The organism is Streptomyces sp. NPDC008001, assembly GCF_042958085.1.
Lineage (GTDB): Bacteria > Actinomycetota > Actinomycetes > Streptomycetales > Streptomycetaceae > Streptomyces.
On the sequence record NZ_JBIBIZ010000006.1, the window covers coordinates 453,545 to 550,581 of the forward strand.

General features: G+C 72.4%; 99 protein-coding genes, 1 rRNA gene, 3 pseudogenes and 1 riboswitch. Of the genes and pseudogenes, 51 read left to right on the forward strand and 52 right to left on the reverse strand.

Annotated elements, in window-relative coordinates; translation table 11 throughout:
* Window positions 1-165: 165 nt before the first annotated feature.
* The gene (locus tag ACFZCD_RS18685) at window positions 166-1,386 is read right to left on the reverse strand and encodes a sensor histidine kinase (RefSeq protein WP_391832059.1); all 1,221 of its coding nucleotides are present in this window, start codon (window positions 1,384-1,386) and stop codon (window positions 166-168) included.
* 201 nt (window positions 1,387-1,587) lie between these two features.
* Here ACFZCD_RS18685 and phoU point away from each other — a divergent pair, with 201 nt between their 5' ends.
* A complete protein-coding gene (phoU, locus tag ACFZCD_RS18690) occupies window positions 1,588-2,277 on the forward strand; it encodes a phosphate signaling complex protein PhoU (RefSeq protein ID WP_391832061.1) in 690 nt (229 codons plus the stop codon).
* Between the two features lie 396 nt (window positions 2,278-2,673).
* Here the strand turns inward: phoU and ACFZCD_RS18695 are convergent, their stop codons facing one another.
* A complete protein-coding gene (locus ACFZCD_RS18695) occupies window positions 2,674-3,549 on the reverse strand; it encodes a class F sortase (RefSeq protein WP_391832063.1) in 876 nt (291 codons plus the stop codon).
* Window positions 3,550-3,730: 181 nt separating this feature from the next.
* Here ACFZCD_RS18695 and ACFZCD_RS18700 point away from each other — a divergent pair, with 181 nt between their 5' ends.
* Window positions 3,731-4,300, forward strand: coding sequence for a hypothetical protein (locus tag ACFZCD_RS18700; RefSeq protein WP_391832065.1), 570 nt, complete (start codon window positions 3,731-3,733; stop codon window positions 4,298-4,300).
* Window positions 4,301-4,487: 187 nt separating this feature from the next.
* On the opposite strand, the gene ACFZCD_RS18705 is transcribed toward ACFZCD_RS18700, so the two are convergent.
* Entirely contained in the window at window positions 4,488-5,249 is a 762-nt protein-coding gene (locus ACFZCD_RS18705; RefSeq protein ID WP_391832067.1) for a phosphoglyceromutase, read from the reverse strand.
* A gap of 154 nt (window positions 5,250-5,403) precedes the next feature.
* On the opposite strand from ACFZCD_RS18705, the gene ACFZCD_RS18710 reads away from it, so the two are divergent.
* Window positions 5,404-6,771, forward strand: a complete 1,368-nt coding sequence (locus tag ACFZCD_RS18710) for an MDR family MFS transporter (protein ID WP_391832069.1) — start codon at window positions 5,404-5,406, stop codon at window positions 6,769-6,771.
* Between the two features lie 4 nt (window positions 6,772-6,775).
* On the opposite strand, the gene ACFZCD_RS18715 is transcribed toward ACFZCD_RS18710, so the two are convergent.
* The 3 genes from ACFZCD_RS18715 to ACFZCD_RS18725 form a co-directional block, all read right to left on the reverse strand.
* On the reverse strand, window positions 6,776-7,285 hold the full coding sequence (locus tag ACFZCD_RS18715) for a YbjN domain-containing protein (protein ID WP_391832071.1): 510 nt from the start codon (window positions 7,283-7,285) through the stop codon (window positions 6,776-6,778).
* On the reverse strand, window positions 7,278-8,639 hold the full coding sequence (gene mshA, locus ACFZCD_RS18720; RefSeq protein ID WP_391832073.1) for a D-inositol-3-phosphate glycosyltransferase: 1,362 nt from the start codon (window positions 8,637-8,639) through the stop codon (window positions 7,278-7,280). Before mshA ends, ACFZCD_RS18715 begins: the two co-directional genes overlap by 8 nt.
* 146 nt (window positions 8,640-8,785) lie before the next feature.
* Window positions 8,786-9,349 (reverse strand): quercetin 2,3-dioxygenase, encoded by a 564-nt coding sequence (locus ACFZCD_RS18725; RefSeq protein ID WP_391832075.1) that lies wholly within the window; start codon window positions 9,347-9,349, stop codon window positions 8,786-8,788.
* 121 nt (window positions 9,350-9,470) lie between these two features.
* Between ACFZCD_RS18725 and ACFZCD_RS18730 the strand changes: the two genes are divergently transcribed.
* Both ACFZCD_RS18730 and ACFZCD_RS18735 read left to right on the forward strand, forming a co-directional pair.
* Entirely contained in the window at window positions 9,471-9,914 is a 444-nt protein-coding gene (locus tag ACFZCD_RS18730) for a MarR family winged helix-turn-helix transcriptional regulator (protein ID WP_391832077.1), read from the forward strand.
* A 132-nt stretch (window positions 9,915-10,046) separates the two neighbouring features.
* Window positions 10,047-10,853: a class I SAM-dependent methyltransferase gene (locus tag ACFZCD_RS18735; RefSeq protein ID WP_391832079.1), complete on the forward strand. Its 807-nt coding sequence runs from the start codon at window positions 10,047-10,049 to the stop codon at window positions 10,851-10,853.
* 27 nt (window positions 10,854-10,880) lie between these two features.
* On the opposite strand, the gene ACFZCD_RS18740 is transcribed toward ACFZCD_RS18735, so the two are convergent.
* From ACFZCD_RS18740 to ACFZCD_RS18795, 12 genes are all read right to left on the reverse strand, one after another.
* A complete protein-coding gene (locus ACFZCD_RS18740; RefSeq protein WP_391832081.1) occupies window positions 10,881-11,297 on the reverse strand; it encodes an NUDIX hydrolase in 417 nt (138 codons plus the stop codon).
* Complete coding sequence (locus ACFZCD_RS18745; RefSeq protein WP_391832083.1) at window positions 11,294-12,400, reverse strand: CHAD domain-containing protein; 1,107 nt, start codon at window positions 12,398-12,400, stop codon at window positions 11,294-11,296. Before ACFZCD_RS18745 ends, ACFZCD_RS18740 begins: the two co-directional genes overlap by 4 nt.
* 169 nt (window positions 12,401-12,569) lie before the next feature.
* The gene (locus ACFZCD_RS18750; RefSeq protein WP_391832085.1) at window positions 12,570-14,963 is read right to left on the reverse strand and encodes an RNA degradosome polyphosphate kinase; all 2,394 of its coding nucleotides are present in this window, start codon (window positions 14,961-14,963) and stop codon (window positions 12,570-12,572) included.
* A gap of 242 nt (window positions 14,964-15,205) precedes the next feature.
* The gene (locus ACFZCD_RS18755; protein ID WP_391832087.1) at window positions 15,206-16,240 is read right to left on the reverse strand and encodes a hypothetical protein; all 1,035 of its coding nucleotides are present in this window, start codon (window positions 16,238-16,240) and stop codon (window positions 15,206-15,208) included.
* The gene (locus tag ACFZCD_RS18760) at window positions 16,237-17,175 is read right to left on the reverse strand and encodes an ABC transporter ATP-binding protein (protein WP_391832089.1); all 939 of its coding nucleotides are present in this window, start codon (window positions 17,173-17,175) and stop codon (window positions 16,237-16,239) included. The genes ACFZCD_RS18755 and ACFZCD_RS18760 overlap by 4 nt, the downstream gene beginning before the upstream one ends.
* Before the next feature lie 38 nt (window positions 17,176-17,213).
* Window positions 17,214-17,627, reverse strand: coding sequence for a GntR family transcriptional regulator (locus tag ACFZCD_RS18765; protein WP_391832091.1), 414 nt, complete (start codon window positions 17,625-17,627; stop codon window positions 17,214-17,216).
* A gap of 160 nt (window positions 17,628-17,787) precedes the next feature.
* Window positions 17,788-17,973, reverse strand: coding sequence for a hypothetical protein (locus tag ACFZCD_RS18770; protein WP_391832093.1), 186 nt, complete (start codon window positions 17,971-17,973; stop codon window positions 17,788-17,790).
* A 5-nt stretch (window positions 17,974-17,978) separates the two neighbouring features.
* Complete coding sequence (locus tag ACFZCD_RS18775; protein ID WP_391832095.1) at window positions 17,979-18,128, reverse strand: hypothetical protein; 150 nt, start codon at window positions 18,126-18,128, stop codon at window positions 17,979-17,981.
* 190 nt (window positions 18,129-18,318) lie between these two features.
* Complete coding sequence (locus ACFZCD_RS18780; protein WP_391832097.1) at window positions 18,319-18,825, reverse strand: Scr1 family TA system antitoxin-like transcriptional regulator; 507 nt, start codon at window positions 18,823-18,825, stop codon at window positions 18,319-18,321.
* A gap of 12 nt (window positions 18,826-18,837) precedes the next feature.
* Window positions 18,838-19,347: a DUF6879 family protein gene (locus tag ACFZCD_RS18785; RefSeq protein ID WP_391832099.1), complete on the reverse strand. Its 510-nt coding sequence runs from the start codon at window positions 19,345-19,347 to the stop codon at window positions 18,838-18,840.
* The gene (locus tag ACFZCD_RS18790; RefSeq protein ID WP_391832101.1) at window positions 19,344-19,598 is read right to left on the reverse strand and encodes a hypothetical protein; all 255 of its coding nucleotides are present in this window, start codon (window positions 19,596-19,598) and stop codon (window positions 19,344-19,346) included. The genes ACFZCD_RS18785 and ACFZCD_RS18790 overlap by 4 nt, the downstream gene beginning before the upstream one ends.
* A gap of 1,196 nt (window positions 19,599-20,794) precedes the next feature.
* The gene (locus ACFZCD_RS18795) at window positions 20,795-21,031 is read right to left on the reverse strand and encodes a hypothetical protein (protein WP_391832103.1); all 237 of its coding nucleotides are present in this window, start codon (window positions 21,029-21,031) and stop codon (window positions 20,795-20,797) included.
* 116 nt (window positions 21,032-21,147) lie between these two features.
* On the opposite strand from ACFZCD_RS18795, the gene ACFZCD_RS18800 reads away from it, so the two are divergent.
* The 3 genes from ACFZCD_RS18800 (at window position 21,148) to ACFZCD_RS18810 (ending at window position 23,004) form a co-directional block, all read left to right on the forward strand.
* Complete coding sequence (locus ACFZCD_RS18800; RefSeq protein ID WP_391832105.1) at window positions 21,148-22,362, forward strand: helix-turn-helix domain-containing protein; 1,215 nt, start codon at window positions 21,148-21,150, stop codon at window positions 22,360-22,362.
* 61 nt (window positions 22,363-22,423) lie between these two features.
* The gene (locus ACFZCD_RS18805; RefSeq protein ID WP_391832107.1) at window positions 22,424-22,807 is read left to right on the forward strand and encodes a hypothetical protein; all 384 of its coding nucleotides are present in this window, start codon (window positions 22,424-22,426) and stop codon (window positions 22,805-22,807) included.
* Window positions 22,807-23,004: a hypothetical protein gene (locus ACFZCD_RS18810; RefSeq protein WP_391832109.1), complete on the forward strand. Its 198-nt coding sequence runs from the start codon at window positions 22,807-22,809 to the stop codon at window positions 23,002-23,004. Before ACFZCD_RS18805 ends, ACFZCD_RS18810 begins: the two co-directional genes overlap by 1 nt.
* 60 nt (window positions 23,005-23,064) lie before the next feature.
* Here ACFZCD_RS18810 and ACFZCD_RS18815 read toward each other — a convergent pair.
* Window positions 23,065-23,484 (reverse strand): annotated as a pseudogene (locus tag ACFZCD_RS18815) (YidB family protein); the annotation flags it as partial.
* Window positions 23,485-23,579: 95 nt separating this feature from the next.
* Entirely contained in the window at window positions 23,580-24,440 is an 861-nt protein-coding gene (locus ACFZCD_RS18820) for a helix-turn-helix domain-containing protein (protein WP_391832111.1), read from the reverse strand.
* Window positions 24,441-25,231: 791 nt separating this feature from the next.
* On the opposite strand from ACFZCD_RS18820, the gene ACFZCD_RS18825 reads away from it, so the two are divergent.
* Window positions 25,232-26,413: an acetyl-CoA carboxylase biotin carboxylase subunit family protein gene (locus ACFZCD_RS18825; protein ID WP_391832113.1), complete on the forward strand. Its 1,182-nt coding sequence runs from the start codon at window positions 25,232-25,234 to the stop codon at window positions 26,411-26,413.
* A gap of 59 nt (window positions 26,414-26,472) precedes the next feature.
* On the opposite strand, the gene ACFZCD_RS18830 is transcribed toward ACFZCD_RS18825, so the two are convergent.
* From ACFZCD_RS18830 to ACFZCD_RS18845, 4 genes and pseudogenes are all read right to left on the reverse strand, one after another.
* Window positions 26,473-27,867 (reverse strand): sensor histidine kinase, encoded by a 1,395-nt coding sequence (locus ACFZCD_RS18830; protein ID WP_391832115.1) that lies wholly within the window; start codon window positions 27,865-27,867, stop codon window positions 26,473-26,475.
* Window positions 27,864-28,589, reverse strand: a complete 726-nt coding sequence (locus ACFZCD_RS18835) for a response regulator transcription factor (RefSeq protein ID WP_391832117.1) — start codon at window positions 28,587-28,589, stop codon at window positions 27,864-27,866. The genes ACFZCD_RS18830 and ACFZCD_RS18835 overlap by 4 nt, the downstream gene beginning before the upstream one ends.
* Before the next feature lie 61 nt (window positions 28,590-28,650).
* Entirely contained in the window at window positions 28,651-29,772 is a 1,122-nt protein-coding gene (locus tag ACFZCD_RS18840; RefSeq protein ID WP_391832119.1) for a S1C family serine protease, read from the reverse strand.
* A gap of 135 nt (window positions 29,773-29,907) precedes the next feature.
* Window positions 29,908-30,611 (reverse strand): annotated as a pseudogene (locus ACFZCD_RS18845) (helix-turn-helix transcriptional regulator).
* A gap of 153 nt (window positions 30,612-30,764) precedes the next feature.
* On the opposite strand from ACFZCD_RS18845, the gene ACFZCD_RS18850 reads away from it, so the two are divergent.
* A complete protein-coding gene (locus ACFZCD_RS18850) occupies window positions 30,765-31,571 on the forward strand; it encodes an alpha/beta fold hydrolase (protein ID WP_391832121.1) in 807 nt (268 codons plus the stop codon).
* Window positions 31,572-31,639: 68 nt separating this feature from the next.
* The gene (locus ACFZCD_RS18855) at window positions 31,640-32,626 is read left to right on the forward strand and encodes an aldo/keto reductase (RefSeq protein ID WP_391832123.1); all 987 of its coding nucleotides are present in this window, start codon (window positions 31,640-31,642) and stop codon (window positions 32,624-32,626) included.
* Window positions 32,627-32,732: 106 nt separating this feature from the next.
* Here ACFZCD_RS18855 and ACFZCD_RS18860 read toward each other — a convergent pair whose 3' ends face one another.
* Window positions 32,733-34,562 (reverse strand): bifunctional metallophosphatase/5'-nucleotidase, encoded by a 1,830-nt coding sequence (locus ACFZCD_RS18860; protein WP_391832125.1) that lies wholly within the window; start codon window positions 34,560-34,562, stop codon window positions 32,733-32,735.
* 144 nt (window positions 34,563-34,706) lie between these two features.
* On the opposite strand from ACFZCD_RS18860, the gene mshD reads away from it, so the two are divergent.
* Window positions 34,707-35,630 carry a mycothiol synthase gene (mshD, locus tag ACFZCD_RS18865; protein ID WP_391832127.1) on the forward strand — a complete coding sequence of 308 codons (924 nt, stop codon included), beginning with the start codon at window positions 34,707-34,709 and terminating at the stop codon, window positions 35,628-35,630.
* A gap of 91 nt (window positions 35,631-35,721) precedes the next feature.
* Here the strand turns inward: mshD and ACFZCD_RS18870 are convergent, their stop codons facing one another.
* From ACFZCD_RS18870 to ACFZCD_RS18890, 5 genes are all read right to left on the reverse strand, one after another.
* Complete coding sequence (locus tag ACFZCD_RS18870; RefSeq protein ID WP_391832129.1) at window positions 35,722-36,606, reverse strand: JmjC domain-containing protein; 885 nt, start codon at window positions 36,604-36,606, stop codon at window positions 35,722-35,724.
* Window positions 36,607-36,658: 52 nt separating this feature from the next.
* Complete coding sequence (locus tag ACFZCD_RS18875) at window positions 36,659-37,528, reverse strand: JmjC domain-containing protein (RefSeq protein ID WP_391832131.1); 870 nt, start codon at window positions 37,526-37,528, stop codon at window positions 36,659-36,661.
* A gap of 146 nt (window positions 37,529-37,674) precedes the next feature.
* Entirely contained in the window at window positions 37,675-37,869 is a 195-nt protein-coding gene (locus ACFZCD_RS18880) for a hypothetical protein (RefSeq protein WP_391832133.1), read from the reverse strand.
* 217 nt (window positions 37,870-38,086) lie between these two features.
* Complete coding sequence (locus ACFZCD_RS18885; RefSeq protein WP_391832135.1) at window positions 38,087-38,584, reverse strand: hypothetical protein; 498 nt, start codon at window positions 38,582-38,584, stop codon at window positions 38,087-38,089.
* Window positions 38,585-38,720: 136 nt separating this feature from the next.
* The gene (locus ACFZCD_RS18890) at window positions 38,721-39,773 is read right to left on the reverse strand and encodes a LuxR C-terminal-related transcriptional regulator (protein ID WP_391832136.1); all 1,053 of its coding nucleotides are present in this window, start codon (window positions 39,771-39,773) and stop codon (window positions 38,721-38,723) included.
* A 109-nt stretch (window positions 39,774-39,882) separates the two neighbouring features.
* Between ACFZCD_RS18890 and ACFZCD_RS18895 the strand changes: the two genes are divergently transcribed.
* Window positions 39,883-40,152, forward strand: coding sequence for a hypothetical protein (locus ACFZCD_RS18895; RefSeq protein WP_391832137.1), 270 nt, complete (start codon window positions 39,883-39,885; stop codon window positions 40,150-40,152).
* A gap of 24 nt (window positions 40,153-40,176) precedes the next feature.
* Window positions 40,177-40,401, forward strand: a complete 225-nt coding sequence (locus tag ACFZCD_RS18900) for a response regulator transcription factor (protein WP_391832138.1) — start codon at window positions 40,177-40,179, stop codon at window positions 40,399-40,401.
* Window positions 40,402-40,411: 10 nt separating this feature from the next.
* Here the strand turns inward: ACFZCD_RS18900 and ACFZCD_RS18905 are convergent, their stop codons facing one another.
* Both ACFZCD_RS18905 and ACFZCD_RS18910 read right to left on the reverse strand, forming a co-directional pair.
* Window positions 40,412-41,434 carry a LacI family DNA-binding transcriptional regulator gene (locus ACFZCD_RS18905; RefSeq protein WP_391832140.1) on the reverse strand — a complete coding sequence of 341 codons (1,023 nt, stop codon included), beginning with the start codon at window positions 41,432-41,434 and terminating at the stop codon, window positions 40,412-40,414.
* Between the two features lie 23 nt (window positions 41,435-41,457).
* Entirely contained in the window at window positions 41,458-42,282 is an 825-nt protein-coding gene (locus tag ACFZCD_RS18910; protein WP_391832142.1) for a response regulator transcription factor, read from the reverse strand.
* A gap of 262 nt (window positions 42,283-42,544) precedes the next feature.
* Between ACFZCD_RS18910 and ACFZCD_RS18915 the strand changes: the two genes are divergently transcribed.
* The gene (locus tag ACFZCD_RS18915; RefSeq protein ID WP_391832144.1) at window positions 42,545-43,432 is read left to right on the forward strand and encodes an alpha/beta hydrolase family protein; all 888 of its coding nucleotides are present in this window, start codon (window positions 42,545-42,547) and stop codon (window positions 43,430-43,432) included.
* A 195-nt stretch (window positions 43,433-43,627) separates the two neighbouring features.
* On the opposite strand, the gene ACFZCD_RS18920 is transcribed toward ACFZCD_RS18915, so the two are convergent.
* Together ACFZCD_RS18920 and ACFZCD_RS18925 are read right to left on the reverse strand one after the other, a co-directional pair.
* The gene (locus ACFZCD_RS18920; RefSeq protein ID WP_391832146.1) at window positions 43,628-45,628 is read right to left on the reverse strand and encodes an ABC transporter ATP-binding protein; all 2,001 of its coding nucleotides are present in this window, start codon (window positions 45,626-45,628) and stop codon (window positions 43,628-43,630) included.
* Window positions 45,625-47,358, reverse strand: coding sequence for an ABC transporter ATP-binding protein (locus tag ACFZCD_RS18925; RefSeq protein WP_391832148.1), 1,734 nt, complete (start codon window positions 47,356-47,358; stop codon window positions 45,625-45,627). Before ACFZCD_RS18925 ends, ACFZCD_RS18920 begins: the two co-directional genes overlap by 4 nt.
* A 184-nt stretch (window positions 47,359-47,542) precedes the next feature.
* On the opposite strand from ACFZCD_RS18925, the gene ACFZCD_RS18930 reads away from it, so the two are divergent.
* The 7 genes from ACFZCD_RS18930 (at window position 47,543) to ACFZCD_RS18960 (ending at window position 51,941) form a co-directional block, all read left to right on the forward strand.
* Window positions 47,543-47,788: a MoaD/ThiS family protein gene (locus ACFZCD_RS18930; protein WP_391832284.1), complete on the forward strand. Its 246-nt coding sequence runs from the start codon at window positions 47,543-47,545 to the stop codon at window positions 47,786-47,788.
* 10 nt (window positions 47,789-47,798) lie between these two features.
* The gene (locus ACFZCD_RS18935; RefSeq protein ID WP_391832150.1) at window positions 47,799-49,184 is read left to right on the forward strand and encodes a hypothetical protein; all 1,386 of its coding nucleotides are present in this window, start codon (window positions 47,799-47,801) and stop codon (window positions 49,182-49,184) included.
* A 99-nt stretch (window positions 49,185-49,283) separates the two neighbouring features.
* On the forward strand, window positions 49,284-49,997 hold the full coding sequence (locus tag ACFZCD_RS18940; protein WP_391832152.1) for a DUF2993 domain-containing protein: 714 nt from the start codon (window positions 49,284-49,286) through the stop codon (window positions 49,995-49,997).
* A gap of 197 nt (window positions 49,998-50,194) precedes the next feature.
* Window positions 50,195-50,275: a putative leader peptide gene (locus ACFZCD_RS18945; RefSeq protein WP_359104787.1), complete on the forward strand. Its 81-nt coding sequence runs from the start codon at window positions 50,195-50,197 to the stop codon at window positions 50,273-50,275.
* Between the two features lie 148 nt (window positions 50,276-50,423).
* Window positions 50,424-51,266 (forward strand): sulfurtransferase, encoded by an 843-nt coding sequence (locus tag ACFZCD_RS18950; RefSeq protein ID WP_391832154.1) that lies wholly within the window; start codon window positions 50,424-50,426, stop codon window positions 51,264-51,266.
* Between the two features lie 29 nt (window positions 51,267-51,295).
* Entirely contained in the window at window positions 51,296-51,583 is a 288-nt protein-coding gene (locus ACFZCD_RS18955) for a DUF1416 domain-containing protein (protein ID WP_391832156.1), read from the forward strand.
* A 100-nt stretch (window positions 51,584-51,683) separates the two neighbouring features.
* The gene (locus ACFZCD_RS18960) at window positions 51,684-51,941 is read left to right on the forward strand and encodes a DUF3099 domain-containing protein (protein WP_058045695.1); all 258 of its coding nucleotides are present in this window, start codon (window positions 51,684-51,686) and stop codon (window positions 51,939-51,941) included.
* Window positions 51,942-51,967: 26 nt separating this feature from the next.
* On the opposite strand, the gene ACFZCD_RS18965 is transcribed toward ACFZCD_RS18960, so the two are convergent.
* Window positions 51,968-52,333: a DsrE family protein gene (locus tag ACFZCD_RS18965; RefSeq protein ID WP_391832158.1), complete on the reverse strand. Its 366-nt coding sequence runs from the start codon at window positions 52,331-52,333 to the stop codon at window positions 51,968-51,970.
* 312 nt (window positions 52,334-52,645) lie between these two features.
* Here ACFZCD_RS18965 and ACFZCD_RS18970 point away from each other — a divergent pair, with 312 nt between their 5' ends.
* The 6 genes from ACFZCD_RS18970 to ACFZCD_RS18995 all read left to right on the forward strand — a co-directional run bounded on the left by ACFZCD_RS18970 (window position 52,646) and on the right by ACFZCD_RS18995 (window position 57,933).
* Window positions 52,646-53,242 (forward strand): FABP family protein, encoded by a 597-nt coding sequence (locus tag ACFZCD_RS18970; RefSeq protein WP_391832160.1) that lies wholly within the window; start codon window positions 52,646-52,648, stop codon window positions 53,240-53,242.
* Between the two features lie 34 nt (window positions 53,243-53,276).
* Window positions 53,277-53,355: riboswitch (cobalamin riboswitch) on the forward strand.
* A 218-nt stretch (window positions 53,356-53,573) separates the two neighbouring features.
* Window positions 53,574-54,602 carry a FecCD family ABC transporter permease gene (locus ACFZCD_RS18975; RefSeq protein ID WP_391832286.1) on the forward strand — a complete coding sequence of 343 codons (1,029 nt, stop codon included), beginning with the start codon at window positions 53,574-53,576 and terminating at the stop codon, window positions 54,600-54,602.
* Entirely contained in the window at window positions 54,602-55,375 is a 774-nt protein-coding gene (locus ACFZCD_RS18980; RefSeq protein WP_391832162.1) for an ABC transporter ATP-binding protein, read from the forward strand. Before ACFZCD_RS18975 ends, ACFZCD_RS18980 begins: the two co-directional genes overlap by 1 nt.
* A gap of 63 nt (window positions 55,376-55,438) precedes the next feature.
* On the forward strand, window positions 55,439-56,470 hold the full coding sequence (locus tag ACFZCD_RS18985; protein WP_391832164.1) for an ABC transporter substrate-binding protein: 1,032 nt from the start codon (window positions 55,439-55,441) through the stop codon (window positions 56,468-56,470).
* Window positions 56,471-56,489: 19 nt separating this feature from the next.
* Window positions 56,490-56,939 carry a Fur family transcriptional regulator gene (locus tag ACFZCD_RS18990; RefSeq protein ID WP_391832166.1) on the forward strand — a complete coding sequence of 150 codons (450 nt, stop codon included), beginning with the start codon at window positions 56,490-56,492 and terminating at the stop codon, window positions 56,937-56,939.
* 10 nt (window positions 56,940-56,949) lie between these two features.
* Complete coding sequence (locus ACFZCD_RS18995) at window positions 56,950-57,933, forward strand: YgfZ/GcvT domain-containing protein (RefSeq protein ID WP_391832168.1); 984 nt, start codon at window positions 56,950-56,952, stop codon at window positions 57,931-57,933.
* 51 nt (window positions 57,934-57,984) lie between these two features.
* On the opposite strand, the gene dtd is transcribed toward ACFZCD_RS18995, so the two are convergent.
* On the reverse strand, window positions 57,985-58,410 hold the full coding sequence (gene dtd / locus ACFZCD_RS19000) for a D-aminoacyl-tRNA deacylase (protein WP_391832170.1): 426 nt from the start codon (window positions 58,408-58,410) through the stop codon (window positions 57,985-57,987).
* 153 nt (window positions 58,411-58,563) lie between these two features.
* Here dtd and ACFZCD_RS19005 point away from each other — a divergent pair, with 153 nt between their 5' ends.
* From ACFZCD_RS19005 to ACFZCD_RS19015, 3 genes are all read left to right on the forward strand, one after another.
* The gene (locus ACFZCD_RS19005) at window positions 58,564-59,154 is read left to right on the forward strand and encodes a hypothetical protein (protein ID WP_391832172.1); all 591 of its coding nucleotides are present in this window, start codon (window positions 58,564-58,566) and stop codon (window positions 59,152-59,154) included.
* Window positions 59,155-59,223: 69 nt separating this feature from the next.
* On the forward strand, window positions 59,224-60,471 hold the full coding sequence (locus ACFZCD_RS19010) for a GNAT family N-acetyltransferase (protein ID WP_391832174.1): 1,248 nt from the start codon (window positions 59,224-59,226) through the stop codon (window positions 60,469-60,471).
* 193 nt (window positions 60,472-60,664) lie between these two features.
* Window positions 60,665-61,258: an NADPH-dependent FMN reductase gene (locus ACFZCD_RS19015; protein WP_391832176.1), complete on the forward strand. Its 594-nt coding sequence runs from the start codon at window positions 60,665-60,667 to the stop codon at window positions 61,256-61,258.
* A 231-nt stretch (window positions 61,259-61,489) separates the two neighbouring features.
* On the opposite strand, the gene ACFZCD_RS19020 is transcribed toward ACFZCD_RS19015, so the two are convergent.
* A complete protein-coding gene (locus tag ACFZCD_RS19020) occupies window positions 61,490-62,104 on the reverse strand; it encodes a dihydrofolate reductase family protein (protein WP_391832178.1) in 615 nt (204 codons plus the stop codon).
* A gap of 80 nt (window positions 62,105-62,184) precedes the next feature.
* Window positions 62,185-63,723, reverse strand: a complete 1,539-nt coding sequence (locus ACFZCD_RS19025; protein ID WP_391832180.1) for a hypothetical protein — start codon at window positions 63,721-63,723, stop codon at window positions 62,185-62,187.
* Window positions 63,724-63,891: 168 nt separating this feature from the next.
* Between ACFZCD_RS19025 and ACFZCD_RS19030 the strand changes: the two genes are divergently transcribed.
* From ACFZCD_RS19030 to ACFZCD_RS19040, 3 genes are all read left to right on the forward strand, one after another.
* On the forward strand, window positions 63,892-64,269 hold the full coding sequence (locus ACFZCD_RS19030; RefSeq protein ID WP_058045683.1) for a helix-turn-helix domain-containing protein: 378 nt from the start codon (window positions 63,892-63,894) through the stop codon (window positions 64,267-64,269).
* An 18-nt stretch (window positions 64,270-64,287) separates the two neighbouring features.
* A complete protein-coding gene (locus ACFZCD_RS19035) occupies window positions 64,288-64,896 on the forward strand; it encodes a hypothetical protein (protein WP_391832182.1) in 609 nt (202 codons plus the stop codon).
* 178 nt (window positions 64,897-65,074) lie between these two features.
* A complete protein-coding gene (locus tag ACFZCD_RS19040) occupies window positions 65,075-65,395 on the forward strand; it encodes a DUF2516 family protein (protein WP_391832288.1) in 321 nt (106 codons plus the stop codon).
* A 76-nt stretch (window positions 65,396-65,471) separates the two neighbouring features.
* Here the strand turns inward: ACFZCD_RS19040 and ACFZCD_RS19045 are convergent, their stop codons facing one another.
* Window positions 65,472-66,797, reverse strand: a complete 1,326-nt coding sequence (locus ACFZCD_RS19045) for a PP2C family protein-serine/threonine phosphatase (protein WP_391832184.1) — start codon at window positions 66,795-66,797, stop codon at window positions 65,472-65,474.
* 289 nt (window positions 66,798-67,086) lie between these two features.
* Entirely contained in the window at window positions 67,087-68,160 is a 1,074-nt protein-coding gene (locus ACFZCD_RS19050; protein ID WP_391832186.1) for an NlpC/P60 family protein, read from the reverse strand.
* Between the two features lie 439 nt (window positions 68,161-68,599).
* On the opposite strand from ACFZCD_RS19050, the gene pstS reads away from it, so the two are divergent.
* The 4 genes from pstS (at window position 68,600) to pstB (ending at window position 72,832) form a co-directional block, all read left to right on the forward strand.
* A complete protein-coding gene (pstS, locus tag ACFZCD_RS19055; RefSeq protein WP_391832188.1) occupies window positions 68,600-69,730 on the forward strand; it encodes a phosphate ABC transporter substrate-binding protein PstS in 1,131 nt (376 codons plus the stop codon).
* A gap of 236 nt (window positions 69,731-69,966) precedes the next feature.
* Entirely contained in the window at window positions 69,967-70,938 is a 972-nt protein-coding gene (pstC, locus tag ACFZCD_RS19060; protein ID WP_391832190.1) for a phosphate ABC transporter permease subunit PstC, read from the forward strand.
* Window positions 70,935-72,020, forward strand: coding sequence for a phosphate ABC transporter permease PstA (gene pstA, locus ACFZCD_RS19065; protein ID WP_391832192.1), 1,086 nt, complete (start codon window positions 70,935-70,937; stop codon window positions 72,018-72,020). The genes pstC and pstA overlap by 4 nt, the downstream gene beginning before the upstream one ends.
* Before the next feature lie 32 nt (window positions 72,021-72,052).
* A complete protein-coding gene (gene pstB, locus ACFZCD_RS19070) occupies window positions 72,053-72,832 on the forward strand; it encodes a phosphate ABC transporter ATP-binding protein PstB (RefSeq protein ID WP_391832194.1) in 780 nt (259 codons plus the stop codon).
* A 159-nt stretch (window positions 72,833-72,991) separates the two neighbouring features.
* Here pstB and ACFZCD_RS19075 read toward each other — a convergent pair whose 3' ends face one another.
* Entirely contained in the window at window positions 72,992-73,990 is a 999-nt protein-coding gene (locus ACFZCD_RS19075; protein WP_391832196.1) for an anion permease, read from the reverse strand.
* A 6-nt stretch (window positions 73,991-73,996) separates the two neighbouring features.
* Complete coding sequence (locus ACFZCD_RS19080; RefSeq protein ID WP_087926880.1) at window positions 73,997-74,617, reverse strand: DUF47 domain-containing protein; 621 nt, start codon at window positions 74,615-74,617, stop codon at window positions 73,997-73,999.
* Between the two features lie 252 nt (window positions 74,618-74,869).
* On the opposite strand from ACFZCD_RS19080, the gene ACFZCD_RS19085 reads away from it, so the two are divergent.
* A complete protein-coding gene (locus ACFZCD_RS19085) occupies window positions 74,870-75,250 on the forward strand; it encodes a metal-sensitive transcriptional regulator (protein ID WP_391832198.1) in 381 nt (126 codons plus the stop codon).
* 192 nt (window positions 75,251-75,442) lie between these two features.
* Here ACFZCD_RS19085 and ACFZCD_RS19090 read toward each other — a convergent pair whose 3' ends face one another.
* Entirely contained in the window at window positions 75,443-75,616 is a 174-nt protein-coding gene (locus ACFZCD_RS19090) for a hypothetical protein (protein ID WP_235490236.1), read from the reverse strand.
* Between the two features lie 138 nt (window positions 75,617-75,754).
* The gene (locus ACFZCD_RS19095) at window positions 75,755-76,702 is read right to left on the reverse strand and encodes a hypothetical protein (RefSeq protein WP_391832290.1); all 948 of its coding nucleotides are present in this window, start codon (window positions 76,700-76,702) and stop codon (window positions 75,755-75,757) included.
* 93 nt (window positions 76,703-76,795) lie between these two features.
* Between ACFZCD_RS19095 and ACFZCD_RS19100 the strand changes: the two genes are divergently transcribed.
* A complete protein-coding gene (locus tag ACFZCD_RS19100) occupies window positions 76,796-76,972 on the forward strand; it encodes a hypothetical protein (RefSeq protein ID WP_391832201.1) in 177 nt (58 codons plus the stop codon).
* Between the two features lie 146 nt (window positions 76,973-77,118).
* Complete coding sequence (locus ACFZCD_RS19105) at window positions 77,119-78,804, forward strand: FAD-binding oxidoreductase (protein WP_391832203.1); 1,686 nt, start codon at window positions 77,119-77,121, stop codon at window positions 78,802-78,804.
* Between the two features lie 210 nt (window positions 78,805-79,014).
* On the opposite strand, the gene ACFZCD_RS19110 is transcribed toward ACFZCD_RS19105, so the two are convergent.
* Together ACFZCD_RS19110 and ACFZCD_RS19115 are read right to left on the reverse strand one after the other, a co-directional pair.
* Window positions 79,015-79,749 (reverse strand): phosphatase PAP2 family protein, encoded by a 735-nt coding sequence (locus ACFZCD_RS19110; protein ID WP_391832205.1) that lies wholly within the window; start codon window positions 79,747-79,749, stop codon window positions 79,015-79,017.
* A 205-nt stretch (window positions 79,750-79,954) separates the two neighbouring features.
* On the reverse strand, window positions 79,955-80,944 hold the full coding sequence (locus ACFZCD_RS19115) for an NlpC/P60 family protein (RefSeq protein WP_391832292.1): 990 nt from the start codon (window positions 80,942-80,944) through the stop codon (window positions 79,955-79,957).
* Window positions 80,945-81,116: 172 nt separating this feature from the next.
* On the opposite strand from ACFZCD_RS19115, the gene ACFZCD_RS19120 reads away from it, so the two are divergent.
* Window positions 81,117-81,326: a DUF397 domain-containing protein gene (locus ACFZCD_RS19120; protein ID WP_391832207.1), complete on the forward strand. Its 210-nt coding sequence runs from the start codon at window positions 81,117-81,119 to the stop codon at window positions 81,324-81,326.
* Window positions 81,327-81,328: 2 nt separating this feature from the next.
* Here the strand turns inward: ACFZCD_RS19120 and ACFZCD_RS19125 are convergent, their stop codons facing one another.
* Window positions 81,329-82,732, reverse strand: a complete 1,404-nt coding sequence (locus ACFZCD_RS19125) for a serine/threonine-protein kinase (RefSeq protein ID WP_391832294.1) — start codon at window positions 82,730-82,732, stop codon at window positions 81,329-81,331.
* Window positions 82,733-83,158: 426 nt separating this feature from the next.
* Here ACFZCD_RS19125 and ACFZCD_RS19130 point away from each other — a divergent pair, with 426 nt between their 5' ends.
* The 8 genes and pseudogenes from ACFZCD_RS19130 to ACFZCD_RS19165 all read left to right on the forward strand — a co-directional run bounded on the left by ACFZCD_RS19130 (window position 83,159) and on the right by ACFZCD_RS19165 (window position 91,871).
* The gene (locus ACFZCD_RS19130) at window positions 83,159-83,467 is read left to right on the forward strand and encodes a hypothetical protein (RefSeq protein ID WP_030367101.1); all 309 of its coding nucleotides are present in this window, start codon (window positions 83,159-83,161) and stop codon (window positions 83,465-83,467) included.
* 176 nt (window positions 83,468-83,643) lie between these two features.
* Entirely contained in the window at window positions 83,644-84,474 is an 831-nt protein-coding gene (locus tag ACFZCD_RS19135; protein WP_391832296.1) for a hypothetical protein, read from the forward strand.
* Window positions 84,464-85,804 (forward strand): hypothetical protein, encoded by a 1,341-nt coding sequence (locus tag ACFZCD_RS19140; protein ID WP_391832209.1) that lies wholly within the window; start codon window positions 84,464-84,466, stop codon window positions 85,802-85,804. Before ACFZCD_RS19135 ends, ACFZCD_RS19140 begins: the two co-directional genes overlap by 11 nt.
* Window positions 85,805-85,806: 2 nt before the next feature.
* Complete coding sequence (locus ACFZCD_RS19145) at window positions 85,807-87,360, forward strand: SCO6880 family protein (RefSeq protein WP_391832298.1); 1,554 nt, start codon at window positions 85,807-85,809, stop codon at window positions 87,358-87,360.
* Window positions 87,361-87,370: 10 nt separating this feature from the next.
* Window positions 87,371-88,795, forward strand: a complete 1,425-nt coding sequence (locus tag ACFZCD_RS19150; RefSeq protein WP_391832210.1) for an ATP-binding protein — start codon at window positions 87,371-87,373, stop codon at window positions 88,793-88,795.
* Between the two features lie 46 nt (window positions 88,796-88,841).
* Entirely contained in the window at window positions 88,842-90,434 is a 1,593-nt protein-coding gene (locus ACFZCD_RS19155; protein ID WP_391832212.1) for a type VI secretion protein, read from the forward strand.
* Between the two features lie 221 nt (window positions 90,435-90,655).
* Window positions 90,656-90,943, forward strand: a pseudogene (locus ACFZCD_RS19160) (pentapeptide repeat-containing protein); the annotation flags it as partial.
* 145 nt (window positions 90,944-91,088) lie between these two features.
* Complete coding sequence (locus tag ACFZCD_RS19165) at window positions 91,089-91,871, forward strand: amidohydrolase family protein (RefSeq protein ID WP_391832214.1); 783 nt, start codon at window positions 91,089-91,091, stop codon at window positions 91,869-91,871.
* Here ACFZCD_RS19165 and ACFZCD_RS19170 read toward each other — a convergent pair.
* From ACFZCD_RS19170 to ACFZCD_RS19185, 4 genes are all read right to left on the reverse strand, one after another.
* Window positions 91,856-93,085 (reverse strand): serine hydrolase domain-containing protein, encoded by a 1,230-nt coding sequence (locus ACFZCD_RS19170; protein WP_391832216.1) that lies wholly within the window; start codon window positions 93,083-93,085, stop codon window positions 91,856-91,858. The genes ACFZCD_RS19165 and ACFZCD_RS19170 overlap by 16 nt on opposite strands.
* Window positions 93,086-93,246: 161 nt before the next feature.
* The gene (locus tag ACFZCD_RS19175) at window positions 93,247-93,897 is read right to left on the reverse strand and encodes a response regulator (protein ID WP_391832218.1); all 651 of its coding nucleotides are present in this window, start codon (window positions 93,895-93,897) and stop codon (window positions 93,247-93,249) included.
* Window positions 93,894-95,123, reverse strand: a complete 1,230-nt coding sequence (locus tag ACFZCD_RS19180) for a sensor histidine kinase (RefSeq protein ID WP_391832220.1) — start codon at window positions 95,121-95,123, stop codon at window positions 93,894-93,896. The genes ACFZCD_RS19175 and ACFZCD_RS19180 overlap by 4 nt, the downstream gene beginning before the upstream one ends.
* 10 nt (window positions 95,124-95,133) lie before the next feature.
* Window positions 95,134-95,697, reverse strand: coding sequence for a GNAT family N-acetyltransferase (locus ACFZCD_RS19185; RefSeq protein WP_391832221.1), 564 nt, complete (start codon window positions 95,695-95,697; stop codon window positions 95,134-95,136).
* 123 nt (window positions 95,698-95,820) lie between these two features.
* Here ACFZCD_RS19185 and ACFZCD_RS19190 point away from each other — a divergent pair, with 123 nt between their 5' ends.
* Complete coding sequence (locus tag ACFZCD_RS19190; protein WP_391832299.1) at window positions 95,821-96,873, forward strand: hydroxyacid dehydrogenase; 1,053 nt, start codon at window positions 95,821-95,823, stop codon at window positions 96,871-96,873.
* Window positions 96,874-96,942: 69 nt separating this feature from the next.
* On the opposite strand, the gene rrf is transcribed toward ACFZCD_RS19190, so the two are convergent.
* A 5S ribosomal RNA gene (rrf, locus tag ACFZCD_RS19195) occupies window positions 96,943-97,037 on the reverse strand; the annotation flags it as partial.

Sequence of the window (97,037 nt, forward strand, 5' to 3'; positions counted from 1 at the left end):
GGGGTCGCTCCCCGGGAGACTGCGCCTCGGGTCACGGGTTGACCTCCGGTCGGGTCTCAAAGCACTGCGGAGCGGTACGGAAGAGGCTGCCCGCGCCCACCCCGGGCGTGGGGGTCCGGGGGGTCGCTCCCCGGGAGACTGCGGTCTCGGCGACGCGTGCTCGGGTCACGGAAGGGCCTCCGGGGCGGGAAGGTGTTCGACGACGGGGTGGTGGGGCTTGCGGTCGCGGTCCCGGACCGCGCCCGCCTCGGGGAGCCGGAGGGTGAACGTCGAGCCCTGGCCCTCGGCGCTCCAGACCGTGACCTCCCCGCCGTGCGAGGCGGCCACGTGCTTGACGATGGCGAGGCCGAGGCCGGTCCCGCCGGTGGCGCGGGAGCGCGCCGGGTCGACGCGGTAGAACCGCTCGAAGACCCGCTCGCGGTCCTTCTCGGAGATGCCGATGCCCTGGTCGGTGACGGCGATCTCGATCAGGTCGCCGCCGGGAGCCGTGATGTGGCGGGCGGCGATGCCGACGCGGGTGCGGGCGGGGCTGTAGTTGACGGCGTTCTCGACGAGGTTGCCGAGGGCGGCGGCGAGCTGGCCGCGGTTGCCCCAGACGTGCAGGTCGGCGGTGCCTCCGGCGGCCATGGTGATCTGCTTGGTGGAGGCCTGGTGGCGGCAGCGGTCGATGGCCTCGGCGACGAGCTCGTCGACGCGGACGGGCTCGGCGTCCTCCAGCGGGTCGTCGTTCTGCACCCGGGAGAGGTCGATGAGCTCCTGGACGAGGTTGGTGAGCCGGGTGGCCTCGATCTGCATGCGGCCCGCGAAGCGGTGGACCGCCTCGGGGTCCTCGGCGGCGTCCATGACGGCCTCGGAGAGCAGGGACAGGGCGCCGACCGGCGTCTTGAGCTCGTGGCTGACGTTGGCGACGAAGTCGCGGCGGACGGCCTCGATGCGGCGGGCCTCGGTGAGGTCCTCGACCAGCAGCAGGACCAGCCGGGAGCCGAGCGGGGCGACGCGGGCGGAGACCGCGAGGGCCTCGCCGCGGCCCGTGCCGCGGCGCGGCAGATCGAGCTCGACCTGGCGTATTTCGCCGTCGCGCCGGGTGTCGCGGGCCATCTGCAGCATCGGCTCGACGGCCAGCTTCCCGCCGCGGACGAGCCCGAGGGCGTACGCGGCGGAGCTGGCCTTGACCACGGCGTCGGCCTCGTCCAGGACCACGGCCGAGGAGCGCAGCACCGAGAGGACGGTGTCGACGCCGGGCGGGAGCACGGCGTCGGTGTGCAGGGAGCTGCGGGTCGGGCGGGCCTGGTCGCGCTCGCTCCAGCGGAACGCGAGCATGGCGATCACGCCGGTGCACAGGCCGGCGAGCGCTGCTGCTGCGGCGACGGCCGCGTCCACGTTCATGAGTCCAGGTTATGCGGGTGCCGCGTCTCATCCACAGCCAAATGGGTGCCGCCTCGAACACACGTTGCCGAGAGTTCACCTCGGCGTCGGTACGGGTTCACTCCAGGGCGCCGCAGCCGTCGCGTTCCGGCCAGAACGTGGGAACGTGGGCGGCCATACGGCTCGGCCCACCGTTTCACTCGGCAGAGAGAAGGTCAGGCAATGCGGGACGCGTACCACGAGGAGCTGGATTCGATCGGCGAGGGCCTGGTGGAGATGGCCCGGCTCGTCGGGTCGGCGATCGGGCGCGCCACCACGGCGATCCTGGACGCGGACCTCAAGCTCGCGGAGTCCGTGATCGCGGCGGACGCGAAGGTGGACGACCTCCAGCGGGACCTGGAGGAGCGGGCCGTCGCCCTGCTCGCGCGGCAGCAGCCGGTCGCCACCGATCTGCGGATCGTGGTCACGTCGCTGCGCATGAGCGCCGACCTGGAGCGCTCGGGCGACCTGGCCCAGCACGTCGCCAAGCTGGCGCGGCTGCGCTTCCCGGACACGGCGGTGCCGCGCGACCTGCACGCCACGATCCTGGAGATGGGTCAGCTGGCGCAGCGGCTGATGGCCAAGGCCGGCGAGGTGATCATCACCAAGGACGTCGACCTGGCGCTGCAGCTGGAGCAGGACGACGACGCGATGGACCTGCTGCACCGGGCGCTCTTCCAGCACCTGATGGACGACCGCTGGAAGCACGGCATCGAGACGGCGGTCGACGTGACGCTGCTGGGCCGCTACTACGAGCGGTTCGCGGACCACGCCGTGTCGGTGGCGAAGCGCGTGGTCTACCTGGTCACGGGCGAGCACGCGGACGAGCTGACGCAGACGGAGGGCCGGCCGGGCAGCGACGGCGAGGCCTGAGGCGAGGCCTGAGAGGGGCGCCCGAGCCCCGGCGTGTGACCCGTCGTGAGTGCTTCCACGCGCCCTCCGTGCGCCCGTACGTGCGTACGTGAAGGGCATTGACGGACGGAACGGGTGGTCCTTGACTAGGAGGCAGGAAACCACCCTTCGAGGAGGTACCCGCTTATGACCCAGACCCCTCCGGCGCAGACCCAGGCCTGCACGTGCGGCCCCGGCTGTTCCTGCGGCTGCCAGTCCGGCGGCTCGTGCCAGTGCGGCGGCGGCTGCGGCTAGCGTCTCGCCACGCATGTCACTCACGGGATGGACCCCCGGCCGGTGCTCCGGCCGGGGGTCTTCTCGCTGCCGGGCCCGCCGTCAGCCCGGGTCGCCCTCAGCCCGGGACGCGCTCCGCCCGGCTCACTCTTCCTCGGGGTCCGCGTCGTTCTCGCCCGTGTCGCCGCCGGGGCCGGCGGGGCCCGCGGGTGCGGGGGTCGCGGGTGCGGCGGGGGCGGCCGGGCCCGGCTTCTGCGCGGGGGCCTGCGGCTGTGGCTGCGGCGGCTGCGGGGGCTGCTGCGGCGGCTGGTTCTGGGACTGCGGCTGCGCGGGCTGCTGCGGGGGCCGCGGCTGCGGCGCCTGCGCGGCGCCGGTCAGGTACGAGGTGACGACGACGTTGGCGCTGTAGAGGCGCTTCTTGCGGTCGTAGTCGCCGCCGCAGGTGATCAGGCGGAGTTCGGCCCGGTCGGTGTCGAGCGGCCCGTAGACCTTGTCGGCGTCGAAGGGTTCGTTGGCGACGACGGAGATGTCCTCGACGGTGAACTCGGCGACGATGCCGTCCGTGCGGGTGACGTTGATCTTCGCGCCGCGCTTGAGGACGCTGAGCCCGGCGAAGACGGCCGGGGCCTTCTCGGTGTCGACGTGGCCGACGATGACGGCGGAGCCCTCGCTGCCCGGCGTGGGGCCGTCCTTGTACCAGGCGACGGCGTCGGCGCGGTCGTACGGCGGCAGTTCGACGCCGCCGAGCTTGTCGAGACCGTGCGCCTCGACGGGGGCCTTGAGCCCCAGGATCTTGACTTCGAGGGTCTGGGGGCCGGCCCCCGGCAACGGTTCGTGTGCCGGGGGCAGGCCGTGCGCGTGAGGGTGGCTCTTGGCGGCCGAGGTGCCACCGCGGCCCGAGGCCTGGGTCGCAGGCTCGTCGGCGGTGCCGTTGCCGGCCAGGCACAGGGCCGCCAGCAAGGCCGCCCAGGCCACCCTCGTCAGCAGGCGGTTACGGCCACCTGCACGCGCTTCTGACATGACGCCCGATCGCTCCCCGTCACTGCTTGACGGCGCCGGCGGCCCGGCGGCGGTACCAGATCATGCCGCCGATGAGACCGGCGGTCGCGGTACCGGCCAGGATGAGCACCGGGGCGTCGGGAGCCGTCGACTCCGTGGAGGCCGCGAGCGCCGTGGCGCCACCACCCGCGTGGGAGGAGTGGTGCGGACGGCCGTGGTCGTGGTCCCCGCGGTCGTGGTCGCCGCGCCCGTGGTCGTGGTCGCCACGGCCGTGGTCGCCGCGGTCGTGGTCGCCACGGCCGTGGTCGTGGTCACCTCGCCCGTGGTCGCCGCGGTCGTGATCGCCCCGGCCGTGGTCGTCGCGCCCGTGGTCGCCACGGCCGTGGTCGTCGCGCCCGTGGTCGCCGCGGCCGTGGTCGTCGCGCCCGTGGTCGCCACGGCCCTCGTGGTCACCCCGGCCGTGGTCGTCGCGCCCGTGGTCACCCCGGCCGTGGTCGCCACGTCCGTGGTCACCCCAGCCGTCGTCGTGGTCGCCGCGGCCGTGGTCGTCGTGACGGCCCTCGTGGTCACCGCGACCGTGGTCGTGGTCACCCCAGTCGCCGCGGTCGTGGTCACCACGGCCGCAGTCGTCATCGCAGTTGCCGGTGGTGGGGAAGGCCGCTGCCTCGCCCGCGGTCGGGGCGGTGCTGCCGCCGAGCGCGTAGGCGGGGACGACGGGGGCCGCGACGACGGCGACGACGGTGGCTGCACCGCATATGGCGGAGCGGATTGAATGCATGGTGTTACCTCCTTGCTTCCGAGGCTCACCCGAACCCCCGCCCGCCGCATCCGCACCGTAGCCGTCTTGCTCCATTCGGTGACCACGTGACCCGTTCGCCCCAACAAAAGGCCCCCCACCAGCGCTTTTACACGCCGGCAGGGGGCCCGCCGTCCCATCGACCCCGCTCAGGGGGCCGGGGTCACTTCTTCTTGCCCTGGTTCTTCACGGCCTCGATGGCGGCCTTGGCGGCCTCCGGGTCGAGGTACGTGCCGCCGGGGGTGACCGGGCGGAAGTCGGCGTCGAGCTCGTAGGCGAGCGGGATGCCGGTGGGGATGTTCAGGCCCGCGATGTCCGCGTCGGAGATCCCGTCCAGGTGCTTGACCAGGGCGCGCAGGGAGTTGCCGTGCGCGGCGACCAGGACCGTACGGCCGGCCGTCAGGTCCGGGACGATGCCGTCGTACCAGTACGGCAGCATGCGGACGACGACGTCCTTGAGGCACTCGGTGCGGGGGCGCAGCTCCGGCGGGATGGAGGCGTAGCGCGCGTCGCCGCTCTGGGAGAACTCGGTCCCGTCCTCGAGGGCGGGCGGCGGGGTGTCGTACGAGCGGCGCCAGAGCATGAACTGCTCCTCGCCGAACTCGGCCAGGGTCTGGGCCTTGTCCTTGCCCTGCAGGGCGCCGTAGTGGCGCTCGTTCAGCCGCCAGGAGCGGTGAACCGGAATCCAGTGGCGGTCGGCGGCCTCCAGGGCGAGCTGCGCGGTGCGGATGGCGCGCTTCTGCAGGGAGGTGTGGACCACGTCGGGGAGCAGGCCGGCGTCCTTGAGCAGCTCGCCGCCCCGGACCGCCTCCTTCTCGCCCTTCTCGTTCAGGTTGACGTCCACCCAGCCGGTGAACAGGTTCTTCGCATTCCACTCGCTCTCGCCGTGGCGGAGGAGGATCAGCTTGTACGGTGCGTCGGCCATGCCCATGAGCGTAATCGACCGCGTGGGCGGTGCCGTGCGCGCTGCCGGGGCGGCCGTGGATTGACGGCGGGCGGCAATCCTGTGGCCGCGGAGCCACCCCTGTGTGTAACTTGCGCCTAGCGAGTTCGGTACTTACACATCGGGGGGATCCGGAATGACCGTCGCGAGCGTCGGACGAGCGGCGAGGGAGAGCGTGTCGGGGCTGCCCCGGGCGTTCTGGTGGCTGTGGGCCTCCACGCTCGTCAACCGGCTGGGCGCCTTCGTCTCCATCTTCCTCGCCATGTTCCTCACGGCCGACCAGGGGCACTCGGCGTCGTTCGCCGGGTTCGTCGGGGCCCTGCTCGGCCTCGGCAGCGTCGTGTCGTCGATCGGCTCCGGCGTGATGACCGACCGGCTGGGCCGCCGGCCCACCCTGCTGATCGCGCAGACCTCGACGGCCGTGTCCGTGGCGGTGCTGGGCTTCATGACCGACCCGGTGGCCATCTCGGTCGTCGCGTTCGTCGTCGGCATGGCGAGCAACGCCTCGCGCCCCGCGGTGCAGGCGATGATGGCGGACATCGTGGCCCCCGAGGACCGGGTGCGGGCCTTCGCCCTGAACTACTGGGCGATCAACCTGGGCTTTGCGGTCTCGTCCGTGGCCGCGGGCTTCGTCGCCCAGTACAGCTATCTGATCGGCTTCCTCGGCGAGGCGTTCATGACGCTGCTGTGCGCGATCCTGGTCTTCGTGAAGCTGCCGGAGTCGCGGCCGGCCGCGGACCCGGCCGCGGCGAAGGGCGGCGAGCCGGCGGTCAGCATGGGCACCGTGCTGCGCGACGGGCGTTTCATGGCCGTGGTCGGCCTGTCCTTCCTCCTCGCCGTGGTGTTCCTGCAGTCCCAGGTCGCCCTGCCGGTGGCGATGGCGCACGACGGGTTCTCGACGGAGGACTTCGGCGCGGCCATCGCCGTCAACGGCGTCCTGATCGTCGCCGTGCAGATCCCCGTCACCCGCTTCATCGAGCACCGGGACCAGCGGCTGCTGATGGTCCTCGCGGCCCTCCTCGGCGGCTACGGCTTCGGGCTCACCGCCTTCGCCGGCTCGCTCGGGATGTACGTGCTGACGGTCTGCGTGTGGACCCTGGCGGAGATCATCAACTCGCCCATCCAGATGGGCCTGGTCGCCCGGCTCTCGCCGGTGCACGGGCGCGGCCGCTACCAGGGCATGTACACCCTGTCCTGGTCGGCGGCGTCGCTGGTCGCGCCCGTCGCGGGCGGTACGGTCCTCGACGGGTTCGGCGCGGACACGCTGTGGGCGGGCTGCGCCGTGGTGGGAACGGTCACGGCGGCCGGCTACTGGCTGCTCATGCGGAAGGTTCCGGCGGCGGATCCCGCGAAGGAGGCGGCTTCGGAAGCGGCTCCGGAGGCTGCTCCGGAAGCAGCCAAGGAAGCGGGTCCGGCGGCGGCTCAGGAAGCAGTGACGGAAGCGGCTCCGGCCGAGCCCGGCGCGCGGGCCTCGGCCGCTGACCCGGCGGGGGCGCCCGCGTAGGTCCTCACCCGCCCTCGCCGTCGTCCTCGGCCTGACGTGACGTCAAGCGCGCGAACGCCTCCAGGTTCCGCGTCGACTCGCCGCGCGCCGTCCGCCACGCGTACTCCTTGCGGATGGCGGTCGCGAAGCCCATCTCCAGCAGCGTGTTGAAGCTGCCGTCGGCGTTCTCCAGCACCGTCCCGAGGAGCCGGTCGATCTCGTCCGGGGTGACGGCCGCCAGCGGCAGCCGGCCGACGAGGTAGATGTCGCCCAGCTGGTCGAGCGCGTAACCCAGCCCGTACAGCCGGGTGTTGCGCTCCAGGAGCCAGCGGTGCACCGCCTCGTGGTTCTCGTCGGGGCGGCGCACGACGAACGCGTTGACGGAGAGCGAGTGCTTGCCGACGACCAGGGAGACGGTCGTGGAGAGCTTGCGGGTGCCGGGCAGCTTCACCACGTACGTGCCGTCGGCCGGGCTCTCCCATTCGAGCCCGGCCTCGTGGAACGTCTGCTCGATGACGGATTTCGCGTCAGACATGCGACGAGCGTAGGCGACGCCGCCGCTCGCCCATCGCCTCGGTGTACACCTCGGCCGTGGCGGCCGCGGCGGTGTCCCAGCCGAAGCGGCGCGCGTGGCGGGCCGCGGCGTCGCCCATCCGCCCGGCCAGCTCCGGCTCGTCGGCGAAGCGGCGCAGCACGGCGGCGTAGTCGGCGGGGTCGTGGCCGTCGACGAGGAAGCCGCTCTCACCGTCCCGCACCGCCACGGGCAGCCCGCCGACGGCCGCCGCGAGGACGGGCGTGCCGCAGGCCTGCGCCTCGGCCGCCACGAGCCCGAAGGACTCGCTGTGGGAGGGCATGACCAGCACGGACGCGGCCCGGTACCAGTCGGCGAGCTGCTCCTGGCCGACCGGCGGGCGGAAGCGGACGACGTCGGCGATGCCCAGCCGGGCGGCCAGCTTCTGCAGCCCCTCGGGCTTGGCGAGACCGCTGCCGCTGGGGCCGCCCACGACGGGCACGACGATGCGGCTGCGCAGCTCCGGCCGCTGGTCGAGGAGCACGGCGACCGCGCGCAGCAGGACGTCGGGGGCCTTGAGCGGCTGGATGCGGCCGGCGAAGAGCGGGACGAGGGCGTCGGCGGGCAGGCCGAGCCGCTCGCGCGCGGCGGCGCGCCCGCCGTCCGGGGTGAAGCGGTCGAGGTTGACGCCGGGGTGGACGACGGCGACCTTCGCGGGGTCGGCGTCGTAGTGGTGGAGCAGCTCCTCCGCCTCGCCCCGGGTGTTGGCGATGAGCCGGTCGGCGGCGCGCACGATCTGGGTCTCGCCGATGACGCGCGTGTCGGGCTCGGGCGTGTCGCCCTCGGCGAGGGAGGCGTTCTTGACCTTGGCCATGGTGTGCATGGCGTGCACGAGGGGCACGCCCCAGCGCTCGGCGGCGAGCCAGCCGACGTGGCCGGAGAGCCAGTAGTGGGAGTGGACGAGGTCGTAGTGGCCCGGCCTGTGACCGGCCCACGCCTGCATCACGCCGTGGGTGAAGGCGCACAACTGCGCGGGCAGCTCCTCCTTGGCCAGGCCCTCGTACGGTCCCGCGTCGATGTGCCGGACGAGGACGCCGGGCGCCAGCTCGACGGCGGGCGGGAGGGCTCCGGTGGTGGCGCGGGTGAAGATCTCGACCTCGATGTTGATCGCGGCGAGCCGCTTGGCCAGCTCCACGATGTAGACGTTCATCCCGCCGGCGTCGCCGGTGCCGGGCTGGTGGAGCGGCGAGGTGTGAACGCTGAGCATCGCGATGCGGCGGGGCTTGCGAGGAGCGCCGAGGCGGCGCAGCGGGGTGCCCGCGAGGGTGCCGAGCGCGCGGCCGCGGCGGGCGCCGAGCCTGGATGCGTACTGGCTCACCGTGCGTGTCCTCCGTCAGCGTGAGGTGGGGGTGTGAAGGGCGTCACCTTGTCAACCGTGCAACGCCGCGGGGTGGAGTCGCATTTCCGCTTTGCCAAAGAGTGACCCAGCCCTCGTCAGACCCCATCAGACCCCGTCAGCCCTCGTCAGACCCCGTCAGTCCGCCACCGGTGGTCGGGAAGGAAGCGCACGTCGTACTGCTGGGGAACGCCGGCGAACTTGTGGGGTTCCGGGATGACCGGCTCGGCGGGCAGACCGAGCTGCTCGGCGGGCGCGCCAAAGTTTTCGAAGAACCGCTCGAAGGTGCCGCCGGGGCCGGCGGCGACGCCGACGACCTGGCTGTGGTGGCGTTCCATACGGTAGGCGTGCCGGCAGTTCTTGGGCACGAAGCCGAAGTCGCCCGGGGTGAGCAGCTTCTCCTGCTGGTTGCCCTCGGTGTCCTCGACGAACAGCCGGACGGCGCCGGCGGTGACGTAGAAGACCTCGTGGGTGTCGGTGTGCAGGTGGGCCGGGATGATGTCGCCCTTGGGGCCCTCGACGGTGAAGAAGTTGAAGGTGTTCTCGGTCTGCTCGCCGCCGGCGTAGATGGTGATCAGGTCGCCGAACAGATGGGCGCGGTCCCCTTCACCCTTTTCGATGAAGTAGGGCTTGCCCGGTTCTGCAGGTATACGTGAGGCCCGCCGGTAGCGGGTGGCGTACTCGATGGTCATGTCGCGTCTCCTCGGATATGCCCCGTTGCGCAATTGTCAGGCAGCCTGACATGAAAGGCTTCGGACAGGCAAGCCGCGCAGGCGATCCGGGTTTCCGTTTTCCGGCCATCGTGAGGAACAGATGCAATCCACCCGCCGTAATCTCCCCCAGTTGCTCGGCGATGCCCGGCGCTGGTTCGAAGAAGGGCTGCTGGCAGCGCTGGAAGCAGGCGGAGCCGCGCCCGTGTCCCCGACACAGGCACAGCTCTTCGCCGCGCTGGACGACCAGGGCACCACCATCTCGGAGCTGGCCCGGCGCATGGGCGTCACCCGGCAGACCGCGCACCAGGCCGTGCACGGTCTGGTCGCCGCCGGACTGCTCGAACAGACCCCCGATCCCGCCTCCGCCCGGCAGCGGCTGATCCGGCGCACCGGGGAAGGAGAACGTGCACACCGCCAGGCCGGACTCATCCTCGAACAGCTGGAAGAGCAGCTCGCCGAGCGGATCGGCCGGGAGAAGGCCGATGCCCTGCGCACGGCGCTGGAGGCGCCTTGGGGCCGGCCGCCCGTCCCGCGCCGAGCCTGAGGCGGTGTTCCGCCCGTCGCCGACAGAATGTTTGCCGTACGGCCCTTCGCCCCTTTGCCGTACGGCCCTTCGGCGGGGCGGAGCGGGAAGAACGGGCACCGGCCGCGCTGACCAGCGCTTACTCTCGAAGGCATGGCCGCTCGCACCCCTCCCCCCAGCCGACCCGTCGGTGCGGTGACCCGGGGTACGACCAATCCGAACCGGCTGCGCCGCATGGACCGCTGGATCGCCGACGCCCACGGGCCCGCGCTGCGCCGCAGCGCCGACCCGGTCGCCGTCGACCTCGGCTACGGCGCCGCGCCGTGGACCGCGGTCGAACTGCTCGGCCGGCTGCGCACGGTGCGGGCGGACGCGGAGGTCGTCGGCGTCGAGATCGAGCCCGCGCGCGTGGCGGGCGCCCAGCCGTACGCCCGGGAGGGCCTGTCCTTCCGGCACGGCGGCTTCGAGGTGCCGCTCGGCGGCGGCCGGCGGGCGGCGCTGATACGCGCGGCGAACGTCCTGCGGCAGTACGACGAGGGTGACGTCGCCGCCGTCTGGGACCGGCTGTGCGCGCGGCTCGCGCCGGACGGGCTGCTCGTGGAAGGCACGTGCGACGAGATCGGGCGGCGGCACGTGTGGGTCGCGCTCGGCCCCGAAGGACCGCGCACGGTCACCTTCGCGACCCGGCTCGGCTCCCTGGACACCCCCTCCGACCTGGCCGAACGCCTCCCCAAGGCGCTCATCCACCGCAACGTGCCCGGCGAGCCGGTGCACGCCTTCCTGCGCGACTTCGACCGGGCGTGGGCGGCCGCCGCGCCGTACGCCGCGCTGAGCTCCCGGCAGCGGTGGATCCGTACGGTGTCCGCGCTGCGGGCGGACTGGCCGGTGGTGGACGGGCCGCGGCGGTGGCGGCAGGGGGAGGTCACGGTGGCGTGGGAGGCGCTGGCGCCTCGCGGCTAGCGGGGCGTCGTAGCTAGCGGGACAGGATCACTCAGCGGGCAGCACTGCCAGCAGCGCGTCCAGCAGTTCCCTGTCCCGGTCCTCCGTGAGGCGGGCCCTGGCCTCCGCCGGCGGCAGCCACGCCATGCGGTCGATCTCCTTGTTCGGCACGAACGTGCCCTCCGTGGCGCGCGCCGCCCAGTACCGCACTTCCTTCGGTCGGCCGGCCGCCACATAGCAGGCGGTGGGCAGCACCGCGCCCGGTTCGCACTCCATGCCCGTCTCCTCGCGGACCTCCCGCAGCGCGCCCCCCAGCGCGTCCTCGCCGCGCTTGAGCTTGCCCTTCGGGTGCGACCAGTCGTCGTATTTGGGCCGGTGGACCAGGGCTATCTCCAGCGTCCCGCCGTGGCTCCGCCGCCACAGCACGCAGCCCGCCGCCCGCAGGGGCGCCTCGCCGGCCGTCATGACGGTGCCGCCACCGTCACCAGCCGCTGCCAGATCCGCCCGAACGCGAAGCGGGCCGCCTCCACCTCGTGGCGCTGGTCGGCGTGGAGCACGCCGAGGGCGTAGGCGGTGGCCGGGGCGATGCGGGGGGTGCGGGCGGCCGTGGCGGCGGCCGCCGCGGCCTCGGCGGCGTCGCGGTGCCGGTCGAGGGCCTGGCCGGCGCCGAGGAGCCGTACGGACAGGGAGGGCTGAGACGACTGGGATGACTGGGACGGCTGGGAGGGCTCGGCGTCCGTCTGCAGGTGCTCGTCCAGCACTTCCTGCGCGTACCGCCGCAGCCGTACGAGCCGCCGCACCTGGTGCCAGGGCGCATCCTGCCGTCCCTCGGCGGGCGGGCCGTCGGGGGCCGGGGAGGCGGCGAGGCCGTGCGCGAGGGCCTCCGCGTTGTACGGGTGGCCGGCGACGGACAGCGGGAGGGCCTCCGCGGCCTCCGCCAGCCGCCGCTGGGCCTGCTCGGCGAGCCGGGGCAGGGCCTCGCGGGCGAGGACGCCGTGCGCGCCGGGGTCGAGGGGCACCTCGGAGGCGAGCAGGGCCGCGGCGTCGGCGACGGCGTGGAAGCGCGACGTGCCGAGGGCCTGCAGCGCCGCGGAGTGCGCGCGCGTCCGGGCGAGCGTGAGCTGCCGCTCCAGCAGGGCACCGGCCCGGGCGGCGCCGACCGTCAGCCCGCTGCCCGGCGGCCCCGCGCTCTCCGCCCCGGACAGCCGGTGCAGCGCCCCCCGCAGCCGGGCGAGCCGCGCCGCGTAGGCGTGCTCGCGCCCCAGCAGGTCCGACAGCCACACCAGCTCCGTGCGGAGCTGATCCGTCCAGTCGGTGTCCGTCAGCGGGCGGTAGACGTAGAGCGCTCCGGCGATGCGGCGGGCGGAGCGGCGCAGCAGCCGCGCCGCCTCTCCCGCCTCGTCGGCGTCGGAGCCGCTCTCGCCGTGCAGGCGCAGGCTGCGCAGGAAATCCACCGCCTGGGTGTGCAGGTAGCTCGCCAGGACCTCGCCGGCGGTGGCCGTGTCGGGTGATCCGGCGGAACCGGCGGGGCCGGCGGCGGTGCGCACGGCCGGGTACTTCGTCGTCATCGTCTGCTGCCCCCCGGCGGCGGTGTCCGTAAGCGCGCTGATGTCCGTAAGCGCAGTCGTGTCCGTACGCGCAGTGGTATCCGTACGCGCACCGGCATCCGTATGCGCAGTGGTGTCCCTGAGCGCGCTGGTGTCCCTGAGCGCAGTGGTGGTGCCCCTGAGCGCCGGGTCATGAGGTTGCTGGGCCACGCCGGCGCCTCCGCGCGTCGATGAGCATCTCCTGGACGTTCCGGAGCGGCTGCCCGTCGCCGTCGGTCGCGTGGCGCGTCCACCCGCCGTCGGGGCCGAGGTGCCAGGAGGCGGTGGAGTCGGACATGCCGGTCTCCAGCAGCCGGCTGAGCGAGGCCCGGTGCGCGGGGTCGGCGACGCGGACGAGCGTCTCGATGCGGCGGTCGAGATTGCGGTGCATCATGTCGGCGCTGCCGAGCCACACCTCGGGCTCGCCGCCGTTGCCGAAGGCGAAGACCCGCGAGTGCTCCAGGAAGCGGCCGAGGACGCTGCGGACGCGGATGTTCTCCGAGAGGCCCGGCACGCCCGGCCGCAGCGCGCAGATGCCGCGCACCCACACGTCGACGGGCACGCCCGCGCGGGCGGCGCGGTAGAGGGCGTCGATGACGGTCTCGTCGACCATCGAGTTGACCTTGATGCGGATGGAGGCGGGCCGCCCGGCGCGGTGGTGCGCGACCTCCTTGGCGATCCGGGCGACGAGCCCGTCGCGCAGGGATCTGGGGGCGACGAGCAGCCGCCGGTAGGTCTCGCGGCGGGAGTAGCCGGAGAGCCGGTTGAAGAGGTCGGAGAGGTCCGCGCCGACCTGCGGGTCGGCGGTGAGCAGGCCGAGGTCCTCGTAGAGCCGCGCGGTCTTGGGGTGGTAGTTGCCGGTGCCGACGTGCGAGTAGCGGCGCAGGGTGTCGCCCTCCTGCCGCACGACGAGGGACAGCTTGCAGTGCGTCTTCAGGCCCACCAGCCCGTAGACGACGTGGCAGCCCGCCTCCTCCAGCTTGCGCGCCCACTTGATGTTGGCCTGCTCGTCGAAGCGGGCCTTGATCTCGACGAGGACGAGCACCTGCTTGCCCGACTCGGCCGCGTCTATCAGGGCGTCGACGATGGGCGAATCGCCGGAGGTGCGGTAGAGCGTCTGCTTGATGGCGAGGACGTCCGGGTCGGCCGCGGCCTGCTCCAGGAAGGCCTGCACGGAGGTGGAGAACGAGTCGTACGGGTGGTGCAGGAGCACGTCGCGCTCGCGCAGGGCGGCGAAGATGTCGGGCGCGGACGCCGACTCGACCTCGGCGAGGTCGCGGTGGGTGCCGGCCACGAACTTGGGGTACTTGAGCTCGGGCCGGTCCAGGGCGGCGATGCGGAAGAGGGCGGTGAGGTCGAGCGGGCCGGGCAGCGGGTAGACCTCGGCGTCGGAGATCTTCAGCTCGCGGACGAGGAGGTCGAGCACGTACGGGTCGATGGTCTCCTCGACCTCCAGCCGCACGGGCGGGCCGAAGCGGCGCCGCATGAGCTCCTTCTCCAGCGCCTGCAGCAGGTTCTCGGCGTCGTCCTCCTCGACTTCCAGGTCCTCGTTGCGCGTCACGCGGAACATGTGGTGCGCGAGCACCTCCATGCCGGGGAAGAGCTCCTCCAGGTGCGCGGCGATGACGTCCTCCAGGGGGACGTAGCGCTGCGGGGACGCCTCCAGGAAGCGGGAGAGGATCGGCGGGACCTTGACCCGCGCGAAGTGGTCGTGCCCGCTGACCGGGTTGCGGACGACGACGGCGAGGTTGAGGGAGAGGCCCGAGATGTACGGGAAGGGGTGCGCGGGGTCGACGGCCAGCGGCGTCAGCACGGGGAAGATCTGCTGCCGGAAGAGGGTGAAGAGGCGGCCCTGCTCCTTGCCGGTCAGCTCGTGCCAGCGGATGAGGTGGATGCCCTCCTCGGCGAGCGCCGGGGCGACGTCCTGCTGGTAGCAGGCGGCGTGCCGGGCCATGAGCTCGCGGGAGCGGGTCCAGATCAGCTCCAGCACCTCGCGGGGCTGCAGCCCGGAGGCGGAGCGGGTGGCCACGCCGGTGGCGATGCGGCGCTTGAGGCCGGCGACGCGCACCATGAAGAACTCGTCCAGGTTGCTCGCGAAGATCGCGAGGAAGTTGGCGCGTTCGAGGAGGGGCGTGGCCGGATCCTCCGCCAGCTCCAGGACGCGCTCGTTGAAGGCCAGCCAGCTGCGCTCGCGGTCCAGGAAGCGGCCCTGCGGCAGCGGCCCGTCGGCGTAGGGGTCGTCGTCGTCCCGGCCGGGCTCGCGGCCGGGCCGGGCTCCGTAGCCGTCCTCGTCGTAGACGTCGTGGCCGTACGGGCCGAGGTCGGCGTCCAGGTCGGGCTCCAGGCCCGGGGACGCGGCGGGGCCGGCCACGGCGTAGGGCCGGTGGGCGGCGATGGAGCCGACCGAGGGCTGCGGGTTCCCGTACGCCTCGGCGAGGCGGTCGCCGGAATCGACGCGGCCGTTACGGGCACGGCGGCCGGTGACGTCGTCGCTGCGGTCGCCGTGCTGCTGGTCATGGGCCTGTGCGCGGGACGACTGGGTCATGTTCCCATGGTGCCGCGCCGGGGGCGGCCCGGGCGCGTCGACGGCGCGCGCGGCGGGCGCGGCGGATGCGGCGGGCGCGACGCGGAGCCTTCGAGCGGGGGCGGGTGGCACGGCGGGCTGCATTCCGCAAGGCTCGCAACCGCGGTTGAATCATGGGTAACGTCCACATGGCGTGTGGGCGTCCTGTGCGGCGGATCGATGGCGGGGCGCGGGCTTACGGGGCGAATGAGAGCGCCCCGGCGTCAGCCCCCGAGCCGTCGCATCCGCCACAGGGCTCCCGCCGCGCACGCGCACGCCGCGGCCGTCACGAGACCTGCCTGGGCCCATTCCAGGCGCTGGAAGTGGGCGGCCGGGTGGTAGTCGACGTAGTAGCCGGCACCGCCGTGCCGGGCAAGGCACTCAGTGGGCACGTGGGCCATGTGGCAGTCCGTGCCGGGCAGGCGTCCGCCCGACGCCGTGATCGTCCCGCGCTCGTAGTTCCAGGAGTCCATGCCGCCGGACGGGCGGACCTCCAGGTACGTCGTCCTGGTCGCCGTCACCGGGTCCGCCAGGTACGGACGGACGGTGGTCAGCGGCCAGTACAGCAGCACGCACGCGAAGGCCGTGACGGCCATGGCCGGCAGTGTGCGCTTGACCAGCAGGCCGGTGAGCGCCCCGAGCACGGCGCCGAAGAGCACGCCCGCGGCGGGCGCGGGGCCGAGCGCGTCGAACGCCTCGTACCAGCGCGAGCCGTCCACCAGCCGCCCGTCGTCGAGGTGCCCCACGGGCCGCCACGTCCAGGTGAACACCGCGGACAGCACCGAGGCCCCCACGAGCAGGGCGGCGAGCGGCAGCCCGAGCTTCGCGGCGAACCAGCGCAGCGGCGAGACGGACTGCGTCCACGCCACCTTGTACGTGCCGCTCTCCAGCTCGCGGGCGATCACGGGCCCGGCGACGAACATGCCGGCGAGGACCGGCAGGAACTCCAGCAGGAGGACGTTGTAGCCGAGGTAGCCGCCGTAGCGGAGCCGGAAACCCTCGGCGGCGGCCGCGTACGCCGCGCAGTCGTCCTTCGAGCAGGTGGCGGCCAGGCCGTGTTCCGCGACGTATCCGGTCATCGCGCCGCGCAGCCACACCAGTTCGGCGCAGAGCGCGGCGAGGACGGCGAGGGCGATCCAGGCGGCGGTGCGGTGCTGGCGCCGGACGAACCAGGCGAGCCCCCGCCCGGCCCCCGGTGGGCGTCCGGCGGACGCGATACGGGTGGCGGTGGTGGCGGTGGTGGCGGTGGTGGCGGTCACGCCACTGCCTTGAGCAGCTGGCGCGGTTCGGCGCTCGGTGCGATGAGCGCGGGGGCGCCGGGGGCTCGCAGGTGGGCCAGGAGGAGTTCCTCCAGGGAGGGTTCGCTGGCGCGCCACTGGCCGGAGACCGGGCCGTCGGGCCGGATGAGGGCGGTGAGCTGCCGGCCGGTGGCGCGGGCCTCGACGACGGTGTGGGTGGCGAACTCCCGCGGCAGGCCGGGTCCTTCGTGCCGACCGACGAGGAGGGTGTGCGCGGCGAGCAGGTCCTCGGTCTCGCCCGCGAGCCGGACCCGCCCGTCGGCGATGAGCAGCAGGTAGTCGCAGACGCCGTCGAGCTCGGCGAGGACGTGGGAGGCGATCACGACGGTGGTGGCGTGCTCGGCGGCCTGGGCCATGAGGGCCGCCGTCATCTCGTGCCGCACGAGAGGGTCGAGGTCGGACATCGGCTCGTCGAGCAGGAGCACGTCGGGACGCTTACCGAAGGCGAGGGCGAGGGCGACGCGGGTGCGCTGACCGCCGGAGAGGTCGCCGACGCGGGCCCCGGACGACAGCCCGCCGTCGGCGACCGTGCGCTCGGCGGTGGCCTGGTCCCAGCGGCCGGGGTTCAGCTCGCGGCCCATGCGGAGGGTGTCGGCGATCGTGAAGTGCGGGTAGAGCGGCTTGTCCTGGGAGAGGTAGGCGACGCGGGGACGCACGTCCGCGGCGCCCGGGCGGCCGCCGAAGACGGTGAGCGAGCCCTCGGCGGGGCGGCGCAGCCCGGCGGCGAGCGCCAGCAGCGTGGACTTGCCCGCGCCGTTGGGCCCGACGAGCGCGCACACGCGGCCGGCGGGGATCTGGAAGGAACAGCCCTTCAGCGCCCAGCGGCGCCGGTACCTCACGCCGAGGTTCACGGCCTCCACGGCGGTCCGCCCGGGCTGAAACGTCAGGCCGTCCATCCACTCCCCCTGCGTCCTACGTCCACGTCCTACGTCGTTCAGCGCGCTGCTGTACCCGAGGTCCCCGCGGGCCCGTCGTACCCCTCCTCCAGGACGGAGGCGAGCAGCGCGGCCACGTCCTCCCGGTCGAGGCCGGCCGCGCGGGCGCGGCCCATCCAGTCCGCCAGCTCGGCGCGCAGCGGCGACCCGGCGGCGGCCTGCGGCCGGGCCAGCGACCGCCGCACGAACGTCCCGAGCCCGGGCCGCGCCTCGACCAGCCCCTCGCGGTCGAGCTCGCGGTAGGCCTTGAGGACGGTGTTGGGGTTGATCGCCGTGGCCGCGACGACCTCCTTGGCCGTGGGCAGCTTGTCCCCGGGCGCGAGCAGCCCCAGCCGGAGGGCCTGCTTCGCCTGCTGGACGATCTGCAGGTACGTGGCGACCCCACTGCGCCGGTCGATGCGGAACTCGACCACGCGGGCCCCTTTCACTACTTGACTAGTGAAAGGGTGCGGGACGGCATCGCCCCCTGTCAAACGGCAGCCCGAGCGCGGCCTCCGCGCAGGGCTGCCCGGGGGACAACACCGGCCCCCTCCCGGCACCCCATTGATCGCCGGGAGGGGGTCGGTGTCGTCGTCAGACGAGGCTGATCCCGGCCTGAGCCTTGATGGTGTCCACGGCTTCTTCGGTGAGCCAGCGAAGGGGGACGACGGTCCACCTGTCACGCTTCCGCATGACCACAGCCTTGCCGTCGTCCGTGGTCTCGCACCGCATGAAGCCCTGCTCCTTCAGGTCCTGGATCAGGTCCTCGCCTCGCTTCATTGCCCCTACTGACCTTCCCGGTCCTGGTCATCCGCGTGGGAGCTGTGCACGTCGCCGTTCCGGGAGACGCGGGTGTCGGGGTCCGTCACCTGGTCCTGGTTGGCGTTCGGGTCCCAGGGCTCTCCCGCGTTCTCGAACTTCTCTTTCCTACCCATCTTTGTGGGCTCCTTCCCTGACCAGCACTGCGCCCGGCACGGGGACCGCCCACGTGCCGACGTGCGGTGGTGCACCCGTCGTGACCGGCGACGGCCGGACGGGCGTCCGCGGCTTCTCGTCGTTCATGCCGTTGGACGCTAGAGAGCCCCGCCTAAGAGGCGCGAGGAACGTGCGCGAACTTGCGCCCCCTCATCCGAGAGCATCAATAGCGGCGGTGATCAAAGCGCGCGCTTGACGGCCGTACACGGCGATCTCATGCAGGGCGTGGAACGCCTTGGCGTACTCGTGGATCTCGTGGGGCTGCGTCACCGTCAGATGGGCCGACACCAGCTCCACGTTCACCTGCTCGTCGTCGTAGATCGTGAAGGACTCCACAGGCCAGCCCAGGCGGCGCGGCACGCCCATGGGGACGATGCCCACGCTTACGGCCGGGAGCGACGCCACGGCGATGAGATGACCGAGCTGGCCGGCCAAGACCTCGGGGTCGTCGCCGACCACCGTGCGCAGTACCGATTCCTCGACGAGCATTGCGAACCGATGGCGGCCTGAGCGCAATACCTGCTGCCGCTCCATACCTTGCCAGCCGGCCCTGGCGGCCAGCTCCCGCGCTGTGATCCCCGCGTCCTTGCGGATCTCTCGCAGGCGCCGGCCGAGGGCCCGCTTGGCCTCCTGGACGCTCGACGACGGTGATGACAACGCGGGGCCGGGCTACACGCTGTACTGGGCGTGCGGAACAGCCCGTCGCCACACCGACTCGAACGCTTGAGCACACATGTCGGCCACAGCCGGGGCGGTGACGATTTCCTCGTCCTGCGGCGCGAGTTCACCATTGCCGTCGAAGTGGTGGAACACCACGGTCCGGCCGTCGATCACCCAGTAGTCATTGCCCGGCAGCGCGAGGCCCGACGCTCGCCGCCGTGGCAGCCACCGCACCTCCTCGCCGGCCGCCACGTTGGCGGGCGTGAGGTGACGCTCGAAGCGGATGTAGTCACTCACCGGCTCGGAGACGATCCGAGCCCGCCGCACCTGAACGCCCCGGCCTACGAGCTCCGCGACCAGGGACAGCCAAGGCCGCTGGGCCGGATCCCGGTCCGCAGGGTCGTCGCGCACGCCGTTCTGCCAGGCAATGAAGCGCGGATCGGACCGCATGTACCCGTCCCGCATCTCAAGATGGAGGGCTGACCGCTTCGCCGAGCGGAACAGTTCCTCGAACGTCATTCGTCACCCTCATCGCGGACGGGCCCCTCGGCGGGGAAAGCACCGCCGTTGACCTCGGGGAAGAACTGCATCATGCGCCGGGGGAACTCGATGACAGTCTCGTGCTCCGGGATGTCCATCCGGGCCAGACGCTCAGGGTCCGTGACCTTCCAGCCGTGAAGGACGTAGTTCTCCGACGTGGAGTCGTAATAGACAGTGGGAGACTTTCCGTCCGGGCTCTCAGGATCCTTGCCCGACCGGTGCAGCGCCATGATGGCCTCCTCCGTGGGGGACTGGCGATCGTTGTACTTGACCTTGCACCGCGACAGACAGCCGGGGCCACTTACTTGCGCGAATTTGCGCGGCCATTTCTTCCGTCTCCGGGACGCGTACGAGGCGGCACTCACGCTCTGGCGCGAGGCCGGCTCTCCGGCACCCACGGAATTCGGTGTCACGGTCGCTCCGGAGCGGCAAAGCGTGTGGATCGGCTCTCCCGGTGGCCCGAGCCGGCGCCTCCCCGCCTGGTCACACGCCGGCTTGGGCGTGACCTCCGCGCAGGGCTGCCCGGACGGCGGCCGCGCCCCGGAGCGCTGCCGACACCGCGCCGGGGACGGCCCCGAAGGCTCCATGGCGGCAGTCCCGGCACAGGGTCTCGTCCGCGGCGGGCCGGAACAGCCGCGGCTGTGCGTGATCACCCCGGCATTCCCGCATACCGGCCACGCGGGGCGGCGCCTGAGGGACTGAGGCGCGCTGTTCGGCGAACGTCGGGGCCAACGGCATCTTGCGAAGCAATCGATCCCGGACGAGGCCCGCCGGATGGTGCACCACCCGAGGGAGGTGGGCGGTCAGCGCCTCGCGGAAGTCCGCCATCGCCGCGCCCCGCTGGAACCACTCCCCCGCCAGCGGCGCCAGCCGGGCCACATCCGGCGCCGACAACCGCAGCCGACGCTCACTGCCGACGACCGCCGCGAGCGCCCGCGCCCCGCGTTCGACCAGAGGCGCGGGCGGCTCGGCCCGCTCGGGTGGCTCTTCGCCGAACTAGGCCGCCGGGGAGGGAGGGTGGGAGTTGCTTCGCCCGAAGGAACGCAATCTTCTTGATCCCAGCACGCTCCGCGGTCTTCGACAGCGCTTCGTTCGCACCGTCCGGCAGCGATAACTGCCAGGTCAGAAGCCGGACGGCGTCGGAGGACAGCCGCGGGTGGCGGAGGATCTCGTTCGATACCTGCGTGAAGAAGGACGCAGGAGGGATAGCATGTTTGAGCATCTTGAGAGGAGTCCAAGCTCCTTGCGGGTGTAGGCCCCCGGATTGGTGTTGTCAGCACCGTCGGGGGCCGCCTCGCTTTCGGTACGAAGCAACCCGATGCGTGCACGGTAACCAGAAAGCGCATGCGAACAAGCCGCAGGGGCCGACTCCCGCCCCCGCTGGGTGAATTAAGCAACCGGCGGGCCGGCCTGCCGTTCCTATGCCCTAATCCGCCGGAGGGTTGCGCTTCTCCTCGCCGAACCGCCGCCACGTGCTCCGCACGGGCCGCCCCGAAGCGGACTCCAGAGCGTCCCGGTCGAGGAAGCCGCCTTCGGCGGCGGCCGGGGCGGCGATCACGCACACGTCCCAGCCGCGTTCCTTCGCGGCGGCCACCAGGCGCACGGCGTCCACAGCGGGACCCGCAGCGCAGACGATCACATACAGCACTCGTCGCGGGCTCATACCGTCACCTGAGCCCTCGCGGCCAAGGAACGCAGCACTGGCACACGGCCGCCCCGGTCCCGCAGGGCTGCCCGATTGCCGGTCGGCGCGACCTTCTGCGGCGTAGCTTCTGCTCCATGGCTACTGAGCACCTGGGCGACCGCCTCGGGAGACTGCGGCGCCTTGCGGACCTTACTCAAGAGGGGTTGTCCGAACGTTCCGGCGTGTCCGTGGACGTGGTCCGGAAACTTGAGCAGCGGCGGAAGCACAGCGCGCGGCTGCCGACGCTGCACGCACTCGCCAAAGGGCTCGGCGTGGAGCTGACCGCGCTTCTGGGCGATCCACCGGGCATCCCGTCCAGCGGCGATGCCGAACCGCCCCAGTTGGTGGCCGTCCGCCGTGCGATCGTGCCGCCGCTGTTCACCGCCCCTGCCGAACCAGCGGGTGTCGAACGACTGTCCCCGGACCTTCTGCGAGCCGAACTCGCAGATGGCTGGACGCTGTACCACTCAGCGGAGTTCGGCCGCCTCATGGACCTCCTGCCGGGCATCATCGCGGACGCCCGCCTACTGGCTGCGGTAGGGAACCCGGACCAGCGGGCGGCCGGCCAAGCAGCACTGGGCAAGGCCCTGCAATTGGGCGGCCATCTGGCCATCCGTCTCGGCAAGACCGACCTTGCCCTCTCGGCACTGGAACGTGCCTACGCTGCCGCGGAGGAGTCGTCGGACCCCTTGCTCGCTCCGATGGTGTCGAACTCGGTGGCATGGGCCTATCAGCGACAGGACCGGTTGGACGACGCGCGGAACCTGGCCGTGCACGCCGCCGACGGGGTGGAGCGCGAGCACACGGAGACAGCGGAAGGCGTCCGCGTATGGGGCGGCCTGCTGATGTCCGCGGCGACGTCATACGCCCGGAGCGATGATTACGAGACCGCGAACGACATGATGGCGACGGCGGAGAGAGCAGCGGCCCGCCTGGCGGCGCTGCCGCCCCCCGGTGACGGCAAACTGGTGTCGGTGTTCAGCCGGTCGTCGGTACGGATCGAGCGGGTGCGTCTCGCCGTCCAGCACGAGCGGCCCGAGGAAGCCTTGACCTTGGCCAAAGGCATAAGGCTGAGCAAGGACGTCCCGCCCTCATGGCGGACCTGGCTGCTCCTGGACGTGGCGCGCGCACACACCGACCTCGGGGACGCAGCGGGGGCGGTAAGGGCGCTCGAAAAACTGCGGCAGGTCGCCCCCGCATGGATGCGGCACCACACCTTGGCCGTGGCGATCGTCAGCGACTTGTGGAACGGACCGAGGCGGCCGCCGGGCCTGCGCAAACTCGCCGAGTTCCTGGGTGTCGCCAACTAGAGGCCGGAACTGGGACGTTCCGTCCCTGTGGTCCTCCGCCTCCCGGCAGCACGATCAATGCATGACCGCCGCGCCCGCCACCGCCCACCCGGGCGGCTCACCCGTCCGCCCCACCCAGGAAGAGTGCCCGCTCTGCACCCGCTACCGGAGCGCCGTCAACGCGGCCATCGGCCGGACCCAGTGGGCCGGTGTCCAGAGCGACAAGGAGGGGTTGCGCAGAGCGCTGAGCGAGGAAGCCGAATACCGGGCCGGGTGGGCAGGGCACCTCGCAAGCACCCTCACCGGGCGGGCGCCTGACGGCACGGCTTGCGCACCACGTGACGAATGGAGTCCCGCTATGGGTGGCAAGGATGAAGTCAACGGATACGACGTGTTCGAAGAGGAGATCGTCACCGCGTCGGAGCCGGACCAGGATCAGGATCAGCAGGAAGGCGATGACGACTGATGGCTGACGCCCCCCTGCCGGACGAGCCGCTGAGCAACCGCGCCCGGATCGGGATGCTGATCAAGCGCGATCTACCCGACGAGTCCGGCCCCTCGGAGTGGTGCGGCAAGCACCCGAAGGAGCGGACGCAGCTCATGGTCCGTAAGGGGTGGGTGTGCCTCGACTGCGTGCGCGAGGAGAGCAAGAACCAACCGTAGGCAGCAACATTCAGGCCCCGTCCGTGCCCTCGCTTCGAGGGCACGGACGGGGCGGAGCCGTCACGTCTGCTGCCGGATCAAGTCCTCCAGGGAACCCTCGGGGACCTCGCCGGACGGGGTGAGTTTGTCGACCGCTTGCGGGAGGGTGCGGGCGAGTTCGTCGGCGGCTTCTTCCGGGGTGACGCCCGCCTGCTGGGCGACGTGGTCGAGGGCCTGGTAGGGGAGGGCCTGGGCGATTTCCGGGCCGCTGACCTCCTGGTTCGCGCCCTTGCCGACCCACGAGTCGGTCTTCTCGCCGAGGCCGCCCTCCTTCAGCGTGTCCAGCAGGGCGCCGAGGGGATTGCTGCCCGCGCCGTGCGTGCCGGCGCCGCCGAGCGAGGTGAGCAGCGCGCCCAGCAGGCTGCCGCCCTTGCCGGCCGCGCCGCCGCCGAGCAGGCCACCCAGCAGACTCCCCAGGTCATTGCTCATAGCCGCTGCCTTTCCTGGAACCGGTGGAACCGGACGATCACCGCGATACCCGGAGCCATACCCTCCGGACGGGCGTCCGACCGGCGGGCGCCCGCAGGTTCACCCGTTCACCTGCCCACCAGCCCGCGCACGATGCCCAGGATCAGGTCCCGGGACCGCGCCTCGCCGAGGGCCACGGCCTCCATGCGGTCGAGCACCATCCGGTAGCGGTCCAATTGGGCCGCGGCGTCGACCAGTTCCGAACCGTGCTCGCGGTCGACGTGCACCGTGTCCAGCTGGGGCACCGGGCCGACCGCGAACAGGGTGGACTGCCCGGAGCCCGGGAACGCCCCCGCGTCGAAGGGGATCACCAGGACCCGGACGTGCTCGCGCTCGCTCATGGCGAGGATGTGCTCCAGCTGCGCCCGCGCGACCGCGGGCCCGCCGAACCGCATCCGCAGCGCGGCCTCGTGGACGATGGCCGTGTAGGGGGTGGGGTTCTCCCGGTAGAGGACGGCCTGGCGCTTGATGCGGTGGGAGACGCGGTGCTCGATCTCCGGCGGCGACAGCGGCGGCACCACCTGGCGGAAGACCTCTCGGCAGTGCTCGGCCGTCTGCAGCAGCCCGGGCAGGTGCGCCACGTACGACGCGCGCAGGGCCACGGCGTGGTGCTCCAGCTCGGCGAGGTCCAGCAGCCCGGCCGGGAGGATCTCGCGGTACTCCTCCCACCAGCCGCGCTTGCGCTCGCCCGCCATCTCCACGAGGGCCGCGACGAGCGCCTCGTCGGAGCACGAGTAGTTGCGGGCGAGCGCGCGCAGGCGCTCGGCGCTCACCCCGTAGCGGCTCGCCTCGATGTTGCTGATCTGCGCCTGGTTGGTGCCCAGGAGGCGGCCCGCCTCGGTCGAGGTCAGCCCGGCCCGCTCGCGCAGCTTGCGCAGCTCGGCGCCGAGCCGGAGCTGACGTGCCGTAGGACTGCTCCTCACCGGCATCTCTCGCCTCTCCCGCGCGTCACCCACATGGGTGCTTACCGAAGTAGTTCTGCCCGCACCGCTAAATACCTTTGGCCGGGCGGCGTACGGTGTGAGCCGCGCCCCCCACTTGCTCGCCTCGCCCGAGGAGCCGGCATGGCCACGGTATCGCCGCAGGAATCCTGGTCGTACACGCTCGACCTCCCCCACGATCCGCGTTCCGCTCACGTCGCACAGTCCACCGTACGCACCGTCCTGGAGGTCTACGGACTCGCCGAACTCGCGGACGAAGCCGTCCGGTTGACCGGTGAACTGCTCGCTCGTGACCCCGACGGCAGCCGGGGCCACGGAGACGTCCGGGACTACCGGGACTCCGGCACTCCCGTGTCACTCCGGCTCACCCATCTGCCGCCGCTCGGGGTCGGGATCACCGTCTCGTACGGCCGGGGGCGGGAGGTTGCTGCGGTCGCGTGGTCGTCCCGGTTGCGCGGATCGCATGACATGGCCGTCACGCTAGACGGGCCGGTCGGTCCCGCAGGGGCGGAGCGTCCGGGATCCGCCGGAAATGGTGGTGACCGCACCGGTATTGACGGGCAGGGCCACGCAATGACGCGTTCATCGGTGCTTCATGCAGTACACCCGAGGAAATGAAGGTCGAAATATCAATCTTCCTTGCATATCTCTGACAGAGGGGCAGATCACACCAGGATCCATTGAACAGACCGTGCGGTATGTGTTTGTGTGTGCCATGGCTGCCGTGCCGAGGAGGGGAGCACGGCGGCCCGAAGCCAATCCGAGGAACCCGTACGGTCATGCACTCCGCCACGTCAGGCAACGAGACCGGCACCACGGCCGGTCACATCGTCCTCGTCGAAGCGCCTGCCGGAGGCACCGGCCTGCGCCTCGTCGAGGCGGCCGTGCGCAAGGCCGGCCGGGTCACCCTCGTCACCCGTGACACGGGCCGGTACGCCACCGAGCCGCTCCGGCACCTGCTGGAATCGGGGCCGGTCGGGATCCGCGTCCGCGAGACCCGGTCCGCGGAGGAGCTGACCGGACTCTTCCAGGAGCTGCGCGGCGAGGGCGAGTTCGCCCTGATCGCACCCGACGAGCAGTGCCTGCTGCCGGCCGCCGCCGCGGCCGGGAAGCTGGGCATCCCCTTCCTGCCCACGTCCTTCGCACGACTGGCCCGGGACCGGCACGCCTTCCGGCGGGCCTGCGCCGCCGGATCCGTCCCGGCCCCGCGCAGCACCGCCGCCCCGGACCTGGCGAGCGCCCTCGCCGCCGCGGAAGCCACCGGCTATCCGGTCGTCCTCAAGCCCTCCCTCGGCACCGGCAGCCACGGCGTCGTCCTCGCGGCGGACGCGGACGAGCTGCGCTGGCACTTCCGCGAGGTGCTGGAGGAGTCCGGCGGGCGGGGCGGCGTGCCGCTCGTGGAGGAGTTCCTCAGCGGGCCGGTGGTCAGCGCCGAGGCGCTCTACGCCGGCGGCACACCGCACGTCCTCGGCGTCAGCGACCGCATCATGAGCGAACTCCCGTACTTCATGGAGCTCGCGGACCGCTTCCCGGTCGACCTCTCCCCGGAGGTCCACCGGCGGATCACGGGGCTCTGCGCCCGGCTGGCCCGCCTGATGGGGTACGAGAACGGGCCCGCGCACATCGAGTTCGCGCTCACCGCCGACGGGCCGAAGGTCGTGGAGTTCACCCCGCGCTTCGCGGGCCGCACCGTTGCCGCCACGCTCTCCGCCGCCCTGGTCCGGGACGTCTTCGACAAGGTCATCGCCTCCTACCTGGGCGAGCCCGTGCGGGCTCCGGCACCGGTGACGTCCCGGCGAGCGGCGCCACGGGCCGGCGGAGCCAGTACGACGCCTTCCGGCGCGCGGGGGCGGCGGACGAGGCGGGCGGCCGCACGGCCCCGGCCGCGGGGGGCCTCCGGCCGGTCTTCGGCGACGGACGCCTCGCCGGCGACTCCGGGCCGCCGGCACCGGCACGGGTGATCCCGGGCCCCGGCCCCGGCCCTGGTCCTGGCCCTGGCCCCGATCCCGCCCGCGGCCTCCTACAACGCCGGCGGAGCCACCGGCGCGCCCGGTAGGCGGACCGAGGCGACCGTTCCGCCGCCCTCCGCCGGCCGCAAGGCCACCGTGCCGCCGGCCGCCCGCACCGTGCGGGCGACGATCGACAAGCCCAGCCCGCTGCCCGGCATGCTGCGGGCGGACGGCGAGCGCCAGAAGCGGTCGAAGACGTGCGGGAGCTCGTCCGGCGCGATGCCCGGTCCGTGGTCGCGGACGGTGAGCTCGCCGGTGGCGGAGGAGAGGGCGACCTCCACCGCGCCGCCGGGCGGGCTGAACTTCACCGCGTTGTCGAGCAGGTTGACCAGGGCGCGCTCCAGGGCGGCCGGCTCGGCCCGTACGTACCAGCTCTCCAGGTGCACCCGGAAGTCCAGTCCGGCGCCGCGCAGCCGGGCCCGCTCGACGGCCCGGCCGGCGGCCTCGTGCAGGGCGATCACCTGGACGGGTTCGCTGCCGGGGCCCGCGTCGGGGCGGGAGAGCTCCTGGAGGTCGCCGATGAGCGCGGCGAGCTCGGTCATCTGGGCGCGGACGCTGGCGAGGAGTTCCTTGCGGTCCTCCGGCGGGATCCGCCGGCCGGTCTCCTCACTGCGGACGAGCAGGTCGATGTTGGTGCGCAGGGAGGTGAGCGGGGTGCGCAGCTCGTGCCCGGCGTCGGCGATGAGCTGCTGCTGACGGTCGCGGGAGGAGGCGAGGGCCGCGGTCATGGCGTTGAAGGAGCGCGAGAGGCGGGCGATCTCGTCCTCGCCCTCGACGGGGATGCGAACGGCCAGGTCCTCGGTGCGGGCGATGTGCTCGACGGCGCCGGTGAGCCGGTCGACGGGCCGCAGCCCGGCGCGGGCGATCCAGGCGCCGGCGGTCGCGGCGAGGACGACGCCCACGCCGGCGGTGAGGGCGAGGACGACGGCCAGGGCGTTGAGCGGCCGGTCGATCTCGCGGAGGGGCTGGGCGATGGAGACGGCCGTGCCGGGCACCGGCCCGGGCGAGGTCGCGACCCGCATCTCCGTGCCGTCCTCGGCCTGGGCGTCGTGCAGGGCTTGGGGCTGCTGGCGCTGGGCGACGAGGAGGTCGTCGGTCTCCACCTTGATCGGCGACTTGCCGACCGTGCTGCAGACGAACCCCTCGCCGGTGATGATCTGCACGGTGTAGGGGCGGAAGAGGGTGGAGGGCCCACTGGGGACGGAGCCGCAGTTGCGCAGCAGCGTCTTGACGGTGGCGTCGTCGGCGCGGACGCTCGTGAGGGTCGTGTCCCGCTGGTGCTCCAGCTCCTGCCGGGTGACCAGCCAGCAGGCGGCCGCCGCGACGGCCACGGCCACGGCCACGGCGGCCGCGGTCAGCAGGGCCAGCCGGGAGCGGAGCGGCAGCCGCCGGAATCTCGCGGTCATTCGGCGCCGTCCGCCCGCAGGACGTAGCCCACGCCGCGCACGGTGTGCACGAGCCGCGGTTCGCCGCCGGCCTCCGTCTTGCGGCGCAGGTACATCACGTACACGTCCAGGGAGTTGGACGACGGCTCGAACTCGAAGCCCCAGACGGACTTGAGGATCTGCTCACGGGTGAGGACCTGCCGGGGGTGGGCCAGGAACAGCTCCAGGAGCGTGAACTCGGTGCGGGTCAGCTCCACGGCCCGGTCGCCGCGGGTCACTTCGCGGGTGTCGAGGTTCATCCGCAGGTCGGCGAAGGAGAGGGTGGCGGAGGCGGCGGGCGCGGTCGTCGCGTAGGCGCTGCGGCGCAGCAGGGCCCGGATGCGGGCGAGCAGCTCGTCCAGCTCGAACGGCTTGACGAGGTAGTCGTCGGCCCCGGCGTCCAGGCCGGTGACGCGGTCGCCGACGGTGTCGCGGGCGGTCAGCATGAGGATGGGCACGGTGACGCCGGAGGCGCGCAGCCTGCGGGCGGCGGTGAGGCCGTCCATGCGGGGCATGAGCACGTCCAGGACGATCAGTTCCGGGTCGTACGCGGCGACCTTCGCGACCGCGTCGAGCCCGTCGACGGCCAGCTCGGTGGCGTACCCCTCGAAGGCGAGGCTGCGGCGCAGGGCCTCGCGGACGGCGGGCTCGTCGTCCACGATCAGGATGCGGGCGGGCTGGTCGCCGTGGTCGGCGGGGCTCATCGGCGGTACCTCACGGGTGCGGTGGTGTCAGGGTGCTTCTCAGCCTCGCACGGCCGTGCGCTCAGCTGTCGCCGCCACCCGCGCCGCCCGCCCGGAGCTTGGCGAGGTCGGCCTTGACGGTGTCGGCCGGGATCGCGAAGCCGAGGCCGACGCTGCCCGCGGACCCGCCGGCGCCGCCGCCGGAACTGGGCGCGTACATGGCCGAGTTGATGCCGATGATCTCCCCGTTCATGTTGATCAGCGCGCCGCCGGAGTTGCCGGGGTTGAGGGAGGCGTCGGTCTGGATGGCCTTGTAGGTGGTCTTGGACGAGCCGGTGTCGCCGTTGTACTGGTTGCCGCCGAACTCGAAGGGCCACTGCGGGACGCCCCGCTGCTGCTTGCCGCGCCCCTCTTCCTTGGAGACGGTCACGTCGCGGTTGAGGGCGGACACGATGCCGCTGGTGACGGTGCCGGTGAGGCCCTCGGGGGAGCCGATCGCGACGACCTCGTCCCCGACCCTGACCTTGCGGGAGTCGCCGAACGCCGCGGGCTTGAGGCCGCTCGCCCCCTCGGCCTTGATCAGCGCGAGGTCCTTGTCGGGGTCGGTGCCGACGACCTTGGCGGTCTTCGTGCTGCCGTCGCTGAAGGCGACCTGCACGGTGTCGGCGCCGGCGACCACGTGGTTGTTGGTGACGATCTCGCCGTCGCCCGTGACGACGACGCCGGAGCCGGTGGACCGGCCGCTGGTGGTCGTGGCCTTGATCTCCACGATGCTCGGGCTCACGGCCTTGGCGACGGCGGCGACGCCGCCGCTGCTCCGGGAGGACGCGTTCTGGACGGGCGTGGAGTGGGTGGTGGAGTCGGCCCGGCCGGTCAGCTCCCCGACGAGGGCGGCCGACCCGCCGCCGACGACCGCGGCGACGATCGCCACGGCGGCGAGCAGCGCCGCGGGCTTACGGGCGCGGCGGCCGCCGTGGTGGGCCGGGGAGGCGGGGGACCCGGGGGGCTGCGGCTCGGCGAACCCGGCGTACGGGCCGCCCCCGCCGTTCCCGGACCCGTTCCCGGACCCGTCCCCGGGCCAGACGGTCACGCCGGATGCCGTGGTGACCGGCTGCTGCGGCGGGTACGCGGGGGCCTCGGGGTACGCGTAGGGCTGCTGCGGCCGGGGTTCCTGGGCGCCGTAGGGGCGAGTGTTGTCCGTCATGGGAACGACTCTGCGGCTCGTACATGAGAACTGTCTGAGGGAGCACTGAAAACGGGCCGAGAAGTCTGTTCGGTCGGTATAAGTGCGTGTGGGGACCCCGCCCTACCTCGCCCTACCCCGTCCTGCCGTGGCCTGTCAGCCGGTCGGGGTGAACTGGCCGGTGCCCACGACCTTGAGCAGGGCGAGGCGTTCGGCGGTGTCGCTCCCGACGGGCGGCGTGTACAGGACCACCCGCTGGTCGCCCTCCGGTGCGAGCAGTACCTGGCAGTCCAGGTCGACCGGGCCGATCAGCGGATGCACGATACGCATGCGGGATGCCCTGCGGACCGCGACCTCGTGCAGCTCCCACAGACCGGCGAACTCTTCGCTGGCCTGCCGAAGCCGTTCCACGAGGCGGGTCGCGGCGGTGTCGCCCGCGCGCCGGCCCACGGCCGCACGCAGGTCGGCCACGTGCCGGCGGCTGTGGTGGTCGTGGTCGCCGGCCGGATAGGCGGCGCGCTGGGCGGGGTCGGTGAACCAGCGCCAGACCACGTGATCCGGCCGACGGGCGGGCGCCGGCCGGCGAGGAGGTGGAGGTGGTCGCGTTCGTCGCCGGACAGGCGCAGGGCGCGGGCCAGCGCCGCGAGCATCTCCTGCGAGGGCTGGGGGCCGCGGGCCTGTTCGAGGCGGATGTAGTAGTCGGCGGACATGCCGGCGAGCTGGGCGACCTCCTCGCGGCGCAGGCCCGGGGTGCGGCGGCGCGGGCCGGCGGGCAGGCCCGCGTCCTGCGGGCGTACCCGGTCGCGGGAACGGCGCAGGAAGTCGGCGAGTCCAGCACGGTCGATCTTCATGATGATCATCCTGCCGGACGGTGCGGAGCCGAACCAGGGACTGACGATCCCAGCTTCGGCAATGCTCTCCCGGGCGCTGGACGGCGGCGGCACTGTAGGCCGGGCCGGAGCACGAACGCCCCGGTCACCTCAGCCGCAGCACCACCCGCAGGGAGCACTGGCATGGCCACCATCACCGTCAACGGCGCACAGGTCCACTACGAGAAGACCGGCTCGGGCTCCGGCCCCGCGCTCGTCCTGGTCCACGGCACCGGATCGTCGGGCGCCGCCGTCAACTGGGGGCAGACCGCCCCCCGGTTCACCCCGCACCGCACCGTGATCACCCCCGACCTGTCGGGCACCGAAGCCACCCTCGACGACGGCGCTCCCCTGACCGGCGAAGGACTCGCCGCCCAGGTCATCGCCGTCATCGAGGACGCCGCAGACGGACCGGTGGACCTGCTGGGCTTCTCCATGGGCTCCACCGTCGCCGCCACCGTCGCCGCGCTCCGCCCCGACCTCGTACGACGACTGATCCTCGTGGCCGGCTGGGCCCACACCGACAGCGACGAATACCTGCGCAGCCTCTTCACCCTCTGGCACGACCTCGGCACCAGCGACCCCGCCTCCTTCGGCTGCGCCGTGGCGATGACCGGCTTCAGCCGCGAGTTCCTCAACCGCATCGGCCGCGCCCAGTTCGAAGCCCTGATCCCCAACATGCCGCCCACCGAGGGCACCTTGCGCCACATCGCCTACGACCTGAAGGTCGACATCCGCCACCTGCTGCCCCGCATCCAGGCTCCCACCCTCGTCATCGGCGGCACCCAGGACATCACCGTTCCGGTCGAACACAGCCGCGCCCTCCACGCCGCCATCTCCGGCAGCGTCTACGCCGAGATCGACGCGGGCCACGTGATGCTCTTCGAGCAGGAGGACGCCTTCGTCAAGCTCGTGACCGACTTCACCGACAGCCCCGCCGCGGCGTCTTGAGTTGACTTCGAGTGCGCTCCAACACCTAGCGTCCCGGACAGTTGATCACGAGTTCAGGAGGCAGCAGCATGACCAACGTCCCCACCCGGTACCTGGGCAGCCTGGCGGTCTCCGCGCAGGGCCTGGGGTGCATGGGCATGAGCCACGGTTACGGCGAGAGCGACGATGCGCAGTCGATCGCGACCCTGCACCACGCCCTCGACCTGGGGGTGACCTTCTGGGACACCTCCGACTTCTACGGCTTCGGGCACAACGAGGAGCTGATCGGGCGGGCTGTCGCCGGGCGCCGGGACGAGGTGGTGCTGGCCACGAAGTTCGGCTTCGCCAACCGGCTGGGCGAGCCGACCCGGGTCCGCGGCGACGCGGCCCACGTGCGGCAGGCGTGCGAGGCGTCGCTGCGCCGGCTCGGGGTCGACCACATCGACCTCTACTACCAGCACCGGGTGGATCCGCAGGTGCCGATCGAGGAGACCGTCGGCGCCATGGCCGAGCTGGTGCGGGAGGGGAAGGTCCGCCACCTCGGCCTGTCCGAGGCCGGCGCGAGCACGATCCGGCGGGCGCACGCGGTGCACCCGATCACGGCGCTGCAGAGCGAGTGGTCGCTGTGGACCCGCGACCTGGAGACGGAGATCGCCCCGGTCTGCCGCGAGCTGGGTATCGGCCTGGTCCCGTTCTCCCCGCTCGGGCGCGGCTTCCTGACCGGCAAGTACAGCTCGGTGGAAGGGCTGGCCGAGACCGACGTGCGGCGCAGCCAGCCGCGTTTCGCCGACGGCAACCTCGAACGGAACCTGGCGATCGTCGCGAAGCTGAACGAGCTGGCCGCGGAGAAGGGGGTCACCGCCGGCCAGCTCGCCCTGGCCTGGGTGCAGCACCGGGGCGACGACGTCGTGCCGATCCCCGGCACCCGGCGGCAGCGGTACCTGGAGGAGAACCTCGCGGCCCTGGCCATCGAACTGACCCCCGAGGACCTCGCCGCCATCGAGGCCGCCGCCCCGCCCGAGCAGATCGCGGGCACCCGCTACGACGCGACCAGCCTCACCTTCGTCAACGGCTGAGCCCACCACGGTTCACACGTGACGAACCGCGGCCCCGGGGCCACTGCTGCAATGGCTGCCGCTGCTGTCCACTTCACGCCGGGGCGTGAAGTGGACAGCAGCGCTGCTACTTGATGACCGTGATGCGGTCCGCCGCCGGCGGGGCCAGCGGGGCGGTCTTCGAGGAGTGGGACGTCAGGTAGGCGTTGAAGACGTCCAGGTCGGACGGGCCCACGTGCTTGTTGGTGCCCTCCTTGAAGGCGGGGAAGCCGTCGCCGCCGCCCATCAGGAACTCGTTGCCCGCGACGCGGTAGGTCTTGGCCGGGTCGACGGCGGTGCCGTTCAGCTTGACCGACGAGGCGACGATGCGGTCGGCGCCCTGCTTCGTCAGGTCGAGGGTGTAGGTGAGGCCCTTGCTGACCTGCAGGATCTTCGGCTCGGCCGTGTTCGGGCCGCTGACCTGCTGCTGGAGCACGGCGAGGAGCTGTGCGCCGGTCAGGTCCTTCGTCTGCATCATGTTGGTGAAGGGCTGCACGGTGAACGACTCGCCGTACGTCACGACGCCGTCGCCCTCGGTCCCCGAGGCCTTGAAGGCGAGGTCGGAGCGGATGCCGCCGGGGTTCATGAAGGCGATCTGGGCGCCGCCCTTGTCCGCGGGGGCGAGGGCCTCCAGCTGGGCATCGGTGATGACGTCGCCGAGCGGCTTCTCGTACGCCTCGGAGCCGCGGCCGTTGATGTCGGCGCTGATGTAGCCGACGGGCTTGTCGGCGACGGGGGCGGCGAGCTTCTTCCAGTGGTCGATGAGGGCGGTCATGTCCGCGGCCTTGGGCTGGTTGCGGTCCACGACGTGGTTCGCGGTGCGCGGGTTCGCGGCGGGCTTGCCGTACGCGCTCTTGACCGGGGTGCGGACGATGTCCTTGGTGCGCCGGTCGTAGGTGAGCGTGGTGTCGTTGTACAGGCGGCCGAAGGAGGCGGCCGAGGTCACCGTGCGCGGGGCGCCGGACGGGTCCGGGATGGTGCAGGCGTAGGCCTGGTGGGTGTGGCCGGTGACGAAGGCGTCGACCTTGGGCGTCACCCTCTTGGCGATCTCGACGATCGGACCGGAGATGCCGGCGCCGGCGCCCGGGGTGTCGCAGTTGAAGTTGTACGCGCCGGAGGCGGGCATGCCGCCCTCGTGGACCAGGGTGACGATCGACTTCACGCCCTGGCGGTCGAGCTCCTTGGCGTACTTGTTGATCGTCTCGACCTCGTCGGTGAACTTCAGGCCCTTGACGCCCTCGGCGGTGACGACGTCGGGCGTGCCCTTCAGCGTGAGGCCGATGATGCCGATCCGGACGCCCTTGTGCTCCCAGACCGTGTACGGCTTGAGGATCGGCTTGCCGGTCTTCTCGTCCAGGACGTTCGCGGCGAGGTAGGGGAAGCGGGCGCCCTTGAAGGTCTTGCCCGGCTCGGCGCAGCCGTCCTTCGGGTGGCAGCCGCCGCGCTGCATGCGCGTCAGCTCGGCGCGGCCCTCGTCGAACTCGTGGTTGCCGACGGAGGTGGCGTCGAGGCCGATCCTGTTCATCGCGTCGATGGTCGGCTCGTCGTGGAAGAGGCCGCTCATCAGCGGGCTGGCGCCGATGAGGTCGCCGGCGGCCGCGGTGATCGAGTACTCGTGGCCCTTACGGGCGGTGCGCAGCGAGTTGGCGAGGTACTCGACGCCGCCGGCGGGTATCGCCTTCGTCGTGCCGTCGGGCTGGGCCTCGGTGACGGTGCCCGAGGAGCCCTGCGGCGGTTCGAGGTTGCCGTGCAGGTCGTTGAAGGAGAGCAGCTGGACATCGACGGTGCGGCCCGGGTGGCCGGGGGTGCGGGCGTCGGCCGGGGCGGCGGTGGCCAGGACACCGGCGGTGGCGGCGAGCGCGGCGGCGGTGGCGGTCAGCCGTCTCGCCAGGCGATTGCGTGGCGGCGTCGCGTGCATGTGTTCCCCTTTATGCATGTTTGTGAGCTCGACTCGGTCGAGAAAACGCGTGGAGTGGTCGGCGGCAGCCTAGATCAACCCGTGTAGACCGTCAGGAGGGTTGGCTGTGACGATTCGGTGCCGCCCGCGTCGTAGGCTCGCACCATGAGCGACGTCACGAACAACGCGAACGGACAGCGGTCGGTCGAGGTGCTGGACGAACTCCCGCCGGGGCTGGCGCAGGACGTGCTGCAGCTGGTGACGGAGGCGGCGGAGACCGACGGGCAGCCGGCCGTGTCCGAGCAGGGCAGGCTGCAGCTGAAGGGGCGCAGGGCGGGCGTCCGGCACGTGCTGCTGCGGACGGGCGACGGACAGCTCGTGGGCTACGGCCAGCTGGAGGACAGCGACCCCGTCGAGGCGCCGGCGGGCGAGCTCGTGGTGCACCCCTCGCACCGGGGCCGCGGCCACGGGCGGGCGCTCGGCTCGGCACTGCTGCACGAGTCGGGCAAGCGGCTGCGGGTGTGGGCGCACGGCGGCCACCCGGCGGCGCGGCACCTCGCGCAGGTGCTGGGCATGAGCCTCTTCCGCGAGCTCCGCCAGATGCGCCGCCCGCTGCACGACCTCGTCCTGCCCGAGCCGGTGCTGCCGCCGGGCGTGACCGTACGGGCGTTCCGGCCCGGCGAGGACGACGCCGAGTGGCTCGCGGTGAACGCGGCGGCCTTCGCCCACCACCCGGAGCAGGGCTCGCTCGTCCAGCGGGACCTCGACGACCGCAAGGCCGCGGAGTGGTTCGACCCCAAGGGCTTCTTCCTCGCCGAGAAGGACGGCCGCGTCATCGGCTTCCACTGGACGAAGACCCACGCGCAGGAGGGCCTCGGCGAGGTGTACGTCCTGGGGGTCGCCCCCGGCGCGCAGGGCGGCGGCCTGGGCAAGTCCCTGACCACGATCGGCCTCCGCCACCTGGCGGCGCAGGGCCTGCCGACGGCGATGCTCTACGTGGACGCGGACAATGCGGCGGCGGTGGCGGTGTACGAGGGGCTGGGGTTCCAGATCCATGAGACGGATCTGATGTACCGGACCGAGAGCTAGGCCGCTCCGCGGGGCGGGCGGTTTCCACGGCTTCTGCTGTGGTGCTTCGGCTGCGGGCCCGTCGTGGCTGGGCGCGCAGTTCCCCGCGCCCCTATCGGGGCGTGCCCGCCGCGCCGCGCATTGCTGCTCGTGCCTGTTCCACCAGGCTTTCCGGGGTGAGGGTGGCCAGGGTGTTGTGGCAGTGGGTCAGGAGGGCGTCGGCGGCAGCGGTCAGGGCCGGGTCGCCGAGGGGGCGGTCCGCCAGGTCGGGGCCGTCCGCGAGGAGGGCCTGGAGAAGGGTGTAGAGGTGGGCCGTGCCCGCCTCGCGGACGGTCAGGGACAGGTGCGCGGACGGGCTGTCGCCGACGGCGCTCGCGCGGTGGGCGAAGCCCCGCGGCACGTAGAGGACCTCGCCGGGGCGCAGCACGGTGTCCAGGAGCGGTTCGCCGGGGTCGCCGTCCTCCCGGCGCGGCTCCCAGTTCCCGTCGGCGGGCCCGCCGTGCACCCGCCAGCGCTTCGCGCCGCTGATCTGGACGGCCAGGACGTCGGCGTCGTCGCGGTGCACGGGGCGGCCCTGGGTGCCGCCGGGGGTGAGGAAGTAGAACGCCTCCACCTGGCGGCCGAGTTCGGCGCCCACACCGGTGGCGAGGGCGCGTACGCCTTGGTGCCACTGGTCGACGTAGCGCAGGAGGAGGGTGGCCCGTTCGTCGCGGATCAGGCCGCGTACGGCATCGGCGTCGGCGTAGTCCTCGACCACCTCGCCCAGGACGACCCGGGGCGTGCAGAACCGCTCGGTGGGGAGCTGTCCGTGTTCCTGGACGAGGTTGATGTAGGGCGCCTTGAGGAGGCCGTGGTCGAGGAGGCGGTCGAGCTCGGCGTGCGGCAGCACGTCGACGGGGGGACGGTCCGGGCGCAGGACCGCCGGTGCGGTGCGCCAGTGGGTGGCGAGGAAGTGCCGGGTGTCCCCCACGCATCGTTCGAGCCAGTTCGCGGTCACGGTCGGTTCGCTCTCCGTCGGGTCGGGGGTGGTACGGGCGGCCGGGGCCGGGTCAGGCCGTGGGGCGGCTGCTGTGGGCGCTGCGGCGCGCGGCGTCCACCAAAGCCTGCGGAGTGGTGCCGGCCAGCCGGGTCCGGAAGTGGCCGAGGAGTGCGGCCGCCGTTCTGGTCAGCTCCTCGTCGTCGAGGGGGCGCGCGGGCAGCGCGAGCCCCGCGGCGAGCCGGGCGGCGAGCTCGGTGCGCAGGTGGCTGACGCGGGCTTCCCGGAGGACGACGGTGAGGTGCAGCGACGGCCCGCTTCCGGTGGCCCGGGCCGCGTGGGCGAAGCCGTTGGGCACGTAGAGGACCTGGCCCGGCTCCACGGTGGCCTCCAGCAGGACGGGGCCGGGGTCGGCCTCGGGCACCGGCTGCCAGTGGGCGTCGGCGGGCCCTCCGTACACCTGCCACCGCTTGCTGCCGCTCAGCTGGATCACCAGGACGTCCCCGTCGTCCCGGTGGACCGCGCTGCTGCGCCCGGGGTGCGACCGGAAGACGAACGCCTCGGCCAGCCGGCCGAGCCGGGCGCCGACGCCGTGGGCCAGGGCCCGCGCCGGGTCGTGCCAGTGGTCGAGGTACCGCAGCTGCAGGGTGGCGTTCTCGTCGGAGATCAGCGCCCGGACCCGCCCGGGGTCCAGGCAGCCGTCGAGGCGGCGGCCGGCGACGAGCCGGGGCGGGCAGTACCGCTCCTCCGGGACCGGGCCCGCCGCGGAGTAGAGCGCGGCGTAGGGGACGCGCAGCAGTCCTCCGTCGATGAGGCCGTCGATGTCGGCGGTGCTCAGGACCTCGGTCGGCGGATCGGCGGGGCGCAGCAGCGCGGGTCCTTGGCGCCAGTGGGTGTGCAGGAAGGCCTGCACGTCCCCGACGCAGCGTTCCAGCCAGTCCATGGCGTGCGCCCTCTCCCTGCTTCGTGCTCGTGACGTCGTGCTTGTGCGGTCGTGCTTGTGCGTCGTGCCCGTGCTTGTGCGTTGACGTGCCCGGGCCCTCCGGCGACCGGCCGGAGGGCCCGAAGGCCCGTACGCAGGCGGTTCCGTCAGATGACGTCGAGCGGGCAGCCGCCGCAGGAGGCCTCGACCTTGGTCTCGGGGGCGGAGGAGGAGGCGACGGCGTTGGGGGCGAAGATCGCACCGCCGACGGCCGCGGCGACGGCCACGGACAGCACCGCCTTGCGGGTCAGCGCGGTGCGCTTCGAGAGAGGGGCGGCGGGGGCGGTGGTGTTCTGGTCCATGGCGATGCTCCGTCTGTCGGTACGGGATGGGGTGGCGAGGTCTCCGGCCCGGGGGCGGCTTGCCTCGCTGCGCTCCATCCTGGGACGGGCGGCGGCGCCGCGACAGTCACGGGTTCACGGTTCCGGATCCGCGGTCACGGGCATCCGGTCACGGACCCGCGGGACCGGGGATCCGTACGGGAGGCGGTACGTCGCCGAGCGGTCAACAGGCCGCGGGTCACCGGCCCTCGCTCCCCCACCCCAGCAGCAGCCGGTAGTCCCTGGCCCCCCGGGACTGCCGCACGTGGGCCGCGTAGCCCCCGGGCACGTAGAGGACCTCCCCGGCGCGCAGCCGCAGCTCCGGTCCGTCGCCCTCCGCGGCGCCGCCGGCCGCAGCGGACCGCCCCGGGGCGTGGAGCCGCCACCCGCTGCTCCCGGCCTGCTGGAAGACCAGCAGGTCGTACGGCAGCTCGTACGGAAAAGCGGGCGGCAGAGCGGCCGGCAGAGCGGCCGGCGCGGTGAACGAGCCCCCCGGCCCCTGGAGTTCCGCCGCCGGGCAGCCGAGCCGGAGCGCCAGCCCAGCGGCCAGGTCGCCGGGCGGACGGTCCCAGTCGTCCGGGCTGGCGTGTTCCGGCCAGAGCAGCCCGGGGCCCCGGCCCCGGTGCGTCCGGACGAAGAGGGCCAGTTCGGACAGCAGGGGGGTGTCGAGCGCTCCGCAGGTCAGCAGGCTTGTCATGGTGTTCCTCCCTCGGCCGCGCCCGCGGGAGGGGCGGCGGCGCCAAGAACACTGCCCAGGCGTCAGGGGAGGGGATAGTCACGGCTTTGCGCCACAGGCCGGGGCGGCGCCCCGGGCCCGTGGGGCGGGCAGGGGCTCAGTCCTCCAGCAGCCCCTGCCGGGCCGCGGCGACGCCCGCCTGGAAGCGGCTCTCGGCCGACAACTGGTCCATGATGTCGGCGATGTGACGCCGCGTCGTGCGCAGCGCCATGCCCAGCCTGCGGGCGACCGCCTCGTCCTTGAGCCCCGCGGCCAGCAGCCGCAGGATGGTGCGGTCGAGCTCGCCGGAGACCTTGGCGAGCCCGTCGTCGGCGGCGTTGGAGAACGGGGTGGCGGCCTCCCACGTCTGGTCGAAGAGGCGGCACAGGTAGGCGACGGTGTTGGCCTCGCGGACGACGACCGCGCCCCAGGAGTCGTCGGCGGTCGGCAGGAACGCCGTCTCGCGGTCGAAGACGATGATGCGGCCGAAGAGTTCGTGGCTGGTGCGGTACTGGCCGCCCAGCGCGGAGGCGGCCGCCACGTACGCCTGGCTGGGGCCGTGGAACCGCGCCGTATGGTGGTAGAGCGTGCGCAGTTGCACGCCCCGCTCCAGCAGCGCCCGGTCCCTCAGCAGGGCCTCCTCCATGGCCTCCGGCACGCGGGAGCCGCCGCCCGGCTGGCTGGCCAGCACCTCTTCGCGGCAGTGGGCGGACATCCGGGTGAGCAGCGTGCGGACCTCCGGCAGGGTCGGGATCACCTCCAGGCCGCTGGAGCTGCCCGCGCGGTGCCGGTACGCCGACGCGAAGCGCTCCGCGTCCGCCTGGATCCGGGCGATCCGGAGCTGCTGCTCGCGGATGCCCGCTTCGAGCGCGGCGATCCGGGGCGCCGTGGCCGCCTCCGGTGCCACGGCGCACTCCTGCGCCGGGTCGCCGGAGGCGGGCCGTATGAGCCCGGCGCCGCGCAGCCGGTCCAGGGCCGCCGCGGTCTCCTCCGGGTCCAGGCCCAGGTCGGCGGCGGCGGCCGGGACGTCGACGCGCTGGTGGTCCACGACCCAGGCGTACAGCGCCAGCTCCGTCTCGCCGGCGTCCGTTTCACCCGTTTCCGGCCCCCCGCCCTCCCCTCGACGGACGACCTCTTGCCGGATTTCCACCATTTCGCCCCCCTGCTTCATGCTGCCATGCAACTTGGTGAGGTATGTGATCCGTTGCGGCAAGGATACGGACCGGCGAGGCTTTCACCTGTCACCGAAACCGCCTCTGACCTGCAAGGGTCAACGCACCGTGCACACCTGGGAGATCGTCGTGAAGCGCACCCTGCTGACTGCCGCCGTCGCCTCGCTGCTCGCCCTCGCGGCCCCCGGCCTCGACCCGGCCCCCTCCCCGGCGGAGGGGCAGGCAGCGGTGTCCGCGGCTCAGGGCGACCGCCTCCCGGTCCTCGAACTGCCGGCGACCACGCGCTGCTCCACCCAGCGCTGCAGCGGTCCGACCGACACGTCCTGGGGCGGCGGCTCCGCGGCACGCCCCGCCACCTCCGTATCCGCCGCCCTCTGACGGAACCCCAGGGAGAGCCCTCACATGAACGCCGAAGCCCCCACCCTCACCGGCCGCGAGCAGCAGGTGCTCACCCTGCTCAGCACCGGCGACACGATCCCCTCGATCGCCCGCCGGCTCCGCCTCAGCCCGCACACCGTCGACACGTACCTGCGCCGCCTCCGCACCAAGACCGGCGCCGCGAACCGCACCCAGCTGGCCGTCTACGCCGTCCGCCACGGCCTCACCGCCCCGGCCGGCCGGCGCTGAAAGCCCGGGATCAGCCGCAGCCGCAGGAGCGGCGCACCACCAGGGCCGACGGGAACTGCTTCAGGCGCTCGCGGCGCGTGCCCATCACCCGGAGCGAGTCGTCCAGGACGAGGTCCACGGCCGAGCGGGCCATGGCCTGGCGGTCGGAGGCGACCGTCGTGAGGGGCGGGTCCGTCAGGGCCGCTTCCTTGACGTCGTCGAAGCCGGCCACCGCCAGCTCGCCCGGCACGTCGATGCGCAGCTCGCGGGCCGCGCGCAGGACGCCGATGGCCTGGTCGTCCGTGGCGCAGAGCAGGGCCGGGGGGCGGTCGGGGCCGGAGAGCAGCTCCAGGGCGACCTTGTAGGCGTCGTAGCGGTTGTACGGGGCCGGGAAGAGGCGGCCCTCGATGGGCTTCCCCGCCTCGCGCATGGCCCGGCGCCAGCCCTCGACGTGGTCGGTGACGGGGTCGCCGACGGTCGGGGTGCGCTCGGTGCCGCCGAGGCAGGCGACGTACGGGTGGCCGTGCTCCAGCAGGTGGCGGGTGGCGAGCTGGGCGCCGCCGATGTCGTCCGTGACGACGGCGACGTCGTCGATCGCGTCGGGCCGGCGGTGCATCAGGACCACCCGGGCGTCCCAGGCGTCGATCTCCGCCGCGGCGTGCTCGCTCGGGCCCTGGCTGATGAGGATCAGGCCGGAGACTCGCATGCCCAGGAACGCGCGCAGATAGTGGACTTCGCGCTCGTCCAGGTAGTCGGAGTTCCCGACGAGCACCATCTTCCCGCGCTCGGCCGCGGCCTGTTCGACGGCGTGGGCCATCTCGGCGAAGAAGGGCTGGCGGGCGTCCGGGACGATCAGGCCTATGAGGTCCGTCCGGCGGGAGGCCATCGCCTGGGCGACCCGGTCCGGCCGGTACCCCAGTTCCTTGATCGCGGCCAGCACACGCTCGCGCGTGGCCGGGGCCACCGGCCTCGGCCCGTTGTTGATGACATAGCTGACCACCGCGGTCGACGTCCCCGCCAGTCTCGCCACATCGTCCCGCGTCACCTTGGCCACGCGCGAAGTCTACGCGGGTCCACTCACTGCCTGGCCGGACGAGCGGACCCGCTCTCCGCGGCCTCCGGCTCCTCCGCCCGCGCCCCCTCGGCGGAGCCCCGGGAGCCGCCCTGGGACGCGCTCCGGGACGCCCCTTGAGGCTTCCCCTGGGACTTGCCCTCCCCCGGGTTGTCGGCCTTCTCGGGCACAACGAACCGATAGCCGACATTCCGGACGGTGCCGATGAGCGACTCGTGCTCGGGCCCGAGCTTCGCCCGCAGCCGCCGGACGTGGACGTCGACCGTCCGCGTACCGCCGAAGTAGTCGTAGCCCCAGACCTCCTGCAGCAGCTGGGCCCGGGTGAAGACCCGGCCCGGGTGCTGCGCGAGGTACTTGAGCAGCTCGAACTCCTTGAACGTGAGGTCCAGCACCCGGCCCTTGAGCTTCGCGCTGTACGTGGCCTCGTCCACCGAGAGGTCGCCGGTGCGGATCTCCATCGGGCTGTCGTCCGTGCAGATCTGCTGGCGGCCCATCGCCAGCCGCAGCCGCGCCTCGACCTCGGCCGGGCCCGCCGTGTCGAGCAGGACGTCGTCCACGCCCCAGTCGGCCGTGACGGCCGCGAGGCCGCCCTCCGTGACGACGAGGATCAGCGGGCACCCCGGGCCCGTCGACCGCAGCAGCTGGCAGAGACTGCGCACGTGAGGAAGGTCACGCCGGCCGTCGATCAGTATGACGTCGGCGCCGGGGGTGTCCACGAGGGCCGGGCCCTCGGCGGGGGCCACCCGCACGCTGTGCAGCAGCAGGCCGAGCGCCGGCAGGACCTCCGTGGAGGGCTGGAGGGCATTGGTCAGGAGCAGCAGGGAACTCATCGGATGCCACCCGCCTCACTGGTCGTACGGTCCTTGCGGACCCGCGCGCTTCGCTCGCCCATGACGTCGGTTCCTCCTCGGTCCCTGCGAAGGGGTACCACCCAGGCCTTGCTCTGGGGGAGAGTGCGGCACTGCTTCGTACGGTTGCGTGCGTCCCAGCACATGTTTGCGCACATGTTCAGCACGTGTTCAGCTCATGAATGCACAAAAGGACCCGGGGGCTACTCTGCCCGGATCCTCTCTGCCCAGCAGAATAACCCACATGACTTTCCGAGGTCCGGACGATTTTGCACGACCTTGTGTTTCGTCGATCACTTCGAGTGGTCATCGCATCGCGCTCTTGACAGCCGACGGGGTGCGGGTGGAAGCGGCCTACGAGCCCCGGGCGGGCTCGCGGATCCCACCGCCCGACACGCCCGCGGTGGTGCTCGCGCACGGCTTCACCGGCGCCCTCGACCGGCCCGGCCTGCGCCGGGCCGCGCGGGTGTTCGCCCAGCGTGCGGCCGTGATCACATTCTCGTTCCGGGGGCACGGCGGCTCGGGCGGCCACTCCTCCGTCGGCGACCGCGAGGTCCTCGACCTGGCCGCGGCCGTGCGCTGGGCCCGCTCGCTCGGGCACGAGCGGGTGGCCACGGTGGGCTTCTCGATGGGCGGCTCCGTGGCCCTGCGGCACGCCGCGCTCTACGGCCCGGAGCGGACCGGGGAGCGGTCCGGCGCGTGGTCCCGGGAGCACCGGGAGCACGGAGGGCGCACGGACGCACATGCCGACACGGTCGTGGCCGTCAGTGCGCCCGCACGGTGGTACTACCGCGGTACCGCCCCCATGCGGCGGCTGCACTGGGCGATCTCCCGCCCGGCGGGACGGCTGATCGCGCGCTACGGGCTGGGGACGCGGGTCCAGGCGGAGGACTGGGACCCGGTCCCGCTGTCGCCCGTGGAGGCGGTTCCGATGATCGCGCCCCGGCCGCTGCTGATCGTGCACGGCGACCGGGACGCGTACTTCCCGCTCGACCATCCGTACGCGCTCGCCGGCGCGGGCGACCCGCGGTCCACGGAGCTGTGGATCGAACGGGGCTTCGGCCACGCGGAGAACGCGGCGGGCGATCCGCTCCTGGAACGGATCGCCCACTGGGTCTGCACCCGCGACTGAGCGCCGTCGCGGCGGAGAGACTCTGAGGGGCCCTGCCTCTCAGAACCGCCGCCGCGGCGCGCAACCACCACGGCGAGGGGCCGGCGGAATCGGCAGCCGCCGGCACCGCCGGACAGCCACGCAGTGGCTGCTCCCCGCCGCTGCGGACGAATGCGCCCGCCCGGCACGGGCACACGCGCCCGCGCCGGCACGGCGCTACGCCTGCTCGGCGACCGGCTCGGCGAACTGGGCCTCGTAGAGGCGCGCGTACGCGCCCCCCGCCTCCAGGAGCGCGTCATGCGTGCCCTGTTCCACGATCCGGCCCGACTCCATCACGAGGATGACGTCCGCGTCGCGGATCGTGGACAGCCGGTGCGCGATCACGAAGCTGGTGCGCCCCGTGCGCAGCCGGCCCATCGCCTGCTGGATGAGGACCTCCGTACGGGTGTCGACGGAGCTCGTCGCCTCGTCCAGGACGAGGATCTCCGGCTCGGCCAGGAACGCCCGGGCGATGGTGATGAGCTGCTTCTCGCCGACGCTGACGTTGGAGCCCTCGTCGTCGATGACGGTGTCGTAGCCGTCGGGGAGCGTCCGGACGAAGCGGTCGACGTGCGTGGCCCTCGCCGCCTCGACGATCTTGTCCATCGGGGTGCCGGCGGGCGCCCCGTACGCGATGTTGTCCGCGATCGTGCCGCCGAACAGCCAGGTGTCCTGCAGCACCATGCCGATGTGGGAGCGCAGCTCCTCCCGCGACATGGCGGCGATGTCGGTCCCGTCGAGCGTGATCCGGCCGCCGTCCGTCTCGTAGAACCGCATCAGCAGGTTGACCAGGGTGGTCTTGCCGGCGCCGGTGGGGCCGACGATGGCCACGGTCTGGCCCGGCCGGACGGTCAGGGACAGGTCCTCGATGAGCGGCTTCTCCGGCTCGTAGCGGAAGGAGACCTTCTCGAAGGAGACCTCGCCGTGCACGCGGCCCGGCTTGGGGGCGCCGGCCGCGTCCGGCGTCTGCTCCTCGGCGTCGAGCAGCTCGAAGACGCGCTCGGCGGAGGCGACGCCGGACTGCACGAGGTTGGCCATGGAGGCCACCTGGGTGAGCGGCTGGCTGAACTGGCGCGAGTACTGCACGAAGGCCTGCACGTCGCCGATGGACAGCGCGCCGGAGGCGACCCGCAGGCCGCCGACGACGGCGACGAGCACGTAGTTCAGGTTGCCGATGAACATCATCGCGGGCTGGATGACACCGGATATGAACTGGGCCTTGAAGCCGGCCTCGAAGAGGTCCTCGTTCTCCTTGCGGAAGATCTCGGCGGACTCCTTCTCGCGGCCGAAGACCTTCACCAGCGCGTGCCCGGTGTACATCTCCTCGATGTGGGCGTTGAGCTTGCCGGTGGTCTTCCACTGGGCGACGAACTGCGGCTGCGCCCGCTTGCCGATCTTCGTGGCGACGACGACGGACACCGGGACGGTGACCAGCGCCACCAGGGCGAGCAGCCAGGAGATCCAGAACATCACGGCCAGCACACCGGTGATCGTCAGCAGTGAGGTGACGATCTGGCTCATGGTCTGCTGGAGCGTCTGGGCGACGTTGTCGATGTCGTTGGTGGCCCGGGAGAGCACCTCGCCGCGCGGCTGCTTGTCGAAGTAGCTGAGCGGCAGCCGGCCGAGCTTCTCCTCGACCTCGCGGCGCAGCCGGAAGACGGCGCGCTGCACGACGGTGGTGGCGATCCGTGCCTGGACGAGACCGAACAGGGACGCGCCGACGTAGATCAGCAGGACCCAGAGCAGCACCTCGCCCACGGCGTCGAAGTCGATGCCGTGGCCGGGGGTGAAGTCGACCGAGCCGAGCAGGTCGGCGACGGTGCCGTTGCCCTGGCGCCGCATCTCCTCGACGGCCTGGGCCTTGGTGATGCCGTCGGGGAACTTGTTGCCTATGACGCCGGCGAAGATCAGGTCGGTGGCCCGGCCGAGTATCTTCGGGCCGAGGACGGACAGGGTGACGCTCGCGACGCACAGGGCGAGCGCGATGGTGATCAGGGCACGCTCGGGTCTGAGGGTGCCCAGCAGCCGCTTGCCGGACCCCGCGAAGTCCATCGACCGCTCGGTGGGCTGGCCGCCCATGAAGCGGGCGATGCCGGTGGCGGGGGCGGGTCCGCGGCGGGCGGGAGCGGCCGGGGCGGGTTTGCCGCCGTCCGCGGCGGGCTTCTCCGGGGTCGTCACGCCGCCTCCTCCTCGGTGAGCTGGGAGAGCACGATCTCCCGGTAGGTCTCGTTGCCGCCCATCAGCTCGCTGTGGGTGCCGGTGCCGACGACGCGGCCCTCGTCCAGGACGACGATGCGGTCGGCGTCGCGGATCGTGGACACGCGCTGGGCGACGATGACGACCGTGGCGTCCCCGGTCTCGCGGGCCAGCGCGGCCCGCAGGCGGGCGTCGGTGGCGTAGTCGAGGGCGGAGAAGGAGTCGTCGAAGAGATAGATGTCCGGTTTGCGCACGAGGGCGCGGGCGATGGCGAGCCGCTGCCGCTGACCGCCGGAGACGTTGGTGCCGCCCTGGGCGATCGGGGCGTCGAGGCCGCCGTCCATGCTCGCGACGAAGTCGCGGGCCTGCGCGGTCTCCAGCGCCGCCCACAGCTCCTCGTCGGTCGCGTCGGGGCGCCCGTAGCGGAGGTTGGAGGCAACGGTCCCGGAGAAGAGGTAGGGCTTCTGCGGGACGAGGCCGACGGCCTCGGCGGAGCGGGCCGGGTCGAGCTCGCGGACGTCGACGCCGCCCACCCGCACCGTGCCGGCGGTCGCGTCGAACAGTCGCGGGATCAGCCCCAGCAGCGTGGACTTGCCGCTGCCCGTGGAGCCGATGACGGCCGTGATCTCACCGGGCCGGGCGACGAGCGAGACGTCCTTGAGGACGGGCTCCTCCGCGCCGGGGTAGCGGAACTCGACGCCGCTGAGCTCCAGGTGCCCGCCGCCGCGCAGCTCGGTGACCGGGTTGACCGGCGGCACCACGCTGGAGTCGGTGGCCAGGACCTCCTGGACGCGCTCGGCGCAGACCTCGGCGCGCGGCACCATCATGAACATGAAGGTGGCCATCATGACGGCCATCAGGATCTGCATCAGATAGCTGAGGAACGCCGTCAGCGCGCCGATCTCCATGTCGCCGCTCTCGATGCGGTGACCGCCGAACCAGAGCACGGCGATGGAGGAGAGGTTCACGACCAGCATCACGGACGGGAACATCAGCGACATCAGCCGGCCGGCCTTGAGCGAGACGTCCATCAGCCCGGCGTTCGCGCCGTCGAAGCGCTCCCGCTCGTGGGTGTCGCGGACGAAGGCGCGGATGACGCGGATGCCGGTGATCTGCTCGCGCAGCACCCGGTTGACCGTGTCGATCCGGTCCTGCACCCCGCGGAAGACCGGCCGCATCCGCCAGATGATCAGCGAGACGATCACGCCGAGGACGGGCACGATGACGAGCAGCAGGGCGGACAGCGGCACGTCCTGGTCGAGCGCCATCAGGATGCCGCCGACGCACATGATCGGCGCCGACACCATCAGCGTGAACGCCATCAGGACGAGCAACTGGATCTGCTGGACGTCGTTGGTGGTGCGCGTGATCAGCGACGGCGCACCGAAGTGCCCCATCTCACGCGCGGAGAAGGACTGCACCCGGTCGAAGACGGCCGCGCGCAGGTCGCGCCCGACGGCCATGGCGGTCCGGGCACCGAAGTACGTCGCACCGATCGCACAGACGATCTGGGCCAGGGTGACCGCCAGCATCCCGCCGCCGAGGGACAGGATGTAGCCGGTGTCGCCCTTGACGACACCGTTGTCGACGATGTCGGCGTTGAGTGAGGGTAGGTAGAGCGTGGCAAGCGTCTGGACGAGCTGCAGGAGCACGATCAGCGCGATCGAAGTGGAGTAGGGCCTCAGATATGCCCGTGATAGTCGGACCAGCACACTCGGCAGCCTAAGCGAGCGCCTCGCCGTGCGGCCTCCCTATTTGGCCCGGCGGGCGTTCCGCCCTGGTGGCACCCGTCATCATGGAGGCGGCAGAAGAAGGAAAGGGGTCGCGGTGGCGACGACAGAACCGGCACATCCGGTGAAACCGGCCCTGCCGGGGCAGCCGGGACCGGTGGGCACCATGCGGTACTGGGCCGCGGCGAAGGCCGCCGCCGGTACGGCCGAGGAGCCGTACGCTGCGCGGACGCTCGCGGAGGCGCTGGACGCGGCCCGCCGGCGGCACGCGGGGCGCCCCGAGTTCGCCCGGGTGCTGCAGCGCTGTTCGTTCCTGGTGGACGGCGGCCCGGTCGGCACCCGCGACCACGCAACGGTCCAACTGGCCGAGGGCGGCACCGTAGAGGTGCTCCCGCCCTTCGCAGGAGGGTGACCCCGGCAGCATGAGCAATCAGCCGCACCATACGTACGACCCGCAGGACCCGTACGACCCGTATGACCCGTACGACGCCCGGACACGGCGCTATGACGCGCAGTCCTACGACCAGAGCGGGGGATACGACTCGTACGACCCCCGGCAGCAGCACGCGCAGCAGGGGCAGCACGCACAGCAGGGCCGGCAGGATCCCCAGCAGCACCAGGCGCCGCAGCAGGGCTCGTACGGTGACGCGTACGACTCCTACGACCCGTACGCCCAGCAGCAGCCGCACGCACAGCAGTACCAGTGGCCGACCAACGGCGGCCAGGGCTACTCCGCGCCGCAGGAGGAGCCGGTCACGCAGACCTGGCAGACGCCGACGTGGGACACGGGCACGTGGCAGCAGCCGGTCCCGCCCGCCGAGGACCACGCCTACGACGCGTCCTGGTCCGAGGGGCCGCTCCCCCAGCAGCCCGCCGAACCGTACGCGGCCGGCCGCCGGGCGCTTCCCGAGGAGCACCGCTCCCCGGGTGTCGTGCCCGGCGTGGTGGCCGGGGCCGTCTCGCACGAGCCCGCCCGGGTCCCGGAGCCGGGCGGCGGCCACGGCCGCAGCCACGGCTCCGGCTCCAGCTCCGACGACGACGGCGAGCGGCCGATGACGGCCGCGGAGAAGGCGAAGGCCGAGGGCCGCCCGCAGATCCTCTCGCCGGGCCTCAAGCCCGCCGTGGTGACCACGGTGCTCGCCGCGCTGCTCGCGCTCACCGCGCCGCTGGGGCAGTTCGCGCTGGCGGTGCCGCTGGTGCTGCTGCAGGCGGTGACGGCGGCGGGCTGGTTCCGGCTGAACGGCATGTGGCCCGCCCGGCAGGGCATCGCCCTCGCGTTCCTGGGCGGCGTGGCCGCCGACATCGGCATGCTGGCCACCGACTCCGCCCAGGCGCCGACCGTCGTGATCGGCACGCTCGGCGTGTGGCTCCTGCTCGTCCTCGTCCTGCAGCTGCGCAGCCACGCCGCGCCGGACGAGCGGCTGTACGGGCTGACGGCGGCGGCCGCCTCGTCCGCCCTCGCGGTCATCACGGCCGGGCACCTGGCGGCGTCCTCCGACGCCGTCGTGGTGGGCGCGAGCGCCGTGGCCGTGGCCGCGCTGGCCCGCGCGCTGCCGCTGCCGTCCCTGGCCGCGCCCGTCGTGGCGCTGGCCGCGGCCGCGGGCTCGGGCATCGCCACGGGCGGCCTGACGGGCATGGGCACGTCCGCCGCCCTGCTGGGCCTCGCCGCGGGCGCCTGCGCCCTGATCGGCCTCCGCGTCGCGAGCTACGACTACCCGTCGCGGTTCGTGCACATGACGGCCGGCGTGGCGCTGCCGCTGGCGGCCGCGGCCCCCGCGGTCTACGTCCTGGGCCGGGTCCTGGGCTGATCGCTCTTCCCTCCCCGCACGGGGGTCCGGTTAGGCTCCAGGGCATTGCAACGGGCAGTGCAGGGGCCTGACCGAGACCCGGGGGAGCTGGAGAACGACATGCGCGCGATACGCATAACCCTGATCATCGCGGTGATATTGGGGGCCCTCTTCGTGGGCGCCGACCGCCTGGCGGTGTACTTCGCCGAGGAGCAGGCGGCGGAGAAGATCCGCAGCAGTCAGGGGCTGTCCGGCACTCCGGAGGTCTCCATCAAGGGCTTCCCGTTCCTCACGCAGATCGCCTCCTCCACCCTGGACGAGGTCGAGGTCAAGCTGGACGGCGCGACCGCCAGCTCCGGCGGGCAGTCGATCCGGGTGACGGGCTTCGACGCCAAGCTCCGGGACGTCAGGATCGACAGCAGCTTCACCTCCGCCGTCGCGGGCCGGGCGACGGGCACGGCGCACCTCTCCTACGAGGACCTCAGCAAGGCCACCAACGACCCCACGGTGAAGGTCGGTTTCGGCGGCCGGGGCACCGAGGGCAAGAGCCAGGTCAAGGTCACCGGCAAGGTGCAGCTCGGGGCGCTGCCCATCGAGCGCAGCGTCATCTCGACCGTCACGATCGTGAACGGCGACACCGTCCGGGTGCGGGCGGACCAGATCCCCGAAGAGGCCAAGGCCTTCCCCGGCCTGGAGCGTGCGATCCGGCAGAAGACGGACTTCGACCGGCGCATCAGCGGCCTGCCGAAGGGCATCAAGCTGGACAAGGTCGAGGCGACGCAGGACGGTGTCGACATCACGCTGACCGGCTCGGACGTCAATCTGGCCGGCTGACCGTCCACCCACCGAGACACGTCCGTCCGGAAAGCAGACCGTCCGGACGGGCGGACACCCCCGGACCCCACCGGGCACTCCGCGGCCCCGCCCCCGGGCGCTCCCCCCACCTCTGCCGTCCCGGAATGCGGAAGATCCCGTCTCACTATCCAACACACCGGTGACACGTCCCCCTGTCCGTCCCTACGATCGACGGCATGAAGCGACAGGCGGACCTCACGAAGCGGCGGGCAGTCGACCTGTGCCGCGTCGCCGCCATGCTCTGTCGTCATGTCTGACGGGAAGCGCTCCCTTTTCGCTCCGAGAAGCAAGCCTTCCCCCGTCTCGTCTCCCATCCCACCTGCTGCGCAGCGCCGCGCGCTTTCCCCGCCGCGCGCGCCGGCAAGCGCTTGCGCACGTTCCGCAACTGCCCCGGAGGAGAACAGCATGAGCCGCAGTGACGTCCTGGTGGACGCCGACTGGGTACAGGCCCGCATCGACGCAGGCGACCCCAAGACCGTCCTCGTCGAGGTCGACGAGGACACCTCCGCGTACGACAAGAACCACATCAAGACCGCCGTCCGGATCGACTGGAAGCGCGACCTGCAGGACCCGGTCCGCCGCGACTTCGTGGACCAGGCCGGCTTCGAGGAGCTGCTCTCCTCGAAGGGCATCGCCAACGACGACACCGTCGTCCTCTACGGCGGCAACAACAACTGGTTCGCCGCGTACGCCTACTGGTACTTCAAGCTCTACGGCCACCAGGACGTGAAGCTCCTCGACGGCGGCCGCAAGAAGTGGGAGCTGGACTCCCGCGACCTGGTCGCCGAGGTCCCGCAGCGCCCCCGCACCGAGTACCGCGCCCGGCCGCAGGACACCTCCATCCGCGCCTTCCGCGACGACGTCGTGGCCGCGATCGGCGAGCTCAACCTCGTCGACGTCCGCTCCCCCGACGAGTTCAGCGGCAAGCTGCTCGCCCCGGCGCACCTCCCCCAGGAGCAGTCGCAGCGCCCCGGCCACGTGCCGACCGCGCGCAACATCCCCTGGTCGAAGTCGGCCAACGACGACGGCACCTTCAAGACCGACGAGGAGCTGAAGGCGCTCTACGAGGGCGAGGGCGTGGACCTGTCGAAGGACACCATCGCCTACTGCCGGATCGGTGAGCGCTCCGCGCACACCTGGTTCGTGCTGCACGAGCTGCTCGGCCAGCAGAACGTCAGGAACTACGACGGTTCCTGGACCGAGTACGGCTCCCTCGTCGGCGTGCCGATCGAGCTCGGCGCCCACTGAACCTCCCGACCGCGACAGAAGGATCCCCCATGTGTGGAGCAAAGGCCGGCGGCCCCGACGCCTCGACGATCAAGCCCGGTGAGACCACGATCCAGGGCTCGGTGACCCGCGACGGCGAGCCCGTCACCGGTTACGTGCGCCTGCTGGACGCGACCGGCGAGTTCACCGCCGAGGTGCCCACGTCCGCGACCGGGCAGTTCCGCTTCTACGCGGCGGAAGGCACGTGGACGGTGCGCGCGCTGGTGCCCGGTGCGACGGCCGACCGCAAGGTCGTGGCGCGGCAGGGCGGCCTGACCGAGGTCGCCATCGCCGTCTGACGACGGGCGTCACGGACGCCACCGACGGCCGGAGGGCCGCATCCCGGGTTGGACGCCGTGGGGGGTGCGGCCCTTCGCGCCGCCGCCGTACCGTGGACGTATGTACGCGCGGCGGCGTCATCTGTACTTCGCCATGATGGGCACCTGCATCGGACTGTTCGTCCTGGCGTGGGCCGTCGTGCGCCTGTGGTCCGTGCCCGCCGCGGTGGGGATGTGCCTCTTCGCCATGGTCATCCCGCCCGTCGCCGCCATCGTCGCCAACCGCCGGGGGCCGGACGACCGCTGGTGGGACGACCCCTCCGGCGACCCGAAGTCGGACGAGTGGTGGGACGAGCTCGACGGCAAGAAGAGGCACTGAGGCCGTCGCGGCCTCAGCCGGCGCCGCTAGTACACGAGCGCCTGCACGCCGTCCGCCATCGCCTCCTGGACGAAGACCTGCGCGCCGGCGATCCGCGCGCCCTCGATCAGGTCCTTCTCCTCGATGCCGCGGCGCGCCGCGCACTGCGTGCACAGCGTGATCTTCCCGCCGCCGGCCTTGATGCCCTCGATGAGGTCGGGCAGCGGTGCCGCGTGCGGCAGCTCGAACTCGGCCGCCCGCCCCGGCAGCACGAACCACGACGCCTCACCGGTCAGCCACAGGGACACCTCGACCCCGCTCGCCACGGCGACGGCCGCCACCGTGAACGCCTGCGAACACCGCTCGGGCGCGTCCGCGCCCGCCGTCACCTTGATCACCAGCTTCTTGGCCATGCCAGGCACTCTAGCCCCGCGGCCGCACGGGCGGGCGGCCGCGACCGCCCTCCCCCGGCGGCCACGATCCACCTCGCAGAGCCGCCGGAACCGGGGCCGACTAGACTCGGGACCGGTCCGTACATCCGTGACCGGTCCGTACACCCTCACTCCCGACGAGGAGCGCGCTCGTGCTTGAGGCAGTCTTCACCACCCTGCTCGTCCTGGTCGCCGTCGGCGTTCTCGCCTTCACCGGTCTGACCTGGAAGAAGCTGTACCAGGGCCAGCGCTGACCCGACCAGTTACCCGTCCTCGCACAGATCGTCTGAGCCCATGATCGAGATTCCGTCCGACCTCCACCCGGACCTCGTGCCCCTCGCCTTCCTCCTCGGTAAGTGGGAGGGTGCGGGCGTCGCCGACTTCCCCGGTGCCGAGAAGTGCAACTTCGGGCAGGAGGTCGTCTTCAGCCACGACGGCCGTGACTTCCTGGAGTACACGTCGCACAGCTGGGTGCTCGACGGCGAGGGCAAGATGGTGCGCCCGCTGGAGACCGAGACCGGCTACTGGCGGATCGACAAGGACCGCAAGGTCGAGATCGTCATGGTCCGCGACGCCGGCGTCGCCGAGGTCTGGTACGGCGAGCTGGCCGACCAGAAGCCGCAGATCGACCTGGCCACGGACGCGGTCGCGCGCACCGAGGCCTCCGGCCCGTACAGCGGCGGCAAGCGCCTGTACGGCTATGTCAAGGGCGACCTGATGTGGGTCGGCGAGAAGGCCACCCCCGAGGTGCCGCTGCGCCCCTACATGTCGGCGCACCTGAAGAAGATCGCCGACCAGAAGAGCCTCCAGGAGTGGGCGGCGAGCCTGCCCGAGGACGCTCCGGACGGCGTCGCCTTCTACAACCCGGACGGCACGCCCTACACCGGCTGAGCCGCCCGCTCCACCGTTCCGCAGTGCCCCGTGGGAGAAGCCGGTCGAAGTCCGGCGCTGACCCGCAACGGTAGGCGGAGAGGCCCTTCGGGGCCTTTTCCGTAAGCCCGATCGCCCACGGCGCGCATGATCCCCGTACAACTCGCCGTGGACTGCGAGGGGACCACCCGGGCGCACGACCGCACCCTCCCCGGGCCGCTCCTCCGTACGTACGGACGCGGCCCGAGGCGAAGGCGCACCCGTGTCGACAGATCTCCCGGTCCTCCGCACCGAAGGTCCCGGCTCCGCGCCCGGCGCGCCGCCGGGGCCCGGCGCTCCACCGCCCCGCCGGCTGCCGCTGCCGCCGCTGCTGGCCGGGCTGACGGCCGCGCTCCTCGCCTCCGTCCTCTGCGGCACCGGCCTCGGCGCCGCGGGCGTCACGTGGGGCGAGACGCTGCGCTACCTGCAGGCCGGGCTGACCGGCGGGATCATCACGCCCGGCGAGGTCTCCGCGTACACCATCGTCTGGGAACTGCGCTTCCCGCGCGCCCTGCTGGCCGCCGTCGTGGGCGCGGGGCTCTCCGCCGTCGGCGTGGCCGTGCAGGCCATGGTCCGCAACGCCCTCGCCGACCCGTTCGTGCTGGGCATCTCCTCCGGCGCCGCGATCGGCGCGAACGCCGTCCTGCTGTTCGGCGCGCTGGCCTCGCTGGGGGTCTGGGCGCTGTCCGGGGCGGCGTTCGTCTCGGCGCTCGCCGCGATGGTGCTGGTCTACCTGGCGGCGCGCACCCCGCAGGGCCTGACCCCGCTGCGGCTGGTCCTCACCGGCTCGGCGATGTACTACGGGTTCTCCGCCGTCACCACCCTGATGATCTTCAGCGCCGACCGGGGCGAGGCGGCCCGCTCGGCGATGATGTGGCTGCTCGGCAGCCTCGGCGGCGCCACCTGGGCGTCCCTGCCGATCGCGGCCGCGGTCGTGCTGGCCGGCATCGGCGCCCTGCTGTGGACGGCGCGCGGCCTCAACGCGCTGGCCATGGGCGACGAGACGGCCGCCGCGCTCGGCGTGGACCCGGACCGGATGCGCCGCGGGCTGTTCGTCCTGGCGGCGGCCGTCACCGGCGCCGTCGTCGCCGTCAGCGGCGCCATCGGCTTCGTCGGCCTGATGGTCCCGCACGTCACCCGGATGCTCGTCGGCGCCGACCACCGCCGCGTGCTCGCCGTGGCACCGCTGCTGGGCGCCGTGCTGCTGGTGTGGGTCGACATCGCCTCCCGGCTGCTGCTCGCGCCCGTCGAACTGCCCGTCGGCGTCCTCACCGCCCTCATCGGCGTGCCCTGCTTCGTCCTGCTCATGCGGCGCCGCCGCTACACCTTCGGATGCGCCTGATGGAGGTCGGGATCGAGGACCTGTCGGTCGAGGTCGCGGGCGCCCGGCTGGTGTCCGGCATCAGCCTGCGCGCCGGGAGCGGGCGGTTCGTCGGCCTCATCGGCCCCAACGGCAGCGGCAAGTCCACCCTGCTGCGCTGCGCCTACCGGGCGCTGCGGCCCGCCGCCGGCACCGTCCGCCTGGACGGCGACGACCTGCACGCCCTGGGCGCCCGGGAGGGCGCGCGCAGGCTGGCGGCGCTGCCGCAGGAGTCGGCGAGCGAGTTCGACTTCACGGCCGCCGAGGTCGTCGCCATGGGGCGGCTGCCGCACCAGCGCTCCGGCGGCCGGGCCACGGCCCGCGACGGCGAGGTGTGCGCGGCGGCGCTGGAGCGCGTCGGCGCCGGGCACCTGGCCGGGCGGAGCTTCCCGACGCTGTCCGGCGGCGAGAAGCAGCGCGTGCTGATCGCCCGCGCGCTGGCCCAGGAGCCGAAGGTGCTGGTCCTGGACGAGCCCACCAACCACCTGGACATCGCCCAGCAGCTGGAGGTGCTGGCGCTGGTGCGGGACGCGGGGCTGACGGTCCTGGCCGCCCTGCACGACATCGACCTGGCCGCCGCGCACTGCGACGAGCTGTACGTGATCCGGGCCGGGCGCATCGTCGCGTCCGGGCCGCCGGACGAGGTGCTGACCGCCGGGCTGCTCGCCGACGTGTTCGGCGTCCGGGCGCACCGCGTGCCGCACCCCGAGACCGGCGCGACGCGCCTGCTCTTCGACCGCCTGCCCGCCTCGTAGCACCTGCCCGCTTCGTACGCCTGGCTCGCCTCGTACCGCCTGCCCTCTTCGTAAGGACCCCGCATGGCCCTGCGCACCGCCCGTACCGCCCTCGCCCTTCTGACCGCCCTCGCCCTGGCCACCGGCTGCGGGGCGAAGGTCGCCGAGCGCGCCGACGCGGAGACCTCCGGAGGAAAGGCCCCGGGGCACTACCCCGTGACCATCGAGAACTGCGGGGTGAGGACGACGTACGACAAGGCTCCGCAGCGCGTGGTCACCAACGACGTCGGCATCGCCGAGATCATGTTCGCGCTCGGCCTGGAGGACCGCATGGCCGGCTACGTGGCCCCGGACTACCGCGCCGACCGCGCGTCGGTGCCGTGGAAGGACGGCTACGAGAAGGTGAAGTGGCTCTCCAAGAAGGAGATCACCAAGGAGCTCGTGCTGGACGCCAAGGCCGACCTGGTCTTCGCCGGCTGGAACTACGGCTTCGCCGAGGGCCGGGGCTTCACCCCCGACGCCCTGAAGAAGCTCGGCGTCGGCTCGTACGTGCTCACCGAGTCCTGCCGCAACGGCGGGGCGGGCAAGGCGCGCGGCGTGATGCCGCCCCTGGAGGCCCTCTACACGGACCTCACCACGCTCGGGAAGGTCTTCGACGTGGAGGACCGGGCGGCGAAGCTCGTCGCGGGCTTCAAGAAGCAGGTCGCCGAAGCGCAGGCCGGGGTGCCGGCGGACGGGAAGCGGCCCACCGTCTTCCTCTACGACGACGGCCGCGACAAGGCCGTCACCTCCGGCGCCTACGCCGGCCCGCACGACATCATCACCAAGGCCGGCGGCGACCACGTGATGAAGGACCTCAAGGACACCTGGCCCTCGGTCGGCTGGGAGACCGTCGTCGAGCGCAACCCCGACGTCATCGTCATCAACAACTACGGCGACGTGACGGCCGGGCAGAAGAAGGAGTTCCTGAAGTCGTACCCGCCGCTCGCGGACGTCTCGGCCGTCAAGAACGACCGGATCTTCGTCCTCGACTACGTCGATCTCGTCGAGAGCCCCCGCAACCCGGCGGCCATCGCCGCGCTCGCCCGCTATCTCAAGGGGGTCAGGGAGCAGTGACGCTGCCTAGACTGGTGGAGTGGTGGACACCGACTGGCAGAGCAACCTCCGTAGGCGCGGATACCGGCTGACGCCGCAGCGCCAGCTCGTCCTGGAGGCGGTCGACCGGCTGGAGCACGCGACCCCGGACGACATCCTCACCGAGGTCCGGCGCACCGCCGGCGGGGTCAACATCTCCACGGTCTACCGGACCCTGGAGCTGCTGGAGGAGCTGGGCCTGGTCAGCCACGCCCACCTCGGGCACGGCGCCCCGACCTACCACCTCGCCGACCGGCACCACCACATACACCTGGTCTGCCGGGACTGCACGGGCGTCGTCGAGGCCGACCTGTCCGTGGCCGCGGAGTTCACGGACCGGCTCCGCGCGGAGTTCGGCTTCGAGACCGACATGAAGCACTTCGCGATCTTCGGCCAGTGCCGGGACTGCGCCGCCGGGCACGCCTCGAAGGAGCCGCCGGCCGCGCCGTAGGCTTGGCCGCATGCCGTGTGAATCGAAAGCCAGCCCGCTGCTGTCGCTGCCCGGCGCCGTCGCCGCCGAAGCCCCGGACGAAGGGGTCGCCGCGCACTACGGCGACCTGTTCCGCGAACAGCGCGCGCTCGCCGGCGGGACCGGTTTCGTCGACCTCTCGCATCGCGGGGTCGTCACCGTCACCGGGCCCGACCGGCTGAGCTGGCTGCACCTCCTGCTCACCCAGCACGTCAGCGACCTGCCGCCCGGCCGGGCCACGGAGGCGCTGATCCTCTCCGCCCACGGGCACATCGAGCACGCGCTCTCCCTCGTGGACGACGGGGAGACCGTCTGGGCCCACGTCGAACCGGGCACCCAGGACGCGCTCATCGCCTACCTGGAGAGCATGAAGTTCTTCTACCGCGTCGAGGTGGCCGACCGTACGGACGACTTCGCGGTGGTCTACCTGCCCGCGGGTTCGATCACGGAAGCGCCCGAGGGAGTCCTGGCGCGCGAGACGGCGCACGGGCGGGACCTGTTCCTGCCGCGCGCGCTGCTGGAGCCGTTCGCGGCGGCGCACGGCCCGGCCGCGGGCGTCCTCGCCCACGAGGCGCTCCGGGTGGAGGCGCACCGCCCCCGGCTCGGCCTGGAGACCGACCACCGGACGATCCCGCACGAGCTGGGCCTGATCGGCACCGCCGTCCACCTCCAGAAGGGCTGCTACCGCGGCCAGGAGACCGTGGCCCGCGTCCACAACCTGGGGAAGCCGCCGCGCCGGCTGGTCTTCCTGCACCTGGACGGCAGCGAGGTGTCGCTCCCCGCGCACGGGGCCCCCGTGCGGCTGGCCTCGGACGGCCCGGAAGGCCGCCAGCTGGGCTTCGTGACCACCGCGGTCCGCCACTACGAACTGGGCCCGATCGCCCTGGCCCTGGTCAAGCGGAACGTCGCGGTGGACGCGGCGCTGCTGGTGGGCGAGAAGACGGCGGCGACGCAGGAGGTCGTGGTCGAGCCGTAACGCCGTCCGGCGGGGCGCGCGGGCACACGGCCCGCGCGCGGGCCGGCCCCGTCAGACCTCGATCAGCACCGTGAACGGCCCGTTGTTCGTCAACGAGACCTTCATGTCCGCGCCGAAGCGGCCCGTCTCCACCTGCGCCCCCAGCGCCCGGAGGTGAGCGACGACGGCGTCGACCAACGGCTCGGCCACCGCGCCGGGAGCCGCCGCGTTCCACGTGGGCCGCCGCCCCTTCCGGGCGTCACCGTAGAGAGTGAACTGCGAGATCACCAGCAGCGGCGCCCCCACGTCCGAACACGACTTCTCGTCCTCGAGGACCCGTACGGACCACAGCTTGCGGGCGAGCTGCTCCGCCTTCGCCGGGGTGTCGTCGTGCGTCACGCCGACGAGGACGCACAGCCCCTGTCCGATGATCTCTCCGACGGTCTCGCCGTCGACGACGACCCGCGCCCCGTCCACCCTCTGCACCACTGCACGCATACGGACCATGATGCCTTGCGTCCATCCAGGGCCGTTCGGGTGCGGAGACCCTGCGCGGGGAGCTCGCACGGTGGCACGATGCGTGCAGGCGGTGCCGTGTCCGGGCACAGGTGATGCGGTCGCACACCGCCAGAGGGGAAACGGAAGACGCGCATGACCACACCCATTGAGGACGGCCCCATGCTCAAGGCAGCCGACAGCCTGCAGCCCAGGCCGCCGAGCCAGCGTTCCGGCCGGCTGGCGGACGTCCCCGGCCGCGGCCTCGGCGAGCTGAGCCTGGTGGAGCTGCGCGCCCTGCGCCGGGACGCGCAGCGGGACGAGGCGGACCTCAGTTACGTGCGGCGGCTCCTCCAGGGCCGGATCGACATCCTCCGGGCCGAGCTGACCCGGCGGTCCTCGCCGGGCTCCCCGGTGATGGCCCGCCTGGTCGTGGAGCGCCTGTCGGAGATCCTCGCGGACGGCCCGGCGGACCACCGCTCGTCCGCCCGCCACGTGACGGTGGGCACGCCGCACAGCGAGGAGTACCGGCGGCTGGCCGAGGACATGCTGTCGGAGGTCGAGCTGTCGGACCTGGGTGCCCGGACGGACAGCGAGCTGCACGAGGCCATGGGCCGCCTGGCGTCGTACGAGCGGCAGGTGTCGGTGCGGCGGCAGCACCTGCAGCGCACGGCGGACGACTGCAGCGCCGAGATCGCCCGCAGGTACCGCGAGGGGGAGGCCCAGGTGGACGACCTCCTCGTCTGACACGGAGGGCGCGGCGGCGCGCGGAAATCCGCGTGCGGTCGCGGCGGCCGCGCGCCTAGCGTCCGGGCCATGAGCATCGACGTCCGCACGATTACCGAAGACGACCTCCCCGACTGGATCCGGGCCCGGCGCACCGGCTATGTCATGCCGCCCACGCCGGGCAAGACCGAGATCGCGTTCCGCCGCGAGCTCATGGACTTCCCGCGCGCCCAGGGCGCGTTCGACGACGGCCGCTGCGTGGCCACGTACCGCAGCTTCACGCAGCGGCTGAGCGTCCCCGGCGGGGCGTCGGTGACCACGAACGCCATCAGCAACGTCAGCGTCTCGGCCACACACCGCCGCCGCGGCCTGCTCAGCCGCATGATCGACCGCGATCTGCGGGAGGCCGCGGAGCGCGGCGACGCCGCGGCCACGCTGGTCGCCGCCGAGTACCCGATCTACGGCCGCTACGGCTTCGGCCCGGCCACCCGGGTCACGGAGTGGGAGGTGGACGTGCCCCGCGCGGGCGTCGACCCGCGCTACGCGGGCCCGGGCGACGGCGGGCGGGTCGATTACGTGGACGTCGCCGAACTCCGGCAGCTCGGCCCCGCGCTGTACGAGCGGGTACGCGCCGGCCGGCACGGCCTCGTCGACCGATCGGACGTGTGGTGGCGGCGGAACACCGGTGCCCTCCCGATCGACGACGTGCCCTGGACCGAGCCGTCCGCCGTGGTCTACCGGGCGGCGGACGGCACCGGCCGCGTCGACGGGATGCTCGTCTTCACCGCCGACGACAGGTGGGAGGCCAAGCTGCCGCACCAGACGGCGACCGTGCTGGACCTCGTCGCGGTCTCCCCCGCCGCCGAGCGCGCCCTGTGGCTGTTTCTGCTGTCCGTGGACTGGATCACCCGCGTCCGCACGGGGTACCGCGCCCCGGACGACCTCCTGCCGGACCTGCTGCCGGATCCGCGGGCCGCGCGCGTCGTCACGGACGCCGACCTGCTGTGGCTGCGGCCGCTGGACGTACCGCAGCTGCTGCGGGCCCGTACGTACCCGGTCGCCGGAGCGCTCGTCCTCGACGTCACCGACCCGGACGGCCCGGCCGCGGGACGCTTCCTGCTGGACGCGGGACCCGGCGGCGCCTCCTGCACCCGCACGGCGCGGCCGGCCGATCTGACGCTGCCCGCCGGGGCGCTGGGCAGCCTCTTCCTCGGCGACGAGTCCGCGGTGCGGCTGGCGGCGCTGGGCCGGGTGACGGAGGAGCGCCCCGGCGCGGCGGCCCGTGCGGATGCACTGCTGCGCACGGGCCGGCGGCCGTGGTGCGCCGACATCTTCTGACCGGCATCTTCTGACCGGCATCTTCTGACCGGCATCTTCTAAGTGACATTCGATACCGGGACTTTCCCGGGCACTTACCCCACTTCGATCACCGCCCCTTGACCTCAACCGGACTTGAGATTCCAGACTTCCCTTCAACGGATCGGCTCGTGGGCCGGCATCCACCCGCCCACCACTCCCAGAAGGGCCCCTCGTGTCCGAGAGCAGCTACCGCCTCGCCGTGATCGTCGGTTCCACCCGCGACGGGCGCTTCGCCCCCACCGTCGCCAAGTGGTTCACGGACCAGGTCGCCCGGCACGGCGGCATAGACGTCGACCTGATCGACCTCGACCGGCACCCCCTGCCGGTGAAGCTCGGCGGCGAGCCGACCGCCGAGGACGCCGCGGTGCTCGCCGAGGTGTCGCCCCGGCTGGAGCAGGCCGACGCGTTCGTCGTCCTGACGCCCGAGTACAACCACAGCTACCCGGCGTCCCTGAAGACCCTCATCGACTTGCACTACACCCAGTGGCGCGCCAAGCCCGTCGGCTTCGTCTCGTACGGCGGCCTCTCCGGCGGCCTGCGCGCGGTCGAGCACCTGCGGCCGGTCTTCACCGAGCTGCACGCCGTCCCCATCCGCGAGCAGATCAGCCTGCACAGCCCCTGGGGCAAGTTCGACGAGGAGGGGCAGCACCTGGACGCGGCGGCGGGCGAGGACGCGGCGGGCGCGGCGAAGGTCATGCTGGACCAGCTGACCTGGTGGGCCCTGTCCCTGCGGGAGGCGCGCGCCGCCCGCCCGTACGGCGCCTGACCGGCGCCGCACACACGAACTCCTGTCCCCGGCCCTACCCCCGTTGGGGCCGGTGACAGGCACATCGTGCCGAGCGGGCGCGCTCCATCACCCTCCTCCGGAGGACTGCCCGTCAGATACCCCCGGACGGGGTTGATTTGGGAATCGCGGCCGCGCCCTCGACGCGGCCCCGGCACCCCTGTCCGCCCGGGGCAAGGAGCGCCTCGCCGGCCCGGCCGCGGAAGCGGAAGGTCACTCGTCGCCGGCCGGTTTCGCGACCCGGTAACGCAGGTGGGTGACGCCCGTGCCCTCGACCACCCGGGTGGGCCCCTCGAACCGCACCGGCGTGCCGCCGAGCTCGCCGAACAGCGTCTTCCCCGCGCCCAGGACGACCGGCACCAGCTCGACGCCGACCTCGTCGAGCAGGCCGGCCTCCAGGCACTGGCGGGCCATCTGCCCGCCGTTGACCGCCACGTTCTTGTCCCCGGCCAGCTCCCGCGCCCTGGCGACCGCCGCCTCGATCCCGTCGGTGACGAAGACGAAGTTCTCGTCGTCCTCGGGGCGGTCGTCCGGGCGCCGGTGGGTGAGCACGACGGTGGTCACGTCCATCGGGTGACGCCCGCCCCAGGCGCCCGTCCGGTCGTACAGGTACCGCCCGACGACCAGCGCGCCGGTGTTCTCCCACTCCGGCTTGATCAGCGCGGCGCTCGCGGCGGAGACGCGGATCGGCGGCGCGCTGCTACCGGCCGTCGGGATCTCGACGTCACCGTTGCCGTACCACTGGAACAGCAGGTCGAAGCCGCTCTCGTCCGGTCCGGCGATGTAGCCGTCGAGGGACATCGTCGCGCCGGTGATGACCTTGCCCATCGGGTTGTCTCCTTCGCAGTCCGCGGGTGACGCCCTCGGCATCAGAGCTGATGTCCAGTGGCTGATGTCAGTGGCTGATGTCAGTGAAGCACCGCGGGCCCCGGCGAGCGCCCTGCCTGCTGTCCGGCGGTGGCGGGACGTTGTACGAGGGTGATGTCCACGCCGCGGGCGCTCTGGTGGTACGCCGGGGAGAAGCCGGCGCGGGTGAGGGCCCGTTCCTGCGCTGCGGCAGTACGGGCGGCGGCCTGGCGGGCGCCGCCGGAGAGGTGGTTGCAGGTGATGTGCCAGACGCGGTTCGTGCGGGTCAGGCGCTGTTCCAGAAGGCCCGGGCCGGCGGGCAGGTTGTCCAGTGCGCCGACAGCGGCGGCCGTCCGGGCCTTGCCCAGGTCGGGGCGGTGCATGAAGGCCTCTTTGAAGGCGGTGGCGATCAGGCCGCACCGGGCCCCGCTGAAGAGCACGGCGTCACCGGGGGCGTCGTGGATGCGCAGGGTCCTGATCAGGGCGCGGGTGTCCCACGGGCGGCTGTCCTCCTGGCGTATGGCCTGGTGGGACGAGGCGAGGGGAACGGCCGCCAGGAGCACGAGCAGCAGTTGCAGGCGCGGGGAGGCGACGGTGGCGGCCGTCGCGAGCAGCAGGGCCAGGGCCGGCAGGCAGAACAGCAGGTAGCGGTAGGCGAAGAGGGGGTGGCCGAGCGAGACGGCCGCCAGGAGCAGCGGGGGGACGGTCAGCCAGGGCACGCCCACCGCGAGGGCCAGAGGCGGGGCCTTGCGCCGGCGTACGGCGAGGAGGGTGAGGGCGCTGAGGGCGCTGAGGGTGAGCAGGAGCTTCAGCGCGGTGGGGAGGGTGTCCTGGCCGGGGGTGAGGAGCCAGGTGAAGTAGCTGAACGGGGTTCCGGCGGTGACCGGCGCCGCCTCGCCCACGGCGGAGCTCTGGGCCGAGCTGAGGATCAGCAGCGGGACGACGGCGGCGACGCCCGCGGCCTGGGCCGTCAGCAGGCGTACGACGGTGCGGCGGTCCGGGCGCCGGAGGGCCACGGTGACCGCGTGCGCGGCCACCAGCAGCAGCCCCATCAGGTTGAACCAGCCCAGCAGGGCGAGCAGCACGGCATAGCCGGCCGCCCACCGGCCTTGGGCGCGACCGGACAGGGCCTTCACCAAGGCGCACGTGGCCAGCACCGCGACCGCCATGACGAAGGCGAACGAGCGGGCCTCCTGCGCGTAGCGCGACGCGGTCGGCAGAACGGCGAGGAGCAGCCCGGCGCACAGCCCGAGGCGCGGACCGCCGAGCAGCCGTCCCAGCCAGGTGAGGCCGGCCGCCGCGACGGCCACCGCCATCGCGGAGGGCACCCGCGCGGTGAACTCGTTGAGCCCGCCGTTCAGCTGCCCGACCAGGTACATCAGCACGTAGTGCAGACCGTGCACCGCGTCGACCCGCCCCAGCAGCTCCGTCATCTGCGGCCAGGACCGCCGTGCCACGTCGATGGTGACGATCTCGTCGGTCCATGCGGAGGCGTTCGTGTTGCCCCACACCCCGAGGCAGAGCGCCAGGACCGGCGGCACCCACCCGGCCGCACGCATCCAGCGGACACGGCCGGCGGAGAGGCCGGGTATGACCGGCACGGCGGTACGAGATGAGGTAGTAGAGGCCACAGTCACTTCAGCACACTATGTGAAGTACATACCGAATCTCCAAGAACGGTGCGCGCCCGGCGCGCGGCCCCACGACACCGAGAACACTTTTGCAAGCAGCTGCTTGCAAAAGTTAGCAACGTGGGGCAGCATCGGAGCATGGCTTCACTCAACGTCGGCAATCTCGGCGAGTATCTGCGCGAGCAGCGGCGCAATGCGCAGCTCACCTTGCGGCAGCTCGCCGATGCCGCCGGAGTGTCCAACCCGTATCTCAGCCAGATCGAGCGCGGCCTGCGGAAGCCGAGCGCCGAGATCCTGCAGCAGCTCGCGAAGGCGCTGCGGATCTCCGCCGAGACCTTGTACGTGCAGGCCGGGATCCTCGACGAGCGGGACCGGGACGAGGCGGAGGTCCGCAGTGTGATCCTCGCCGACCCCTCGATCAACGAGCAGCAGAAGCAGGTGCTGCTGCAGATCTACGAGTCCTTCCGCAAGGAGAACGGGCTCGCTACGGACGACGCCAGCAAACCTTCCAGCTGACCCGGGAGAACCATCGTCATGGCCATCACCAAGCAGGACGTCCTCACCGCCGCCACCGACACGGCCTACGCCGCGGCCGGCGCCGCGGACCTCACCGCGGAGAAGCTCGGGCAGTTCATCACCGAGGCCCCCGAGCGCCTCGAAAAGCTGAAGAAGGCCGACCCCAAGGTCGTGGGCGAGCGGGCGAAGCAGCAGGCCAAGGAGGCGCAGGCCACCCTGACCGCGAAGTTCAACGAGGTCGTCGGCACCCTCGACAGCGACGTGAAGAACTTCGGCCAGACCGCGCAGGACCTCGCCCTCAAGGGCGTCGGCCAGGCCGTGGGTTACGTGGCGGCCGCCGGTGAGCAGTTCGAGAAGCTGGCCGAGCGCGGCCGGGTGGCCGTGCGGCAGTGGCGCGGCGAGGCCGCCGACGAGTTCCAGGACATCGCCGTGGCCATCGAGCCGGAGCCGGAGAGCGGCAAGCCGGCGGACGAGAAGGCCACCGAGGCCAAGGCGGACAACGGCAAGGCCGCCGAGGACAAGCCGGCCGAGGGCACGGCGGCCGACGACAAGACCGCCGCCGCCCGCAAGCCCGCCGCCAAGAAGACGGCCGCCACCAAGAAGGCCGACGACAAGACCGGCGAGTAACCGCAGCTCACGGGCCCCTGCGGACGGGCCGGGCACATTTCGCGTGCCCGGCCCGTTCTCCGGGTACGGTGACGGACGGAAAAGGCCGGGAACGGAACGGGCCGGAAGAGAGCACTCCGCTCAGGCGGAGGTAATCCGCGAGGTGGGCGACGTGCTGCTGGAAGCCTTCGGCGAAGTCATGTACTGGGTGTCGGTCGGCCTGCTGCTCTTCAGCCTGTTCGCGTTCGTCAACGCGGCCGTCCACCGCGAGGACGCCTACCGCGCCGCGGACAAACAGACCAAGCCCTTCTGGCTGATCATCCTCGGCGTCGCCGTCGCCCTGAACCTGTTCATGGGCATCATGAGCTTCCTGCCGCTCCTCGGCCTGGTCGCCACGATCGTCTACGTCGTGGACGTCCGGCCCGCGCTCAAGCAGGTCTCGGGCGGCCGCGGCCCCCGCCGCCGCGGCGGCGGATCCAGCTCGGACGGCCCCTACGGGCCGTACAACGGCCGCCGCTGACGCCGGAGGCCCCGCGAAGGATGCCCGGCGGGCATCCGAGAACGCCGGAGCACGCCCGGTGGACAGGGCCCGCCGCTCACGTCCGTACCGGTCGTGCGGCCGCCCGCCCGGCCGGCCAGTGCGGCCGGGCGCTCTCAGCGGGAGCCCGGCCGCCCCGGTCGAGCAGCAGCACGGCGAGGTCGTCCGTCAGGTCCCCGCCGTTGAGGGCCTGCACCTCGGCGACCGTCGCGTCCAGGAGCTCCTCGCCGCGCAGCCCCTCCGCGAGCCGGCGGCTGATCAGTTCGACCATGCCCTCCTGGCCCAGGCGCCGCGCACCGGCACCGATCCTGCCCTCGATCAGCCCGTCCGTGTACATCAGCAGGCTCCACAGGCCGCCGAGTTCGACCTGGCGGCGCGGCCAGCGGGCGCGCCGGAGCAGGCCGAGCGCGGGGCCGCCGTCCTCCTGGGGCAGCAGGTGCGGGTCCCGTCCGGGACGGACGAGCAGCGGGGCGGGGTGGCCGGCGAGGCTGAGGCCCGCGCGGCGCCCGTCCGCCGATATGTCGACGGCGCACAGCGTCGCGAAGGTCTCGTCGTCGGCGCGCTCGTGCTCCAGCACCTGCTGGAGGGTGGCGAGCAGCTCGTCGCCGCAGAGCCCGGCGAAGGTCAGGGCCCGCCAGGCGATGCGGAGCTCGACGCCGAGGGCGGCCTCGTCGGGGCCGTGGCCGCTGACGTCGCCGATCATCGCGTGGACGGTGCCGTCGGGCGTCCGGACCATGTCGTAGAAGTCGCCGCCGAGCAGGGCGCGGCTGCGGCCGGGCCGGTAGCGGGCGGCGAAGCGCAGGCCGGAGCCGGCGAGCAGCGGGGTGGGCAGCAGGCCGCGCTCCAGGCGGGCGTTCTCCTGGGCGCGCAGCCGGGACTCGGTGAGCTGCCGCTGGGTGAGGTCGGCGCGCTTGCGCTCGACGGCGTAGCGGATGGCCCGGCTGAGGACCCGCCCGTCGAGCTCGTCGCGGGAAAGGTAGTCCTGGGCGCCGACCCGTACGGCTTCGGCGGCGCGCTCGGTGTCCGCCTCGGCGGTCAGCGCGAGCACGGCGTGGTGCGGGGCGAGGCGCAGCACCTGGCGCAGCGTGTCCAGCTCGTCGGGGCGGTCGCCCGCCCGCGGCGTGCCGCCGGCCGGGCCGCCGGTCGCTCCGGCGTCCGCGAGGTCGAGGAGGATGCAGTGGACGTCGTCGGTGAGGAGGCGCTCGGCCTCGGTGAGGTTGCGGGCGGTGCGGATCCGGACGGGACTGCCCACGGCCCCCGACATCTCGGTGATGTCCGGCATCGAGAGCGGCCCGCCGGGGTCGCCTTCGATCACCAGGAGGTTGAGCCCGGTGTCGGGCGACGCGGGCACCGGCTCCGCGGACCTCGGCACGGGTACGGACATGTCTTCGGTTTCCTTCCTCCCCCGGCAAGCGCCGGGGGTGCCTCCGCCCCCTGAGGCACAGCACCCGGCCGAACGGCGGGGTGCCGAACGCGACCCTAGCGGCAGGGCACGGTCGAACGGAATGGAGCGGAGCCACTCGCCGCTGTCATATGCCCTAGCCGGAGCGGCATTTGGCGCGCGAGGGGAGAAACACCCGATGACAAACATCACCCCGACGGGGGCCCCGCCGTGCGACCTGCGTCACACCCGCGGACGCCACCCCGCGGACACCGCCCCGCGCGCGGCACCGTCACCCCGGCCGGACGACCCCCAGCACCGGCATCGACCCCGCCCCCGCGATCGTCACCTGGCGGCCCGGCCGCGGCGCGTGCACGATCGCGCCGTCGCCCACGTACATCCCGACGTGGCTCGCGTCGGCGAAATAGATGATCAGGTCGCCCGGCCGCATGTCCTTGAGGTCCACCTTCGGCAGCAGGCGCCACTGGTCCTGCGAGGTGCGCGGGATCGCGCGGCCCGCGGCCGCCCAGGCCCTGAGCGTCAGCCCGGAGCAGTCGTACGCGTCCGGCCCCTCCGCGCCCCACACGTAGTTCTTGCCGATCTGGGCCGTCGCGAAGCCGACCGCGCGGCTGCCGTCGGCGGTGGCCGCGCCCGAGCCCTTGAGCCCGGCACCCTTCACCGCCTCCGAGGCGAGCCACTTCTGCTGCGCCTGGCGGGCCCGCTCCTCCTCCAGCAGGCGCAGCCGCTCCCGCTCCTTCTCCTCCAGCTTCGACTCCAGCTCCTTGGCGGCCGCGAGCTTCGCCTCGATCTCCTTCTTCGCGCCCTCCTTCTTGCGGCGCTCGCCGTCGAGGGTCTTCCAGCGCTCGCCGGCGGCCTTGGCGTAGCCGTCGAGGGCCTTCTGGACGGCGGCGACCTCGGTGATCAGCCCGCGCGTCGCCGCCTGCCCCTTGTGGGTGAGGGCGACGCCGTCGAAGAAGCTCTCGGGGGAGCCGGAGAGGAGGAGCCGGATCTGGGGCGGCATGCTGTTGTCGCGGTACTGGGCGCGGGCCAGGGAGCCGGCCTGGCTCTTGAGGCGGTTCATCCGCTCCTGGGCGGCGGCCGCGGACTTCGCGATCTCGGCGATCGACCGCTCCTGGCGGCGCTGGGCCTCGTCGGCCGCGTTGTAGGCGTCCGTGGCGGCCTCGGCCTGCCGGTAGAGGCCCTCCACCTCCTGGTGGACCTCCTCCAGCGTGCGCGGTGGCTTGGGTTCCGCATACGCCGTGCCGGGCATGGTGACCACCACCCCGGCCACGGCCAGTACGCATATCAATGCGGTCACCGAGATCACGCGCTTGCCTCCGCAGCCCTCACCCCTGCCGCCCGCCATGCTCCCAGCGTTCTCAGCGTCCGCACTCCAGCCGTTCCGCCCCACAGGCCACCTCCGCGGCTACGCCCCCACGTCTGACATACCGTCACGCGAGGAAGGGATGCTGCCACGGCACCCCGTAAACCGACAGAGATCTGCGTCACACTCGGCGGGGGCAAGCTCCTGACCGGCGCAGACGCGGCCGGAAGGTGATCAGGGCGGCCGCGGGACCGCAGCGGACCGGCCACACCGGCCGGATGCCGTCCCTTCCCGGCCGGTTTCAAGATCTCTTCCGGGGCCACCACCCTGATGGGTGAGGTTCACCCTCCGTTCACTCTGCCCCATCGACCGCTTCACCTGATCTGCCTAATTTCACCGATAGAAGGGTGCGGGCAGGAGTCCGCACCAGTCACCTCTCGCACGCCGCCCCAGCGGCGGCTCCCGGAAGGAACACCCGAAAGTGAAGCTTCAGCGCAAGAACCGGCTCCGCGCCGTCGCTCTCGGCGCCATCGCCGTCTCCGGCGCCCTGGTCCTCACGGCGTGCGGTTCGGACGACAACAGCGGTGGTGGTTCCACCGGCGGCGGCTCCACCAAGGCCGCGGGCAACATCAAGTGCGAGGGCAAGGGCCAGCTCCTGGCCTCGGGCTCGTCCGCCCAGAAGAACGCCATGGACCTGTGGGTCAAGAACTTCATGGCGGCCTGCAAGGACATCCAGATCAACTACAAGCCCACCGGCTCGGGCGCGGGCATCCAGGAGTTCCTGCAGGGCAAGACCGCCTTCGCGGGCTCCGACTCGGCGCTGAAGCCGGAAGAGGTCGCCAAGTCCAAGGAGGTCGTCAAGGGCGGCCAGGGCATCAACCTGCCCATGGTCGGCGGCCCGATCGCGGTCGGCTACAACGTCCCCGGCGTCGACAGCCTCGTCCTGGACGCGGACACCCTCGCCAAGATCTTCGACTCGAAGATCGAGAAGTGGAACGACGACGCGATCAAGAAGCTCAACCCGGACGCCAAGCTCCCCGACCTCAAGATCCAGGCGTTCCACCGCTCGGACGAGTCCGGCACCACGGACAACTTCACCAAGTACCTCAAGGCCGCCGCCGACAAGTCGTGGCCGTACGAGCCCGCGAAGGCCTGGAAGGCCAAGGGCGGCCAGTCGGCCGACGGTTCCGCCGGTGTGTCCTCGCAGGTCAAGCAGACCTCGGGCGCCATCTCCTACTTCGAGCTGTCCTACGCCACGGCCAGCTCGATCAAGACGGTGAAGCTCAACACCGGCGCCTCCGCCCCGGTCGAGGCCACCCCGGACAACGCCTCCAAGGCCATCGCCGAGGCGAAGGTCGCCGGCACCGGCAAGGACCTCGCCCTGAAGCTCAACTACACCACCAAGGCCGAGGGCGCCTACCCGATCACCCTGGTCACGTACGAGATCGCCGGTGACCAGGGCAACAAGGCCGAGACCCTCCCCGCAGTCAAGTCCTTCCTCACCTACATCGCGAGCACGGACGGCCAGGCGGTCCTGAAGGACCTCGGCTACGCCCCGCTGCCCTCCGAGATCGCCACCAAGGTCCGCGAGACGGTCGCGAGCCTGTCGTAACCGCGACCGGACTCCACCGGCCGGACCGGGCCCCGAGCCCCCCGCGGACCCCGCGGAGCCGGGGCACCGTCCGGCCGGACCGGCGGGCCCGCCCGTGACCCCGGCCCGGACCGGCCGCGCGGGGGCCGAAGGCCCAGGGCCGCGCCCCGGAGTCCAGCCGCACCCATCCGGTGCACCGCCGCACGAGGAGCCGCGTCCCCCGCCGGGAGACGGCCCCGCAGACCGGAGAAATCCCCATGGACACAGCCAGCCCCACCGCCGACAGCAGCCCTCCGGTGCAGAAGGCCAGGACGGCCGCCCGCCCGGGCGACCGGATCTTCCTCGCCCTCTCCCGCGGCTCCGGCCTCCTGCTTCTGGTGATCATGGCCGCGATCGCGGCCTTCCTCACCGTCCGGGCGACCAACGCCCTCTCGCACAACCACGGCAACTTCTTCACCACCTTCGAGTGGAGCGCCAACGCCACTCCGCCGGTCTTCGGCATCGCCGTCCTGGCCTTCGGCACGATCGTCAGCTCGCTGATCGCGATGGTCATCGCGGTGCCCGTGGCCATCGGCGTCGCGCTCTTCATCTCGCACTACGCGCCGCGCCGGCTCGCGTCCCCGCTCTCGTACGTGATCGACCTGCTCGCCGCCGTGCCGTCCATCGTCTACGGTCTGTGGGGCGCCCTCTTCCTGGTGCCGCACCTCAGCGGCCTCTACGCCTGGATGAACGACTACCTCGGCTGGACGGGCATCTTCGCGTACCACGACGGCGCCGCCCGCTCGCTCTTCACCATCGGCATCCTGCTGGCGATCATGATCCTGCCGATCGTCACCAGCGTCAGCCGCGAGGTCTTCCTGCAGGCCCCGAAGACGCACGAGGAGGCCGCGCTCGCGCTCGGCGCCACCCGCTGGGAAGTCATCCGGATGTCCGTCCTCCCCTTCGGCCGCTCCGGAGTCATCAGCGCCTCGATGCTCGGCCTCGGCCGCGCCCTCGGCGAGACGATGGCCGTCGCGACCGTCCTCTCCCCCAGCTTCACCATCGGCAAGAGCCTGCTGGACCCGGGCGGCGGCACGTTCGCGCAGAACATCGCGAGCAGCTTCAAGGAGTCCGGTGAGATCGGCAAGGACGCCCTGATCGCCTCCGGCCTCGTCCTCTTCGTCCTGACCCTGCTGGTCAACGGCGCGGCCCGGATGATCATCGCACGTCGCAAGGAGTACACATCGTGAGCGACGTGACCATCGACAAGCCGCTGGTCGCCGGCGGCGCCCCGCAGCCGCGGCCCGTCTCGCTGCACCAGCCGCGCCTGCCGCGCTGGGCCCCGGCCGCCGTCGCCGCGGTGGCCGCCGCCGCGGGCTGCGGGACCGGCCTGGGCGCCGGGCTGAGCAGCCGGATCCAGTGGGGCCTGATAGCCGCCGGCCTCTTCGTCATCGTGATGTACGCCCTCGCGGCCCGCGTCGAGGGCCGCCGCCAGGCCAAGGACCGGCTGGCCACCAGCCTCGTCTGGGTCTGCTTCCTGCTCGCCGTCGTACCGCTGGTCTCCCTGGTCTGGGAGACCGTCGACCGCGGCGTGAAGGTCCTCGACGGGAACTTCCTCTCCCACTCCATGGCCGGCGTGCTCACCGTCCAGCCCGGTGGCGGCGTCTACCACGCGATCATCGGCACCCTGGAGCAGGTCGGCATCGCCACCGCCATCGCGGCCCCCGTCGGCCTGCTGACGGCGATCTACCTGGTCGAGTACGGCCGGGGCCGGCTGGCGAAGGCGGTGACGTTCTTCGTGGACGTCATGACGGGCATCCCGTCGATCGTCGCGGGCCTGTTCATCCTGAGCTTCTGGATCCTCATGCTGGACTTCGGCTACTCCGGCTTCGCCGGGGCCATGGCCCTGGCGATCCTGATGATGCCGGTCGTCGTCCGCTCGACCGAGGAGATGCTCAAGCTCGTCCCCAACGAGCTGCGCGAGGCCTCGCTGGCGCTGGGCGTGCCGAAGTGGCGCACGATCCTCAAGGTCGTCCTGCCCACGGCCATCGGCGGCATCGCCACCGGCGTCACGCTCGCCATCGCCCGCATCGCCGGTGAGTCCGCCCCGATCGTCCTGCTGGTCTTCGGCTCCCAGGTGATCAACAACAACCCCTTCGAAGGCGCCCAGTCCTCCCTGCCGTACTACATCTACGAGCAGTGGGCGGCCGGCAACGACGCCAGCTACGCCCGCGCCTGGGCGGCGGCGCTCGTCCTCATCGCCTTCGTCATGATCCTCAACTTGGTGGCCCGCGGCATCGCCCGCTGGAAGGCCCCCAAGGCCGGCCGCTGACGCGGTTCGATTTCCCGAAAGTAGTGATCCCCATGGCCAAGCGCATCGACGTCGGCGGCCTCTCCGCCTACTACGGCACCCACAAGGCCATCGACGACATCTCGATGACCGTCGAGCCCCGCTCCGTGACCGCCTTCATCGGCCCCTCCGGCTGCGGCAAGTCCACCTTCCTGCGCACCCTGAACCGGATGCACGAGGTCACCCCCGGCGGCCGCGTCGAGGGCAAGGTGATGCTGGACGACGAGAACCTCTACGGTGCCGGCGTCGACCCGGTCTCCGTGCGCCGCACGGTCGGCATGGTCTTCCAGCGCCCGAACCCGTTCCCGACCATGTCGATCTACGAGAACGTCGTGGCCGGCGTGCGCCTCAACGGCGGCCGGCTCCGCAAGGCGGAGCTGGACGCGATCGTGGAGAAGTCCCTCAAGGGCGCGAACCTCTGGAAGGAGGTCAAGGACCGGCTGAACAAGCCGGGAGCGGGCCTCTCCGGCGGTCAGCAGCAGCGGCTGTGCATAGCCCGCGCGATCGCGGTGGAGCCGCAGGTCCTGCTGATGGACGAGCCCTGCTCGGCGCTCGACCCGATCTCGACGCTCGCCGTGGAGGACCTGATCGGGGAGCTGAAGGAGCGCTTCACGATCGTGATCGTCACGCACAACATGCAGCAGGCGGCGCGGGTCTCCGACCGCACGGCGTTCTTCAACCTGGCGGGCGTCGGCCAGCCGGGCCGGCTCGTCGAGATCGACGACACGGCGAGGATCTTCTCGAACCCGTCGGTCCAGGCCACGGAGGACTACATCTCGGGCCGGTTCGGATAAGGACCACGGCCGCATCCGGAAACGGCGCGGCGCCCCGTAATCCGGCCGGCGCCGCCGCAAGACCGCCTTGCGGCGCTGCATGGCGGTGCCGCCGCAAGGCAAAGGGCCCGCCCCCTGCTCGTACCAGGGGGCGGGCCCTACTCCGTGGGCGGTCCGGGATCAGCCGAACGCGAGGTTGACCACCCAGTAGGCCAGCGCGGCGACCAGGGCCGCGGCCGGCATCGTGATGAACCAGCCCAGGATGATGTTCTTCGCGACGCCCCAGCGGACCGCGTTCACCCGCTTGGTCGCACCGACACCCATGATCGCCGAGGTGATCACGTGCGTGGTGGAGATCGGCGCGTGGAACATGAACGCCGTCGTGAACATGACCGACGCACCGGTGGTCTCGGCCGCGAAGCCCTGCGGCGGGTCCAGCTCGATGATCTTGCGGCCGAGCGTGCGCATGATGCGCCAGCCACCCGCGTACGTACCGAGCGAGAGCATGATCGCGCAAGCGAGCTTGACCCAGACCGGGATGGCGTCGCCCTTCGTCTGCACGTCGCCGATGACCAGGGCCATCATCACGATGCCCATGGTCTTCTGGGCGTCCTGCAGACCGTGGCCGAGCGCCATGCCCGCGGCCGAGACCGTCTGGGCGATCCGGAAGCCGCGCTTGGCCTTGTGCGGGTTGGACCGCCGGAACATCCACATGATCGCGACCATCACCAGATAGCCGAGGATCAGGCCGACGAACGGCGAGAGGAACATCGGAATGACGATCTTCTCGACGACACCCGACCAGATGACGCCGGTGCCGCCCGCGAGCGCCGCGCCCACCATGCCGCCGAACAGGGCGTGCGAGGAGGACGACGGCAGGCCGTAGTACCAGGTGATCAGGTTCCAGGCGATCGCGCCGATCAGGGCGGCGAAGAGGATGCCCATCCCCTTGTCGCCGACCGGCGATTCGATCAGGCCTTCGCTGACCGTCTTGGCCACGCCGCTGCCCAGGAAGGCACCGGCGAGGTTCATCACGGCCGCCATCGCGAGGGCCGCGCGGGGGGTCAGCGCCCGGGTGGACACCGAGGTCGCGATGGCGTTCGCGGAGTCGTGAAAGCCGTTGGTATAGGTGAAGCCGAGCGCGACCCCGATGGTCACGACGAGAGCAAAGGTGTCCACCGGGGGTCAGGACTCCTTGACCGCGATGGTCTCGACCGTGTTGGCGACGTGCTCGAAAGCATCGGCCGCCTCTTCCAGCACGTCCACGATCTGCTTCAGCTTCAGCACCTCGATGGCGTCGTACTTGCCGTTGAAGAGCTGGGCCAGGAGCTTGCGGTGGATCTGGTCCGCCTGGTTCTCCAGACGGTTCACCTCGATCCAGTACTCCGTGAGGTTGGTCATGGTGCGGAGGTTCGGCATGGCCTCGGCGGTCAGCTCGGCGGCCCGCGCGAGGACCTCGATCTGCTGCTCGACGCCCTTCGGGAGCTCCTCGATCTGGTACAGGACGACCAGGTCGACGGCCTCCTCCATGAAGTCCATGATGTCGTCGAGCGAGCCGGCGAGGGTGTAGATGTCCTCGCGGTCGAACGGCGTGATGAAGGACGAGTTCAGCTGGTGGAAGATCGCGTGCGTAGCATCGTCCCCCGCGTGCTCCGCTGCGCGCATCCGTTCGGCGATCTCGGCCCGGGCGGACGTGTCCGCTCCGAGCAGTTCCATCAGGAGCTTGGAGCCCGTGACGATGTTGTCCGCGGAGGCGGCGAACATGTCGTAGAAGCTCGTCTCCCTGGGGGTCAGACGAAAGCGCACGTGGGATCCTCGGGGTGCAACGGATTCGGTCTCGTTGATGCTAGGCGCATCATCCAGCCACAGCTAACTGGCATTCCCTCAGTGTCGCCCATCGGGCAGAGTGCTCATGAAGCCAGGTACCGCCGCCGCGGGCAAAATTCTGTACCATATACCCTCCAGGGGTATGCAAGCGGGTAGGTAATCCCCGCAAACTCCCCGGGCGGACCCGCGGGCGGACCCGGGCCGCAGCCGGACAGCAGGAGGACGGACGCCATGACGACCACGGAAGCCCCGCTGACCAGCGGCGACGATGCGGCGGCGGCCTCCGGCGCGGCCGCGGCCTGCCACGGCGAGGCCGCCTCCCCGGCCGGCCCCCACGGCTACAGCGAGCAGAAGGACCAGCACCTCAAGCGCCTGCGCCGGATCGAGGGCCAGATCCGCGGCCTGCAGCGCATGGTCGAAGAAGACGTCTACTGCATCGACATACTCACGCAGGTCTCCGCGAGCACGAAGGCCCTGCAGTCCTTCGCCCTGCAGCTCCTGCAGGAGCACCTGCGGCACTGCGTCGCCCAGGCGGCGGTCAAGGGCGGCGACGAGATCGACGCGAAGGTGGCGGAGGCGAGCGCGGCCATCGCGCGCCTGCTGCGCACGTAACGGTCCGGACCTGCACACATTACGGTCCGGACCTGCGCACGTAGCGGTCCGGGCGGGCCGTCCGGGCGGCGGAGGGAGAACCGGCGCAGCCGGAAGGCATTTCTGCCGCCACCGCGACGAACAACCACGACAAAAGGGGCCGGGGGATCTCCCGGCGGTGGCCGGAGGGGCGTGCCGAAGGCACCGGGACCCTCAGTCCTCGCCCTTCCCCCCGGCCGGGACGACACGCAAAACCTCGTCGATGCGATCGGCGCTCAGCCGATCCTCATCCGCACTGGAAGCGGCGATCATCAGATCACCGTAGAGATCGATCTCGATGAGGGCCACGGGATCCGGCCCGCCGGACGAACCGCGCCGCGAAACCACGTGATTCACCTCCTCGGGTCTTTCGCCTCAGGTCTGGGTCTACGGCTTTCGTTCCTCGGTTGACCAGGGTAGTGATCGGTACACATGGCGCGCATGGCACAGAAGGACCATTTCCATGGCCAACTACGCCCTGCCGCGTCAATTCCGCGGCGAACCGACCGTCCCCGCATAGATATCGGCGGCGTCGGGTAGGGCCACGTCCACATCGGCGCCGAAGTCGTACAGCTCGACCGTCGAGACCACGGTCATCGGGGACGGCGGAGCCGCCGGGCCCGTGCCCTCCACGCTGAAGCGGTGGCGCAGCCGGCGCGGTCTGCCCTGCTCGTCCAGATAGGCGTCGAAGGCGACCGTGCCGCTGGAGAAACCTTTGGCCGCGGTGGCGAGCGGCCCCCGGTCCCGCACCGGCGCGGCGCGCACCGCCCGGCCCAGGTCGATCGTGCCCCAGTAGTGCTTCACCCGCACTCCGCCGACCCGCTCGTCCCGCATGTAGGTCACCTCGCGGGCCCCGCCGAGCAGTTCGGCCGCGGCGAGCGGGTCCGTGGCGCCGTTGGTGAGGAGGTTGCCGTCGGCGAGCGAGGACGTGGCCAGCTGCACCCACTTGTCGGCCGGGACGCCCGCGCCCCGGTTCTTCATGAAGAGCGCGCCCGGGGAGAAGACCTCCGTGATCGGCCGGTGCTCGGCGGCCCCGGCCGCATCCTCGGGCACCAGCACGGTCAACTGCCCGGCGGGCCGCCCGAAGTCGTACCCTCCGGTGCCGTGGATGGTCAGCCGGGTGCCGCCGCTGACCGTCTCCATGGACGTCCGCACCCGCGCCCGCCCGGCCCGGGCCAGCGTCCGCGCGGCCTCGCGCACCGCGGCCCGCGCCCGCCCGGGCTCGCTCTCGTCGCCCGCCTGCCGCGCCTGACCGCTCAGGCTCTTCATGCTGTCGTGCAGCTCGGGGGCCTCGCCCGCGCCCCGGCCGGGGAGTGCGCAGCCGGACGCCAAGAGGACGAGGGCGATACCGCCGGCCACCGCCGCGGCGACGGCCGCGCCTCTGCGACGGCCGCGTCCGCCGCGTCCCTCGCGTCCTTCTCTCCGCGCCACCATGCCCTGCCAGCCCCCTGCTGCCGACCCGCTGTGGAACCCGTTACTGCCAACGACGGCGTGGGCGCGGCCGTCACGGGCCGGTAGCGTGGTCACGTGTCCGAGCCAGCATCCGCGGAGCCGTCCGCGGCCCACTTCACCAGCACCAGCGAGCGGGGCTCCTTCTGCTCGGCCCGCTGCACCTGCGGCTGGCGCGGCCCCGCCCGCCGCGCCCGCTCCCTGGCCCGCGACGACGCGGCCGGACACGAGGCCGCGGCCGGCGAGACCGGCTGACCGCCCGACCGCCCGCGGCCCCCGCCGGCCACGTCTGCCCACCTCCCGCCCGGGTAGGCGGAACCACTGCCACCCCCGCGTCATCTGTCTCCGCGGCGGGGGAAACCGGCAGGGAAAAGACAGCACATCGGGTGACGGGGGCGGACATGACCGTTGACGTGAACGGAACGCGCGCGGGCGCGGAAGGCGGCGCGGGGGCGGCGGACCGTACGGGCGCGGGCCCGGCAGGACGTGCCGGCGCGGGCGGCCCGCGGGGCTTCCTCGGCCGGCGGCAGCTGCTCACCGCCGGGGCGGGGCTGGCCGCGGCCGGTGCCTGGGCGGCGTCCTGCAGCGACAGCAGCGGCCTGGAGCGCCCCGGCGGAATGGTCACGTCGGCCCGGGCCGTCCCCGCCTCGCAGCGCCCGAACCCGGGCACGGCCGACTGGACCGCCCTCGGCAAGAGCCTGTCGGGCGGTCTCGTCCGCCCCGGCGACGCCGACTACACGGCCGCCCGGCAGCTCTACAACACCCGCTTCGACGGCCTGCGCCCCGCCGGCATCGCCTACGTGGCCCGGGTCCAGGACGTCCGCGAGTGCCTCGCCTTCGCCCGCCGCTACAGCACGCGGATATCCATACGCAACGGCGGCCACAGCTATGCCGGTTGGTCCAGCGGCACCGACCGGCTCGTGATCGACGTCTCCCGGCTGCGGACGGTCGGCGCCCCGGACTCCGGCACCGCGGTCATCGGCGCGGGCGCCAAGCTCATCGACGTGCAGACGGGGCTGGCCGGACACGGCGTCACCATCCCCTCCGGCTCCTGCCCCACCGTCGGCATCTCCGGCCTCACCCTCGGCGGCGGACACGGCGTGACCTCCCGCGCCTACGGCCTGACCTGCGACAACCTCACCGGCGCCACCCTCGTCACCGCCGACGGCAAGGTCCTCGACTGCGACGCCGACCGCAACGCCGACCTGTTCTGGGCCCTGCGCGGCGCGGGCAACGGCAACTTCGGCGTCGTCACCGAGCTCCGGTTCCGCACCCGCAAGGCGGCCGACGGCATCACCGGCTACGTCTCCTGGCCCTGGTCGCGGGCCGCCGACGTGATCCGCGCCTGGCAGGAGTGGGGCCCGACCCGGCCCGACGAGATCTGGTCCTCCTGCGACCTGTCGGCCGCGGCGGGCGGCACGCCCCGCATCTCCGTCTCCGCGTACTCCCTCGGCACGTACGGCGACCTGGAGAACGCCCTGGACGCGCTGGTGAGCAAGGTCGGCGGCACGTCCAACGGCGTGCGGCTGCGCCGCCGCTCCCACCTCGACATGGTGCGCGCGTACGCGGGCTGCTCCGACAAGTCGCAGACGCAGTGCCACCTGCCCGGCAGCACGCCCGGCCGGGAGTCCTCCGGCTCGCTGGAGCGCGAGACGTACGGCGCCCGCTCCGACTTCTACGACCGGTCGCTGAGCGCGGCGGGCGTGCAGGCCCTGACCGGCCAGGTGGAACGTTTCTCCCGAGGGGGCGGCAGCGGCGGGGTCTCGGTCCAGCTGACGGCCCTGGGCGGCGCGGTCAACCGCGTCCAGCCGCTGGCCACGGCGTTCGTCCACCGCCGCTCGCGGTTCCTCGCCCAGTACCTGGCGCACTGGGCGGCGGGCGCCTCCGGCAGCACGCAGACCTCCTGGCTGGACGGCACGCACGCGACCATGCGCCGGCACGCCTCGGGCGCCGCCTACCAGAACTACGCGGACGCCGGCCTGAAGGACTGGCGCAAGGCGTACTACGGCGACGCGGAGGGCCGCTTGACCAAGCTCAAGCGGCAGTACGACCCGGACCGCGTCTTCGACTTCCCCCAGGCCCTGTAGCCTGCGGCGCTCAGGCGGTACGTGCCGGTTCCGGTGGCACAGGATTCCGCCGGACCCTCACCGCGGTGGCAAAGCGCCGCGGCGGCGGGCTGTGAGAGGCCAGGCCTCTCGACGGGGGCGGAGGAGCGGGCTCGCCGTCATGGCGGCGAGGGTCCGGCGGAATCCGCGAACCCCGCACCGAGACGTGCGCACCCCAGCCGCCGGCAAGGCCTACGCCGCGAGGTCGTTGTCGCGGGGCCGGGGCGTCTCGCGCCCCGCCTCCGTGGCTTCGGCCGTCACGAGCGGCGGAGGCGCGGCCGCAACCGGCCGGGCCGACCGGACGAGCCACGCGCAGCGCGCCGTGCCCGCGACCGCCCGCGTGAGCGGGGTCAGCAGCATCATCGCGAGCGGCGCCAGCAGCAGCGCGACGGCCGTACCGAGGGCGAGGCCGCCGATCACGTCCGTCGGATAGTGGACGCCCATGTAGACGCGGCAGAAGCCTTCGAGGAAGGCGAGGCCGATTCCGATCAGGCCGTACTTGCGGTTGGCGACGAAGAGGGCCACGCCGATGGCCATCGTCAGCGTCGCGTGGTCGCTGACGAAGGAGTAGTCGGTCTTGCCCTTGACCAGCACTTCCAGACCCGTGTGGTCCAGGAAGGGCCGGGGCCGCTTGACGAAGCCGCGGATCGGGACGTTGACGAGGAGGGCGATGCCGGCGGCGAGCGGCGCCCAGAGGAGCGCCGCGACCGCGGCCGGCGCGTCCTGCCGGCGGCGCAGGCTCCACCAGGCGAGCACCATGAGGACGGCGAGGCCGAGCACGATCCCGTACTCGCCGATGAACGCCATGGTGCGGTCGAGCCAGCCGGGGGCGTCCTTCGCGAGGCCGTTGATGTCGTACAGCGTGCTGGTGTCGGGGTTCCCGCCCCTGGCCTCCGGCATGGGATACCCCATCGCGAGTCCAGCCATGTGCCGTGGCCCCTTATCTGTCGCCTGTCGCTACGTCCAGCTGCCGACCCCCGTGGTCCGTGCGTCGCTGTAGCCCCCGCTCAGTGGCGCTGCTTTCCCACTTCTCATGGAACGCGCCACTCCGGCCGGGCGTTCCACTCTTCTCCCAAAGATCACCAGGACGTTATGGAAGGGTGACCCATCGTCGCATTCGGCCCCGGCGCGTTCATGCGGCATTCGCCGCGGGCAGTGCTTTCGCGCCATCCTGGGTGACGCGGGTCGCTCCGATGTAGTCCGGCATGTCGATCTTGTCAAAGCGGATCACGGCCCCGGTGTACGGGGCGTTGATCATGTATCCGCCGCCCACGTAGATGCCCACGTGGTGGATGGAGCGCGGATCCTTCAGGTCGTTGGCGAAGAACACGAGGTCGCCCGGGAGCAGTTCGTCGCGCTTGGGGTGCGGGCCCGCGTTCCACTGGTCGTTGGCCACGCGGGGCAGGGTGATGCCCACCGACTCGTACGCGGCCTTGGTCAGGCCCGAGCAGTCGAAGCGGCCGTTGTCCTCGGCGGTGCCGTCACCGCCCCACAGATAGGGCGTGCCGAGCTTCTCCTGGGCGTAGTAGATCGCTCCGGCGGCCTGCTGGGAGGGCGCGACCCGGCCCACGGGGCGGGCGAAGCTCTTCTCCAGCGTGCGGATGGAGCGGACGTACCCCTGGGTCTCGCGGTACGGCGGGATGCCGTGGTGCTGGATCACCGCGTACGAACCCGCGTTGTACGACGCGAGCATGTTGTCCGACAGATCGCCGGGGACGTCCTTGACGTACTTGGAGAGCTCGCAGTCGTACACCGCCGCCGACGGGATCGCGTCCTGCGGATCCCATATGTCCTTCTTGCCGTCGCCGTTGGCGTCGATCGCGTGGGCGTCCCACGTGCCCGGGATGAACTGGGCTATCCCGCGCGCGTCGGCCGGGCTCACGGCCCTGGGGTTCCAGCCGCTCTCCGAATAGATCTGCGCGGCGAGGATCGCCGGGTTGAGCGCGGGGCAGAGGTTGCCCCACTTCTGCACCAGGGTCTGGTACTGGTCCGGGACGGCGCCCTTGGCCAGCCCGACGGCGCCTCCTCCGCCGCCGCCCCCGAGCAGGTTCGACGCGGCCGTGTACACGCCGATCACGAGCAGCCCGATGAAACACAGGCACATCGCGATGCCCACACCCATGCCCACCCAGAGCTTCCGCACCCCGCAATCCTCCCCCAACGACCCGCTGCGTATCCGTACTTTGTATCGATCCGTCACCAGCCGTGCGGTGCCGCCCCGTCGCCGCCACGCGTTACGGTGAGCGGACCCGATGGGCGGGCCCGGTGAGGTGGCGAGAAGGCGAGGAGGGGCCATGGCGGAGCTCGACTGGATACCGGTGACCGAAGGCGACGAGACGGAGTACCTGGAAATCGCCTTCGCCGAGAACGGCGACGTCCACCTGCGGACGAACACCGAGCCCGAGACGGTGGTGGTGACCACCGCGGCCAAGTGGGACGCCTTCGTCCTCGGGGTCAGGGCCGGGGAGTTCGACCACTTCGTGGAGGACGTCCCCGGGGCCTGAGCTCAGTCGCTGTCTCTGGCGTCCTTGGGGTCTTTGCCGTCCTTGGGCTTCTTCTTGGACTTCTTCCGGGAGGCGGCCGGGGAGGGCGCGGACGCCGGATCGCCTTCGGCGGGCACGGCATTCGATCCCTTGTGGTTTCCGCCGGGCGCACGGTCCGCGGACTCCGTCGGCAGCGTCTCGGGCCGCTGCGAGCCCGTCTCGCTGCCGGAGCCACCGAAGACGGACGCCCCGATCAGCGCCGCCACCAGGAAGGCCACGACGCCCGCCACGGCGCTGAGCACCTTGGGGCTGCGTATGCCCTTGGCGCGGCCGCCACCGCCACCACTTCCGCCGGACATGCCGCCGTGCCCGGCCGGGGCCTGCGGGGCCCGGGAGTTCCTGCCGCCACTGGGGGCTCTGCGGTGCCCCGGCGCCGGAGCGGGGGCCGGGCCGGAAGCCGGAGTGGCGTGCGGGGTTGGGGCCGGGGCCGGGATGCCTCCCGGCAGGACCCCGGGAGGCCCGGGGATCCCGGGCGCACCGGGAGCACCGGGGACGGCTGCCGCCGACGGCGCGGACGGCGGCACCGGCGGCCGGGCCGGTACGCCCACCGGGCCGGCGGCGGGTGCGGGCGCCGCTTCCGGCATGGGCGTCCGCAGGGGCCGGAGCGGCTCCTCCCAGGACGGCCCGGCGAACCAGTCGGCCACCTCCTGGGCGGACGGCCTGTCCTCCGGCTTCTTCGCGAGCATCCGCAGCAGATACGCCTCGAAGGCGGCCGGCAGATCGGCCCGGTGCTGACGGGGCGGCACCGGGGGCGTGTCCACGTGGAGGTAGAGCAGGGCGGTCGGGCTGTCCGCCCAGAAGGGCGGCTGCCCGGCCAGCAGCTGGTAGAGCACGCATCCCAGCGAATAGACGTCCGAGGCGGGGCCCGCCACGCGGCCCAGGGCCCGCTCCGGGGCGAGGTACGTGCTCGTGCCGACGATCTGGCCGACGCGCGTCAGCCCGGCGGAGGTCTCGTCCACGAAGCGGGCGATGCCGAAGTCGCCGATCTTCAGGGTGTCGTCGGCGTCGAGCATCAGATTGCCGGGCTTGATGTCCCGGTGGACGACGCCCTGGCGGTGCGCCGCGGCCAGGCCGGCCGCGGACTGCGCGGCGATGCGGGCCACCCGGCGCGGGGCGAGCGGGCCGCGGGCAGACAGCTCCTGAGCCAGGCTCGGGCCCCTGACCAGCTCCATCACCAGATAGAAGCGCCCGTCCCAGGACCCGAAGTCGTAGACGGCGACGACCTGAGGATGATTCAGCCGCGCGGCCGTCTGCGCTTCGAGCCGGAAGCGGGAAGCGGCCGATTCGTCGCCGTCGTCGCCCAGCAGCAGCTTCACGGCGACCTGACGGCCCAGCACCTCGTCCTGCGCCTGCCAGACTTCGCCCATGCCACCGCGGCCGAGCAGCTCCTCCAGCCGGTAGCGATCGGCAACCAGCACCCGTACCACCCTTGATCTCGATGCCCCCGTGGCGCGCGGGCCGGCCCGCCGGCCCCGGGGCACGGTCGGCACCCGGCAGGCGCTCGGGACAGCGTACCGACCGAACAGACTGCCGCCTGAACATCCCCATGGCCCCCCGTCCGGCCGATCATTGCCCGGCGTCCACACCCGTGATACACAGAGTCACCTTAGGAGGCCCCACTGACATCGGACTGCATCGCAGGTCAGGGGCTCACGGGGAGCATGCGTACGAGTTCCGCCAAGAAATGCCGCCAAGTCGACATGCCGGGGCGGCAACTTCGGCGAAGATAGGTCCTGACCTTTGCCCAGCGGTGAGGGTGTTGACAACAACCCATAAGGGGCGGTGAGTTACACATGTTTTTGGCGGCCGGAAAGGGCGACATCAACACCATTATCGGCGGAATCGCCCCCAACTGGGGGCCGTTCGGTAGCCTGGGCAACGAGGCTCGGGTGATGATCGAGGTCATCATGGCCGTGGCGATCCTCCTCTGCCTCGCCATCGCGATCTGGGGCGCGGCGAAGCAGCGGATCGGCGCCACCGCACTGCGCGACACCTTCAGCGCGGAGCAGGGCAAGGGCCTGATCGTCGCCGGACTGACGGGCGTCTTCATCATCGGCTCGCTCGGCACCCTGTTCACCATCGTCTACGGCATGGCCGTCTGAGCGTGGGGGCGCACGCGCGTCACATGCCATGACTCCTTCCCCCGCACCCGAGGCTGCCACCTGATGCCCCCTCACACCCCCTCGTCCTCCTCCCCCGGGAAACGCTCCGCGCCGCTACCGTCATACGCGGGTGCCACAGCGGCGACGGCGACGACGTATGAGGGGACGTGCGCGCTATGAGTCTCGGCGAGGACGGCTATGACGAGGACCACGGCCTGACCCGCACCCGGCTGCCGGAGGGCGGCGACGACCCGTACGGCCCCCGCCGGGGCGGCCGCAACGGACGGGGCGGGCGGGGCGCCCGCGCGGGCATGTCCAGCCGGAACCTGGTCACGGTCGTGGGGGTCGTCGTGCTGCTCATCGCGGCCATCGCCTTCGCCAACAGAGGCGGCGGATCGGACTCCGGCGACTCCGACAAGAGCGGGGAGAAGGTCAGCGCGGGGGCGACGGCTCCGTCAGGAGTGAAGCCGGTGGCCTCCGGCTTTGCGCGGACGGAGCAGGGGGCGCAGTCCGCGGCCGCGAATTTCGCGGTGGCGCTGGGGGGGGACGGGATGTTCCGGACGGAATCCCGTCACGCGATCGTGGACGCGATCCATACGCCCGACACCGCGCGTGACCTCCAGGCCAAGCTCGACAAGGCCTACACCGCCGACTTCTTCAAGAACCTCGGCCTCAACGACGACGGCACCGCCCCCAAGGGACAGACGTTCGTCTCCCGCACCATTCCCGTCGGCACGAAGGCCACGTCCTTCAACGAGAACGAGACGACCGTCGAAGTGTGGTGCACCGGACTGGTGGGGCTCGCGGGCGAGGGATCCACCAAGCCCGTCGCCCAGACGTGGTTCACCATCACCCAAAAGCTCCGCTGGACGGACGGCGACTGGAAGCTCACCTCGTCAGAGCAGAAGCAAGGACCGGCGCCGGTCAGCGGTGACATCCGCGCTTCGAGCGCCGACGAGATCACCAACGCGGTCAAGGGGTACGGAGGGTTCACTTATGCCAGGTAGCCGCCGTCGTGGCCTCTCGCTGACAGCGGCAGTGGTCTTCGCTCAGGTGACCGTGAGCGCCCTGGCCTCGCGGGCCCTCGCAGCGCCCAACCCACCGTCGCCCTCCACAGCCCCGTCCGGGTCACCGGCCCCGTCGTCCAGCCCGAGCAAGAGCGGCAGCGACCCCTGCGACCTCATCGTCGGCCAGGCGAAGAGCATCTGCCAGGGCAAGGACAGCAAGGGCTCCACGCCATCGGGCCCCGACCCCCAAACCGCCTTAGACCCCCTCGCCTCCCTGGCGAAGGGCTGCGGCGAGGCCGCGTCCTGGATCATCCGGAAGCTGTCCGGCGCCGTCGAGGCCACCGGCAACGTGGACTTCACCAACGCCACCTTCCTGCGCCAGTACGCCGTCGTGTTCGCCGCCTCCACCGTGCTCACGCTCGTGCTCTGGCTGCTGGCCGTCGCCAAGCGGGCCGTGCGCGGCGTGCCGTTCACCGAGGCGTTCTCGGAGGCCGTCGGCTTCCTCTGGCTCACCGTGCTGGCCTCGGCGTTCACGCCGCTCGTCCTCTACACCCTCGTGTCGGCCACCGACGCCGTCACCCAGGCCATCGCCACCGGCACCAACGCCAACAACGACGCCTTCTTCGGCGGCTTCGCGGACGCCCTGAAGAAGGGCACCGGCATCGGCGGCGGCCCGATCATGCTGATCGTGGTGTCCCTGGTCTCCGTGCTCGCCGCAGGCGTCCTGTGGCTGGAGCTCGTGATCCGTGCCGCCCTCCTCTACGCCGGCGCGCTCCTCGGCACCGCCGTCTACGCGGGCCTGGTCGACAAGAACATGTGGAAGCACGTCCGCCGCTGGGCGGGCATCATGATCGCGGTGATCCTGGTCAAGCCGATCATCGTGGTCGTGCTGGGCCTTGCCGGAGCGCTGGCCTCCGGCAAGGGGCCGGACTCCTTCTCGGCCGTCGTCTCCGGTCTCGCGATCATCATCCTGGCCATCTTCGCCAGCGCGATGATCTACCGCTTCGTGCCCGGTTTCGGCGACGAGATCGTGAGCACTCGCAGCGCCAGCAACGACGCGGCGTCCCGTCAGGCCGCCGCCGTGATCTCCTCCCCCGCCGCCCTGGTCAAGCAGGGCATCACCACCCACAGCGCCCGCGGCTCGGGCGGGTCCGGCGGCGGCAGCGGCGCCCAGCACCGGCCCGCCGACGCCGTGGCGGGCGGAGTCGCCGCCCACAGCACCCGGCCCCCCGCCCGCACCGGCGACAACCGGGGTGGCGGAAGCGGCGATTCCGCCGCTCGTGCGCCACGTGCACAGAACCGCAGCAACACAGGAGGTGAGCGGAGTTGACGATCCAGGCCCAGTCCCAGCCGGTCGCGGCCCGCCGTACGTATCTGATCGGCCGCGCGCGTCCCAACGCGGTCGTCGGCAAGAACCGGGAGACCGGAGAGATCGCGCTGATCATCGCCGGGGCGTTCCTCGGCATGATGTGCGGCCTCCTCGTGCCCGTCCTGCCCCTGCGGATCGTCACGCTCACCGGGTTCCCCATGCTGGCGCTGGCCGCCGTCTACGTCCCGTACAAGGGCCGCACGTTCTACAAATGGTTCGAGATCAACCGCACGTACAAGCGCACCCTGCGCCGCGGCACCACCTACCGCTCCGGCGCCGCCGAGGCCGGCACCCGGCTGGACGGCCGCGAGATCGAGGTCGGCCCGCCGCCGGGCATCGGGCGGATCAACTGGCTCGCGGCGCCCTTCGGCCCGGACGAGATCGCCGTCCTGCTGCACGCCGACCGCCGTACGGTCACCGCCGCGATCGAGATCGAGGGCCCGGGCGTCGGCCTGCGCGACTCCGAGGACCAGGAGGCGCTGGTCGACCGGTTCGGCACGCTCCTCAAGCACGTCGCCAACGGCGACGGCTACGTGACGCGCATCCAGATGCTCGCCCGCACACTCCCCGCCGACCCGGACGCTCACGCCAAGGACGTCGAACGGCGCGGCGACGTCAACTCCCCGGCGTGGCTCAAGGAGTCCTACGACCAGCTGCAGTCGATGGTGTCGACCTCCTCCGAGCAGCACCGCGCCTACCTCGTCGCCTGCATGCACTACACCCGCGAGCTGGCCGCCGAGGCCAACGCCATCGCCCGCGCCTCCCGCCACGACGGCGGCAAGCGCCGGCTGGACCGCGACGGCGGCCTCGCCGTCGTCATGGCGCGCGAGCTGACGGACATCTGCGCGCGGCTCGCCGAGGCCGACATCCGCGTCCGCCAGCCGCTCGGCCAGAGCCGGCTGTCCTCCCTCATCCACTCCATGTACGACCCGGACCACCCCATCGACCACATCCAGGCCATGACCCAGCGCAACGCCTGGCCGGCCGAGCTGGACGCCATGGAGCCCACCTACCTCCAGGCGAAGACCCGCGAGTCGTCAACCCGCGCACCCTGGTGCCACTCCACCGCTTGGGTGAAGGAGTGGCCGATGACGCCCGTGGGCGTCAACTTCCTCGCGCCGCTGCTCGTCCACACCCCGGACGTGATCCGTACGGTCGCGGTCTGCATGGACCTGGAGCCGACCGAGGTGGCCATCGAGCGCATGCTGACCGAGAAGACCAACGACGACGCGGACGCCTCCCGCGCCGCCAAGATGAACCGCGTCGTCGACCCGCGCGACGTCGCCCACCACTCCCGGGTCGACCAGCGCGGCGAGGACCTCGCCAGCGGCGCGGCCGGGGTCAACCTCGTCGGGTACATCACGGTGTCGTCGCGCTCCCCCGAAGCGCTCGCGCGCGACAAGCGGACGATAAGAGCGTCGGCCGGCAAGAGCTACCTGAAGCTGGAGTGGTGCGACCGCGAGCACCACCGGGCCTTCGTCAACACCCTGCCGTTCGCGACCGGCATCCGACGATAGGGGCTGTGCCGTGCTCGACCCGCTCGCCTCACTGACCGACGCGTTCACCAGCTTCCTGTTCGGGAAGGTGGAGACCACGCGGCTGCCCGTACGGACCTCCACCGGCCAGGCGCAGGCCGTCTACCTGCCGACCGCCGCCCCCGGCCTCGGCGACTCCGGCGTGGTCATCGGGCGCGAGGTGTACTCCGGCAAGGGCTACATCTACGACCCCTTCCAGCTCTACGGCCAGCAGCTGCCCGCTCCGCACTGGCTCGTCCTCGGCGAGTCCGGCAACGGCAAGTCCGCGCTGGAGAAGACCTACGTCCTGCGCCAGCTGCGGTTCCGCGACCGGCAGGTCGTCGTCCTGGACGCCCAGGGCGAGGACGGCGTCGGCGAGTGGAACCTGATCGCCCAGCAGCTGGGGATAACCCCCATCCGGCTCGACCCGGCCGCCGCCCTGCACGGCGGCATCCGCCTCAACCCGCTCGACCCGGCGATCACCACGACCGGCCAGCTCGCCCTCCTCCGCACGATCATCGAGGTCGCCACCGGCCGCGGGCTCGACGAACGGGCCGGCTTCGCCCTCAAGGTCGCCCACGCCGCCGTGATCAGCGAATTCGGCTCCACCGACGGAAACGGGACGACCCTCGACCGGCAGCCCGTGCTGACCGACATCGTCGAGCAGCTGCGGCATCCGGAGGCCGAGTCCGCGGAGACGATGAACGTCGACATAGACGACGTCCGGGCCTGGGGCCTCGACGTCGCGCTGGTCCTGGACCGGCTCGTCGACGGTGACCTGCGGGGCATGTTCGACGGGCCGACGACGGCCGGCATCGACCTCGACGCCCCGCTGATCGTCTTCGACCTCTCCCACATCGACCGCAACTCCATCGCCATGCCCATCCTGATGGCGATCGTCGGCGTCTGGCTGGAGCACACCTGGATCCGGCCCGACCGGAAGAAACGGATCTTCCTGGTCGAAGAGGCCTGGCACATCATCAACTCGCCGTTCGTGGCGCAGCTCTTCCAGCGGCTGCTGAAGTTCGGGCGGCGGCTCGGCCTGTCGTTCGTCGCGGTGGTCCACCACCTCTCCGACGTCGTCGACGGCGCGGCGGCGCGCGAGGCCGCGGCGATCCTGAAGATGGCCTCCACCCGCACCATCTACGCCCAGAAGGCCGACGAGGCCCGCGCCACGGGCCGGGTGCTCGGCCTGCCCCGCTGGGCCGTCGAGATCATCCCGACGCTGACGCCCGGCATCGCCGTGTGGGACGTCAACGGCAACGTTCAGGTCGTCAAACACCTCGTCACCGACATCGAACGCCCGCTCGTCTACACCGACCGGGCCATGACGGAGGACGGCGACTTCGCGCGCGAGCTGGCGGCGGAGGCCGCGGCCGCCGAGCGCGCGGCCGCGGCTCTGGAGGCGGGTTCGTCGTCCGAGTCGACAGTCGCCTGAGAGGGCCGTGCGGGCGCGGCAACAGGGAATCGGGGGGACGGTGGGGATGAGCGAGCGACGGCCGCAGGGCGGCATCCCGGACGGGCTGCTGATGGCGGTCATCGTGCTGCTGCTGGGCATGACGCTGCTGGTGTGGGGGACGACGGGGCTGGCAGCGCTGTTCGCCCACGGCGCCTGGCCGGAGGGGGTCACCCTCACCCGTACGCCCCTGGCCCTGCACCACCTGGTCACCCGGCCGAACGACCTCCCGGCGGCCTGGCCGGACACCCCGGCGGACAGCCTTTCCGGCTACGGCCTGTTCTGGGGCCTCCTGATCGGCGAACTGCTCGCGCTGATCGTCCTGGGCGTGTTCGTGGTCGGCACGCTGGCGCGGTGGAAGGCGGTACGGGCGCGACGCCGGGCGGCCGGCGCGACGGGGGACGACCCCGGGGCGGCGGGGATGGAGGCGACGGGGATGGAGGCCGTTCCCGGGGCCGCTGCCGGGCCCGTCCCGCGGCCGCGCCGTGAGGATGGTGCAGCCGCGTCCGTTGCCGCCTCCGGCGGCGCCGGCCCACGGCAGGACGGTCCTCCTGCCCCCGTACAGGGCAGCCCCGGCGGTCAGGACGGTGAGGGCAGTCAGAGCGGCCCAGTAGGCCCTCTGCCCGTACCCGCCCCCCGTACGCCCGGACCGCATGCCTCCGCCCCGCCGGACGCGTCCGGGAGCCTCGCCGCCCGCCCCGCCGGGCCCGGTGTCCGCTACGGGGCCGACCGCGGCGACACCGCCGTCCGGGCCGTCCTGGAAGCCGCCGGCCCCGTGCTCGTCACGACCAGCGACCCCGCACTGTGGGCGAGCACGAAGGACGCCCGCGCCAAGCTCGGCCCCGTGCACGTCTTCGACCCGAGCCACCTCCTCGACACCCCCGACCGGCTCCGCTGGTCCCCCCTGGCGGGCTGCACGGCCCGGGAGACCGCCGCCGCCCGCGCAGCCGCCCTGCTCGCCCCCGTACGCCCGCACAGCGTCCTCGATTCGGCCACCGCGGACGCCGCGGAGACGCTGCTGCGCTGCTGGCTGCACGCCGCCGCCGTGGACGGCAGACCCTTCCGCCAGGTCCTCCGCTGGGCGCAGGGCGCGGCGGCGCACGAGCCCGTACGGATCCTGCGGACGCACGTCAAGGCGGCGGGCGGCGCGGCGGGCGAACTGGAGTCGGCGCTCACCGGCCATCCCGAACGGCGCGAGGTGGCGCAGGAACTGACGGCGCGTGCGCTGAGCGCATTGTCGTCCGTTCACGTCCGCGACTCTTGCAATCCTCACCGAGCCGATTCCCTGGCTTGGGAATCATTTGTCGCCGAGGGGGGAACCCTGTACGTGGTGGGTGAGGCGATTGAGGATCCCCGCACCCGCCCGGGTGCGATGCCCCTGCTGACCGCACTCGTCGCAAGCGTGGTCGAGCGCGGCCGGGGCATGGCCGGACGGTCATCTGCCGGTCGCCTCGACCCACCACTGACCCTGGTGCTGGATGATGTGGCCGCCGTCGCGCCCGTCCCCGCCCTCCCGGACCTCCTCGCGGACGGCGTCGCCCAGGGTCTGCCGACCTTCGCGCTCATGCGCTCCGAGGAGCAGGCCCGCGCCCGGTGGCCGCACCGCACGCTCGTCGGGTAGTCATCAGGAGAGACCCCTGGCGGCCCGGAGAGGTGGACGGGATGACAGAGCCCGGCAGGCGCCTCTTCCTGGGCGGTGCGGCGGCCCTCGGCGGGGCGCTCGCGCTCCGCTGTGCAGCAGCGGGGCGGGCGGATGCGGCGGACGGCACGTCCGCGCGGCCCCTCGCCCTGACACGGGCGACACTGATCGCCGCCCCCGGCGTCCGGCCGCCGCAGCCCGGCATGACGATCGTCGTGCGCGCCGGGCGCATCGAGACGGTGGGCCGGTCAGCAGAGGTCCCGGTGCCGCCGGACGCCCGCGTGGTGGACCTCCGCGGCAGGTACGTCATCCCCGGCCTGATCGACGCTCGTACGGACGGGGGCAGCGACGGTCCACCCGTACGGACAGGAGTGACGAGATTCGCGCTAAGGGGCAGCGCGCCCCTGGGCGGCGCGTCACTCGGCGGCGTGTCACTCGGCAGTGCCTCCCTCAGCGGTGCGTCCCTCAGCGGTGCATCCCTCAACAGCGTCACTCTCGACGGCGCGCCCGCCCTCCGGCCGGAGTCCGTAGGGGTACGGGGCGAGGCTGCCGCCCGCCGGGCGGTGCGCCGGGCCGTCGCGAGCGGTGCGGCCTTCGTCCGCGTTCACCCGCGGCTCACGGGAGGCGTACCTCACCGTGGCCGACGAGGCCCGCAGGCAGCACATGCCGTACGGAGGGCACTGCCCCGATGCCGTACCGCTCGCGGAGGCGTCGGACGCCGGCCAGCGGATCGTCGAGCACCTCCACGCGCTCCTGCTGGCCGCCTCCACTCGCCACGAGGAGATCCGGCACGCCCTCACCCGCATCAAGATCCCTCCGCACCCCCGGGGAAACCGGCACTACGGCAGAGGCCCGTACGGCGGTGACCGGCACCGCGCCTGGCTCCGGCAGATCCACCACCTGGAGTGGACGGCCGTCCGGTCGTACTACCCCGACCGCGCGGACCGGCTCCTCGACCGCCTGGCCGCCAACGGCACACGATTCACTCCCGCCCTGACCGCCCTGACCGCGCCGGCCGCCCGCAGCCACCCGGATGGCCCTGACGGTCCCGAGGATCCCGGCGACGGCCCGGACGCCGCACGCCTCCGCGGGATCCACGCCCACCGCCTGCACCTGGTGGCGGAACTGCACCGCCGCGGGGTACCGCTCCTCGCAGCCGGTACCCGGCCCGGGGAGCTCCACGAGGAGCTCGTCCAACTGGCCGAGGGTGCGGGCCTCGGCGCCCCGGCGGCCCTCCGTGCGGCCACCGTCGAGCCCGCGCGGGCGCTGGGCCTCGCGGACGAGGCCGGCACGGTCGCGCCCGGCAAGGCGGCGGACCTCGTCGTGCTGGCCGCCGGCGCGGATCCGCTGCACGACGTGCGGGCCGTCCGCCGGATCGACGCGGTGGTGGTGCGAGGGCGGCTCTACGTGGCGGGCTGACCGAATCCGGCCGCGATGATCCGGCCGACGCGCGAGCCCGGCGAAAGGTTCTCCCCCTTCGCGTCCGTGGAGTTCACGGAGTAGATCAGCGACTGCGAACCGTCCTTCGTCGCCGCGAAGCCGTTCAGGTAGCCGTAGCGGCTGCCGGTCTTGCCCCAGTAGACGGGACCGTTCGCGGTGAGCTGGACGCGCGCCAGGCCGCTTCCGTAGACGGCGGGCTTCGCGTGCTCGCGCGGAGGGACCTCCGTGCCCTCGTACAGCGGCACCTTCGGCACGGTGAACATCAGCTCCAGCTCGGGCTGCGGCACGATGCGGCCGGAGAACAGCGCCGAGATGAAGCGGTCCAGGTCGGCTGTTGTGGTGATGAGGTCACCGGACGCCCAGGTCTCGGACTGGTCCCACTCGGTCGTGTCGACGAGCCGGGTGACGCCCTTGTCGTCCTTGAGCGCCTCGTAGCCGTGCGTGTGGCGGCCCTTGATGCGGAAGCTCGTACCCGCACTGTAGGTGTCCTTGAGGCCGGCCCGGTTGATGACGCGGTCCCGCAGCTCCTGCTCGTAGGTCCGGCCGGTGACCTTCTCGATCAGCAGCCCCAGCACGTTGTAGCCGATGTTGGAGTAGTGCTGCTGGGTGCCGGGGGCGAATTCCATGGGCTTGCCGAAACCGGCCTGGACGAGCGTGCGGTGGTCCCAGGTGGTGTAGCGGCCCTTGTCCCAGTCGGGGGTCTTCGGCGTCCCCCGGGTGTCGCCGCCCGGCAGGCCGCTGGTGTAGTTGAGCAGCTGCCCGACCTTGACGTCAGGGTAGCGGGCGGGCAGCAGGCCGGGCAGGTAGTGCTGCACCGTCCCGTCGAGGTCCAGCTTCCCCTCGTGGACGAGCTGCAGTGCGACGGCCGCCGTGAACGTCTTCGTGATGCTGCCCGCGCGGAACCGCTCGTCACCCTTGACCGGCTGCTGCGTGCGCACGTCGGCCTGCCCGGAGGCCCCGCTCCAGCGCAGGTCTTTGTCCTTGTAACGGACCTGCGCGGCCGTGGCGGTGCCGTCCGGCAGCCCGTCGATCGCCTTCTGCAGCGCGGCGGCCCTGGAGGCCACCTGAGAGGTGGCGGAGGACGTGGTGCGGGAGGTGGCAGCGGAGGCCTCGGCTATCGCGGGTGCCGTCACCCCCAGCGCGACGGCGGTGGCGACAAGGACGGCAAGGCGGGTACGGCGGGTACGGCGCATGAGGATTCCCCCTGGTGGTGCCGGTTCTTCACAACGGCATCCATCCTCGTGATCCGTGCGGGCCGGCGAATCGCCGACGCGAGGGGTATCGGCCGCGGTCCGTCTCCCCCGCGCGAGGGAGACGTCCGAGGGAAACGACGAAGGGCAGGAACGAGGCCGGTTCAGCCGCCGGGGGCAATCAGCCCGGTCTCGTACGCGCAGATGACCGCCTGGATCCGGTCGCGCAGCCCCAGCTTCGACAGCACATTGCTGACGTGGGTCTTCACGGTGTGCTCGCTGACCACCAGCTCGGCCGCGATCTCCGCGTTCGACAGCCCGCGCCCGAGCAGCACCAGCGTCTCCCGCTCGCGCGCGGTGAGCGCCGCCAGCTCCGGCCCGGCGGCGGCCTGCCCGCGGCTGGTGAAGTCGGCGACCAGGCGGCGGGCCACGGACGGCGCGAGCAGGGAGTCGCCCGCCACGACGACGCGCACGGCGTGCACGAGGTCGTCCCGGCGCACGTCCTTCAGCAGGAACCCGCTCGCGCCCGCGTGCAGCGCCTCGTAGACGTAGTCGTCCTGGTCGAAGGTGGTGAGCATGACGGCCTTGCAGGCGCTCTCCGCACAGATCGCCCGTGCCGCCTCGATGCCGTCCATGCGCGGCATGCGGATGTCGAGCAGGACGACGTCGGGGGCGTGCCGGCGCACGGCCGCCACGGCCTCGGCACCGTCACCGGCCTCCGCCACGACCTCGATGTCCGGCTGGGCGGCCAGGATCATCGCGAAGCCGCTCCGCACCAGTTCCTGGTCGTCGGCCACCACCACACGGATCGTCACACCGTCTCCCCCGCCGCTGCTGAAACATCCGCCCGTGAGGAGATCACGAGGGGCAGGTGCAGGCAAACGCGGTAGCCGCGGCCGTCCGGCCCCGGCCCGGCCGACGCGGACCCGCCGTGCGCCACGGCCCGCTCCCGGATGCCGATCAGGCCCCTGCCGCTCCCCTCGCCACCGGGCTTGCGGACGCCCGATCCGTCGTCAGTCACGGTGACCGCCAGCCGGCCGGGGGCGCCGCCGCGGGCCCAGGCGAGGCGCACGGTCACGGTACGGGCGTCGGAGTGCTTGAGGACGTTCGTCAGCGCCTCCTGGACGACGCGGTAGACGGTGACCTGGGCGTCGGCCGCGAGCGGCCGGGGCTCGCCCTCCGTCAGCAGGGCCACGGAGAGCCCGGCCCGCCGCACCTGGCCGACCAGGTCATGGAGCCCGTCGAGCGTGGGCTGAGGGCTACGAGGCCGGGCGACGGGAGAACCCCCCGCCGGCGCCATCTCCCCCTGGGCTCCCTCCTTGAGCACGCCGAGCATGCGCCGCAACTGCACCATCGCGTCCCGCCCGGCCCCGGCGATCGCCTCGAACGCCGCCTCCGCCCGCTCGGGATCCGACCGTACGACCAGAGGCCCGGCCTCGGCCTGAACGACCATCAGGCTGACGGCGTGCGAGAGGACGTCGTGCATCTCGCGGGCGATCCGGGCCCGTTCCCGCTCGGCGGCCTGCTCGGCCTCCCTCTCCCTCGCCTGTTCCAAGGCCGTGGCCCGCGCCTCGACGGCCTGCGTGTACGCCTGCCGCGTCCGCGCCAGCACACCGAGCACGTACGCCATCGTGAAGAGGAAGAAGGCGAAGAGGTATTCGCGCGCGGTGTTGGTCCGCAGGGCGACCGCGACGGCGACGAGCGGCAGCCCGATGCCGATGGTCACCCGCCGCTGCCGCACCCCGCCCTGCGCGGCGACCGTGAAGATCGCCACCAGTGGGCTGTACGGCATCGGCTGGCCGGGCCCGTCCATCGGCAGATAGGCGAACCCGGCCAGTGTGATCGCCACCAGACAGGCCAGCGGCGCCCGGCTGCGCCACAGGAGCGGCAGCACGGACAGCGTGGTCATCCCGTAGAACGCCCAGGTCGCAGGCGGCACGTCGGCCGATCGGGGCACGACGAAGGGGATGGTGACGGCCGCCTGGACCACGGCGGTGATCAGGGCGTCGACGGCCCAGGGGCTACGGATCCGTGGGAACACCAGGCCAGTATCAGCCCGCGGGACGGACGAGCTCGAGCTCGTACTCCTTCGCCTGCGGATCGTCCGGCATGGCCACCGTGACGCCGGAGGGCACGAAGCCGGCCTTGCGGTAGACGGACAGGGCACGGCCGTTGTCCTCGTGGACGAAGAGGCGTATGCGCTCGGCCCGCGGCTCGGACAGCTCCCAGGACCACGTGACGGCCGCGTCGAAGAGCGCCTGGATGAGGCCGGTCCCGCGCCGCTCGGGGCGGACGAAGACCCCGACGATGTGCGTCTGCGGGACGGCCGGCGCCCCGCCGAAGACGGTGGCCTCGTCGGCATCCGGGAGTTCGACGAGAACGGTCACCGAGCCGTCCCACCGCCCGTCGGGCGCCTCCGCCACGAAGGTGATGACGCTGCACGCCTCGGAGCTCGCCCGGGCCCGCTCCTGCCAATAGCTGTCGGGCTGCGCGGAAGCCTTTTCGTAGGTGTCGAGGAAAGCGATGGGCGCCACCGGGTCCACGAGCGCCGCCAGCCGCAGTTCCCTGGACTTCTCCCAATCCTCCGCGCGTACCGACCTGATGATGTGCTCCATCTCTTGATCGTCGCGCGAGATAGATGGCATGGGCAATGTGTTTTCGCTCTCTGCGGGGCGGGCAGAGGGGTGCGCATGGCGGACACGCGCGCGGGAATTGCGGTGGTCATGGGTACGGAAGAGATGGAGGTGGTCCTTCCGCACGATCTGCGGGAGCGGCTGAGGCAGTTGACGGAGCGTGGAGTGAAGGTGCTGCCGGTGCCCGGAGCGGGGGCCGTGGAACAGGCAGGAATTCCGGGACGTGCGGGGGCCGGGGGACATGCCGGGACGGCGGGACACGCGGGTCATGCAGGACATGCGGGGCTTGCAGAGCTCGGCGGGCTGGAAGATACAGAGGTCCTGGTCACGGGGTGGGGATGCCCCCCGCTGACGAGGCCGGTTCTCGACGGTGCACCGCGGCTGAGGGTCGTCGTCCATGCGGCCGGGTCGATAAAGCGGCTGGTGACGGAGGAGGTGTGGGAGCGCGGGATCGTGGTCTCGTCGGCGGCGGAGGCGAATGCGGCCCCGGTCGCCGAATTCACCCTCGCCGTGATCTCCCTCGCCGCGAAGAGCGCGCTGTCGATGGCTGCGACCTATGCGGGAGGCCGCTGGCCGGCGTTCTCGGAAAGGCGCGGGGCGGACGGCCGGACGATCGGTGTCATCGGCGCCTCCCGCATCGGCCGCCGCGTCATCGCCGGACTACGGGCCTCCGCGGCCGGCTACCGGGTGCTGCTCTACGACCCCTACGTGACGGAACAGGACGCCGTACGGATGGGCGTGGAGCGGGTGGCCTGGCTGGCGGACCTCTGCCGGGCAGCGGACATCGTGACGGTCCACGCGCCCGAGACACCGGAGACGTACCGGCTGCTGGACGATCGCCACCTCGCGATGATCCCGGACGGCGGGACGGTCATCAACACGGCCCGCGGGTCACTCGTCGATACGGCGGCGCTGGAGCGCGAATGCGGGCTGGGGCGGCTGAACGCGTGGCTGGACGTGACGGACCCCGAACCGCTGGCGAGGGGGAGCGCTCTGCTGCGTCTGTCGAATGTGCTGGTGACGCCGCATATCGCGGGCGCCCAGGGAAGTGAGGGGCGCCGGCTCGGGGCGTACGCGGTGGAAGAGGCGGGCCGGTGGGTGAGGGGGGAACGACTGGTGGGAGAGGTACGGAGGGAGGAACTGGAAAGGCTGGCGTAAACCGTTCCGGAAACGCGAAAAAGCCCTGGCAGGAACTCAAGGTTCCCACCAGGGCTTTCTCTAAAAATTGTTCGGCGGCGTCCTACTCTCCCACACGGTCCCCCATGCAGTACCATCGGCGCTGAAAGGCTTAGCTTCCGGGTTCGGAATGTAACCGGGCGTTT

What these genes read in the sequence shown, in the direction of transcription:
- ACFZCD_RS18685 (WP_391832059.1), bottom strand. Translation starts at nt 1,386, where the DNA reads ATGAACGTGGACGCGGCCGTCGCCGCAGCAGCAGCGCTCGCCGGCCTG.
- phoU (WP_391832061.1), top strand. Translation starts at nt 1,588, where the DNA reads ATGCGGGACGCGTACCACGAGGAGCTGGATTCGATCGGCGAGGGCCTG.
- ACFZCD_RS18695 (WP_391832063.1), bottom strand. Translation starts at nt 3,549, where the DNA reads ATGTCAGAAGCGCGTGCAGGTGGCCGTAACCGCCTGCTGACGAGGGTG.
- ACFZCD_RS18705 (WP_391832067.1), bottom strand. Translation starts at nt 5,249, where the DNA reads ATGGCCGACGCACCGTACAAGCTGATCCTCCTCCGCCACGGCGAGAGC.
- ACFZCD_RS18710 (WP_391832069.1), top strand. Translation starts at nt 5,404, where the DNA reads ATGACCGTCGCGAGCGTCGGACGAGCGGCGAGGGAGAGCGTGTCGGGG.
- ACFZCD_RS18715 (WP_391832071.1), bottom strand. Translation starts at nt 7,285, where the DNA reads ATGTCTGACGCGAAATCCGTCATCGAGCAGACGTTCCACGAGGCCGGG.
- ACFZCD_RS18725 (WP_391832075.1), bottom strand. Translation starts at nt 9,349, where the DNA reads ATGACCATCGAGTACGCCACCCGCTACCGGCGGGCCTCACGTATACCT.
- ACFZCD_RS18730 (WP_391832077.1), top strand. Translation starts at nt 9,471, where the DNA reads ATGCAATCCACCCGCCGTAATCTCCCCCAGTTGCTCGGCGATGCCCGG.
- ACFZCD_RS18735 (WP_391832079.1), top strand. Translation starts at nt 10,047, where the DNA reads ATGGCCGCTCGCACCCCTCCCCCCAGCCGACCCGTCGGTGCGGTGACC.
- ACFZCD_RS18740 (WP_391832081.1), bottom strand. Translation starts at nt 11,297, where the DNA reads ATGACGGCCGGCGAGGCGCCCCTGCGGGCGGCGGGCTGCGTGCTGTGG.
- ACFZCD_RS18745 (WP_391832083.1), bottom strand. Translation starts at nt 12,400, where the DNA reads ATGACGACGAAGTACCCGGCCGTGCGCACCGCCGCCGGCCCCGCCGGT.
- ACFZCD_RS18750 (WP_391832085.1), bottom strand. Translation starts at nt 14,963, where the DNA reads ATGACCCAGTCGTCCCGCGCACAGGCCCATGACCAGCAGCACGGCGAC.
- ACFZCD_RS18760 (WP_391832089.1), bottom strand. Translation starts at nt 17,175, where the DNA reads ATGGACGGCCTGACGTTTCAGCCCGGGCGGACCGCCGTGGAGGCCGTG.
- ACFZCD_RS18770 (WP_391832093.1), bottom strand. Translation starts at nt 17,973, where the DNA reads ATGAAGCGAGGCGAGGACCTGATCCAGGACCTGAAGGAGCAGGGCTTC.
- ACFZCD_RS18775 (WP_391832095.1), bottom strand. Translation starts at nt 18,128, where the DNA reads ATGGGTAGGAAAGAGAAGTTCGAGAACGCGGGAGAGCCCTGGGACCCG.
- ACFZCD_RS18785 (WP_391832099.1), bottom strand. Translation starts at nt 19,347, where the DNA reads ATGACGTTCGAGGAACTGTTCCGCTCGGCGAAGCGGTCAGCCCTCCAT.
- ACFZCD_RS18790 (WP_391832101.1), bottom strand. Translation starts at nt 19,598, where the DNA reads ATGGCGCTGCACCGGTCGGGCAAGGATCCTGAGAGCCCGGACGGAAAG.
- ACFZCD_RS18795 (WP_391832103.1), bottom strand. Translation starts at nt 21,031, where the DNA reads ATGAGCCCGCGACGAGTGCTGTATGTGATCGTCTGCGCTGCGGGTCCC.
- ACFZCD_RS18800 (WP_391832105.1), top strand. Translation starts at nt 21,148, where the DNA reads ATGGCTACTGAGCACCTGGGCGACCGCCTCGGGAGACTGCGGCGCCTT.
- ACFZCD_RS18805 (WP_391832107.1), top strand. Translation starts at nt 22,424, where the DNA reads ATGACCGCCGCGCCCGCCACCGCCCACCCGGGCGGCTCACCCGTCCGC.
- ACFZCD_RS18810 (WP_391832109.1), top strand. Translation starts at nt 22,807, where the DNA reads ATGGCTGACGCCCCCCTGCCGGACGAGCCGCTGAGCAACCGCGCCCGG.
- ACFZCD_RS18820 (WP_391832111.1), bottom strand. Translation starts at nt 24,440, where the DNA reads ATGCCGGTGAGGAGCAGTCCTACGGCACGTCAGCTCCGGCTCGGCGCC.
- ACFZCD_RS18825 (WP_391832113.1), top strand. Translation starts at nt 25,232, where the DNA reads ATGCACTCCGCCACGTCAGGCAACGAGACCGGCACCACGGCCGGTCAC.
- ACFZCD_RS18830 (WP_391832115.1), bottom strand. Translation starts at nt 27,867, where the DNA reads ATGACCGCGAGATTCCGGCGGCTGCCGCTCCGCTCCCGGCTGGCCCTG.
- ACFZCD_RS18835 (WP_391832117.1), bottom strand. Translation starts at nt 28,589, where the DNA reads ATGAGCCCCGCCGACCACGGCGACCAGCCCGCCCGCATCCTGATCGTG.
- ACFZCD_RS18840 (WP_391832119.1), bottom strand. Translation starts at nt 29,772, where the DNA reads ATGACGGACAACACTCGCCCCTACGGCGCCCAGGAACCCCGGCCGCAG.
- ACFZCD_RS18850 (WP_391832121.1), top strand. Translation starts at nt 30,765, where the DNA reads ATGGCCACCATCACCGTCAACGGCGCACAGGTCCACTACGAGAAGACC.
- ACFZCD_RS18855 (WP_391832123.1), top strand. Translation starts at nt 31,640, where the DNA reads ATGACCAACGTCCCCACCCGGTACCTGGGCAGCCTGGCGGTCTCCGCG.
- ACFZCD_RS18860 (WP_391832125.1), bottom strand. Translation starts at nt 34,562, where the DNA reads ATGCACGCGACGCCGCCACGCAATCGCCTGGCGAGACGGCTGACCGCC.
- mshD (WP_391832127.1), top strand. Translation starts at nt 34,707, where the DNA reads ATGAGCGACGTCACGAACAACGCGAACGGACAGCGGTCGGTCGAGGTG.
- ACFZCD_RS18875 (WP_391832131.1), bottom strand. Translation starts at nt 37,528, where the DNA reads ATGGACTGGCTGGAACGCTGCGTCGGGGACGTGCAGGCCTTCCTGCAC.
- ACFZCD_RS18880 (WP_391832133.1), bottom strand. Translation starts at nt 37,869, where the DNA reads ATGGACCAGAACACCACCGCCCCCGCCGCCCCTCTCTCGAAGCGCACC.
- ACFZCD_RS18885 (WP_391832135.1), bottom strand. Translation starts at nt 38,584, where the DNA reads ATGACAAGCCTGCTGACCTGCGGAGCGCTCGACACCCCCCTGCTGTCC.
- ACFZCD_RS18890 (WP_391832136.1), bottom strand. Translation starts at nt 39,773, where the DNA reads ATGAAGCAGGGGGGCGAAATGGTGGAAATCCGGCAAGAGGTCGTCCGT.
- ACFZCD_RS18900 (WP_391832138.1), top strand. Translation starts at nt 40,177, where the DNA reads ATGAACGCCGAAGCCCCCACCCTCACCGGCCGCGAGCAGCAGGTGCTC.
- ACFZCD_RS18910 (WP_391832142.1), bottom strand. Translation starts at nt 42,282, where the DNA reads ATGAGTTCCCTGCTGCTCCTGACCAATGCCCTCCAGCCCTCCACGGAG.
- ACFZCD_RS18915 (WP_391832144.1), top strand. Translation starts at nt 42,545, where the DNA reads ATGACTTTCCGAGGTCCGGACGATTTTGCACGACCTTGTGTTTCGTCG.
- ACFZCD_RS18930 (WP_391832284.1), top strand. Translation starts at nt 47,543, where the DNA reads ATGCGGTACTGGGCCGCGGCGAAGGCCGCCGCCGGTACGGCCGAGGAG.
- ACFZCD_RS18935 (WP_391832150.1), top strand. Translation starts at nt 47,799, where the DNA reads ATGAGCAATCAGCCGCACCATACGTACGACCCGCAGGACCCGTACGAC.
- ACFZCD_RS18940 (WP_391832152.1), top strand. Translation starts at nt 49,284, where the DNA reads ATGCGCGCGATACGCATAACCCTGATCATCGCGGTGATATTGGGGGCC.
- ACFZCD_RS18945 (WP_359104787.1), top strand. Translation starts at nt 50,195, where the DNA reads ATGAAGCGACAGGCGGACCTCACGAAGCGGCGGGCAGTCGACCTGTGC.
- ACFZCD_RS18950 (WP_391832154.1), top strand. Translation starts at nt 50,424, where the DNA reads ATGAGCCGCAGTGACGTCCTGGTGGACGCCGACTGGGTACAGGCCCGC.
- ACFZCD_RS18955 (WP_391832156.1), top strand. Translation starts at nt 51,296, where the DNA reads ATGTGTGGAGCAAAGGCCGGCGGCCCCGACGCCTCGACGATCAAGCCC.
- ACFZCD_RS18960 (WP_058045695.1), top strand. Translation starts at nt 51,684, where the DNA reads ATGTACGCGCGGCGGCGTCATCTGTACTTCGCCATGATGGGCACCTGC.
- ACFZCD_RS18965 (WP_391832158.1), bottom strand. Translation starts at nt 52,333, where the DNA reads ATGGCCAAGAAGCTGGTGATCAAGGTGACGGCGGGCGCGGACGCGCCC.
- ACFZCD_RS18970 (WP_391832160.1), top strand. Translation starts at nt 52,646, where the DNA reads ATGATCGAGATTCCGTCCGACCTCCACCCGGACCTCGTGCCCCTCGCC.
- ACFZCD_RS18980 (WP_391832162.1), top strand. Translation starts at nt 54,602, where the DNA reads ATGGAGGTCGGGATCGAGGACCTGTCGGTCGAGGTCGCGGGCGCCCGG.
- ACFZCD_RS18985 (WP_391832164.1), top strand. Translation starts at nt 55,439, where the DNA reads ATGGCCCTGCGCACCGCCCGTACCGCCCTCGCCCTTCTGACCGCCCTC.
- ACFZCD_RS18995 (WP_391832168.1), top strand. Translation starts at nt 56,950, where the DNA reads ATGCCGTGTGAATCGAAAGCCAGCCCGCTGCTGTCGCTGCCCGGCGCC.
- dtd (WP_391832170.1), bottom strand. Translation starts at nt 58,410, where the DNA reads ATGCGTGCAGTGGTGCAGAGGGTGGACGGGGCGCGGGTCGTCGTCGAC.
- ACFZCD_RS19005 (WP_391832172.1), top strand. Translation starts at nt 58,564, where the DNA reads ATGACCACACCCATTGAGGACGGCCCCATGCTCAAGGCAGCCGACAGC.
- ACFZCD_RS19010 (WP_391832174.1), top strand. Translation starts at nt 59,224, where the DNA reads ATGAGCATCGACGTCCGCACGATTACCGAAGACGACCTCCCCGACTGG.
- ACFZCD_RS19020 (WP_391832178.1), bottom strand. Translation starts at nt 62,104, where the DNA reads ATGGGCAAGGTCATCACCGGCGCGACGATGTCCCTCGACGGCTACATC.
- ACFZCD_RS19030 (WP_058045683.1), top strand. Translation starts at nt 63,892, where the DNA reads ATGGCTTCACTCAACGTCGGCAATCTCGGCGAGTATCTGCGCGAGCAG.
- ACFZCD_RS19035 (WP_391832182.1), top strand. Translation starts at nt 64,288, where the DNA reads ATGGCCATCACCAAGCAGGACGTCCTCACCGCCGCCACCGACACGGCC.
- ACFZCD_RS19040 (WP_391832288.1), top strand. Translation starts at nt 65,075, where the DNA reads ATGTACTGGGTGTCGGTCGGCCTGCTGCTCTTCAGCCTGTTCGCGTTC.
- ACFZCD_RS19045 (WP_391832184.1), bottom strand. Translation starts at nt 66,797, where the DNA reads ATGTCCGTACCCGTGCCGAGGTCCGCGGAGCCGGTGCCCGCGTCGCCC.
- ACFZCD_RS19050 (WP_391832186.1), bottom strand. Translation starts at nt 68,160, where the DNA reads ATGGCGGGCGGCAGGGGTGAGGGCTGCGGAGGCAAGCGCGTGATCTCG.
- pstC (WP_391832190.1), top strand. Translation starts at nt 69,967, where the DNA reads ATGGACACAGCCAGCCCCACCGCCGACAGCAGCCCTCCGGTGCAGAAG.
- pstB (WP_391832194.1), top strand. Translation starts at nt 72,053, where the DNA reads ATGGCCAAGCGCATCGACGTCGGCGGCCTCTCCGCCTACTACGGCACC.
- ACFZCD_RS19085 (WP_391832198.1), top strand. Translation starts at nt 74,870, where the DNA reads ATGACGACCACGGAAGCCCCGCTGACCAGCGGCGACGATGCGGCGGCG.
- ACFZCD_RS19095 (WP_391832290.1), bottom strand. Translation starts at nt 76,702, where the DNA reads ATGGTGGCGCGGAGAGAAGGACGCGAGGGACGCGGCGGACGCGGCCGT.
- ACFZCD_RS19105 (WP_391832203.1), top strand. Translation starts at nt 77,119, where the DNA reads ATGACCGTTGACGTGAACGGAACGCGCGCGGGCGCGGAAGGCGGCGCG.
- ACFZCD_RS19110 (WP_391832205.1), bottom strand. Translation starts at nt 79,749, where the DNA reads ATGGCTGGACTCGCGATGGGGTATCCCATGCCGGAGGCCAGGGGCGGG.
- ACFZCD_RS19115 (WP_391832292.1), bottom strand. Translation starts at nt 80,944, where the DNA reads ATGGGTGTGGGCATCGCGATGTGCCTGTGTTTCATCGGGCTGCTCGTG.
- ACFZCD_RS19120 (WP_391832207.1), top strand. Translation starts at nt 81,117, where the DNA reads ATGGCGGAGCTCGACTGGATACCGGTGACCGAAGGCGACGAGACGGAG.
- ACFZCD_RS19125 (WP_391832294.1), bottom strand. Translation starts at nt 82,732, where the DNA reads ATGGGCGAAGTCTGGCAGGCGCAGGACGAGGTGCTGGGCCGTCAGGTC.
- ACFZCD_RS19130 (WP_030367101.1), top strand. Translation starts at nt 83,159, where the DNA reads ATGTTTTTGGCGGCCGGAAAGGGCGACATCAACACCATTATCGGCGGA.
- ACFZCD_RS19135 (WP_391832296.1), top strand. Translation starts at nt 83,644, where the DNA reads ATGAGTCTCGGCGAGGACGGCTATGACGAGGACCACGGCCTGACCCGC.
- ACFZCD_RS19140 (WP_391832209.1), top strand. Translation starts at nt 84,464, where the DNA reads ATGCCAGGTAGCCGCCGTCGTGGCCTCTCGCTGACAGCGGCAGTGGTC.
- ACFZCD_RS19155 (WP_391832212.1), top strand. Translation starts at nt 88,842, where the DNA reads ATGAGCGAGCGACGGCCGCAGGGCGGCATCCCGGACGGGCTGCTGATG.
- ACFZCD_RS19170 (WP_391832216.1), bottom strand. Translation starts at nt 93,085, where the DNA reads ATGCGCCGTACCCGCCGTACCCGCCTTGCCGTCCTTGTCGCCACCGCC.
- ACFZCD_RS19185 (WP_391832221.1), bottom strand. Translation starts at nt 95,697, where the DNA reads ATGGAGCACATCATCAGGTCGGTACGCGCGGAGGATTGGGAGAAGTCC.
- ACFZCD_RS19190 (WP_391832299.1), top strand. Translation starts at nt 95,821, where the DNA reads ATGGAGGTGGTCCTTCCGCACGATCTGCGGGAGCGGCTGAGGCAGTTG.